This window comes from Citrobacter sp. BDA59-3, from assembly GCF_015167655.1.
Classification (GTDB): domain Bacteria; phylum Pseudomonadota; class Gammaproteobacteria; order Enterobacterales; family Enterobacteriaceae; genus Phytobacter; species Phytobacter diazotrophicus.
The window spans coordinates 1,786,513-1,900,502 of record NZ_CP063427.1 but is presented as its reverse complement, the minus strand read 5'-3'; the positions used below and the strand labels follow the sequence as shown (position 1 = coordinate 1,900,502).

Here is a 113,990-nt window from a genome sequence, read left to right as displayed (position 1 = left end):
AACGAGCGTTTACCCTGCGCTATGGAAAAGAGTGTCTACGAAGAATATTACAGAAAAATAACAGATACTTTCTCATACGAAAAATCGATAGTTTGATGGCAGAAAAAGTGTGAACGGATGCTACAGATAAGAGATTATCCTGCCTGGCTTCAGGCAGGATTCTTTTTTCAGGCTTCGAGCAGTGCTTGCCCGAGATACTGGTTTTGGTCTTTAACCCCTGGCAACACGAAGAAGTAGCCGCCGCCGATGGGCTTAATATACTCCTCCAGCGCTTCGCCATTGAGACGTTTTTGCACGGTCAGAAACCCCTTCTCCAGGTCGTGCTGATAGCAGACAAACAGGAGTCCCATATCAAGCTGCCCGGCATTGGTGACGCCCAGGGAATAGCTATAACCCCGGCGCATCATCAGGCTCGACTGCGTCTCTGGCGTACGCGGATTCGCCAGACGAATATGGCTGTCCAGGGCAATCACATCGCCGCCGGGGTCGCTGGCGTAATCGGGGACATCATGCTCGTTGTGCATCCCCAGCGGTGCGCCGGTTTGCTTATCGCGACCAAAGATAGTCTGCTGCTCTTTGAGTGGCGTACGATCCCAGAACTCCACGTGAAACTGAATGATACGCACGGCCTGATAGCTACCACCCACGGCCCATGCAGGCTCCGCCTGATCGTTTGTTACCCACACAACCTTGTCCATCAGCGCGTTATCACTGCTGTCCGGGTTTGCCGTGCCATCCTTAAAGCCCAGCAGGTTTACCGGCGTCTCCTTTCCTTTACTGCGCGCGGCGTGGTCGGAGATAAACCCCTCTCGCTTCCAGCGAACGCTCAGTAAATCAGGCGTGTGTTTAATCAAATCGCGCAGGGCATGAATCACCGTGTCCTGGGTATTGGCGCAGATTTGCACCAGCAGATCACCATGGCTTAATGAAGAGACCAGCGCATCGTTGGGAAAGCGCTCCATCTTTTGCAATTTTTTCGGTTTTTGCGCACGCAGGACAAAGCGGTCATCGAACAGAGAATCACCCAACGAAACCGTGATGGTCAGATTATCCGGTGCGATAAACGGCCCGAGAATACCGGAATCCATCGGCGGCAGGCGCGGATTGGGGGTTTCCGGCGCCGGCCCCCCTTCGGTCAAAAAAGCGATACGTTGCGTTAACAGACGAAACAGACGCTGCAAATCGGCTTTGTCGGACGCCAGAACATCAAACGCCACCAGCATCATCGACGCCTGTTGCGGCGTCAAAATCCCGGCCTGATGCTCACCATAAAAGGGCTGCTTTTCCATGCGCGCATTCGGGGAGAGTGTGCCTGGCGCACTTTGCGGTTTGGCCGCATGCGCCACCGGGCATCCTCCTGCCAGGGCAAGGGCGCCTCCCAGCGCGCCCATACCTTTTAATAAACGGCGACGCGAAGGCTCGCTAACGCCGTACTCTTCTTTGTCATTCATGATAGTTAGTCCAGACCGAGCACACCGCGCAGTTGAGCGAGATCTTCCGCCAGCGTCGTGATCGGCCCTTTAAGCGCGTTACGGTCGGCATCCGTCAGCTTGTCATAGGTCTCATAGCCGTCTTTGGTACGGTATTTCGCCAGAATAGCGTCGACTTTTTTAAAGTTCGCATCCACTTTACCGAGCAGTTCGGCGTTGTTTTTCTGCAACTGCGGACGCAGCAGGTTGACAATTTTCTGCGCGCCATCGACGTTAGCCTGGAAATCCCACAGATCGGTATGGCTGTAGCGGTCTTCTTCACCGCTGATTTTGGTCGCCGCGACCTCTTCAATCAGACCCGCAGCGCCACCCACCACTTTTGACGGCGGGAAAGCCAGCTCGCTGATGCGTTTTTGCAGTTCCTGCACGTCGGTGTAGAGCTGGTCAGCATAGGTGTCCATGCCTTTCACCGAGTTGTCGCCAAACAGGGCTTTTTCCAGACGGTGGAAACCGGTGAATTTCGGATCGTCCGCCTTCTTCTCATAGTCATCTTCGCGGGCATCAATACTGCCGTCCAGGTCGGAGAACAGCTCAGCGATCGGTTCAATACGCTCATAGTGCTGGCGCGTCGGGGCATACAGCGATTTCGCTTTTTCGATATCGCCCGCTTTCACCGCATCGGTAAAGGCTTTTGTCCCTTTTACCAGTTCGGCTGTCTCGGCCGTCACGTAGGCTTTATAGTCGGTGATAGCAGTGCCAAGGCTCAGCAGCGCTTCGCTTTTTGCCGCATCCGCCGTCGCCTGGCCTTTAACGATGAGTTTGCCTTTCGGGTTGGTAAGCAGGCCGCAGGTCATGTCATATTCACCCGGCTGCAGGTTAGCGGTCAGCTTCTGGCTAAAGCCCGGCGCAATGTTTTCGCGCTCTTCAACCACCAACACCCCTTTAAGGATTTCCCACTCCAGCGCTTTCTGACTCTGGTTGACGATGAGGAACTGCGTTTTACCCGCGTTGACCGTCAGATTCATCGGCTCACACTGCTTGTCCGTGACGGTCACTTTTACCTGAGGGACATCCGCTGCATGGGCAGCAAACGCGCAAGAAAGCAGCGTTGCGATCCCTGCCTGTAACGCACTACGACGAAAATGAATTGCCATGACCCCTTCCCTTCTTAAAGTATGTTGTAACTATAATTCACCCGGTACAGCGATTATTGTGCAGCTCTGGAAGGCTGCGAGCCTGAGCGCGATGGCATGACATACAGCACCAGCGCAGGAATTAAGTAGAGGAACCAGACGCCAACTTCGCTGACGCTCGGTGTCTCCTGATAGCCGAAAATGCCTTCCAGCAGCGTGCCCGTCAGAGAGTGCGTGGTCAGCACGTTGCTCAGATCGAACGCCACATCCTGGAAGTGGTTCCACAGTCCGGCCTCATGAAAGGCGCGAATCGCCCCTGCCGCCAGACCTGCCGCAACCAGCAAAATAAACAGGCTGGTCCATTTGAAGAACGCACCGAGGTTCAGACGAATGCCGCCCCAGTAGAGCAGGAAGCCGAGTACCACGGCCGCAACCAGCCCAAGCACCGCGCCCACAGGCGGCCAGATCCCCACATCTTGCTGGAATGCCGCCAGCAGAAAGAAGACCGATTCCAGCCCTTCGCGCGCCACGGCGAAGAAGACCATCATGATCAGCGCCCAGCCATGGTTGTTTCGGCTGGCGAGAGCGTTATCCACCGCCTGCTCCAGTTGCACTTTGACGTTACGGGAGACTTTGCGCATCCAGAAGACCATCCATGTCAGGATCACCACGGCAATCACCGCGACAATACCTTCAAACAGCTCCTGCTCTTTCTGCGGGAACTCACCGGTGGTTTCGTTAATGATGATGCCGAGCGCCAGACATAGCGCCGCGGCGAGGAATACGCCAATCCACATCACGCCAATCCAGCGTCCGCGCTGAGTGCGCTTGAGGTAACTGGCAATCAAACTTACGATCAGTGCCGCTTCGAGGCCTTCACGTAACATAATGAGAAATGGAACAAACATGCGGACGCCTCTGCTGTCATCAATGGTCAATTGCTGAAAAGAAAAGTAAATTTCTTTGATAGTGATTATCATTACGAAAAAAAGAAACTCAAGCGAAAATTAATCTGAATAATGAAAGGATGTAACCGGGTCGCAAACTTAGACTGATCGAAACGGCTGTTATGCAGAATCAGAAGGTATATGGCAAAAAGTTAGCTTACAAATCATTAACTTTTTGTTTACTGAGTATACGGGCTGTGGCTAAATGAGCGCCCCAATTACCTGCACAATTTTCGACATGATCAACTTCCTACATTTTCTGCTGGCGCTGGTCGTCATTCTGGCTCTGGCATGGCTCACCAGCTTTGACCGCCGCAAAGTTCGCGTGCGCTTTATTCTGCAATTAGTGGTTATTGAACTGGCGCTGGCATGGTTCTTTTTGCATGCGCAAAGCGGACTGACGCTGATTAAATATGTCTCTGGCTTTTTTGAAACACTGCTCAAATTTGCAGGTGAAGGCACCAGCTTTGTCTTTGGTGGGATGAGTGAAAAAGGGCTGGCGTTTATTTTCCTCGGCGTTCTGTGCCCTATCGTCTTTATTTCCGCGCTGATCGGTATTTTGCAGCACTGGCGTATTCTGCCGATTTTTATTCGTCTTATCGGCACGCTGCTGTCAAAACTCAACGGCATGGGCAAGCTGGAGTCGTTTAACGCGGTCAGCTCGCTGATCCTTGGCCAGTCGGAAAACTTCATTGCCTACAAAGGGATTCTGGCCGACCTGTCCTCACGTCGTCTGTTCACCATGGCCGCAACCGCGATGTCGACGGTATCGCTGTCGATTGTCGGCGCCTATATGACGATGCTGGATGCCAAATATGTGGTGGCGGCGTTAATCCTTAATATGTTCAGCACCTTTATTATCCTGTCAGTCATTAACCCGACGCGCCCGGAAGCCGAACCGGAAATTAAGCTGGAAAAACTCCACGAATCACAAAGTTTCTTTGAGATGCTGGGGGAATATATTCTGGCCGGTTTCAAAGTGGCGATGATTATCCTGGCCATGCTGATTGGCTTTATTGCCCTGATTAGCGCGGTCAATGCCCTCTTCTCTGCCCTGTTTGGCATCAGCTTCCAGCAAATTCTTGGCTATGTGTTCTACCCGCTGGCGTGGCTGGTCGGCATTCCGCTTTCCGATGCCCTGCATGCGGGCAGCATTATGGCGACCAAACTGGTGGCTAACGAGTTTGTGGCGATGATCGAACTGCAGAAAGTTGCCGCTGAAATGACGCCGCGTGGGCTTGGGATCCTCTCCGTATTCCTGGTGTCGTTCGCCAACTTCGCCTCAATCGGCATCGTGGCGGGCGCCATCAAAGGGCTTAACGAGCAGCAGGGGAATGTCGTCTCACGCTTCGGTTTGCGCCTGGTCTATGGTGCAACGCTGGTGAGTCTGCTTTCCGCCGCTTTTGCAGGCGTTGTACTTTAATCCTCACGGCGGGCTTCACGCCCGCCGTTTTTTTATCAGAACTGTACGCAAACCGGTTGATCAACCCGCATCACAGACTCCTGACCGAAACGGGTTTTGTAGAGCGTGCGCAGCGTTTCGATATTGCTTTCACTTCCGGCATCTTTCCCGTGGATCAGCATTAACGCTTTGCTCGCTTCCTTCGCCACTTTGCCGTCGTTACCCAGCCATTGTCCGCGCGCGTCAAACACCGTCAGGCCATCACGAAAGCGCGGCGTCACGTCCGTATCGACAAACTGCTGCCACTCCTGTGCGGTGACATCTTTCCCTGCCGGGCGGCTTAAGCCGAAATAGAGCGTGGTTTGTTGCATTTGATTATCGGCTTTGCAGCTCTGGGCGGGCTGCTGAGCCTGTTTTGCCGGCTGGGCGACGCAGCCTGCCAGTAAACCCGCGAACGCCAGTGCAGTAACCCCTGTCTTTATCTTCATCTTGCTATCCTCATTGTTATAAGCAATGTGATAAGAGCGTAAATGCACTGTTATATCAAGAAAAAACCCGCCGAAGCGGGTTTAGCAAGAGGGATCAGTCGGCCTGCAAGCGCGTCGGTGGCGCAGAGTGATAATGTGCGTCTGCTTCGGCGAAGCGATCTTGCATCGCGCGAGACGGTGCTTTACCCAGCAGGCTGAACACCACAATGCCAAGGCTACCGAACACAAAGCCCGGAATGATTTCATACAGCCCCAGCCAGGCGAACTGCTTCCAGACGATAACGGTGACCGCACCGATAACCATCCCGGCCAGCGCGCCGTTGCGGGTCATTTTTGACCACATGACCGAGAACAGCACCACCGGGCCAAACGCCGCGCCAAAGCCTGCCCATGCGTAGCTGACCAGGCCCAGCACGCGGTTTTCCGGGTTCGCCGCCAGCGCAATGGATACCAGCGCCACCAGCAGCACCATCACGCGGCCAACCCAGACCAACTCGGTCTGCCCGGCGTTTTTACGCAGGAACGCCTTGTAGAAATCTTCGGTCAGTGCGCTGGAGCACACCAGCAACTGGCAGCTCAGGGTGGACATTACCGCCGCCAGAATCGCTGACAGCAACACCCCGGCAATCCACGGATTGAACAGAATCTGTGCCAGTTCAATGAACACGCGTTCTGCGTTCTGATTGACCGCGCCAGCCTGTTCAGGGTGGTTATTAAAATAGGCAATTCCGAAGAAGCCCACGGCAACGGCCCCGGCAAGGCACAGGGCCATCCAGGTCATGCTGATACGGCGGGCATGGACGATGCTGTGGTGAGAATCCGCCGCCATAAAGCGCGCCAGGATATGCGGCTGACCGAAATATCCCAGCCCCCAGCCCATCAACGAAATAATGGCAACGAAGTTCAGCCCTTTCAGCATGTCGATATTTTCGATGCTTTTCTGCTTGATAACTTCCAGCGAGTCCGCAAGGCCACCTACGGAGAGGATCACAATCACCGGGGTCAGGATCAGGGCGAAAATCATCAGGCTCGCCTGTACGGTATCGGTCCAGCTTACCGCCAGGAAACCGCCGATAAAGGTATAGATAATGGTTGCCGCCGCACCCGCCCATAGCGCGTGCTCGTATGTCATGCCGAAGGTACTTTCAAACAGACGCGCGCCCGCCACGATGCCGGAGGCACAATAAATAGTGAAGAACACCAGAATGACGACCGCCGAGATAATACGCAGCAGGCGGCTTTTATCTTCAAAACGGCCGGTAAAATAGTCCGGCAGCGTCAGGGCATTATTGTTGACCTCGGTATGCACGCGCAGACGGCCTGCGACCAGCTTCCAGTTGACCCACGCGCCAAGCGTCAGGCCAATGGCGATCCAGCTTTCAGAAATACCCGAGATAAAAATGGCGCCGGGCAGCCCCATCAGCAACCAGCCGCTCATGTCCGATGCCCCTGCGGATAACGCAGTCACTAACGGGCCCAGACTACGACCACCTAAAATATAGTCATCAAAGTTTTTCGTTGAACGCCAGGCAAAGAACCCGATGAGAATCATGCCAAAGATATAAATGAAAAAGGTCACCAGCAGCGGTGTGCTAATTGCCATCAATAAAAGTCTCCAGGATTTACCCGTTATCTTCACCACCGGAACGGGGTAGCGATGTGATTGTTGTTATGAAGCGACCGTATCCTGCCGGAAGCCCCGGTTATTCACAAATGATTTAACACAGCATTTACATTAATTTCATCCCGAAACCGTCATTATTTTCCACCAGGTTGCACCATGTCACACTTTCAAAGGTTGCACCTTAAAAAAGTGTTATCTACCGCAAATTCACTCGCCTTTAACCGTAATTCAGTATGCCAATTCCAGTTACATACAATTAACTTATCGTTCAATATTGACCTTGTTAACCCAGTCACATTTAACAAGGTTGCACAAAGTTGCAACATGACGGATAGTCTGCACACAACAAAAATTGCAGGAGAAAAACATGGGTACCACCACCATGGGCGTTAAACTTGATGATGCGACGCGTGAGCGACTGAAAGCCGCTGCTGCATCGATTGACCGCACACCACACTGGCTGATTAAGCAGGCCATCTTTAGCTACCTGGAAAAACTCGAAAATAACGAAATAATTCCAGAATTGCCTGCGACCCATGCGGGTCAGTACGCCGAAAGCGATGAAGCCGATAGCAGCGCTGATGAAAGTGCCCAGCCTTTCCTCGAATTCGCCGAAAACATTTTGCCGCAGTCGGTTTCACGTGCCGCTATCACCGCCGCCTGGCGTCGCCCGGAAACGGATGCGGTTCCCATGCTGCTTGAGCAGGCGCGTCTTGCGCCGCCGATTGCCGAAAATACCCAGCAGTTAGCCAGCCAACTGGCGGCGAAGCTGCGTAACCAAAAGACCGCGTCCGGCCGGGCGGGTATGGTACAGAGTTTGTTGCAAGAATTTTCACTTTCTTCGCAAGAAGGGGTGGCGCTGATGTGCCTGGCAGAGGCGCTGTTGCGCATTCCTGATAAGGCCACCCGTGATGCGCTGATCCGCGACAAAATCAGCAATGGTAACTGGCAATCGCATATTGGCCGCAGCGCCTCGCTGTTCGTCAATGCCGCCACCTGGGGCCTGCTCTTTACCGGCAAACTGGTCTCTACCCACAACGAAGCCAGCCTGTCGCACTCACTTAACCGCATTATCGGCAAGAGCGGCGAACCGCTGATCCGCAAAGGGGTGGACATGGCGATGCGCCTGATGGGCGAGCAGTTCGTCACCGGGGAAACCATTGCCGAAGCGCTGGCTAACGCCCGCAAACTGGAAGAAAAAGGGTTCCGCTACTCCTACGATATGCTGGGTGAGGCCGCGCTGACCGCTGCCGATGCTGAGGCCTACATGGTCTCTTACCAGCAGGCGATCCACGCGATTGGGAAAGCCTCTAATGGCCGCGGCATTTATGAAGGGCCGGGGATCTCCATTAAGCTCTCTGCGTTGCACCCGCGCTACAACCGCGCCCAGTACGACAGAATGATGGACGAGCTCTACCCGCGCCTGAAATCGCTGGCGCTGCTGGCCTGCCAGTATGACATCGGCATCAATATCGACGCCGAAGAGGCCGACCGGCTGGAGATCTCCCTCGATCTTCTGGAAAAGCTCTGTTTCGAACCAGAACTGGCGGGCTGGAACGGCATCGGTTTTGTGATTCAGGCCTACCAGAAACGCTGTCCGTTCGTCATTGATTACCTGACGGATCTGGCCTCACGTAGTCGCCGTCGCCTGATGATCCGTCTGGTGAAAGGCGCGTACTGGGATAGCGAGATCAAACGCGCGCAGATGGAAGGACTGGAGGGCTATCCGGTCTATACGCGCAAAGTTTATACCGACGTCTCCTACCTGGCCTGCGCGAAAAAATTGCTCGCCGTGCCGAATTTGATTTACCCGCAGTTCGCCACCCACAACGCCCATACTCTGGCCGCTATCTATCAACTGGCGGGGCAAAACTACTATCCGGGTCAATACGAGTTCCAGTGTCTGCACGGCATGGGCGAGCCGCTCTACGAGCAAGTGGTCGGAAAAATCTCGGACGGCAAGCTGAACCGCCCTTGCCGCATCTACGCTCCGGTGGGCACCCACGAAACCTTGCTGGCTTATCTGGTGCGTCGCCTGCTGGAAAACGGCGCCAATACCTCCTTTGTGAACCGTATTGCCGATACATCGCTGCCGCTCGATGAACTGGTGGCCGACCCGGTGCTGGCGGTAGAGAAACTGGCGACACAAGAAGGTCATGTTGGCCTGCCGCATCCGAAAATCCCGCTGCCACGCTGGCTGTACGGACAGGGGCGTATCAACTCAGCAGGGCTGGACCTGGCCAATGAACATCGACTGGCCTCCCTCTCCTCTGCCCTGCTCAACAGCACGACGCAGAAATGGCAGGCCAAACCGTTGCTGGAAACCCCGGTAGCGGAAGGTGAAATGGAGCCCGTGCTCAACCCGGCAGAGCCGAAAGATGTTGTTGGCTATGTTCGGGAAGCCTCCGGCAGTGAAGTGGCGCGCGCGCTGGAAAGTGCGGTGAATAACGCGCCTATCTGGTTTGCCACCCCGCCCCAGGAGCGCGCGGCGATCCTCGAACGTGCGGCGGTACTGATGGAAGACCAGATGCAGACACTGCTCGGCATCCTGGTACGCGAAGCAGGCAAAACATTCAGCAATGCGATAGCCGAAGTCCGTGAAGCGGTCGATTTCCTGCGCTATTACGCAGGCCAGGTACGGGAAGATTTTGCTAACGAAACCCACCGCCCGCTGGGTCCGGTGGTCTGTATCAGCCCGTGGAACTTCCCACTGGCGATTTTCACCGGGCAAATCGCGGCGGCGCTGGCGGCCGGTAACACCGTGCTGGCAAAACCGGCAGAGCAGACACCGCTGATTGCCGCACAGGGCGTCGCTATTCTGCGGGAAGCGGGCGTTCCAGCGGGCGTGCTGCAACTGCTACCAGGCCGGGGCGAAACCGTAGGCGCGCAGTTGACGTCAGATAACCGCGTACGCGGCGTGATGTTCACCGGTTCTACGGAAGTGGCAAGCCTGTTGCAACGCAATATTGCCACAAGACTGGATGCACAAGGGCGTCCGACGCCGCTTATCGCCGAAACAGGCGGGCTGAATGCAATGATTGTCGACTCTTCTGCGTTGACCGAGCAGGTGGTGGTCGATGTGCTCGCCTCGGCCTTTGATAGCGCCGGACAGCGCTGTTCGGCACTGCGCGTACTCTGCCTGCAGGAAGAGATTGCCGAACATACCCTCACCATGCTGCGCGGCGCGATGGCGGAATGTCGCATGGGGAATCCAGGACGCCTGACAACGGATATCGGTCCGGTGATTGACCGCGAAGCCAAAGAGAATATTGAGAAACATATTCAGGCAATGCGCGAGAAAGGTCGCCCGGTGTTCCAGACGGCCCATGAAAACACCCTTGATGCCCGTGAATGGCGAACCGGCACCTTTGTAATGCCAACGCTGATTGAGCTGGAGAGTGTGGACGAGCTGAAAAAAGAGGTCTTTGGTCCGGTGCTGCACGTGGTGCGCTACCGCCGCAACGATCTCGACAAACTGGTAAGTCAGATTAATGCCGCAGGTTATGGCCTGACGCTGGGTGTTCACACCCGCATTGATGAGACTATCGCTCAGGTGACCGGCAGCGCGCATGTCGGCAACCTGTACGTGAACCGCAACATGGTCGGCGCGGTCGTGGGTGTACAGCCCTTCGGCGGCGAGGGGCTATCTGGCACCGGGCCTAAAGCTGGCGGACCGCTGTACCTTTATCGCCTGCTCGCCAGCCGCCCGGAAACGGCCATCAAGCAGACGCTGTCGCGTCACGATGCCCGCTTCCCGCTTGATGCACAGCTTAAACCGAGCCTGATCCAGCCGCTGGATGCGCTGACACAATGGGCAGAGGATAAACCGGCATTGCAGACTATTTGCCAGCGGTTTGGCGAACTGGCCCAGACCGGGATCCAGCGCGTACTCCCCGGCCCTACCGGTGAACGCAATACCTGGACGCTGCTGCCCCGCGAGTCGGTTCTCTGCATGGCCGATAACGCAGAAGATAGCCTGACACAGCTTGCGGCAGCCCTCGCCAGCGGCTGTCGGGTATTGTGGCCAGATGATGAGCTTCACCGCACCCTGCATAACGCGTTACCGGAGAGTGTCAGCGCCAGGATCACGCTGGCCGCGCTCGATAACCTGCTTTCACAGCCATTTGATGCGGTTATCTATCACGGTGACTCCGATCAGCTACGCGAACTGTGCGGACATATCGCGACGCGCGATGGCGCCATCATCTCGGTACAGGGTTTTGCCCGTGGTGAGAGCAACATTTTGCTGGAGCGTTTATGGCTGGAGCGTTCGCTGAGTGTCAACACCGCGGCCGCAGGCGGCAATGCCAGCCTGATGACCATCGGCTAAGGGCGCAAAACTCGCTGATAATGTACTGAATGTCGGGGCTACAATTCAGCGCGAAGCCGTAGTACCGTATGCCGGATATGCACAATGCTATCCGGCATTTTTTTATACGGAGAAAATATGAAACGTTTATTGATTGCAGGGGTGGTTTTGCTGGTCAGCGCCAGCGCACTGGCGGAGGACTGCGACAACGCTATCTCGCAGACAGAAATGAACATGTGTAGCGCCGATCAATACGACAAGGCGGACAAAAAGCTCAACCAGACCTGGCAGACGGCACTCAAACGCGCCACGCCACAACAGCGTGACTTACTGAAAAAAGCGCAGAAAAACTGGATTGCCCTGCGCGATGCCGACTGTGCGTTTATCGGCTCCGGCTCCGAACAAGGCAGCGCGCAGCCTATGGTCATCAACCAGTGCATGACCGATAAAACGAACGAGCGCGAAGCCTGGCTTTCGTCTCTCCTGCAGTGCGGTGAGGGTGATCTGAGCTGCCCTTTCCCGACCGCCAACTAACGCACGCGGATGCCTTCGGTCACCATCCGCTGCACGTTTTCTACCGTGCGCTGAAAAAAGGCCTCATCCTGTAACGTTGTGCCGGTCACCGCCTCTACCTGAGTGGCGAAATCGGCATAATGCTGGGTTGAGGCCCAAATCATAAAAATAAGATGATGCGGGTCGACCGGTGCCAGTTTGCCGCTGGCTACCCAACCGGCAATAATGGCCGATTTCTCTTCCACCAGCGCTTTCAGCGATCCTTCCAGCTCTTCTTTCAGCACCGGCGCGCCTTGCAGCATCTCCATGCAGAACAACCGTGACGCCTGCGGATTATCACGCGAAACTTCAAGCTTTAAGCGGATGTACTCCCCAATCGCCACCAGCGGGGTCAGGTCCTCACGAAACGCTTTTAACGGCGCCAGCCAGATAGCAAGGATGTGGCGCAACACGGCAAGGTAGAGCGCCTCTTTGGAAGGGTAATAGTAGAGAAGATTGGTTTTTGATACCCCCGCTCGCTCCGCCACCTTTTCAATGCGCGTACCGTGAATGCCATACAGGGAAAAGGTCTCAAGCGCCGCAGCCAGAATGGCCTCTTTTTTCTCGTTCACCGCCTGCGTCCGCTTGCCCGCTTTTTTCGCCGTATCCTGCGCCATCTTTTTCTCCTTATTGATTTTTCTCAGCATATCAAATGGCGCGAGCCGACTCGACCCCTGCACAGCCATGGCGCAAGAGCGCCTGTTTTTTGTGCACTGTTTTTGACCATTTAGTCCACTTTTTTAATCTGCATTTCGTCAACTTTTGCTTAACACACTAATAACAATGCACTTTTCAAAACTGGCATCTCCTTTGCTAAATCGTTGATGCGAGGCTCACAGGAGAGTGCAGGATGCAACGCCACGCCCGACGTTCAACCGACAACGCGAGGTACGAGATGAAAATTGGTGTTTTCGTTCCGATTGGCAACAACGGCTGGCTGATTTCCACCCATGCGCCGCAATACAAACCGACCTTTGAACTCAATAAGGCGATTGTGCAAAAGGCCGAGCATTATCACTTCGACTTTGCTCTGTCGATGATCAAGCTGCGGGGTTTTGGCGGCAAAACAGAATTCTGGGATCACAATCTGGAATCCTTCACCCTGATGGCCGGACTGGCTGCGGTGACATCGCGGATTCAGATCTACGCCACCGCCGCTACCTTAACGCTGCCGCCCGCCATCGTGGCGCGCATGGCCTCCACCATCGACTCCATTTCCGGCGGTCGTTTCGGCGTCAACCTGGTCACCGGCTGGCAAAAGCCGGAATACGACCAGATGGGCATCTGGCCCGGCGATGAGTACTTTTCACGCCGTTATGACTACCTGACCGAATATGTCCAGGTACTGCGCGATTTATGGGGCACCGGGAAAAGCGATTTCAAAGGTGAGTTTTTCACCATGAATGACTGTCGCGTCAGCCCGCAGCCGTCGCAACCCATGAAAGTGATTTGCGCCGGGCAAAGCGATGCCGGGATGGCGTTTTCAGCGCAATACGCTGATTACAACTTCTGCTTTGGCAAAGGGGTCAACACCCCAACGGCATTTGCGCCTACCGCTGAAAGGATGCGCGAGGCGGCACAAAAAACCGGACGCGACGTGGGCTCGTACGTGCTGTTTATGGTTATCGCCGATGAAACCGATGAAGCCGCACGCGCTAAATGGGAACACTACAAGGCAGGGGCTGATGACGAAGCGCTGGCGTGGCTGACCGAGCAAAGCCAGAAAGATACCCGCTCCGGCAGCGATACCAACGTGCGCCAGATGGCCGATCCCACCTCCGCCGTCAATATCAATATGGGGACGCTGGTTGGCTCGTATGCCACCGTCGCGCGTCTGCTTGATGAGGTGGCAACTGTTCCCGGTACCGATGGCGTGCTGCTGACATTTGATGATTTTCTGACTGGCATTGAGGCCTTCGGTGAGCGTATCCAGCCACTGATGAACTGCCGCAGCCAGATCCCTGCCCCTACCCGTGAGGTCGCCTGATGATAACGCTTGACGCCCGTCCCGATTCGCTGCGCTTCGACCCGGCGCAGAGCGCGCTGATTGTGGTAGATATGCAAAACGCCTATGCCACAAAAGGGGGATACCTCGACCTGGCGGGGTTTGATGTCTCCGCCACCGCGCCGGTGATAGAGAAGATTCAGACCGCCGTTGCCGCCGCGCGCGAAGCGGGCATGCTCATTATCTGGTTTCAGAATGGCTGGGATGAGCAGTATGTGGAAGCCGGCGGTCCGGGCTCGCCGAACTGGCACAAGTCCAACGCGCTTAAGACCATGCGCAAACGTCCTGAGTTACAGGGCAAACTGCTGGCGAAAGGCGGTTGGGATTACCAGTTAGTGGATGAGCTGGTGCCGCAGGACGGCGATATTGTGCTGCCGAAGCCCCGCTACAGCGGCTTTTTCAACACCCCGCTGGACAGCATTTTGCGCAGCCGTGGCATCCGCCATCTGGTGTTTACCGGTATAGCCACCAATGTTTGCGTGGAGTCGACACTGCGCGACGGCTTTTTCCTCGAATATTTCGGCGTGGTTCTGGAAGACGCCACCCACCAGGCTGGCCCCGCTTTCGCACAACAGGCCGCGCTTTTTAACATCGAAACGTTCTTTGGCTGGGTCAGCGATGTCGGGACATTCTGCAACGCCCTTTCCCCTCAGCCTCGGGTCAAAATTGCTTAAGGAGAACACCATGCCAAAACAGGTCATTATTCCTCCCGGAACCACCACCCCGATTGCGCCGTTTGTGCCAGGTACGCTGGCAGATGGCGTGGTCTATGTCTCCGGGACGCTACCCTTTGATAAGCAAAATAATGTGGTCTACCCCGGCGACCCAAAGGCGCAAACCCGTCACGTGCTGGAGACGATCCGCACCGTTATCGAAACGGCGGGCGGCTCGATGGAGGACGTGACGTTCAACAGTATTTTTATCACCGACTGGAAAAATTACGCCGCGATTAATGAAGTTTATGCGGAGTTCTTCCCCGGCGATAAACCCGCCCGTTTTTGTATCCAGTGCGGGTTGGTCAAGCCGGAGGCACTGGTCGAAATCGCCACCGTCGCGCATATCGCAAAGTGAGGTTTGCATGAAACTGATCCTCAGTGAACCGCCCTTTGCGGGCGCACCCGTGGTGGTGTTGATTGCCGGACTTGGCGGCAATGCCAGCTACTGGCTGGCGCAAACGGCGGCCCTGCAAACCCGGTATCAGGTGGTCAGCTACGATCAATGCGGCACCGGCAATAACCCGGCGACACTGCCGGATGGCTACCGTATCGCCGATATGGCCGCAGAACTGCTGAGCGCCCTGCAACTGGCGGGCATTGACCGTTTTTGCGTGGTTGGCCACGCGCTGGGAGCACTGGTCGGGTTACAAATGGCACAGGATTACCCGCATAGCATTAGCGCGCTGGTCCTGGTCAATGGCTGGCTACAACTGAGCGATCACACCCGCCGCTGTTTCCACGTCCGCGAGCGCTTATTGCAGGCCGGCGGCGCACAGGCATGGATTGAGGCGCAGCCGCTGTTTCTCTACCCCGCTGACTGGCTGGAGGAGCACGCGCCGCGCATGGAGGCGGAGGAAGCCCTCGCCCTCGCCCATTTTCAGGGCGAGCATAACCTGCTACGGCGCCTGAACGCCCTGAAACGCGCCGATTTTAGCGCCACGGCAGCGCAGATCCGCTGCCCTGTATTGATTATCTGTTCACGGGACGATCTGCTGGTGCCCTGGACCTGTTCGCAAACGCTGCACAACGCGTTACCCCATAGTGAAATCCGGCTGATGGAGCGCGGTGGGCACGCCTGTAATGTCACCGACAGTGACGCCTTTAATACCCTGTTACTCAGCGGGCTGGAAACCTTACTGCCCATTGCCGAAAAGGAGTTGTTATGAGTGAAGCCGTGAGCCAAAGCGCGCTGAATACCCTGTTTTATGACGCCCGCACCCACAACGGCTGGCAGGACAGACCGGTAAGCGATGCGACACTCGCCGGGATTTATGAACTGGTCAAAATGGGACCGACGTCAGCCAACTGTAGCCCGGCACGTTTTGTGTTTATCCGCAGCGAGGAAGGCAAAGAGCGGCTGCGTCCGGCATTATCGAGTGGAAATCTGGCCAAAACGCTCAGCGCGCCCGTGACCGCAATTGTCGCCTGGGACGCCGAATTCTATGAGCGACTGCCGGAACTCTTTCCTCATGGCGACGCGCGAAGCTGGTTTACGTCAAGCCCGCAACTGGCAGAAGAGACCGCGTTTCGTAACAGCAGCATGCAGGCCGCTTATCTTATCGCTGCCTGTCGGGCCTTAGGGCTGGATACCGGGCCGATGTCCGGCTTCGACCGCGCGCTGGTGGATAAGACATTTTTCAGCGATACCTCCTGGCGCAGTAATCTGCTGGTCAATATTGGCTATGGCGATGCCAGCAAGCTGTATGGCCGCCTGCCGCGACTGGCGTTCAACGACGCTTGCCAGCTTATTTGAGAGGTGATGATGGCGATTAATCAACAGACATTCCGCGACGCCATGGCCTGTGTAGGGGCAGCGGTCAATATTATCACCACCGATGGCGAAGCCGGCCAGGCGGGGTTTACCGCCAGTGCCGTGTGCAGCGTCACCGATTCACCGCCTACGCTTCTGGTCTGCCTGAATCGCGCGGCATCGGTCTGGCCGGTGTTTAATCATAACCGGGCGCTGTGCGTAAATACGCTGGCAGCAGGTCAGGAGGGACTGTCGAACTTATTTGGCGGGAAGACGGCGATGGCGGAGCGCTTTGCCGCAGCGCAATGGCAAACCGGTGAAACGGGCTGCCCACGGCTGGAGGGGGCGCTGGCCTCATTTGACTGCCATATCAATCAGGTGGTGAGTGTGGGGACGCACGATATTCTTTTTTGCGAGATTAAAGCTATCATCCACCACCCTGCCCCGGAGGGCCTGGTGTGGTTTAATCGTCATTACCACACGCTGATGCGCCCGGCCTGCTGATCAGGACTCCGGTTCAGCCGTCGTTTCCGGCGCTTTCATCGGCGCCGTTTTCTTTTTTAATTTCAGTTCGCTGACTAACACGCCGACAACAATAAACACGCCCCCCAGAATAGCCAGCAGCGGCAAGCGTTCTCCCGCCATACGGCCAAATATACCCGCCCACACCGGTTCCCCGGTATAGATAACCGTAGCGCGGGTCGGCGAGACGCTGCGCTGTGCCCAGTTCATGGTGACCTGGATAATCGCGCTGAAAATGCCCAGCCCCGCTGCCAGCCCCAGTAGCGTTGGCGAGATATCCGGAAGGGATTCTCCGGCCGGCGCCATGGCTGCGAACGCCACCAGCGAAGCTGTCAGCAGTTGCACAACGGTGACGCGACGCACATCCACCTTCCCGGCCCAGGCGCTAATCAAAATGATCTCAGCGGCAATCGCCACCGCGCCCACCAGCGTAATGATTTCGCCTTTTCCCAACGCCAGCATGTTGCCATCCGGCCCGGCCAACAAAATCAGACCAATAAAAGCGAGCAGAATGCCAATGCAGGACATCAGCCCCGGTATACGTCCCAGACATAACCACTGCAACAACGGCACCAGCGGGACGTACATGGCGGTAATAAACGCCGATTTACTGCTGGGAATAGACTGTAGCCCCCAGGTTTGCAGGCTGTAGCCCAGCGCAATCGCCACACCGATGGCGACACCGGCCTTAACTTCAAGCCAGGTGATACCTTTGAGGACATTAAAGGAGAGTAACGCCACCGCCAGCGCGGCCGTCGCGAAACGCAGGCCGACAAAAAAGAACGGGCCGCTCATTGTGACCGCATATTGCACAGCAAGGAATGTCCCACCCCAGAACATGGTGATGAGGATCAGGAGCGCTTCCTGAGGTTTAACGGAGAACTGGAATCGCGAGGTACGCATGTTACAACCCGGTTAACGGAAACCGCCTAGTTTGCGACCTGCGGCCTGTTTCTTCAACTCAAAAAAAACCGCCGGGCAAAACCCGGCGGCGAGCAGACGGCGACGGTCATAAGGATTAACCGTTACCACAACACCTGAGTACTAGCTGCTGCGGCTACCGTGACTGCTTTTGCCCCCTTTCTTACCAGCTTCCGAGGCACGTTGTGGGTCATTTTTAAAATTACCCCCACTATGCTGGCCACCTTTACGACCTGCTTCTGATGCTCTTTCACGGTCTTCAGCGAAATTACCTGAACCACCACGATGGTTTGCCATTTCTGACCTCCGGTTGTGTGAAACATTAGACATCATACTGCATTCAGTAAAAGAGGATTCTTTCACCGCGCGGCGACACCAATGTACCGATGTCTTCGCCACGTGAAATTAAGCTTAGTAGAGCGAGGTTAATCAGCCAGTGAATCGTAATATCCTGCAACAGGAAACCGGGCAAATCGTTGATTTTTTGAGCAGCACAATGATAAGCCGCTCTTATGCTTTAAAAAAACGGCTGCGTTTAAAATGTGTCAAATTGCAACAGACAAAGCACATTTAATTAATGTGATAATAATCAACGATATACATCCCCACCGCTGTCTCCCGCAGATATAAACGCAATGCCACGCCAACCGATACTGTTCAGCCATCCAGAGAATGGTACCGACAGCAAACGGTCAGGTGATATTGCAGATTCGCCACACCTTTAAAATCACTGTCTTGACCAAGACTTAATATAGTAACATAAACAATCAACAAAAAGACTTGACCAAAGAAAGACAAAGACTAGAATACACCCCATCAGAAGACATATTGATGACTTTAAAAACGTAAAACTGCTTTCTCATGAGCAAACATTTAACTGCCGATAAGCGCCATTTCGCTGACTGTTTTCGCGGCACCAGAACTGGACGTTGCGCATGCCAAACCATTACAGGCGCAGGCACTCCGTAATAGTGCTGCGACAAAGCCCTGGCGGATATCGCAACACAAAAATGAACACCGCCACCCTTTAATATGATTAGCAAGATTATTGATTATAATGAATAAAAAGTTATTTTTACTTGTTCCGGTGGCCTTTCTGGCTGGATGCACAAGCGCTGCGCAACGTATGAATGATTGCGAGGCCCAGGGCATTTCACGCGATGCATGCTATGTCGCTGAACAGAACCGTCAAAACGGTATCAACGCCCAGGCGCAAGCGCAGGCGATGCGTAATGCTCAGGCGCTCTACCCTGTCGAACCGGCTGCGGGATATAAACATCATCATGATCCAACGCAATTCGCCCAGGCGGCACATAAAAACCGGGACACTATTTCCTGCGACGATCTGCGGCGTTTTATCGACGCAGACATAGCCCTCACCCCCGGTCAGCAAAAACAGATCCCCAACTGCCATATCAATACCGCACCTGCGACTCGGACCGTTAAAGGATATGGGGTCACCGTCAGGATCGATGGTCAGCAAGTTTATATTGATGATAAACCCGCGGCATGGGATGAACATGCCGAAACAAGTGATGTTTATTCTCAGGGGTTTTATCAGGTGGTGTTGTACAAATCGGGTAAGGTTGCCCTTCTGAAAAATCGTGTGGTTCAGGGATATTTGCATTAAATCGTTCCCCGCTCCTGGAGGCTGCTTTTTTGCAGCCTTTTTACTTGTCGGAATGCGCAAAAAAATTAACCGACATTTATCCATTCAGAGTATTGAAGAATGCGCGGCGAAACCAGAACTACAGTGACGAACCCCGCTTACGCCGAGTCACGTAAGACGTTTAAAGCCTTTTGCGTCATCATCGCCATATTGGTTGTTCTGAGCTGGTTATCCTGACTTTAAGATGTCTGCTAACAGGGATGAATGTGTGAAACAGAAAATCGCGAATGAGATTGCAGCCTTCATTAAACTCAAACCGCTAATCCGATACGATGCTGAACAAGGCCGCGTATTTTGGGCCGTCAGCCCGGGTAAGCGTGTAAAAATCGGCAATGAAATAGGCGTATTGGTACATAACGGCTATCGACGCTTTCGATTCCAGAAGAACCTTTATCGCACGCATCGCCTGATATGGTGGCTGGAGAAAGGCGTATTACCTGATTTGATTGACCACTGTTGTGCAATATTAAATGAGCGTGGCGAAAGAGATAACCGGATAGCCAATCTGCGCGAGTCTACTGGCGCAGCCAGTCAGGCTTACCGCCAGCATCGCAAAAGAAACAAATTAGGTGTGAAAGGGGTAACTCAGCGAGGTTCTCGCTTTCGGGCGCATATTCAGGTTAATGGCAAATTAAAAGCGCTGGGCACCTTTGACACCATTGAGGAAGCAGCCAACGCTTACAACGAAGCCGCCAGCCAAACGTGTCAGTAAAAGGTGTAATGAAAAGACGTTTGTTTGAGTTCCATTGTGATGACTTTCGTTAATCTTGGTCCATCACTTTTTTGTGGAAAACGAGGCGTAATCTTTTTTCACAATTTCCAGGCTTACCCTTCACTGGTCGAAAAGTAACATCTTTGTTATAGTGGCCTGGTAAACCTACAAGGAACTTATAAAATGGCACACATCTTTCTTGAAATTTCGGGTATTGACCCAGGCTTAAAAACTCCAGCCGATCTTAGTCATGTTTTGCGTGATTCAAAAGAGACAACCTACTCAATCACCCCTGAGTTGGTTCACTGGATTAAAGGCGCCATTGCTTTTCGCGATGGTCAGTTAATGCCCGATTTCAAAAACTGCTGTTTTGCGTTTGGTGATGGTAAAGAGTTCATCGAATTTGATGGCAAAGGCAAGATTAAGCCCCCTCTCACTAAAACACCTGACTGGTACCCGGAGCCAGGTGAATTTATGCGTGAAACATGGCTTAAAAACAAAGAAATGCACGACCAGACGATTGTGCAGTTTATTAAAGAGTTCCTCGAAAGATTTACCGATGTCAACGAGCGAAGAGTTCACTGTGATTTGCTGTTTAATCTCCAACTGGATACCATTAACACCAGAACGCCGGCCGTTAACACTCAACCCCCCGCAAGTAGAATCGGCAATAAAAACAGGTTATCGACTCAGCCAAAAGTGCATGACCTTAATTCTTTTGAAATGTTCAGCCAGTTCTTTTCACATCTCTCGGATGCCGTCCTCGCTAATCAATTCCCGACCATGCAGGTGTTAATCGGCCAGGATGACATCAGTAAAGCGCCGACGCCGCTTAAAGGCGCAACAAGAACCTGGTTTAAAGCGATTACGGGTGAGTTACCGCCGAACAATAAAAAAGTTGCGGCTGGTCATGCTGACGTTTTTTGCGCCCCCATTCAAACCACCTTATTGCAAATCAAAGAGTACGGTCTCGAAAAATTCTATGCCGAGCTTTCACAAGCGATTCAGAAAGCAGGCGATCTCACCTTAGACAAGTTCGAATTTCAGATGCCTAAGCAGTAAAAAAGGCATCAAAAAGACTCTATGAATGACTTTACAATTACAAATAAGTGATAGTTAATTGACTTAATAAACACTTTAAATAGAATTGACACATCGAAACCGCAAAGGTGGGAAACCTGCGCGGTGGCGGTAAGTAAACCAACTTGACATTATGTTCGCCCCTTCATCCCCCGGTGTTGGGGCTTTTTTATTTCCGGGGGCAGCATCGGCAACAAAAGAGTGCGGCGCTTGAAATGCCGTTAACCGCAACCTCTACCCGCCCATGGGCAACTTGTTATCAATCAAGGAAACGACGTTCAAATTTGCACTCTGCCCACCAGGGCATACGCTTAAGTGAACGCGGCAAAATGCCGTCTGGTAACATCGAAACGAGGAGTGATGAAAATGGCTAAAGTGCTGGTGCTTTATTATTCCATGTATGGACACATCGAAACCATGGCCCATGCAATAGCAGAAGGTGCGGAGAAAGTGTCAGGCGCAGAGGTGGTTATCAAGCGTGTACCCGAAACCATGCCCGCAGAACTGTTTTTGAAAGCTGGCGGGAAAACACAGAATGCGCCAGTCGCCACACCGCAGGAGCTGGCCGAGTACGACGCCATTATCTTTGGTACCCCGACCCGCTTTGGCAATATGTCCGGCCAGATGCGCACTTTCCTTGACCAGACGGGCGGGCTGTGGGCCTCCGGCGCGCTTTACGGCAAACTGGCCAGCGTCTTTAGCTCTACAGGAACCGGCGGCGGCCAGGAGCACACCATTTCCTCCACATGGACTACGCTTGCACATCATGGCATGGTCATTGTGCCCATCGGTTACGCTGCGCAAGAGCTGTTTGATGTTTCTCAGGTACACGGTGGCACTCCCTACGGCGCAACGACCATCGCCGGGGGCGACGGTTCGCGTCAGCCAAGTCCCGAAGAACTGGCGATTGCCCGTTACCAGGGTGAATATGTTGCCGGTCTGGCAGTCAAACTGAACGGCTAAGCTTCCACAGGAGGAGATGAATGCCTAATCAAGATACAAAAGCCCATCACGTTGGGGAATGGGCCAGCTTACGCAACACCTCACCGGAAATTGCCGAAGCGATCTTCGAGGTTGCAGGTTACGACGAGGCGCTGGCCGAAAAAATTTGGGAAGAAGGCAGCGATGAGGTTCTGATTCGCGCCTTCGAAAAAACCGACAAAGATTCGCTCTTCTGGGGTGAACAAACGATTGAGCGTCAAAACGTTTGATAAGACTCTCCCCCGCCTGGGCGGGGGATTCTTTTATTTCGCCGCTGCGTTCACAACCGCATTGAATTTCTCCAGCGGACAAAATCCCTCACGGTCAATCGGACAGCCTTTCAGCGATAGCGTCACGCGTTGCGCCGGGTCTTTCAGGGTCAGCACCTCCGCATTACGCAACTGGATGCTGCTCTGGTAGACATACTCGATTTTCATCAACTCGCGTTTGCGCTCGCTGTCATACCAGCGCTGGAAGACGATCTTGCCGCCAATCGGTGTGCGTTCATACTGGTCATGAAGCTGATATGGCGCAAAATCAAGCGCGGTCAGCAGCGATGCGATGTTGGAATCATGGCCGACCAGCACGGTCACTTTCGGCGTATTTGCCGCATCGGTCACTAGCGCTTTATCGATGTATTTCACCAGTGGTTTCGCCACATTGCGCGCCACATCAGGTGACGTAAACAGGGCATCCTGATAGCTATTTTTGATCTTCGAGAGCAAACGCCATTGCTGCTCGGTTTTGATCTCGCCCCACGCGACCTGATCCAACGGAAAGCCTTCGTAATACTGCAACGTGAAAGCATCTACCAGTGAATTGCCGATTTTCAGCGGCCCGGACACCCCAGGCTCCTGTTGTACCGACGCGCTAAAGGTATCGGTGGCCGTCGCCAGTGAACAGTTCTGCTTCTCTTTACAAGAAGGTGACTGGTCATAGCGGACAATTTTTTCCAGCAATTTATAGCTTTCCCCCAGCGCATCGTGCTGATGTTGCGCCTCCATCGCTTTAATCGCCTGCTCGCCAAACTCAGCGGATCCATCCGTTATAACCGGGTTAAATGTCGGGTCCATCGCCCCCATTTTTTCCTGATGGTGGACAGGAATATCGCACCCTGGAAACGCGCCGGTGATAAAGAATTGCGCGGTCGCGACCGTACGTTGCAGGCTGTTGGCATAGGCGTAAACGGTTCCCGGTGCCGGGCATTCGCCAGAGGTCACCAGTTTTTGCCCGGCCAGCCACTCACGCATGTAGTGGCCCATATAGACCTCAAGCACGCCACCTTTGGTAGTCAATTGCCCGCCCGGAACTTCCCATTCCGGCCACTTATTGGGGGTGGATTGTTCCAACACGCTACCGTTGTTCGCCAACGGCGCACGTAAGTTATGGCGGCTCATAATCAGCACTTGTTCAAGCTGATAACCCTGCGGAACAGTGTCTGCCTGCGCGGTTGTGGTGAACGGTAACAGCGCGGCAAGCGCGAGTGTCCATAGAGACTGTTTCATCCTGACTTCCTCATCCTGATAGTGGTGAACAGAAAGTGTGACACATTTGTAACGCTTTGCAGTGAATCAGGGCACAGAAGTGGCCTGCCACAACATCGCTTTCCCGCGGGGCTCAGTAGTTTTATAATAAAACCATTAACCGGAGAGTGAATATGAAACGTACCCGTCTTGAAGCCAGCACCTGCCCCGTCGCCCGTTCACTGGATGTGGTTGGGGACTGGTGGTCGTTATTGATCGTGCGTGATGCGCTGCGTGGCATGACACGCTTCGGCGAATTTCAAAAAAGTCTGGGTATCGCCAAAAATATGCTCACCACGCGCCTTAAGTTGCTGGTCGATGAAGATATCCTGCAATTGCAGCCTGCCTCCGATGGCAGCGCGTGGCAGGAATATGTGTTGACCGCAAAAGGCCGCGCTCTGCAAACCGTGCTGGTTGCCCTGTCGCAATGGGGCAATGAGCATCTTTTTGCCGGGGATGAGCAGGGTACGGTGCTCGTTGATGCCCGGCACCGCCAGCCGTTGCAAAAATTACAACTGCTGGCAGAAGATGGCCGCGTCCTGCAACCCGACGAGATCGCGCCCCGCTATCCTGATATCGATAAATCAATGCGTTAATAACCCGCGTCGCCGGATCGCACATTTTGCCATGCTAAATGGTTGCATTATAAAACCAAATATCTCATGCTGGATTTGGTTTCATTATAAAACCTTTTATCCCACTTTCGTTTTAACGAGGTATGAGAATGGCTACGCAACGCATTAGCGCGCTTATCACTGGCGCATCATCAGGCATTGGTGCGGTTTATGCCGACAGACTGGCGGCCCGCAATTACGATTTGGTGCTGGTGGCACGACGCGCTGACCGCCTGAAGGCGCTGTCCAGTACGCTGGAAAAACGCTACGGCGTCAGCGTGACGACACTGGTTGCCGACCTCAGCAAAACAGAGGGCATTAAGCGTGTTGAAGAGACGTTACGGCAAAACAGCGCCATCGAGCTGCTGGTGAACAATGCCGGGGCCGCCAATCTCGCGCCGTTTCTCTCCTCAGATGCCGATTCACATGAAGCGCTCAATACACTCAACACCACGGCGCTGATGCGCCTGACGCTGGCGGCCCTGCCACGCTTTGTTGAACAAAACCGCGGAACCATCATCAACATCGCGTCTGTACTGGCCTTTCACGCCCGCGCAGGTAGCGCCGTATACAGCGCCACCAAAGCCTGGGTGCTGAATTTCACCCGTGGCTTGCAGGAGGAGTTTGCCGAAAGCGCAGTGCGTATTCAGGCAGTTTTGCCTGCCGCGACGGCGACAGAAATTTGGGGACACTCCGGCGTGACGCTGGACTCATTGCCCGCCGGGTCGGTAATGACCACCGAAAATCTGGTGGACGCGGCGCTGGCAGGCCTGGATCAGGGGGAACTGGTGACCATTCCCCCCGTAGAAGACCTTGAGCTGTGGCAGCGTTGGGAAGAAGCGCGTCTGGCGCTGTTTAGCGCATCACGTAACGGTACGCCCGCCTCTCGCTACCCGATAGTCTGAGCGTGAAATCCGGTTCGCCAGTTGCAACCGCCACTGGCGAACGCTTCACGCAGGACGCGGTTACTTCACGCCGTTGTATCCATCAAGGTAAGCGCCTGCCAGTTCGTTATACCAAAGCACAGCTTCTTTGCTCTCGGCATCTTCAGTCCATTTATCCTGCTTATTCGGAGTGTAATGGTTTTCCACTTTATTTTGCTGCTGACCAGGCTTACGCGTTGCCTCGGCAACCGCATTAGCCTGCGCCGGAGTTATCCCTTTTTGCCTGTCTGCCATACCCCGGGCATAAATATCCTGAAACTTCGGTAAGTTGAGAGCAACCATGCCCCCCTATCGGTTACCATGTTGCCATTCATCGTTTCCGATGCATTGTAAGCAAAATGTCGCGCATGACGTTCGGGAGAGGTTTGTGTACTGCATGCTGCAAGAGCGACTGCCATGATCATCAACGTTATTTTTTTCATCATCGTATCCTTATGAATCCTGACAGCAGTCTAATCGAAGCAAAGCGTAACGTATTGATCGAACTATGCATAAAGATAAAAATGATTGATGGCGTTTATGGACGGTCCTGCATTCACGAATCAGCGTTTTAGCTAATGTCCGCATTTAAGAAACTGGGACTCAGCCATGAAGCACAACGAGCGCTGAAAAGTGACGTTGCCAGTCTGGTCATGCGGGGGCTGCGGAATCCCCACAAAAATGCGATCACGATCGGTCCCCTCTCCTCTTTGGGGAGAGGGTCAGGGTGAGGGGGAAAATGCGGCTCTGATGGTCATTCCGTTCACCTTATGTTCGTTGCTTTTCTGTCGCGACAGAACCCGTTAACGTGCCAGGGGGGCTCACCGCCACCCCCCTGGCGACCCGGGCTCCCGGCCAGGAAAATCGCCGCTGACGCGGTCCATGACGCTTATGTCGGCTGACTTTCGGGTCGGGGACCAGCCTGCGTCCTTGCAGGCTATCCCCTCCGCCCGCTTCCCTGCGGGCGGCCCCGGTCAGCCGCCAACGCCTCATCGATTTTCAGCCGGACCCTGTCGTCGCTGTCACGGTTTTATTCTTATTACGCGGCGTTATCGCTGTAAAACGTAAGATTACCGGGGATTCCTCAGCACAGAACAATGGGTATGGCGGCACTGGCAGTTTGTAAATCTGAGCGGAGCGGGACCTCTTTCGCGTCGCATCAAAACAGTAGCGGCAGGAACAGACTAACGCCTGCACTTACCCCAACAAACAGCGCGGCCCATATAGCAGACGAAAACAGGCAGATGCCATAAACTTTGCCCGGATTCAGGCGCAGCATTCCAGCCGCAAGCGGAACGAGATAGCGCAGCAAGGCGATAAAACGGGACGTAAACAGCACCACGGCGCCATTGCGCTGTAACTTGCTGCGAACGCGCAGCAATGTCTCCTCATGCCGGGACATCACGCGATGAAAACGGTCGCTATGGGTCATCAGTAAGCCCAGATGGTAACTCACCAGCGAACCGAGCGTTGCCCCTGCGGTGACCGCCAGCCACGCCATGATCGACGGCAGACTTAAGTGGCTTGCGGAGAGCGCCGCGACCAGCATCACCGACGCCGGGGGAAGCACGGTGGAGATGAGCACCGTGGATTTGCTAAACGCCACCATAAACAGCAGCGCGAACATCTGCATTGGGTGCGATGCAAAATGGGCAAGCAGGCTGTTCAACCACTCCATATTCATTACGGCGTCCGTGAGCATTTCGGGCATTCCCTTTTAGCGTATTGAACAGGGTATGTCTTAAATATTACCTCAACAAACCGGGTGATGCGGGATAGGGTTCTGGCGATTTAAAGAGACCGCTAAGCGTAAAACAGGCAATCTCGAATCAAGACTTTGTCAGTGATAATTCCCATTTTAGCGATGCCCTCGCCAATACAGGGGGCTCGATTTTATTACGCTTAACGCAATGTGCTGTGTAGTAAAAGCGCGGGAATGAGTTCTCGCAAAATGAGACGATGACGGTATTTCCACACATGTATGTATTGAAGATAACGGCCGCCGGCAGGAAGGGTATTGCGACAGCCTAAGGCTGAGGGTTCAGACGCGACAGACTCGCCTGAACCAACTGCATTCACCTTAAAGGCTCAGACGCGCTGGCTGCGCAACATGGTGCAGAACGGGCAATTACAGCCGCTCACCGGTGTGGCAGCGCAACTCCCCAGGCTTAAGCCAGGCATTCCCTGCGTAGTGATGGCCTGATCATAGATAGCAAATTCTGCCCCACGGATCTGCTGGCGGGAAAATTCAGCGGGATCTTTATCTTTCGCCTGAAACGCCATCGCACTACCAGAAACAACCGACAACGAAATCGCTAAAATCTGACTGATTTTCATAGGGTATTGCCCTCAAAAGGAAGACGTCATTTTGATAAGTCGCTACATGCCGGCAGCCCGCAACCGCCATTAACTGTTATAAAATAACATTCCATAGCGCAATGCAACGTCAACAATGTGTCGAAATTTGCGCAGCAATCGGTTATGCGTCAAAGCCTGTGTTTATCGCCATACCGATAAACACGGGCGCTTTCTCCCACAAGTTGCAGTGATCAGATGCACGACTCTCATCCTTTTGTGTAATCTGCCTGCGGTTAAAAACCGTAGCGGAACCAGGCGAAGAGGACATTTCCATTATTATAAGTGCCTGGAATATAGGTAAATTGCACGCTGGCCTGTTTATAACTTGCAGAAAGCAGCGGCAGTACGACAGGCAGAGGAACATAATTGGCGAAATCTTGTCGCGCGGTCACCGCTGCCGTCAAACCAAGCCCCAGACGAAAATCACGGTTTTGATCCAGATACCAGCCCTTTTCCCAGCCGTAGCCGATAATGGGTTCCCATTTGTTGTGGGAGTCCTTAAACGCCATGGCATACAATGAGCTCCAGTTTCCATCGGCGTTATAGCGGGACACACCAAAACCGCCGCCCCACGGCCTCTCGTTATAGCGGTCCGTTTTTTCTTTGTCGTAGGTGAAGCGGTTATGCCAGGTGAGAAAAGGTAAATAGAGATCATAATTCTGTGGATGGTCCCAGGTTTCGGTCACATCTTGTTTAAACCCGTCCCACCATTGCGCTATCCGCTGTTCGCCATAAATGGCCGCCTCTGCATCAGTCGGGACGAAAGCTGCCCACCCAATAGCCCAGCACACAATGAATAGCCTTAACATCTATCACCTCATAATACATTTGCCATCCTGAAATAAACGTCACTGTCTACTGTCAGGTCTTTATTTAATGGTGGTAAACACTACTGTCCCCACATTAAACAAAACATAAATTTTTGAATCTTTCCTGAGAAGCAGATCACTCTTAATAAGCGTAGTAATCTTTAAACAAACGTGACGGCAATCATCTGCAGAAACGGCATTTCCCGGATAAGGGGTCAACGGATGGCGAGGTAGCCTGAAACAATAGTATGTTGTAACTATTTTTAAACGGCGTGTAAGCGGCAATGCAATATTGAGAGCGGGAATTATAGTCGACTCCCGCAGACGGCAAGCGTCTACCCATCGCACCGGTTACGGGTGATAGCGCAAGGTTTCAATTAACCGGGCAAAGGCCGGGGTATGCTGCCTGCGGCTGGGATAGTAAAGATAATATCCCGGAAAGGGTTCGCACCATTCGTCCAGGGCAGTGAGTAACTTCCCATCAGCGATATCTTGTTTGACGCAATCTTCCGGGACAAAGGCTAACCCCATACCAGACAAAGCGGCATCAAGACGGGAGGACAGGTTAGTAAACGTAAGCTGCCCTTCGACTTTGACGCGGAGTTGCTGACCGTTTTTTGAAAACTCCCAGGCATATAAGCTTCCCAGAGTCGGCAGACGCAGATTGATGCAGTTGTGGTTCTGCAAATCATGGGGCGTTTGCGGCTTACCGTAGCGAGAAAAATAGTCGGGCGACCCCACCACCACCATCCGCCAGTCCGGCCCGATACGCACCGCGACCATATCTCTGGCCACTTGCTCGCCCAGACGTACCCCCGCATCGAAACGCCCGCTGACAATGTCGGTCAGCGTGTTATCGATTACCAGTTCCACATGCACATCCGGATAGGTCTGCAGAAAGGGTTTCAGCGCGGGCCAGACGGTAGATTGCAGCGCGTGCTCACCGAGCGTAATGCGGATATTCCCGGCAATGTTCTCACTCATGTTACTCAACATGATCAATTCGTTTTCTATATCCGCAAAGCGTGGCGCAATACTATTAATTAAAAACTCACCGGCTTGCGTTGGCGCGACGCTGCGGGTAGTGCGGGTTAACAGCCGTATTTTCAGGCGCTCTTCAAGCCCACGAATTGAATGGCTCAATGCCGATTGAGATAATCCCAATTTTGCTGCTGCTCGAGTAAAACTGCGTTCACGGGCAACGACGATAAAGTAGAACAGATCGTTAAAATTATCTCTTAGCATCACAGCCCCGTTGCCAAATACTTTTAGTTAATCGTATTCAATACTACTACGCGTCACAGAGGAAACATATGTATAAATCTCATACATAAAGATAAAAAATAACGCAAAAGGCGAAGCCCCTGTCTAACAATTGTGTTAATCCACAGGAAGCGCCCTCTAAAATGAGGCTATACCATGAGTGTTTGAGATAAAAAATATTATTCTCTATTAATAATTACGCGAATTTAAATAATCGTATTATTGATACATCAAAAGGATAATACTACCCGTCCTTTAATTCCCCCATTATTGAACATATCGTTTCGTGAAGGGAATATTAATTGCCATATCATGACATAAAAAGCCACGCTCAGACGCAAACAATGTCGGGAAACCGGTTAAAGAGGGTAGCATGCCCCCGAAAAACCGGGGGACAAGATTCGTACTAGATTGACGGCGAGAAAGGCAAAACAGTTGGGGAAAAGTTGCGGATGGAAAAAGTCTCTCCATGATAATTCAATATATTCCCTGGCGCTTCACGGCTCACTGTTTTGCAGATTATCGCGCCCCACCCCGCCAATAAACGGCAGCCGCAACCGCAACGGCGTGAAATCCAGCCCCATGCTCAGGCCAAGGACGTTAAGCTCAAATCCCTCTTCGGCACCCAGAGTGATGCCCGCGACACCCAACAGCGACACCTGTATACCGCGCCCGGACGGGGGTAAACCGATGAGGTTACGCAGCGAGCGAAAATCTTTGCCCACCGCATTAGCAGGCATATCCAGTTTCAGAGCAGGCACGGCACGTCCGATATGAGCAACAAACGTATTGCTGTTTGGTCCGGGCCAGGCGTGATAGGTATCCGGCCACGGGTATGAGGCGATGGCCGCCTCAATCTGCGGGATCATCGCCTCGGCTTGCGCGCCACGGTGTTCAACAAGCAGACGGGGTTTCGCCCCGTACCAGTAGCCATCCGGCGCGTTGCGGTTACGCCGCACTTTTTCGCCGCCACCCCAACTGACAACCTCGTAGCGATTGTATTCCGTGTCACCCGCACGCTTAAACACAATCCATGGATGCACGGCCACCACGCCTTTCCAGCCCCATGTCGGCGCGGCATAAACCTGAACAATCGCCAGTTGGGCATTTTGCCGGGCATCGGGTGCCATGCCAGAAGAATCACGCCTGGCGGCCCACCACCCTTCCTGCACCCGCGATTCACGTTGGTGCATCGCCTGAATGAGACTGGCAATAAGAGAGAGCAGAATGATGCAAAGAATACACAAACAAAGCGTTTTTATCGGGGTCATGGCGCCCTGCTATCAGAAGGGAGTATCGACGCGTCCGGTGAGTATACTGTCGTTTTTTGTACCGCAGAACGCCCTTAGCACATAACGCAAAATCCCGTCTCTTCCCCGGACAGGCCTGAAAGTGTTCGCGCTTTCAAGCCCCGATGACAACATCGCAAAACTAGCGCAACGTTCCTCTTGAACCTGAGCACACCAGTTGTCGACGTTTGATGTGGTACATCTCAACATCCGATTGCAGGAAGAAGCCCATTTCCCAGGGATTTTTGCGAATAAATGCTTCCCGAATGGTCTCATAAAGTGGGCTATCTGGTGGCACCAGAGAGGCCTCGCCTTCCACAATGGTGTAGTTCCATTCAATCGCCCGCTCAAACGTATAGTGAGCACGTTCATCCATGGCAAAAAAACAGTGTGGATTACGTTTTAGCAGCCTGGATTTGAACATCTGCGGGAAGGTAATGAGGAAAATATCATCATCGACGGACGATAAAAACGCCAGCACCGTGGTGTGCGGCTGCTCGTTGGCCATGGTAATCAATACGCCAACTTTATTCACCGCATCTTTTGATTCAGGTTCAGGCATATTGCGCAGCGTGGTGAATGGCACGGGCAGTTCGGGCCTGTTGTCCACCGGGAATTGATATCCCTCTTCCCGGATCTCAAGCACGACGCTCATTCCGTGAATCAACTGACATTCCCGTGGCGCGACAACCACCCAGTCTTCTTCCTGACTGATAACGCGGCCTTTATACGAGGCGCGATATACACTGATTTCCGCATCGAACTCATCAACGCCCGAACGGTTATCCAGATGCAGGGTAACGAAATCCCCTGCCGAAAAGGTATGCCCTTTTGGGAAGTAAATCCGCAGGCTGTTATCCGACTGAATAAAAACACCACAGACATGAATAACCACATTGTCCTGCTGGTAACCCGCCAATATGCCGAGCACCTGTTTACCAAGAAAGGTTGCCAGATTCATTTATACCTTTTCCCTGTTCATAGAGTTTCAGTGAAACTGTTATCGGCAACGTTTTGTTAAACCATAGTTTTTTGTTCAGCGGGCTCAACAGGCCGCAGTGGAAGGTCAGTACTCAGAAGGGAAAAAATAAGGCCGGTTACCCGGCCTGAATATTACTTGTAATCGATAAAGTTCAGGATGGCCTCGTTGAACTCCTTCGGTGCCTGAATAAAGGCGAAGTGGCTGGTGTTCGGCAATATCAGCAATCCGGCTTTCGGGATCGTATTGGCGATATATTCCAGGTGCTCACGCACAATGGCCTCGTCATGATCGCCATCGACAATCAATACCCGGTTGGAGATTTTCTTAAGATCCTCATCGCTCCAGTTGGGCTGCGTTGCCCACATATGGCTTATCTGATCGACAAAGGCATCATACTGGTCTGGGGTTTTGGAAAGCTTGCGATATTCATTGCCCGCCCGCTCGATATAGCTGGCAAAGACCGGGTTCTTCTCGGTATCCGGTTTCACACCGCTGGTTTTGGTGTTAGGGGCAAAGGAAAAAATACGGTTCACTCGTGTGGGGTGGCGAATCGCCAGATCGATACCAATAATCCCCCCGTCGCTCCAGCCGACAATATCCGCTTTCTGAATATTCAGGTGATCGAGCAACGCCACTACATCATCACTCATTAAGTCGTAGCTGTAAGGCCGTTCGTCGCGCGTACTGCGCCCATGCCCCCGACTGTCGACCACGATAACCTTATGATCTTTTGCCAGCGCGGCGACTTGCAGGCCCCAGTAATCGGAGTTAGCCAGACCGCCGTGGAGTAACACCACCGGCTTCCCCTCTCCGGTCGTTGCGTAATAGAGTTGTATACCGTTGACGCTGGCATACGCCGGTTTCAGCGCGGCAACAGGAGCAGGCGTTCGCGGTAATTTTTTCCAGCGCTCCCCCCAGGCAAGCGGGGACTTAGGCGTAACAGCCCAGGTCGCAGATGCGCTTAATGCCCCCATCACGCAGAGCAGCCCGGCGAGGATTAATGTGTTTTTTTTCTTCATAGCGATCGCTCCTGATTACGTTTAATGTGCCTCACCCAGCTCTCGGGTACGTTTCACCGCCGCCAGCACGCTGCGTTGCAGGCCTGCGGCAAAATCGCTGTTGTTAAGCTCATACAACCCATGGATCCCGACGCCTGCCGGCGAATTGTTAATATCCAGAAGCTGTCTTGGATGTTTCTCGCTTCGGCGCAGCATCTCTACCGCGCCCTGCAGATTTTCGAGCACCACTTCGCTTGCCTGCGCACGCGACAGACCGGCCAGAACGCCCGCGTCGGTAAACGACTCGATAAAGTAATAAATGTAGTTCGGCCCGGCAACACCGAAGCCGGTAAAGATATCGATAAGCCGTTCCGGCAGATAGAGCACCTTGCCAAAGCCGTTGAGAAAAGGCTCCACCCGTTCGGCGCTCGCCTGCGCATTCAGAACCACTCCGCTGTAGCCAAACCCGGTGTCGGTAAGCGTATTGGGGATAACGCGGGCAATAGGTTTTCCCGTCCCCAACGCCGCTTCCAGTTGGCGCAATGTCACCCCGGCAATCAGAGAGACCACCGTTGTTGTGGCAGAAAGATGAGGCTGAATACGCGCAGCGACACTTGCTAAATCATCCTGCGGGCGGATCCCCAGTACCACCAGCGCAGCCTCGTGTAGCCGTTGCCCGTTCTGCCGCTCCGGCGCCAGACCATAACGTTCAGTGAGCAGTGCAATACGCTTTGGGTCGATATCCTCAAGCGAAATATCCTGCGAACGAAGTGTTCCCGCCGCCAGAGAGGCACGAATAATCGCCTCCGCCATTTGCCCGGCACCAATAAAATGGACTTTTGCCATGAGCCGCCCCTCCTTATTGAAAGCGATATTCGCCGTTACCTACATGAAAACGGTGGCCTTTCAGCGCCGGGTCAGAGACGTTAAAGACCAGTTCAACTAACCGATTAGCCGCACTCTGGCGAAAGATAAAGCGCTGCTCGCCCACCGCCAGCCCCTCCGGCGATTCGTTGAAACCAAACAACTTATGCCAGTGTGCTCGCACGGCCTGCGGATCCTGCACGTCAAAAATGGCACTCTGTAATGTCACTTCGCCTGCGGGATGTGGCCTGTCGAGCCCCTGAGCACGTAGCCGCGCCAGCCGGGCGTTATCGTCCTCACCCCATTGCAAAATAAAGGGATAAGGCAGGCCGTTAAAATCCCCATCGATGGTGAAGATGCGCCAGCTAATCACATTGCCCTGCGGGTCGTTACGCTGGCCATCGACTACCGGCGAGACCTGCAATCCTTTGCTGCGCAATTGCGCATGCGTCTGGTCAATATCATCTGTGCGCAGCGCCACCCGATGCAGCGCCTGGTTTTCCGGCAACAGGTGCGCCGCATCGCGGGAGAGCAAAAAATCGGTCTGTGCCGACGCCAGTTCAGCCTGATCAGCGATGGCGAGAAATTCAATATAGGTCAGCCCAAAATAGCTGAGCGCATTCCAGGTTCCCCAGCCAGGGTGACGCCCACCGGCAAGCGCGTTGAGTCTCTGCCCTGTAAAGATGGCGATGGCCTCTTGCGGCTGGTTAACAAACTGCACGGCATGGTCCCATTTTAATGTGGTCATTACGCCTCCTTGAAGGATTATTCCCAGTCGGTGTTCACTTTGACGTTCTCTGCTCCCGGCAGGCCGTAAACGTCTTCGTCATACCACTTGCGAGACAACGCGGCGAGCGTGCCATCTTTTTTGAGGGCTTCCAGCTCAGTGTCGATGGCTTTGATCAGTTTCGGGTCAGCACTCTTTTTGTAGAGATAGACGTTAGGGAACAGGCCGACAGACTCGGAGGCTTTCAGGTTCAGATTCAGCGCTTTGTTTAACGCCAGTAAGGCGCCAATCGGATAGATAGCCGCATCATATTCACCAGAAGCAACGGCTTTGAAAATGTCCGCCGCAGACTGCTCACCGTTCGGCTGTAGATTGATTTGCTGGCCTGGGTGCTTTTTGTTGTAGTTATCAATCACAGTATAACGCGCATCGGATGTATGAATCGGCACCAGCTTCTTCTTGCCGCTCGCCAGATCGGCCAGCGTATGAATGTCGTTTTCATTGTTACGCACAATTAAACGCAGGTCGCTGATGCCCGAAGGCTGGCCGGAGTAAGCGTATTGCGCCGCACGCTCTTTTGTCAGATAAAAATGGTCAGCAGCAAGGGTGTATGCGCCGGTGGACAGACCGACGATCATCGCATCGCGGGAGACCGCATTAAAATGGAATTTATAGTCGGTGAGCTTCTGGTCGATGATCTTTAATAACTCACCGTCGTAACCGGTAATATTATTGTTATCGTCTACAAAGCTAAACGGGAACCCGTTTGCATTCACTACCACTTCAACAGTTTGCGCATCAGGGCTTTTTTCGACCGCTTGCGCCACCGTTATATTCATTGCCAGGAGCAGTGAACTTACCAACAACAGTTTATTTTTGAACATATTTCTTTCCCCAAAATGAGTGAGATGGAACCACTTTACGTGCATGGCTTTTCCACCGGTTACTGAGATACACCTCGATATGTCGCAATATCCAGGTAAGGACCAGACAGAGCGCAATATAAATAAGCAGAACGATGCAATAGGCCTCCACATAATGAAAACCGCGCGCCGCGGCAATATTCGCCTTTGCCATCACATCCACCACCGTAATGGTGTAAACCAGTGACGTATCCTTGATCAGATCAATCAGGACGCTGGTGTAGTTGGGTAGCGCGGATACCGCCGCCTGCGGAAAAATGATGCGTCGAAACTGGGTAAAGCCGCTCAGCCCTATCGACCATGCGGCCTCGCGTTGCCCTTTTTCCACGGCATTCCACGCGGAGCGAAAAGTCTCGGCAAAGTAGGCGCTAAACACCACGGAAAAAGCAGCTACGGCGGCCACCAGCGGTGAGAGTTTGTAACTAAACGACGTATCCTGCGGCCCGCCCCAAAGCCCGCTGGCAATCCACGGCCAGACATAAAAGACAAAATAGAGCATTACCAGCATGGGGATAGAGCGCCCGAAAGAGATAAACACCTGCACCAGATATTTCACGTACGGCACATTGCCAATCATCACCCAGGCAAAAACACCGCCTAATAGCGTTGAAAATATTAACGATAAAAAAGTGATCAGTAACGTGACCGGTAGCGCGCTTAATATAAATGTGAAATTATCCCGCATAAAATCGAGGCTAAACATAGTCGTCTTTTACTCCAGTAAATATTGATACTTTTTCTCAATACGATTTGTGAGATAAAAGATAATCATGTTAAGCAACCAGTAGATGAGAATGACGCTAATAAACGCCGCGACCTGCTTTGCACCATAACTGTTTTGCGAGATTTTTTGTGCGCGACCAAAAATATCGACAATACCGATGATATTAACCAGTGAGGTCATCTTTACCAGATTGATTAAAAGATTGCCGAAATTGGGAATAGCGATAATGAGCCCCTGCGGAAAAATAACGCGCGCAATACCAATGTGCCAGGGAATATTCAAACTGCGTATCGCCTCTTTTTGTCCGATATCCACGGCATTCCAGGCCGAGCGCATCATTTCGGCAAAATAAGGGCTGATGCCGACGGAAATAGACAAGATGGCAAAAGTCATATCGCTAATCAGTAACGCAGGAAGTTCCAACGCTGAGAGAATCAGTTTCCCGCCGAAGAAAAAGAGCAGGATTAACAGCGCCAGCGGCGCACCGCGCAGCACATCGGTGTATGCTTTTGCCAGCCATCTCAATAACGATGAGCGACTAAACTGCAAAACAGTAGCGACCAGACCAAGTGCCAGACCGAGCAACAAAGAGGCCAGCGTGATCCCCAGGGTAATCGGCAGGTTTTCCAGTAATTTCGGCACAATCAATAGCAGATCGTCGGAACGCAATAACGGTTGTGGATTCATTACATTAGCCTCAGGCGTGGAAACGGAGTCGGGCAAGAAACGCCTGTGTGCGCGTGTGTAACGCCGCGCCAAAAATCTGCTCCGGCGGCCCCTGCTCCACGATTTCGCCGTTTTCCATAAACACCACTCTGGAAGCGACCTGGCGGGCGAATTCCATTTCATGAGTCACGATAATCATCGTTTGCCCGTTGGCGGCAATCTCCTGAATGAGTGTCAGAACCTCGCCAACTTTCTCCGGATCCAGCGCCGATGTGGGCTCATCCAGCAACAGCACCGCCGGGTTAATCGCCAGCGCACGGGCAATGCCAATACGCTGTTTTTGGCCACCAGAAAGGCTGTTCGGATAGTGATCTTTTTTATGTAACAATCCGACCTGTTTTAGCAGGCGTTCAGCCGCCGCGACCGCTTCCTGACGCGGGCGCTTTTGCGCATAGATCAAGCCTTCGGTAATATTTTGCAAGGCGGTGAGATTATGAAACAGATTCCAGGATTGAAAGACCATCGCAGTTTTCGCGCGTATTTTTTCAATCTCTTTTTTTCCTGCTTTGGCGCAATCAACAATGGCGTCGTCAATTTTTATTTTTCCGCTGTCGGCGGGTTCCAGAAAATTCAGCGTGCGCAACAGTGTCGTTTTACCCGAGCCACTTGGGCCAATAATGCAGATAATTTCCCCTGCGTTAATGGAAAGCGAAACCTCTTTTAGTATTTTTTCGCCAGTAAAATTTTTACTGATTTTCTCAATGGCAATCATCATTATATTTTCGCAGCGGGCTATCCCTGATAAATGCACAACGGCGGCATCTATTTCTTTACAAAAACTATATTGCTGGTGGGTCTATAAAGACAAACAAGAAAAAGACATATGCAAAGTTGAAAAACACATTTCCGAAAGGGGGGATTTGCGGAAATGGACATATTTAAACTATTAAGAGGGAATAAAGGTGGGGGAAAGGATGATCCGCTCTTTATCGTCGCGGATCATCCTTTATATTCTCTTTAACGGCTCACGCCTGCGGCCAGTAAGGTTCGCCGAGCGTCAGCATCAGGCGATTGGCCCATGCGAAAAACGCGGCTGATTGCACAAGATCCACAATCTCCAGGGTACTCAGCCCCTGTTCACGCAGTTGCGCCACATCCTGCGCGCTGGCCTGTGCGGGCGTGCTTGAGAGACGTGCAACGAAATTGATCTGCGCCTGCCAGCGTGGCGACTGCCCTTGTGCCAAATCGCCACCGGGGACGGTATCCAACAGACGTTGCACCGCCTCCTGCTGTTTAGAAAGCTGGCTTGCTTTACGGGCATGTACCGAGGCGCAATAAATGCAGCCGTTGACCTTACTGGCGACGGTTGCCGCCAGTTCACGCTCGGCGCGCGGCAGTCCCGACGCGGTATAGAAAATCCCTTTATCCGTCAGCGTGCGCTGCTCAAGCACGGCAAGATTACGCCCCAGCAGACGGAAATAGTCCGACTCGCTATGGCCGAAACGGGCCAGGGTCGCCTGCTCGTCGGCGTTAAAATCAGGCAGCGCTTTTGCCGCAATCCACGGCTCCCAGCCGAGCTCCGCCTGGGTAAAGGCAACCGGCGCCCGTTTGCCCGTAAGCGTCTGTGCCTGCGTATGCCACTCCCCTGCCGTTACGGCTTGTGGCTGTGGAATGTCCACCTCATGGCCTGCCAGTAGACGATAGCCGCGCAATAAGCGGCTCTGGAAACTGATAAAGGCGGTTAATTGCGACAGGGTCACAATATCATCCTCTGACCATCCGGCGTTCAGCAAGGTCTGCAAGTCAGCCGCCTGCGCGCTTACGGGATGTAGCGTGAGTGTCCTGGCATGGGCCAGCGCCGCGTTCAGCGCCGGGGTCACGTTCGGGACAGTAACGTCTTTGCCGCGTTGCTCGTAATAGCGGCGCAGTACGCTGTCCCGCAGCCAGTTGCTAATCTGCGCCGCCAGCCAGAATCGCACGGCGAGCGTCAGCTTTCCCTGTACAGCCCGGGCGGAAAAAAGCGCCTCATAGCTGCCCTGGGTATGGCGCGTTGCCGCTTCCCGCGTCTGGCGAGCGACGGCCAGCTCACTGTCCGGCGCAATCCCGGCCAGACTGTCGAGCAGGTCGTGAGCGTGTAACGCCGTCTCTTTTTCCGGAATCAAAGGGTCATGCAACGTCATAAAATCTCCTGTTGTTGAGTACGGTGCGTCATGCCGGGAATGGCGTCGATCAGCTCCCGCGTGTAAGGATCACGGGAGTGGCTAAAAATGTGTTCTACCGGGCCGGACTCCACCTGCTTTCCGTGGTGGAGCACGCTCACGGTGTCGGCAATTTGCCGCACCACGGAGAGGTCGTGGGAGATAAACAGATAGGTCAGGCCGAGCTCGCGCTGGAGCGTGTCGAGCAGGCGCAGGATTTGCGCCTGTACCGTCACATCAAGGGCGGAAACCGCTTCGTCGAGTACCAGTACCTGGGGTTCCAGAATGAGCGCTCGCGCAATGGCAACGCGCTGGCGCTGGCCACCGGAGAGTTCATGCGGTTTACGGGTCAGTAGCTCGTGCGGTAGCGTCACGCGTTCAAACATCTCATGGACTTTCTGCGCGCGCGTTGCCCGATCGAAGCGGCCAAAGTTGCGCAGAGGCTCCTCCACAATGTCGAACAGACGCTGCGCTGGATCGAGTGAACTGAACGGGTTCTGATAGACCAGTTGAATTTTTTGCCGGAACTGACGCAGCGGCTCTCCTTTCAGGCGGGTGATGTCTGTCCCCTCGATCAGAATCTGTCCGCTGGTGGGGCGATGAAAGCCAAGCAAGCTGCGCGCCGTTGTGGTTTTCCCCGACCCCGACTCCCCCACGATGGCATGTGTGGTGCCGCGTTCAACGCTAAACGACAAATTATCCACCGCACGGAACAGCGTTTTGTTGTCGGTGGAGAGCGGATAGGTCTGGACCAGATTATCCACCCGAATCACTGTGTCACCGCCGCTTGTCCGTGGCGCGCGCGGCGTGGGATTGAGCGACGGCACATCCGCCAGCAGCGCTCTCGCGTACTGGCTGCGGGGTGCCTGCAACACCGCCTGAATGGGGCCTTGCTCCTGCACATGTCCGCGCTGGAAGACCACCAGCCGGTCGGCGCGTTCTGCCGCCACGCCTAAATCATGGGTCACAAACAGCACAGCCGTGCCACTTTCACGCCGTAGTTCATCCAGTAAATCGAGCACGCGCTTTTGTACCGTCACGTCCAGCGCGCTGGTCGGCTCATCGGCGACAATGAGCGCTGGTTTCAATGCAATGGCAATGGCAATCAAGACCCGCTGCTTCATACCGCCCGAAAGCTGATACGGATATTGCTGCGCACGTAGCTCGGGTTGCGTCAGCCCAACGCGGGCCAGTAGCGCCAGAGTTTGCTGGCGAATCACCTGACGGGATGCGCGCTGGTGCAAACGCAGGATCTCGTCAACCTGCGCGCCGATGGTTTTGACCGGATTGAGCGAGCTGGTAGGATCCTGAGGAATCAGACTGATACGCGCACCGCGAATGCCGTCCAGTTGCTTTTGCGACCAGCGGCTGATATCGGTGCCGTTCAGGCGAATCGCCCCCCGGGTCAGGCGACCGTTTTCACTGAGCAAGCCAATGACCGCCTGTGCCGTGGTGGTCTTGCCGGAACCGGACTCCCCGACCAGCGCCACCACTTCACCGGGGTTGATCTGAAATGACACCCCTTCAACCACCGTGCGATCGCCTTCGGCGGTGCGGTAACGGATGGTGACATCCTCCAGCTCCAGTACCGGTACGGTGGCGCTGCTCTGTTGCAGACTCAGGTTCAGGCTCATGATTGCCCCCGGCGTAATGACTGGCTGACACGGTTGGCCGCCAGCACCACCAGCACGACGACAATCCCAGGGAAGGCAGTCAGCCACCAGGCCGTTGAAAGGTAATTCCGGCCTTCGGCGATCAGCAATCCCCACTCTGGCGTGGGCGGCGGTGCGCCATACCCCAGGAAACTGAGAGTGGAAATAGCCAGAATCGCACTGCCGAATTGCAGGGCGGCAAAGGCAAAGACGGTACTCAGGGCGTTAGGCACGATATGGCGTAATAGAACACTGAAAAAAGTGCCGCCGCTGCCCCATGCCGCTTCGACGAAATCGCTGTGCCGTACGCGCAGAGTTTCACCCCGCACCAGCCGCGTAAAACTGGCAATCGAGGTGATCCCCACCGCGATGGCGGCGTTCACCGTGCCGAAGCCCAGCAGAATGATGACGCTCAGCGCCAGCAGCAGCCCGGGAATAGCAAGCAGAATATCGATAACGCGCATGATCAGGCTATCGAACCAGCCCCCAATCGCCCCGGCCAATAACCCCAGCAGGCTGCCGAGCGCCAGCCCAAGACCAACCGCGATGAGCGCGCCGGAAAGTGAATGTACGGCACCGTAGACAATGCGGGTATACAGGTCGCGGCCCAACTGGTCGGTGCCAAGCAGATAGCCGTTGCCGGGGGCAAGACGCTGTGCGCCCGCCACGCCGTCTGTCGGGCTGAAATGGGTGAACCAGGCGGGAAACAGCGCCCAGAGCACAACCGTCAGCAAAACCAGCCAGGCGGCAAGCAAGCCCGGACGCAGCGTAATACGGGGCACGCGAGCGCGTTTGTATAATGACGGGAAGCTGAGCTTCCCCTGAGGAACGACCGTCATGAGGCGACTCCTGTACTGTTTTTCAGGCGGGGATCGAGCAAGGGATACAGCAGATCGATGGCGAGGTTAATCACCACAAAAGCGCTGGCGGAAATCACCACGATGGCCTGTAACACGCTACTGTCCTGGGTGTTGACCGCTTCCTGGGTGAGTTGCCCCAGGCCACTGCGACCAAATACGGTTTCGGTTATCAACGCGCCGGCGATAAGTTCGCCCAATAACAACCCCGCCACGGTCAGCGTGGGCAACAGCGCATTGCCCAACACATGGCGCCACAATACCCCCGCCCTGCTGGCCCCTTTCGCGCGTGCCACGGCGACAAACGGCTGGGTTTGCACCTGGTCGATACTGCGCATCAAAATTTGCGCCAGCGGCGCGGAAATCGGTAACGCCAGCGTCAATGTGGGCAGGATCAGGCCCTGCCATGGGCCTGGGTTAATAACCGGGATCCACCCCAACTGGAAAGAAAAAATCTGGATTAACACGATACCGAGCCAGAAAGTCGGCACCGAAATAAACAGTGATGGCAGCGATTGCAACACCGCACGCAGCCCGCTAAACGGCGACAGAAATGAGAGTGCCGCCAGCACAAAGGCCAGGATCGTAGCGACGATCAGCCCTAACAGCGCCAGCAGGAGCGTGGAAGGAAGATTCTCACTTAGCAAATCACTGACCGGTACGCCGGTCTGGACGGAAAGGCCGAAATCCCCATGTAACAGGCTAACCACGGCGTGGAGATATTGCGTCAGCACCGGTGTGTCAGCACCATAGCTCAGGCGCAACTGGGCAATTTGATCGGCGCTCAGCCCGAGATCCGGATTTTGGAATTTGATCAATATTGCGTCGCCCGGGAGCGCCTGTAACAGCACAAATGAGAGCGTAAAGGCGGCCCATAACACTATCAGCGCCTGACCAAAACGTACCGTCAGATATCTGCCCATGGCTTGTCCTCTTTCACGGTGCCCCTCGCCCGATGACGAGGGGAAACCCGTGCGTTATTTATCTAACCAGGTGTTGTAAAAACTCGGACGCCCTACGGCTTCGAAGCTCAGCCCTTTGGTGGACGGCGCACCGGCATAGACCTGCGGCTCTTCAAAGATAGGGATCACGTAGGCTTTATCGATAAGGTATTGCTGTACCTCATTGACCAGCGCAATACGCTTATCCTGTGAGGTGGCGGAAGCGATACCCTCCAGTAACCCGTTCAGATGGCTGTCCTCAAACTGCTTAACCTTGTCGCTGGCGCCCCCTTTTTGCAGCAGCACATTGCGCAGCGTCGGGAAGTACTGGCTTTTCAGAACATCTGGATCCGCACGGCCCACCATGCTCGGATATACCCCCGTTTTAGCCGGGTCAAGGTTATCGAGGGTTTTACTGCCCGCATCCCCCGCCAGGACGTTGAGTTTGACGCCCACTTTGGCCCACTGCTGCGCCACCAGTTGCAGCGTCTCTTTGTTCTGCGGCTGTGGCGGCGATTCGTACGCCGTTAGCGTCAGCGGTTGCCCGTCCTTTTGTCGCACTCCATCGGGGCCATTTTTCCAGCCCGCTTCATCGAGCAGACGCGCCGCCTGTGCCGGGTCAAATTTCAGCTTGTCGGAAAGATCCACATAGCCCACCGCCGTTTTGGCTAACACTGATGTGGCCTGTGGGTAATTTGCGGAGAAGAGCGTCTGGACAATCTCTTTGGTATTCGTGGCATGCAGCAGCGCCTCACGCACCTTTTGATCCGCCACCAGCGGGTTATCAGGGCGGAAGTTAACGCTGTTGTTCACCCCACGCGTCGGGGAGGCATAAACGGCAAAGCCTTTGTCGGAGACGCGCTTCTCGTCGTAGGCCTGAATCTGGCGAATCGCATCAGCCTGGCCGGAGAGTAACGCGCCAATACGAACGCTATCTTCCGGCGTCACCAGCACGTTAATACCGTCCAGATAAGGACGCCCCTGATGGGCAAAACTCGGCGGCGCCCAATTATAGTCCTTACGCGCCACCAGTTTCACTTCGCGGCCCGGACGGTCGCTCTCCACCACAAACGGGCCGGATCCAATAATGCTGCGCGCGCTGCCGAGCTGGTTAAAGTTTTTCTCCAGGGTCGAGAGCGAGACCAGTCCGGAGCCAATGGCGGAGGTGCCCTGCAGGAAACCCGGCGACGGAGATTTGAAAAAGAACTTCACCGTTAGCGGATCGATCACTTCGCTTTTCAGGTAGTTGTTGATGACCTCGGACACCGGCTGGTTGAGGGCTTTATTGCCCAGACCATAGGTATCGAAATTTTTCGCTACGGCGTTGGCATCAAGCGGAGTGCCGTCCGAAAAGGTGACGCCAGGACGAAGTTTAAAGGTGTATTCGGTGTAATCCGCGTTGGTGGTCCAGGATTGCGCAATCCACGGCTCAATTTGCAGGGTTTTCGGGTTTTGCCAGGTCAGCTTGTCGGTTATCTGGTTGAGGATTCCGCCGTTAGGGTAAAACCCGCCCGCAGGCGGATAGAGGTTAGTGTGCGCCTGTTGTTCCAGATAGATTAGCGTGCCGCCGTTTTTGGGCGCGTTTTCTGCGGCCACTGAAGCGGCGCTGATCCCTGCCAGTGCCATCGTGGCGAAAAGGCGAAATCGGTATGTGGAGAGCAAAATCGACATTGTTATTTTTCCTGTAGTTATCGTTTAAGCGTCGTGCTGAGCGCGACCGGACGCCCCCATACAGGCGGCTAGCCGTCCGAAACCTGATTTGATATTTTCACAGCGATGGGTAAACCGCAAAGAACAATACTGATAATGAATATGCGTAAATTTGTTAGCGAGATGTGACACCAAATCGGCAGCAGCGCAGGGTCCAGGCCAGACTGGGTTCTGCAAATTAAGTTCAGCAAATAAAGGGCAATCGCGATCAGGCGGCAAGGCGCAGGCTGGGGCAATCTGATGGCGGGGAAATGCCAATAGTGCCCCAGCCTGCGCCTCCAGGAAATTAGCGTTCTCGCCAGGCATAGGGCACGGCAGGCTGCCACTCATCACCCAGCAGTTCGGGATCATCGTAATGGATAATGGCCTGATAATGGTGTTCACGATCTTCAAAATAAAGCTGCCCGGAAATATGTTGTGCCAGGGTACGTGCGCCCTGGCTGATTCCAGGAATAAGACCGACAACATGACCGTTGCTTAACAGCGCGGGGTGGCTAAAACAGTGCACCCTCGCCAGCGAAGAGGGGCTGTCACTGTGTTTTGCCTGAAACGCGAAATCAGCCCCCAGATAGGGATAACTCGCCAGTTGCGCGTTCTGCTTATCAGCAGGAGGCTGCCAGGCATCGCCCCAGGTTTTCACCTGATCCACCAGCGCATGAAATTCCGGACGGGCATGCCAGTCCAGAGCATATCCCGTGGCAAGGATCAGGAAATCTACCGGCACTTCGCCCTGCGGAGTATGAACAACGATGCCATCCTGACGGGTTTCGACCCGCTCAACCGGGGCGTTAAAATTGAACCAGGCGTTGGGATGACGCGACACGCGCAGCGTGCTGCCGTGCGGCGGCGGCGTCTGGACGGTCGCGATATGCTGGGCCAGCCGCCATTTCCACTCATCCGGCAGATTAAAATAGCCTGATTCAAAACCCGGGTTGCCTGCCCCTTTTGACAGGTTCACGCGGGGAAAATCAGGACGACGGATCAGCAGTTCAACCCCCGCAGCACCCGCTTCCAGCGCCGTGGCCGAAACATCCATCGCTGTGGCGCTACCGCCAACAACCGCAACCCGACGGCCTGCAAGAGCGGCAAAATCAATCGCCTCTTCTGAGTGTGCCCAATACTGCTTTGGTACATCACTGACAAAATCAGGAATAGCGGGTCCGCCAAACGCATCCATTCCGATGGCCAGGATCACTTTGCGCGCGCTCACCCGCCGGATCTCACCCTGGTGCGAGAAGGTCAATTCTACACGCTGTGGGTCGTGCAGATTCAGACCTGTCAGGGCGTGATCGTTACGCACATCAAGCGCCAGCACCTGGCGGTACCAGCGCAGATACGCGGCCCATTGCAGACGGGGGATCTTGTCCAGCGTATTCCAGGCCTCAAGGCCAAATTGTGCTTCATACCAGGCGCGAAAGGTCAGAGAGGGAATATCAAGCGCCGGCCCGGTAAGGTGTTTAGGCGAGCGCAGCGTTTCCATGCGCGCGGTTGTTGCCCAGGGACCTTCGAAATCTTTGGGCGCTTTGTCATACAGCACGGCGTCAATACCCTGCAGGCGCAGTGCGAACGCCGCCGCCAGGCCTGCCATGCCTGCGCCAATGATCACCACGTTCTGCGCCTGTGCGTCAGATTGTTGTGGCAACCAGCGTTTTGCAGGCAACGCCAGCCATTCCAAATCCTGTCTGATTCGGGCTTCCAGCGCGGCGAGCCCCTGCTCTGCCCTTTCGGATGGTGTAATGGGGGAAATCGAAGAAAGTGACATCGTCGTTATCCTTTTGTGTCAATGCATTCAGTCATTTGCTGAGTGATAGCACTTCGATACCAGGGGAACTACGATTTAATATTGCTAGCCTAATGCAGACTTTTTCTATAGGAGACCGGGATTGGGTTTGACTGGCGAAAGCACATGAGGCAGGTAATTTGGATTACGCGAGGTGCTGTAAACAGAAGCGGAGGTTCAGGGGAAAGGAGACGAAGAGGAAGTGAGGTATATGAGCAGGCGTTTTCCGGCGAAAGCACAGAGATTAAAACGCTGATCCCTTGCGGATCGACGGCAGGTGATACGCCCGTAACGAGCAACATGTCTAATTTTCGAAAAGTGTAAAACCACTCAGTAAGACCTGACATGAGGGCAATATCATCATAGTGAAAATGAAATTTCTGCAATCCAGGGTATTCCCGCCCCCGCAATTCGGCAATTAACTCTCTTCTGCTTGCGCACAGTTTCGTCCTGCTAACTTCGCTTCATACAGTGCTTTGTCGGCACTTTTTTTCAGCATTTCGGCTTCCCACTTCTGTCCCTCGGAGACGATGGTTGCACAACCTGCGCTGATGGTGACGACCTTTTCCGGGAGGTCTGTCGAGATGTGCGCAATTGCCGCCGCTCTGATACTCACAACCACATGATCAGCAAATTGTTTTACTTGCGAGGTATCAGCCTCAGACAAAATGATGGCAAATTCCTCACCACCGTAGCGGGCAACCAGATCACCCTGCCGATGAACGAGAGAACCCAGTATGCTGCCGACTTTTTTCAGGCAAGCATCACCTGCCACATGACCATAGGTGTCGTTATAACGTTTAAAAAAATCGATATCTATCATGATAAGAGAAACAGGCAGCCTGCTTTTTTGCGAGTGAATCAGGCTTCTTTCCAGAAACTCATCAAATTGTCGGCGATTGGCAAGGCCAGTCAGCCCATCAAGCAGTGCCAGCAACTGGAGGGTATGATTAATGGTCGTCAGTTCGTCCCGCACTAAGGCCAGCTCAGCCTGATTTCGCGCATTTGTGTTAATCTGACGCAGCACAAACAAGCCAAGAATAAGCATCATGAAGAGCATGGCGATATTAAGCAGTGCATCGGCTATGTTTTCTTGCAGCCAGTTCGTACGAATTCGGTCCTTGTCATAACCGGCGGTCACAATTAATGGATACCGTTCCAGGCGAGCATATCCAAAAATCCGCTCCACGCCGTCGAGTAATGAAACCCAGGTGGCACTTCCACTCTCAGACGCTTTCAGTGCGAAAGTAAAAAGAGGACTGTTAGACAAATTCTTATTGATAGCCGAGTCCGGTAAAGGGCGAACATAGAGAGTAGAACTATCAGCCAGAATAAGCCCGAGGGCATCTTTTGGACCGATAATAAAATAACTATAGAAGTGTCTGAAATAATCTACTTTGATTGTAGCCAGCGCTACTCCCGCAAAATCACCATTCGTATCATTCAGTCGCATTGACACCGGAATCACCAGATCGCCAGTGGAACGACTTCGTATCACGTGACCAATATGAATGCCTTGCTCAGTATGCTGCTGATGCCATATAAAATATTCACGATCGGCATTGTTAGCTTTTGCGGGTATATAATTCCCTGTGGTGACGACCCAATTCCCCCTGGCGTCGTATATAAACAGGCCATGCAGTTGTGTAAGTTTATCGTGTAGTTCTTTCAGGTGCCGGGCAAAGGGGGGCGTATTTGCGTAGTCTATACCATAAAAATTTAATTGCCGCACCACCTCAGAAAGCGTGATATCCACCTGTAAAAAGGTATCTTCTGCCTGGCGAGCCAGCGACACAGAAAGGTTTCGTGCATCGTTTTCACTTTCCGCGAGTTCATTTTGCCAGGACTGCCACATAGTCCAACTGTTTATCGCTGCGACGGCTACGCTGATGATAAAAAGAAACAAAGCCATACTTCTTCCCAATGAAGTATGTAAGACTGTAGAAAAAAAAGAGCGCTGTTTTCCTGACATTCCCCTTGCCTCCGTGCCAATTTTTAGAAAATTAAGCCGTACTACATAGACGTTAAAAAATACAGAACTATCAAAGCGGCATAGTGTTTAATAAGTGGAAATTCTGTATGGGTATTGATTATATCACTTAGCTGGAATGACGGTGGCGAAATAGCTTTTGGAAAATTAAAATATATAATATATAGTTTATATATTCATCATGACACCCGTTATCGTCAAGTCGCGTCAGTGCTTTTTCCTGATCATATCCAGCAAACTTATTTATAAGTTGCTGACAGCAGGACGACATCATAACGGGGCCGAAAGAAGGCAAGCGCAATTCCAAAATGCGAACCCATTGCTGGAACAGAACAAAGCGGGAAGCCGGAAAGGAACTATCCAGCGGATTTAAAACAGAGAGGCATGTGGGGTGTATGACCGAAAAATTAAGGTCGCGCCGACGAGCGAACTGCCAGCATTGAAGTGTTCAAATTTGATGAGAGTACTAAGGGCAAAAAACAAAGGACTTACCAAATAGTAAGCCCTTTGTTTAATCTGGTGGAAGCGCAGAGATTAGGACTCTGAAACCCTTTCGGGTCGCCGGTTTTTTTATTCTATGGGTTCTCGTTTACATGGTGGAGCAATTATCTCCATTGGCACGGTTAACAAAAACGTTACGCGGCAGGCTGCTCCGGCCAGGTGATGTCAGGTGCCTTACTGATATCTACAGCCTGAACTTGCTGGTAATACTCCATCCAGGTACGAAGTAGCGTTTTATCAGAATCCGTGATGATCCCCAGCATCAACTGAGTCTGCCATGCCTGTGTTTTTGTGGTGACGCCTTGAAGAAGTGATTGTTTTTTTAGCTCGTAATCAATTACAGGCTCAGTCAGGATCGGCAAGCCATCAGTGCCCGGGCTGATAACTTTACCAGCGGTCTGGCCGGCGAACATTTCATTGTAGAGATCATCAGAAACCTCTATCGCATCAGTTGGCCAGCCCGTTTCTGATTTTTCATAATCGCTTTTTAAATCATCGGGATAAAAACCGTTTGTTTTTGCACTGTAAAAATAGGCCATTTTAATATCCTGTAACTGTTACATAAGATCCATTTCCGTCGCATCCAACTATTGCTCCGGTCAGTGTCACACTTCCAGTCTGTACCATTGAAAGGTTATCGGCCCCCGTGCCGCTTTGAATCACTGTATCGTTTATGGCGATAACTGCATTGGGGAATGGTATAGGCCAGGTGACCGCTACATGACCCGGACCACTGTATGTCACACGGAACCATTGAGTGATGCGTCCGGTACGTATATCTTTTTCCCAGCCAGCATTAGGATTCATAGCCGCTATCACAGACGGATTCAGCGGGCTGTAAACTCGTTGACCGTTTTCATAAAGTCCGAAACCTGCTGCCGTTCCAACATTTCCTGTAAACGTCCCGCCCGACATCAGCATTCTTGCATTAAGCTGGTTATAAATATCTCCCCATTTCGCAAAGAGATGAGCAGACAACAGCCCCCCCCACGCAGGGCCATTAATATCACCCGTGGAATTATTGACGGGGATTGCATTAAATCGATTATTCAGATAATTCGACAACCAGTCATTACCCCAGGCACTACCGCGAATATTCCCGGACGGGTTATCAACCGGAATAGCGTTGATTTTGCTTTGCAGATCATTAAAGCGTGCGGTCAGATTAACGGCCAGCGAACCGCCCCATGCGGTGCCGTTCACATCACCCGTGGTATTGTTCACGGGAATGGCACCGAAACGGGCATTCAGATTATTTGACAACCATTCGCTATTGCCGCCAGTACCCCAAATGGTGCCGTAGCTATTGCCATCAATGGCGTATTTGGCAGGCCCGGCATAGATGTTACGCCCGGCAAAAATCTCGCCCACTTCATTAAAGGTGACCCGGCCATATTCATTTTTATTTTCTGCATCCACTGTGCGGAAAATAAAACCACCTGTCCCGAGCCCCCGATTATTGGTCAGCCCTGCTGTACCAAACCCGATACCGTTCCAGTCAATTGTTAATCCCTGGACAGATGGTGATGCAGGCGTATTGACGCGCATTGATGCCGACTGGATCAGACCTGTGACATTCAGCCAGGACATGGTGTCACCGATACGCTGGACGGAGTTAGCCGCCTGTGTGATGGTATTCTGCAATCCCAGGTACTGGATTATTGAGGCAACGTCCGCTTTATTAATCAGATTACGTCCGGCGGCGGTCAGGTTGGTTAATGCCAGGGTATCAGGCCCGGTAAAATAAGCCAGAGTATCAGCAGTGGCCGGCAGCGCGGCCAGAGACGTCAGCGCGGCGTCCAGTGCCTGAAAGTCTTTACCGAGCGCTGCCGCCATTTTGGTAATGAACGCAGCGATATCGCCGTTATCCGGAACATCCTGCCCGGTTTTATTAGTGATGTATTGCGCCAGCGCCGCCGCAACAAATGTTGCCTGCCGGATAGCCTTGTTGATCTCGGCACTGCTGGCCTTACCAGCCTGAAAGCCCGTCAACAAAGCGGTCAGTGCCTCATACTCAGCCTGAGTGATGACGTTTGCACTGGCCCCTGTCGCAAACGGTTTAAAGTCATTTTTAGCCATTACAGTAAAGTCCCCCATGCGCCGGTATCGAAACCGGTTATGTATTCGTTATCCATGTCAAAACCAAAAAAGCGGTTTCCCTCCGACGGCGTTTCCACCGCCGGAATTTGAATGCTGCCACCCCACACTCCCGCCGCTTTAACGGTCAGGTAGCCCTGCCTGATAGCGGCTATCAGTTCGAGTGAGACGTGAGAAATGTCGGTCTCAGGAAAAACCCAGAGACCAATAGTCATGTCCTGGTTATCCACGATTTGCATACGCAGTCCGGAACCGGCCAGCGCGTTATCGAGAATGGGCGGTAGCGTGTCGTTCGTGCCATCCCAGTTATTGATGGCAATTTTCGCTTTGAGGATTACCCGATAAGTTTCGTCACTGAGCGCGGTATACCCACTGTCAGGATCATATGGCCCCTGCCACACGCCCTGGTCATAGCCCAGCCCCTCGGTATCCCAGGCGAAGAAAATGCCGGATATGGGAACGGCGACGTAGCGGCTACGTCCGATCCACTCCCCCAGAATGTCAAGCTGCACGCCCACAGCATTATCAATATCAAATGCCGTCACCAGGCGGTTTAACGTAGTGCTGGTATCCAGGAACGGACGCGTTGACAAATCGACATGCTGGAAGAACAGAGGCTTCGTGCCGTGATAATTAGTAATCAGATCGGTGTATTGGCTCATGGCACCACCGTGATAGCGATATTCGCTGGTGAGCAACTGGCGGCTTCCGCATAACCGATATCAATATTTGCCGTCGCCACACTGCCAGCGGTTTTACCAATAGACAGGCTGTTAATGTCGTAATAACGGGCATTTCCGCCGCTCACGACACCGAGGTTAGCGGGGGAGTAAACACGGCTGATCAGCACGTCGTCACCAATAGCCAGCGAATTAATGTAACTGGCTATGGTCGATTTTATCTGGTCGGCAATTAAAGAGGTGTAGCCTGGAAATACCCGCAGAGTGATAGAGACAAACACCGGCACGTTTACCGGGCGGGAAAATGATATCGGATGAGGATTGCCCCAGATGTCAGCAACCACAATGGTTGTGGTGCCATATGTTCCCACCCCCTGCCCTTTTTTCCCCCGCAGCGTCTGCGCAATCGTTGTTGTATCACCGCCGTCAACAATGGCACTGATGGAGTGGGCCGGTAAGCCGTTTGCATCCACAGAGCCGGTGTCGTTTTCATAGAGTTTGTGGCGTGTCACGCCCGATATATTCGCCAGCGCGCCATCAACAGCGGCGAACGGCGTCAGTGAGGGTAACGCCACGCTCTGGCTCTGCCTGGCGCGCAACTCTGCATCGGTTTCTGCGGCAACTCCGACCGTAGCCGCCAGTGGATTACTGACTGACAGCCAGCCTCGCGTGGGGGTATTTATATGCGTCACTGACCCTGCCAGAGCGGCAACAGCTCCGTTGGCATCACATGTGGCCGTGAGCGTGACGCTACCGCTCACTCCAATGGAAACTGACGCCGGAAAATGCCAGATGATTCCGTTTGTATCCTTCGCTGAACCATTGGTGATGATCGTCCCGGCGGTCCCCGTCAGCAGCAGGTCAACAGTCGAACGCGTTTCTCCGCGCCGCACTATCCCGTTGATTTTAACGTTGCGCGTAAGAGCGTCACTCAGTGCCGTTGAGGGAGAAAAGCTGTTATAGACCCCGATAGCTGTCGTGTTGGCGTCGTGAATTGCCAGCGCCACCAGCGCGACCATTTGGCCGTCTTTGCTGTCGGGTTCCAGATACACATCAGTGCCGTAAATCTGCTGAAAATACCCGGTTACGGTATCAAGTATTGTCTGGTAATCAGGCGCACTGATCCCCTGGGCGGTTATCGTTGCCGATAATCCCAGCGTGTCGAGGTTCAAAGCCATTTATGCCTCGCTTGTAAGGGTCGTCATTCCGTAGAAGGTTTCGACCGTCGCGGTGAACGTTACGCGCCGGGATGAGGTGTTTACTGCTGTGTTAAATTCGGTAATGGACTTAACGCCCTTCGTTTCAAGAATGCGCTGCCGTATGGCGAGGTTATAAAGTTCCGGACGCTGCTTACCGAGCACAGACTGGATCCATGGCGTACCCTCGGTGGTGTCGAGAAACCACTGACCGTACCACAACTCAAACCGTGTTTTGATGGCCTGTGCCACCGCCTCCGGTGAATTAATCAGCCAGGTGTCATCACCACGGCCAAATGTATAATCGCCGTCGGTGTCCTCACGTCGGTATTGCATTAATTTGGCCCCCCGGTGTTTCCGCTGCCCGTCTGTACGCCACCATGCGTATGCATGATCAGGCTTTTATTCCCGGCTTTAACATCGTTGGTGACGTTAACCGGGCCGAGCATTGTTGCACTGCCTCCGCTGGCACCCATGCCCTGCGACAGGTTACCGTTAATGGTTACGTTGCCGTTTAGCACGATAGTCGGGGACGTTATTTCAGTGCCACCGTCGGCGCTAGCCGTCAACTTACCCGGCGTTTTAACGGTAATCGCGTGACCGACAGCCACTTCAACAAACGCGGCCCCATCATTGGTTCGCAACTGTGCAGCGCTGGCGCTGATGCCGCTGATTTTCTTTGCCTGAGACTGAGGACCGACGATACAAAATGCATCGGACAAATCATGCATTCTCGGGTCTACCGGTTCCTGAACTCCACCGTTCTGCCACCAAAAATCAATACAGCGATCGGAGAAGATCACCAGGCACTCATCGCCAGGACTGACGGGGAATGTCAGCGTAACGCCGCCACCACGTGGGAAAATAACAGGTACGTCTACCAGTAGCGGATACTCTTTGGTCGTTGTGTGGCCGTCGTTATCTCGCACCATACAGCGGACCGACGGCTGAACTGTCGCCGTCACCGAGCCAGGATCGAACGACTGGACAATACCAGGCAGTGCTACGCGAAGTTGCTCATTTATCGCCTGACGTTCTGAGGCCAGAACATCATCAAATGAGCCGTTACGAGACTGGATTGAAGCTGACATGGGTTACTCCGGACAATAAAAAAGGCCGCCGAAGCGACCCTTGAATTTATTAACGACATCATACGCCCATTGCGCGACCATAATTAAACCCAAGCTTATAGAAAATTGATATCCGTTGATCAATTGCAAGTAATTTTGGGTTGCACACGAACCGGATGGGTTGTGAATATGTAAAAATGTCACCAGTTAGATATTTGGCACAATACCGCCCTATATGGCGAATTATCCAACATGGATACACGCCAATTAACGTCGGCGCATCCATATTATTTTGTAAAGGCTGAACGTTCAAAAACCGGGACTTACCAGCAGGTTAATGGATAGACTGAAACCCATATTCTTATCGGCTCTGGCCTGCATACGTCCAGAGTCGACATTGATTCCGTCAGAACCTGGGAGTGTGATTTTGCTACGTGACACGCTCGACATCAATTATACCCATCTCGCCACCTTTGGTTATATAAGGATATAAGTGCCACCGTGAGCAATATAATGCGGACAAAAGCCCGAAACAGATAAAAGCAGCAATACAAAATATTGACGCTTTTAATTCCTCCTTTTAGAGAATCAGGTATTCTCCGCGCCTACGCCCCTCGCGCTACACACGTCAAAACCATATACCATTCCTTGCCTCTTGTATCACCAGAATAGGTAATACCCTGAACGACATAAACACCATCTGTTGCAATACTTGCAGGTTTTTCAGTTGTACCAGAAACAGTGATATTACCGTTCCTGGTTTCTGTAGTAATGTGACTTCCATCCTTTCCGAGATCCTCATTGCTGAGTTGTTTGCGTTTGATGAAAGCATTTTTCTGGTTCAGCTCGATCAATCCATTGACGTGGATATTCGGGTTTATGAGACACGCGACGTTAACGCCATTGCCAAACGTCTGTTGAGGCATGCCGATTAACCCCGTCTCGCTGTTCAGCACTATGGCGTCGTGTACCACCTCGTTTTTGGCAACCATCTCACGCTTGCCATTCACAAACATCCATGTCGCTTCACATTGCGCCGCAACATTATCCATCAGATGTCTCGTCATCCCGAACAGGACTCTCCCGCGCGGGAAAACGGTATCCGGCATGGTTGGTGTACGACCGACTTCTGCGCCCTTCAACTGGAAGTCTTTCATCAGCAACGTATCAAAATCAGTGGTACGGTAACCGGCAGATAAGGTCTTTGAGGTCACGGTGGTGGAAAAAGCCTGGTCGGTATCAGCGGCCTGGATGAGGACATAACTGTCCACCGATTTATCTTCATCTTTCCCCTCAATGGTATAACGAATTTCACCACTGAATATCTGCCCGTAGTTGCGACCGTCAGACTGTCCGTTAACCGTTCTCGCAATCCCTACCTGACTGGCATCAACCACCTGCGCGGCCATGCCGTCATAACCTGCGATGACTTGAATGCGGGTAAACTCCTTCTCGCAGAACGTTTTCACAGTTTCTGGCGCCAGATTATAGATTTTGAATGTGCCGACAGCGGTATTCGTACTGCTTTTAACCCAGCTGATATCGAAATGGACTTTGAATTTCCCAAAGTCTGTCAATTGACCTTTTCTGTCCGTCAACAGTAACTCGAAATGACGCATCCAGTTCTTTGACATGGTTACTCCGTGACAACATAGAGATGACTGGTGATACCCAGATCGGTTTTTGTCGGGTTTTCTTGCCCGACAATGTCGGTACCGACCACCAGCGCAAATCCCAGGTTAAGATAAATATGCTGCGCCAACAAATCCGCGCCCGACACCAAAGGCAGCGCCAGCGCCAGCGGCGTGGAATCGTCGCGAAATAGATCAAGGCACCAGACAGGATCACGCCAGGACACAGCCATTTTGTAGCTGGCCCCGGCAATAGCGATGGAAAACTGCTGATTATCTGCTGATAGCGGAATTTCGTTGATTGATAACATCACTTTCTCCCCAGAATATTGCTGCTGGAGGCTCCCTTATGACCACCTAAAATACCCTTCGATTTCAGAATGGTTTTATTTGCCGGCGTGGCTGTCTTTACCCCGGCGTTCTGAACCGCTGACGTGTTAGCTCCCTGAGCCATATTGGACTTATCAGCCACCTGTGTTACCAACGTGCTGGTGATAATCACCTCACGTAATGTCAATAAGGCAGAAAGCACATTTTCAGTTTTTTGATCGGTATTTACCTCAATACTGCGCAGGAGCATATTTTTATAAATACGCTTCCCGGTCACTACATCCAGCGGCGTTCTACTGGATTGCAAATCGAGTAATTGCTGGTAGGTTTCTCTCGGACTCATACCAAGCAGAGGGGGGCCTGCCAGTTTATTATTGAAATTCAGTAGCTCCCCCCCTCCCGCGAAGCCGACATCCATGATAACTTCCGACGGGCTTTTATAGGCATGATCGGAAATCGCCGCGCCCGTTTCGACAGGGTGCTCCGTTATCTCCAGTTTGTCGGTGTGCTTTTCACTCACCACGACCGACGGAACGAGTATCCCTATATTCCGTGACTGCAAGTGAAACAGCGTTGATAGAATATCCATTAGCCCGCCCCTGTCTGGTTTCTTCGTAACACACGTGAATTCACACTTATCTGCCTTTGCTCGACTTCCCGGCCAATATCATGGGCGTTTCCACCATAGATATTGTATGTGTTTTGCTGCTGAATTTGCGGGCCGGAGACAAACTTGCCCTGCAACATATTGCTCTGCAACTGGGGGATATACTCGCGCGTCTCCTTCGGTAAAAGGCCCATACCGTATTTCTCAACGTTACCCATGCCCCGGTTATAGGACGCCAGAGTCTTGCTCAATCCGCCACCGTTATCTCGCAATAGCTGACTAAGGTAACGCACGGCAGTTTCGGCAGATTTCATTGGTTCGAAAGCATCGCTGCCTTTCGGATCCAGACCTTTCGCCGTACCCGGCATCAACTGAAACAACCCGTGCGCGCCCGCTTTTCCCCCTGGTAACGGGTCTCCCCTGGATTCCGTTACAGCCGTACTGTGTAATAATCCCGCGGAGAGGTTATACAGTCGCTCCAGATTCGCCAGCGCCAGGCGCAACCGGCCTTGCAATGCATCCCCTTCTGTAGACGGCAGCGGCATCAACGCTTTACTGGATTCCTGAACACCTGACGAAATACGCCCAAACCAGGTATTGGCGACGGAGACAAACGCGTTGCTTTCCTGACGGCCTTTCGCTGCCTCCTGGCGTAAATCCGTTTGCGCCTTGTTCAGCGTGTTCAACTGCGGTTTTCTGACGGACTGAGCTTGCAGCCCTGGCCCTGTTTCAGATACAGACTGTAACGGCTTACTCTCCATCCACTCTGGCAGCGACTCGTGCGCGACATCAGCGACGCTGCCAGCCAGTCCAACGGCCACCTTTGTCACCCCTTTTACAACGGGGCTGTCAGAAAGGACTTTCGCCGCATCTTTCACCAGCCCCCACGAACCGGAGAAATCATCCTTAACCCGTTTTTTAAGCACATCCACCAACGCACTAACGTATTTGATAGTGCTCTGAATGGATTCACTTATCGGGTCAAAAAGCCATTTACCGGAAAACTGCGAGATGTCGATGTTCAGGAATTCAAAGAAGGCCTTCCCGGCACCGGCAATTGCGCCGCTCAGCTTCGTGATCTTTTCAAACAGGTCGCCGGAATCGCCCAGCCAGAGAGTTCCTTTGATAACACCAGCCTGTGCCTCCTCGATTTTCGAGAGGTCATTCAGGATCTGCTTACTTAGGTGATCAATGCTTCCTACCTGCACGTCTGACAGGCTGTTACCCATTTTATCGCCTGCCATAGCCGCTATCTGACCGAACGCAGGAAGCGAGGTCATAAAGCGGTTACTTCTGACGGTCGCGGTATCGGCATTGTTGCCGATAGCCTGCGTCATTTGGGAATACAGCACATTGAAATCATCCAGACTGCGACGCATCGCCACTAGTGTGTTTTCATCAATGCCAGGCATTAGCGCGTACTGGTTCGCGAGATAAGACGGCATAGTGCTGAGTTTCTGATCCAGCCCGGAGAATATAGCCCCCATACTGCGAGCCTGCCCGTTAGCGTCGTGAGTATCCACGTTCAGGCGGCTCAGGCTTCCCTCACCGCCAGGATTACTACGCAGGAACTGGACAAGCCCTTCCAGAGAACTTCGCACATCAGCAACACTCTTCCCTGTTTGGGATGCTGCGTACCCGAGCGCCTGGATATCCGCCACGGCCTCATCGCTGCGCTGTGGTGCCAAAGACAGATCGTCCAGCCCCGACGCGACTTTAGTCGTAAATCCCACGATAGACAGTGCCGCCGCCTCGACGGCCATGCCCAGTGCGATGACTCCTTCGGTTGCTCCCAAAATCGCGGCTTCAAATTTAGCGGCACCCGCGTCATCAACATCGAATCCCAGGGAGTGCAAAAATGATTTTATGGTTTCAGCATTCATTCCTGTTCTCTCTCCCAGCGCGCGATACGCGCATCGTTATCCGCTTTGATATCTATCCAGTCGTTCATGCGTGCGATATCCGCCAGATCAATGGAGCCATCTTTCAATGCGGTATAAGGGATAAAACCCGCCTGTACCGGACGGCGTAAATAGTCCTCGTCATCCGGCAGGGTATTGAGTGTCAGGCTGGCTGTTGGACCGCTGTCTCGCTCATAGGGTGGGCGGGCAAAAAATTTCCCAGGTTATCGGCTGCCACCCGGCCAGCGATATTCAGCATGGTAAGCAGGTCAATATCCTTGAACATCAGTTCACCGTTACTAAAAACAGGCGTCCAGTTTCCGGTGATCGCTTTACGAGTCACTACCGACAGACACGGGAACAGAATCGCGTTAACGTCCTCTTCGGGCATCCCTGCCACCACATCAGCGATTTTCGGCAGAATGGTACTTATGCTCTGTCCCGTTTTTTCACTTTCACCAGCAACTGCGGCGGCTTTATGCAGTGCTGACAGGTCAGGAACGATGCTCGACAGCACCGGCAATAATTTACGGCAGACTTTCAACTGGTCAAAAACACTCAGTTTAGTGGTGCGATAATCCACGCTATTGATCGTAAATTCCATCTGTTAAAACTCCCCCAACACTTGATCGATCTTGCCGCAGTCAAACGTCCAGGCGACGGACGAAGCATCTTTTGCATTAGCGTATTCAGGCTGTTTGCTAAATGCCACACTACGGGCGACAGTGGTATCTCCGGATACATTGTTACGCACCAGAATCACGTTATTCCCCCAGAGAGAAGATGACATTGATTGTGCGTTATAGGCCAGGCTCAACTTCTTGTTTACCGGGGACGTTTTCAGCAAGCTGACGGTGATCGTGCCGTTTTTTCCGGCGTGCAATGAATGCATCACCTCACCATCAGCACCGATAGTCATGGTGTTTTTGGCATCTGCGAATGTGATGGTAATGCCCGATTCGCCATTTGCTGAGCCGTAGCCAAGGTCAATTTCACCCGTCGGACCTGCCAGGGTCGCCGTGACGTCCATAAAAGAATAAGTAGCCATTTTTTTTCCTTATCGAACAACGTTAATCTGTACATCGGCGTAATGAACTGCGCCAGCCAACTTGCAGGCCACCTGAATCAGTGGCGATTTACGGGCTTCACGGTCTGCCTGCGCCTGTTCAGCAACAGATTGCGCGTAGAGGTAGTATCCCTTAGTCAGCGTGTCGCCGGATGCCAGTTGCCCAATAGGGCCACCGTTCCACACACCAGCCGCCACCAGCCCGTTAGTTACCGACTGATCCATAGACTGCTCTACGTTTGCCAGCAGCCGGGTAACGCCTGCGTCGGTCTGCGGAATTTTGGTCGTGCTGGTATAAAGCAGGTTAAAGAGGTTGGTCTGTACGTAGTTCTGCAGCCAGTCGAGGCCATGGCGTTCGTCGAAGAAGTCGCCATTAGCCATCACGCCCTGTTGCAGGATGGCGGTGTCGTTCTGGTAATAGACGAAGACGTTACCGTTGATCGCGTCAATGGCGTTTGCCTGCGCCAGCGTCAGCGTTTCGTAGGTGATGCCCGGCTCCTGTTTGAATTTCAGGGTGATGGTGGTGTTGCTGCCCGTGAAATTTACCGTGAACGCGCGGCCAAACGCAGAAATCGCCGCATACCTGCTGGACGAGCTGTATTGCCAGAAGGTGCGCGCATAGCCTGCCGCTTTCAATTTGTAGCCAAGATTGGTTGTGTCACCCGCTGTCAGTGTTTTAACGTCACTGGTGGTTACAGCCAGAATGCGACTCAGACTGGACGCCTCAATCGCAGCAGCAACGGAAATCACATCCGCATCCACCAGCTCGGTACTGTCAGCAATGGCCAGCCCGTACCAGGTGGTGTACTGCAGACAGGCATTCACCGCCGTAAGCAACGTTTCAATATTCCCCGTTTCGCCCGTGCCAATTGTTTTAGCCCAGCGGCCAATCAGTACTTGCGCCGGTTTCGGTGATTGCCCAAAAAATACAGTCGCGGCGGCATACTCCGGCGCGTCAGTACCGAAATCTTTCCCAATCTCCTCTATGCTGGAATACTGACGAATGCGCTCCGATACCGGAATAACAGTCGATGTGCCGAGGATCAGCAGCGTACCAAAATTTCGACCCGTGGCCGCCTTAGGCGACATAATCACGTCGACGTTAACGACGTTTGAGACAGGTAAACCCTGTGCCATAACTTACTCTCCGTAAAATAATGTAGGTGTGGACTGGATAGTTTTGATGTTAAAACTGCGGGTGTTTTTGCGTTGTAACGTCACATTGATGTCGTACCGGCGCACCCACTGGTTGTTAATTAATTCGGGAAGGTTAGAAATTATTCCTGCCTCCACCAGCGAAAGCCCGGCGGCACTCCGCAACGTGATGTTGTTCTGTTCGATGTAGAGGCCATCGTGAAAACGCGACGCCATAGCAGAACCTTGTGGCCCATAGAAGCTGGCCTGCACCGTTACCACTTCCCAGGTCCATTGCTCGCTCTGTTCGTCAGTGACCTGCACAAGTGCTGGCATGGCGTCACCGGGCAGAGTAGTTATCCCGAACAATGCGCATGTTGCACCGTCATTCGGGATAGATGATTGTGGGCCGGTCCAACGCGGGAACACCAGGGAGGCATCCAGCCCGGTGACGCCGCAGATCCAGCGGCTGATTTGCCGCTCCAGTTCCTGGTCATACTCCGGGTCCGTGCCGACGGGCGTCAGGTACCCCGGTTCTGTACTGTCATTACTCAATCAAGACACCTCCGGTAAAAGGGATATAAAGGGATATCTTGCGGCGAATGGGCTGCAAAGTTGTCTTCATTCCGCATCTGAATCTGTCGGTGGCAAACCCGCCTGGAGTTAACAACTCGACAGGACTCACAACGGATAAATCTTTCTTCGGAATGCATATGCGACGCACAATAAAAAGCCCCGCTATTACGAGACGCTATATCAAGAGATGATTTTAAGGTTGCAGACAGTTAGCATTGTATATTCCCGTAATTGGCTTACCCTGCATGTCGCCCGCACACCCATATATTTTCACATCATTTTAAGAAATTAATAGAATTAACTTCCGGCCTTTCAAGCTTCTATTTTTAGAATCATTAAGCCGTGCCCGAAGCCTGAAACCATTCTCGATTAAAAATCCCGATAATCGTTTATGTGATTTATCGCCGATAATATCTACGTCTTCAAAAAATTAACGAATGGACTATATCAGCAATATGCAATGTTTTATTTAGTCACTGAATTATCAACAACGCCAATAAGCGAGCCATCACGCGCTCGGGTAATATTCAGTTGAGCGTTATCCGCTTTACGTTTAACCAGTACGTTAATGTCTTTAATAGCGTCGCCATTCAGATCTGACTGTACGGACAACGCGATCGGCTCGAGAGTGTCATCGCTGGAGAACGGGATATAAGAAACCGTATTGTTCGCCGCGATAACCTTTACGCCCACTGCGCCGGTATCTGCATCCTGATAAAGGTTGTATACCGTTCCGTCTGCTGCATCCGTATCGTACATGACGTAATTCCCTACCGGAGAAACGGCACTGGTAATCATAACGCCATCAATATCAGCCCCGTCAGTTCCGGTAACAGTGGAAGAGCTATTACTGGTATCCACAATTTTCACATACGGGTAAGAAAGGAGAGGATCAACCTGGCTATCAATATTGAAACCCAGCCATGAGCCTGTACCGCCAGCGGCTTTCGCTGATGTTGTGGCGGTCAGTTTTTTGTACGTGACATTATCCGTTGAAATATAGATATCAAATGAATCCCACCAGCCACCTTCATAAACATACAGATCGGTAGCTGAGGTGCCGTCAGCTTTAAGCGCATTCGGCCCAAACTGCAAAACGATATTGCCTGATTTACCTAAAGAGACCAGAGTACCGTCGGGTGCACCAAACGCACTTTTCGGCAGCGCCGAGTTACCCGACGCACCGGCCCCCGGATTATACGAAACAACCTGAGTGGCAAATCCCACTGCAGTACCGGGTGAGTCAGGATAAGTCAGGTATTTTTCAGCGTGAGCAGATAAAGAAAAAAGGCAGATGAATGCAAAAATACATTTTTTCATTACGTTTCCTTAGATCAGGATGATACTGGCCGAGATCTCTTTTAGTGAGGTGGGAATTCTGTTTCAGCAGCGCAGTGACTACGCCAGGAATTGTTATGAATCAGGATGTCTTTCTTTGTGTTCGGGTCCATTACCCGGATGTCTTCTAAAGTCAGGTAGACTGGCTTTACCCAGTCGCAAGCAGTGTCGATAACGTCAACCTTTGCGGGTCCAGTTGTCGCGCAGCTCCCGATCAACATCGTCATCAGGCATATGGTTAACAGTCTGCTGTACATCGCTGGCCTCTTTGATGACTTCAACCCGGCGTTTAGTGGCGACGATAGCAGCGGCAGCGGTCTGCTCTTGCACGTTGGCCTGCGCTTCTGCCTTACCCTGACTCTTTCCGACACGGTGTGCACCAAACAGAAGAAGAGCCAGGGTGATAATGCCGCCGATAATGGCTTCCAGGGCGCCCATCACTTCGGGTCCGAAGCTGCAGGCTGTTTTACCAGGCGACCAACGATGCCGCACACCGCCACAACCGCAGTGATTGCACCCATCCAGCTCGCAGGGATCATTGCTTTGACGTCATCGGGTAATTGTGACCAGATAACGGGGATTGCCCCGGCGACAGCAAGAGCCTGAACGCTGAATAACTTCCAGCTTTGTTTCCAGTTTTCGATAACCATCATTCCCCCAATGCGCATATTGCGCGGTTGTAACGGTCAAGGCGGTCACCGATGCCGTTCTGACCGCCGTTAATAATTTGCGTGACCCGGCCTACGTCGCCGGGATATTTCAGGCAGCCGTGAGTGACGTAAAACCACGCGGCGGATCGCGCGGCGTTTACCTCCTGTTCCAGTTGTTCAGGAGAGGTAACAAGGTCGATTTTCAACGCGATACCACAGCGCCAGTAATTGTTCAGGAAGGTAATGCCAATCAGTCCACGTCCCCGATATTTCCAGCCATCACCGGGAGCGGTGTTACCAAAACGCTTGCTGTAAACCAGGTTGGCAATCGCGCGCTGGCGCTCAACGGGTAAAACTTTCTCATCAGGCTTGCGTCCGAGCGCCTGAGCCTGCTGCGGGGTGATACGTCCCGCACGGACAAAACCCGCAAGACCTGAAACGCTGTAGTTAAAATTTTCCACCAGCGCGCTAAAACTGGTGCTTTCATGTCCGGCCTGGGCAATAAACATCGCCTGGTCGATTGTGCTGGTAATGCCAAACTCGGCCATCGCGTCGTTAAGTGGCTGGAGCCAGCGCGAAGCTGAACCGGCGTCAATGAGGACCGCCTTTTGGAACTGATTGAGATTCATTGAACTTTTACTCCGGTAAACCGCTCCCAGAAATACGTCAGGGCGACCGATCCCATCGAGCCGCTAATTCCGGCAGTAGCCAAAATCATGTAAATACTCAGGCCACTTTCAATGCTAATTAACCCACCAATGACACCGGTGAAACCTGAGACGACCATTTGAGCTAACGCGTTTACCCAACTCCATGCTGCTTTGTTTTGTCTGATATCGATCAGATAGCGAACCAGGCCGCCCCAGCCAGCAATGACCAGCAGAATAATCCAGGTAACCCCGGCAATACCCTCTTTATCGTGCATACACCTAGCCATAGATTCACCTCCGATTGAGTCGGGGTGCTATATGAGAGAGATCTGGCCTTCGGGCTCTTTCGTAAAAAATGAAGGTTGTGTGCGATTCCCGAGGCCAGAAATGAGAAAGGCCCGCCGAAGCGAGCCTTTGTTTACGTTAATATTTTTACGCCGCGCTCAGCTCAAGGGTTTGCCCGAGAGCCACCAGCGCGTTTTGGAGGGTGGCGATTGTTGTTGAATGGTGTAAGTGCAGAATACGCATTACATCCTGCGGTCGCGCATCAATCATTCAGGCCAGTTCAGGGTTTGTAACCCGACGTTGAACAGCGGTATTTAATGCGCAAAAACAACAGTTCACAAAAACAACAATGCACAAAAACAACAAACCCCGCCAGAAGGCAGGGTTTTATAATTTATTCTTTACGGGCGTAAACACCCATGATTAGAATCATACAGGACACGTTTATGCAAAGTCAACAGTGTCATGCAAAAAGTTATCGTCATTTATCCGGGCGCATCAATATGAAGTCACCTTCTCGAATTCTGACGCAGCATGTTTTTCTTCTTTATGAAGCGTCTCCACCAGCCTTTCAAAGAACGGCTTCCAGTTACGTGACCATGACGACTGATGGAGGTCTGGTAAATACGTCAGGATTGCACGATGGACCGTTGCAGAAGAAACTGTCGAAAATCCATGGCCATTGCAACGTTTGCATGTCTTGAATACGGGAGCCCCTTTTTCTTTCGTCGCCTTACGGTCGAGTATCTCGCCTTTACCGCCACAGCGACATCGGGCGCTTAGTAGGCCTTTGCCCTCGCAGGCTTCGCATTTGACCGGGAAAATCTCCGTTACCTCTGTCCATTTTTCCCAGTCGGACGGATGAACCGCGCGGGATCGGCTGGCCCAGTAAGGCGCCTTTCCCCACGGATAAGAGACTTTGCGTGTGACCTGCGTCCTGGTCGTCTTTCCGGTACCGTTGCAACCAGAGCAGGTTGCGTCAGTTGCCGCCGAACGTGAGTAATCCGCGAAAGCGAATTGAGCCAGCAACAACATACAATGACTGAATTGCCGGCCAGCCGCCTTTCGGACATTCTTCGGTGCAATCTCCATTGCGTGCCGTACCAGCATCTGCACCGCCAGTTGCTCATCAGATTTGCTAACGCCAGCTTTACCCAAAAAAGCGGCAAGTCCAAAGCGTGCCCGTGTGCTGGTGGTACCCATGGCAGCTTTAACATCAGTACCAGTAAGACGATCCGGAGAAGTCCCTTTTATGCTGTCGCTAATCTGCATACCCTGAGGGCTAAAATGTTTGAGTGATGATTCCAGTTTCATTTTAAAAACCCCTTCTCTCCAGATTTACTGAGTGCGAAAAATCCCCTCGGCGTGCCGAAGGTTTCTGCGATGCGATAATGCGCCGGAGCACCGGTACTGGGATTGAAATTACAGAGACCAGGAGTGCGGACGATGAGTGCGCGCCCGCACATGTGTTTAGTGAGATCGACTTTTTTCATGCGACGTAATCCAGCAACTGAGCGGCGGCGTTTTCAGCGGCCTGCGGTGTGGGAAATGCCCGGAAAAGAATGAAGTTCCACAGAACATCAAGGACAGCTTTATAGAGTCGGGAAAATTCGACCTCATTCATTTTTGCAAATGATATCGATTCAGGCTCTTTGCGGGCAGAGCCATCTGGCATCTGATGGGTTGTATAAAACCCGGCTTCAATTGTCACCCATGCCCGAAACGCGTCGAAGGATTTCACCAGACTGCTATTTCTGGCGCGTATCCCGGCTTGTTCGCAAAGATATCGCTCTGCTAATTGCAGAAGGGTTTTCTCATACCCGGCATGGTGTGCGACGAGCTGTACATAACCTCGAATCAGCGTTTTATCGGCCGAAAAAATTGCACCGCCGCCAGGCTGCCAGTAATCAAAGCCCAGCTTAAGGAGCGCAAAGAATTTCCGGTGAAACGCCGGATTACGCGCTTGCCTGAAATCAGCATATAAAACAGCACCCGCTTTGACCTTTGAGTTGATAAAGGCCTGTGTGTCTGGTGTAGCAGGAATTAATACCCCGCTAGTAGATTTGATAAAGCTATACTGCGCCATCGGTTCCCCCGTTAACGCAGCAATTGTTCAGTAAGTGGTGACTGGTTGTTCAGGCCAGCCCACATTTTATACCTTAACGCACCCGTTTTTAGTGATCGTATAACCAGCCATTTTTGCTATTTCAATCAGAGCATTAAGTGTTGCCACATGTTCATTTTCGTGCACCTGGCGCACGCTGCAGATAATACCGTTTTTACACGTTATAAGGACACGTCCATCCGCTGGGAGTTGCTCTGTTACCTCCTCAATTTCAATCACGTGTCACCTCAGAATACTGTATATAATAACAGTATTTATACTCTCCAATCATCCGTAGTGCAAATACTTAGGATCACTATTTCTGGAAAATTTACAAAATTTCCTTTTATTACCAAAAGGTTAACAAACCGCCTATGATGGCGGTTTTATCATGGTTTCCTGACAGGTTATGACATCAGGCTGCGATTTCTTTAGCAGAACATACCTCAGGCAGAGTGGTTGTAACCTGTGGCGCAGTAAACGGCGGCGGTGCCGGAACCAACACGGAGCGGCTGCGGGCGCGTGCACCGGCCTTCATATGCCACACAATGACATGGGTCCAGTCGCAACCGTCGTCGGCGTATTTGGTGCGGTCAATATAGATAATAGCGGTCATGGTCTTTCCTCGGTTTGGGCAATGGCGCTGGTCAGGCGCGGTTAAAAGGCTTCTTTGCTGTACTTCTGGTCATAGCGGCGTGGCTGTTTAGGATGACTTGCCTCCAGTTGAATGCGGGTTTTCTCTCTTGCGCAATACTGATCAATGGGCAGGAAATGCCCGTTACGAAATTCCTGATAAATCACTGTCCCGGCTGCGCTAAAGCGGGATTTTCCAAGGATGACCTCAGCAACGTTAGTTGGTGGCTTATCCAGGTTGTAAACGTCCTCGCGGTATAAAAACAGAATGCTGTCAGCGTCCTGCTCGATAGAGCCAGAATCGCGAAGATCAGACATGACCGGACGGCGCTGTGCCGCCGGGCGCGTGTCCACGGCGCGGGATAACTGGCTCAGGGCAAATACCGGGGTATGCAGGCGCATCGCCATGGTTTTCAGGCTTCGTGAAATGTGCGCGACGGCGAGATCGTGACGCTCGGCTTTGGGCTTTTTAATCAGGCCCATGTAATCGACCATGATCATGGACAGATGCGGATAACGCCGTTTATGGGTTTCGGCAATAGCCCGGATTTGCTCAACGGTGAGATCCGTTGCATCAACAATCCATATATCCCTGTTATTCAGTAGCTCCAGCGCGCTGGTCAGTTGCGCCCAGTCCCCATCCTCCATATCTTTCGGATTACGCAGGCGCGAAACTGACATATTCCCGGTGCCCGCGATTGAACGCTCAACAATTTGCCCGGCATGCATTTCCATACTGAAAACCAGCGCGCCTCCGCCACGTCCGGAGACCGCATGGACAATGTTCAGACTGAATTCGGTTTTTCCCATACCCGGGCGGCCAGCAACAACCACTAAATCGGTGGTGTTAATGCCGCCTGTCGCCCGATCCAGGTCTTCTATACCTGTCATTAAATTGCGGGTTTCAGCATCGCCATTTATCCGTTTTTGAACCGTATTCATGTAGCGCGGTAACAGATCCTGGATGTGCACCGGCTGAACATGGCCGGTATCGGCGGTCATATCCAACAACTGCGCGATAGTGTTCTCTGTGATCTGGTCACGCTGGTCCTGATTGACGGCATTGCGTATGCCGTCAGCACCATCCTGAAGCAAGCGCGCCATTTCTCGACTACGCCATGCTTTAACCATTTTTGCGGCGTATCCCTTGAGGTTCGGCACAGTAGCAGGTTGTTTGCAGATTTCCGCCAGGTTACCCAGGGTCCCCTGCCCGCCCAGCGCCTCACTCACAAACAGCAGGTCGATCATGCCGTCCGTCAGTGCCTGTTTTTTTATCTCAGCAAATGCCCGGCGGTAAAATCCAGTGCTGAATGCCGTATCTGGCGTCGTGGCTATAACGTCAAACGCGTCTGGCGTTGCGCCGCCGTTCAACAGCCCGGCCAGCACGATTGATTCCAGTTCCTGCGGCGTCACAGTGCCCCCTCACGTGTTTTGCGGAGTGTCTCAGGCTTCATCAGGTAGTCAAAGCTGGCACGCCAGCAATCGTCGTGTTCACCTCCGAAATAAAAATCAGAAGCGATTTCACGGAATCTCTCGAAGTAACCCAGGAATGCCCCGGTTGTCTGGTTTTTCATGTGCGCAGCCAGACGGATAATTGAGCGACGACGGTCAGCGTCCAGTTCTGCCATCGGCATAAGCCCGGCAAAAATTTGATTGAAACCCTCCATGACAGCCGCCGGATCAATGTTTGCCTCAGTAATGGCCCATTTTTCAGCGTCAGCGATGTATCCATCGAACCGGTTCACGCGGCAAATATTCACCGGTTTTGGTAAGCCGCTACCGCGTCGATTCCAGGTTGCCAGCACCCAGCGAATAACCAGTCTGATGTCGTCCAGGCTATATGCTGTCCGGGTGCTTGTCGGTGTCAGCAATACAACGAACGGTTTCATGTCACGGCAGCGGGTCTCTGTTTTGGCGTTGTAGTAGTCCAGGGCTTTTTGAGCGTCAGCGTGAATTCCCATATCCTCCCCCCGCTGGGGATAAAGGGGATCTTTTGGATCAATGGCTGATTCAGAATAGTGACCGATTCTGGTGCCACCAACTGGCATAGGGGGAGTGCTACCTGGCGGCATAGCTGTGTTTTCTTGTGGCACAGGGGGTATGCTTTTTCTCGGCACAGGTTTATCAAGATTTAACGTATAAATGTTTGATGCATTGCCCTTTCCATTTTTAACGCCTGGACGATTAAGTTTTTGTAGTAAGCCCATTTCAATCAGGGCTTCAACATGTTCGCGCACGGCACTACGACTGCATTCACAGTGATCGGCAATATGTTGGTACGACGGCCAGCATTCACCGTTGTCGTTGGCGTTATCAGCCAGCTTGATAAGGACCAGTTTACGAATTGGGTTGCCCGTTTTAATGCTCATGGCGCGGGCTGTCAGCGTCATGCTCATCGTTAGATCCCCAACAATTCAGCCAGGTATCGGCCCACGTGTTCATCATTAGCTGTCGACAGGCATTGTTTACGAGTTTCAGCTTTTCGCGATCCAGGCACGTCCTGGTTTTCCGCGTAAATCTGCACCACATAAATTTCCTTTTCGTTAGAAATAAATACCGGCTCAGCATTCAGGCGAAAGCCATTAAGCCATGTAATACATTGTGTTTGCATTGATCTTTCCTCGGCACAGTTAAACGCTGGTCAGGCGCTGTGTTTCCTGCTGGGTCTATAAGGCGCATGCAACGTGCTGCGGTCGGTCTCCCGCATCGAACAGCCGCGCAGCGGTCATTTACAGTCGGCCAGCTCCTGTTGTTAAGCTGCATCATGGGTTGAATGGCTGCGATTTTTGTAAGCCTCAGGGTCATATTTCAAAACCCCTTCGGTGATCAGCGCTAATCGAGCGGCTTTACCTTCGGGTACCAACTCACCCCATGCATATACGGTCGGTGCTTTCACACCGGCGGCCTCAGCAAGCTTTTTCTTACTACCGAAATGTTTAATCGCTTCGCTTGTAAACATGTCCCCTCCCGATTGTTAGATTTTTCTAACAAACTAGGTGTTAGAGATAACGAAGTCAAGGGGATTTAGAATTATCTAACTATGATGATGCCAGGTGAGCGCATTAGAGCGCGCAGAAAAGAATTGAATCTTACCCAGAGGGCGTTAGCCAAGCTGGTTAAAGTCGCGCATGTTACTATTTCACAATGGGAAACTGGAGATAGTGAACCGGGGGGCAAGAACCTCTTTTCCCTTAGCTCGGCCCTGCAATGCTCACCTACATGGATTCTTTACGGCGACGAAAAAAGCGCCCCCGGCGACCCTGTCCGCCCGCAAAATCAGCTAACCGAGAGTGAAAAAGAGCTGTTATCGCTATTTGCATCCCTTCCGGAGTCTGAAAAAGAGCGACATTTGTCCGACTTGCGTGAAAAAGTGGCAGATTTCAATCGGTTGTTCGAAGAATTACTCAAAGCAAGAAACAATAAATAATTTTTTATTTTTCAATTACATAACTTTATTTTTGTTTATTTTGTTCGCTTAGTCTAATTTTAAAGTTGCATAAAAAGTTAGACTTATCTAAATTAATAACACCAACAACGCACTAACCACGCGGCGGTTGTTCAGTAAAACGTTCTGACAATCTGGAAAGACAGACAAAAGATCAGGGGAAAGACCCGTAATGAATTGCAATTGCATTGACAGCAATCAGAAGATAAACGCCTGGCACCACAACCTTAAAGACGTAAAAAAGCCCACCAAAGTGGGCTCTTTTACCCCGAGCGGAGACCAATCCATCGGGTAGTGGCAACGGGAGACCAATCCCGCGCCGAGGAAAGACCAACGACTATGCCGTGGCTCGGCAGAAAGTATATCACAGGAGTCGCTATGCAAGAACACACCACCACGCTTTCAACTCCTCTGTATTTAATCCCGCACACCAGAAACAAACTCATGGTCTCCACGACGGATATGCGCAGTCCGATGCCGCAAGACATGCACCACATCCCGTTTTAGCCGCACCTGATCAGCGCAAATCCATCAATTGAGGAGAGACCATGATCAGTTTTAATGCATTATTTGCGTCCAAAAAGTTGACGCGGCAAGCTGATGTGATGGGTTGGGCTGGATGCAGGCGTCTGATAAGGAGAGTTTTATTCAACAGGCCAAAACAGAAAGTCAGGTGCTGAACTATAACCGAAGAGTACAAATCACTCTGAGACGTGATCGCGCGTTTATTGGGAAAAAGTCACTGTTAAGACAAATGGCGGGGTGAGATATTCTTCTCGAAAAGTCTTTTTATTCTTTGCCTCAAAAACAAAGGGCTCACCTAATGGTAAGCCCTTGTTTAATCTGGCGGAAGCGCAGAGATTCGAACTCTGGAACCCTTTCGGGTCGCCGGTTTTCAAGACCGGTGCCTTCAACCGCTCGGCCACACTTCCGGAATGAGGCGCACTATAAACATCCCCGATGCATCTGTAAAGCCCTGAAATGTTCATATGCCTGAAAAACAGCCAAATGTGTGTTAATCGCCTGAAATAACAACATACTGACCATTTTACAGCCGTTTTTTTATGGCGACAGCACCTCAATGTTTTTTGATGTACATATCCTTCGTTAAATAATACCCGAGCCTGTCCGGGTCAAACCCGCCGACCCACGGCTTCACAAGATGCACGCGGACATAATGGTAAACAGGGATCGCCGGGACATCTTGCCCCAGTAAATCTTCCGCCTGCTGGTAATATTTGCTTCGCTCGGCGAGATTGCTTGCTTTGGCAGCATTTCGTAATGCGTCATCGTAAGCCGGATTACTGTACTGCGAGGTATTCTCGCTATCGCCCGTACGGAAGTTATTCAAAAAGGTTGCGGCATCATCATAATCGGCATTCCAGGCATAGCGAACCAGATCGAAGTGACCGGTATGCATGGCATCAAGCATCGTTTTCCACTCCTGGTTTTGCAGCTTTGCCTCTACTCCCAGGTTTTTCTTCCACATAGAACTAACGGCAATCGCGATGCGCTGATGGGTCTCCATGGTGTTATAAAGCAGATTAAACGACAGTGGATGCGCCTCATTAAACCCGGCTTCATTAAGCAGTCGCTTCGCTTCTGCAATCCGTTTTTCCTGTGGCCAGGCGGCGTAATCCGGTGCGGATAAGGTTACTCCGCCGATTTCTGGCTGGCTGATTAACCAGGCCGGACGCTGCCCCTGCCCCATCACCTTATCGGCAATAATATCTTTATCCAGCGCCATATTGAGCGCCCGACGTACGCGCGGATCGTTGAACGGTGCTTTAGTGGTATTGAATTCGTAGTAATAGGTCGCCAGCAGCGGCGAAACGTTGACCTGATCGCCGAGCGTCTTTTTCAACTGGGCAAACTGATTTATCGGCACGGTATAGGTGATATCTATCTCACCGGCTTTATAGCGGTTTACATCGGCGGTTTCAGAGGAGATGGGCAGATACGTCACTTTATTGACGACCGTCGCGCTATTATCCCAGTAGCGCGTATTGCGTACCGCGACAATACGCTCATTGACTACCCAGTCGCTAAGTTTGTAGGCGCCGCTGGTAACAATATGTTCAGGCTTGGTCCATTTTTCGCCAAAGCGGTTGATCAGTATTTTATCGACCGGCACCATTGCCGGATGCCCCAGCATAGCGAGAAAAGCCGCCGTCGGCTTCGTCAGGCGAACCTCCAGGGTATTATCATCCAGCGCCTTGACACCCAGTGTCTCGGGTGCTTTTTTTCCAAGAGCAATGTCGGCGGCATTTTCTATATGCATGTTGCCGGGGTAGCTGGCATAAGGAGACACAGTTTTCGGATCGACGAGTCGCTGCCAGCTCCAGACGAAATCTTTTGCCGTAATGGCCGTGCCATCAGACCACGTCACGTTAGGGCGCAAATGAAACACCCATACCGTGTTGTCTTTGTTTTCCCATGATTGCGCGAGACGAGGCTCAACAGTGCCATCTTTTTTTACCGCAACAAGCCCATCGAATAAATCTCTGATAATCCCGAATTCGACATCGCTTTCTACTTTATGCGGATCGAGAGACGCAGGTTCGCTGCCATTGTTACGCACCAGCTCCTGCTGGGCCGCCAGCTCAGTTCCTGCGGGAACTGTCGCCGCGTTTAACGACGCGGAGGCGCTCATAATGCCTAACGCTAAGGCGCTTACGGTAATACGGTTAAAATATCGTGATTTCATCTTTTTCGCCCTGATTATATTCCTGATGACGACGCGACTTCTTTCTTAGCGCGCTCAAGTCATCAGGGCAATTTTTTTCAGTGACATATAAGACACTGGTATGGTTATTTTCTTCAAATGCGCACTTATGCTTAATTTTTGAGCATTTGAAGCATATTTAACCAAATGGATTTGCTTGCTTTTTGAGTAAAGATGGGTAAAACAACTTTGTAAGGAAACGGGGATTTCCTATCCTCGACATTTAATGACATCTGTTATTTTAAAAGAGAGTGCCTCATGGATCGTATTATTACCTCCTCGCGCGACCGTTCATCGTTGCTTAGCACCCATAAGGTGCTGCGCAATACTTATTTCTTACTGAGCCTGACGCTGGCCTTTTCCGCCATCACGGCAACCGCAAGCACCGTGCTGATGCTGCCCTCTCCGGGGTTGATTCTGACGCTGGTTGGGATGTACGGCCTGATGTTCCTGACCTATAAAACGGCGAACTCACCGGCGGGTATTTTTTCGGCCTTCGCTTTTACCGGCTTCCTGGGTTACATCCTGGGCCCAATCCTGAATGCTTACCTGTCTGCGGGCATGGGCGATATCATCGGCCTGGCGCTCGGGGGTACCGCACTGGTGTTCTTCTGCTGCTCAGCATATGTGCTGACCACACGCAAAGACATGTCCTTCCTCGGCGGTATGCTGATGGCAGGTATCGTGATTGTGCTGGTCGGGATGGTTGCCAATATCTTCCTGCAACTTCCGGCGCTGCATTTAGCTATTAGCGCAGTGTTCATACTGATTTCCTCAGGCGCAATCCTGTTTGAAACCAGCAACATCATTCACGGCGGCGAGACCAACTATATTCGCGCAACCGTGAGCCTGTATGTGTCGCTGTACAACATCTTTGTAAGCCTGCTGAGCATTCTGGGCTTCGCCAGCCGCGACTAATCGCGTCATCGTGCATTACCAGGGCCCCGCTTATGCGGGGCTTTGTTTTTTGCTACACTCCCCGCGTTATTGACTCACCTTGCGAACAACCATGATCTTTGACGGTAAAGAAATTGAAACCGATAGCGAAGGCTATCTGAAAGACACGACTCTGTGGAATGAAGCACTGGCGTCGGCGATTGCCGAAAATGAAGGAATCACCCTCGCAGAAGAACACTGGGAAGTGGTGCGCTTTGTGCGCGAGTTTTATCTGGAATTCAATACGTCACCCGCCATTCGCATGCTGGTAAAAGCGATGGCTAACAAATTTGGTGAAGAAAAAGGCAACAGTCGTTATCTGTATCGCCTCTTCCCGAAAGGACCGGCAAAGCAGGCAACAAAAATTGCCGGCCTGCCAAAACCGGTAAAGTGCATTTAATAGCGAATCCCAAAATTCGTCCATTCTCTGCCGGGTTGATGAGGCTCTGTTAAGACCTTTTCAACTCGTGCGCTGCGCGGTCCACCTGCTTTCAGCCAGGTAATGAGTTGCTCAACTCTCTCGTTATCGCCACAAGCGACAACCTCTACACTGCCGTCGTCCATATTGCGCGCGTAACCGGTTAATCCCAGACGCTGCGCCTCACGTTGCGTGCTATAACGAAATCCGACGCCCTGGACCATGCCATGAACCCAGCATATTACGCAATTCGATGTTGTCTCGTTCGCCATAACCACCTCCTCTCACGCAGAATCACTCTCTCTTTTAATAGTAGGAACGTTAACCATTAGCGTACAGTTTTAGGTAAACATCCATAATGCTCGCGGAATCTGGCAGTAAAACGCGAACCCGAAAGATACCCACAGCGTGAAGCTATTTCGCCAATAGGCAAGGTAGTGGATTGTAGCTGTGACAAGGCAAGCGACATGCGAACCTCCTCGACAATTTGCCGGTAACTTTGAGACTCACCTTTAAGCCGTCTGCGTAAAGTGGATTCGCCAATAGCAAGTTGCCCTGCTATCTCTTGCACACTCCAGTTTTTTGCGGGTGATAACATGACAATTTGTCGCACCTGCTCGGTCAGACTATAACGACGCTCAATCAGAAGTGGCCCCGCCCCCCCCTCTTCAAGCAGTGCTAACAAAAGCCCCATCGCCTGATGTTTTTGTAATTTTTCCGGTAAATCATGGCGAACCGCATGCAATAAATTGTCCCACATAAATGCCAGTTCATGAGTTAGAGGGGTGCATACGGACGCAGGCCTGGCGGCTGGAAAATCGCGTACATATTGTGTTTTAAACTCTGTGAGCAGATCGGGCGATAATACTAATAAATCGGAGTGAAACTGGCCTTGTACTGGCTGATTAATGATTTCAAGAGAGGTATTCGCCGGAACGATAATAAGCTCATCAGGTGTCGCGACAACCCGATCCTCTTCCTGAATAATAACCTTGCTTCCCCGCGTAATATGGCAAATGGCGGCACTGAAAAGCTTTACACGATGCAGACGATGCAGATGGTTCGAACGAACTTCTGCCGCCGTTAACGTTTTATGCTGAAACTGGACTTTCTGCACCGTGTCACCTTTATCTTCCGTAGGTTGCTGTGAAACTCGCTTTTGCAATGACATTACTGTTGAGCATATAGCCAACCAGTGCACCACTTGCATTGCTATCAATGGGCAGTTTATCAGTACTCAGCGCCCATACGGTGAATTGATACGGATGCGGTTTATCGCCGACGGGAGGACATGCGCCCCCAAAGCCCGCATAGCCATAATCGTTTCGCCCCTGAACTGCCCCGTCAGGCAACGTAGGGCTCTTTTCATCTCCCGCGCCTGTTGGGAGTGTTTGTGTTTTCACCGGTATGTTCGCCACCGTCCAGTGCCACCAGCCGCTTCCCGTCGGGGCTGAAGGATCATAAACGGTTATCGCAAAACTTTTGGTTCCTGCGGGTGGATTATGCCAGCCCAGTTGCGGTGATGTATTGCCGCCATGACAACCAAATCCCGCAAAAACCTGTCGTTCTGTTAAACGATGGTTCTGAATATCCGCACTGCTGAGGCTAAACGTCTCAGCCGCGAAGGCATTAACGCTCCCGGCGGCCAAAAAAATGAAGACGGTGAAGGTGTTTTTTTCATTGTATTTCCTCGTTGATGTTGAGAAATACAATTTAAGATTTAGCGTGCGCAGACGTTGTGCCTGAACGTTTTGTTTTTGTGCCGAAACGCTCACCCCATCAGGCGGGTGCCTGGCCCGGGCATGTGTGCTACCCTACGCGCCGTTTAATTATCAAGAGCCGGGCCGATATCCCCGGTTAATATTGACGTTCGTCAGAGGTTCCCCGGTATGACCGAATCTACAATCGCAAGGTTTCCCCGTTTAGTGTTAGCCAAAGGGCGCGAGAAGTCCTTGCTGCGCCGCCATCCCTGGGTGTTCTCCGGCGCCGTAAGCCGTATGGAAGGAAAAGCCCGTCTCGGTGAGACTATCGACATTGTCGATGCGCAGGGTAAATGGCTGGCGCGCGGCGCCTTTTCGCCAGAATCGCAAATTCGCGCTCGCGTCTGGACCTTCGACAAAGACGAGCTCATCGACATCGCATTCTTTACCCGCCGCCTGCAGCAGGCACAGCAATGGCGTGACTGGCTGGCAGAGCGCGACGGGCTGGACAGCTACCGTCTGATTGCAGGTGAATCCGATGGTTTACCGGGCGTTACCATTGACCGCTTCGGTAGTTTCCTGGTACTGCAATTGCTGAGCGCTGGCGCTGAATATCAGCGCGCTGCCATTATCTCTGCGCTGCAGACACTCTACCCGCAATGCTCCATCTACGATCGCAGCGATGTTGCGGTACGTAAAAAAGAGGGACTGGCGCTCGCGCAGGGTCCGGTTGTGGGTGAGTTGCCGCCTGATCTGCTGCCAATCCAGGAAAATGGCATGAAGCTGTATGTCGATATTAAGGCCGGTCACAAAACCGGCTATTACCTCGATCAGCGCGACAGCCGCCTGGCAACCCGCCGTTACGTTGCCGACAAACGCGTCCTTAACTGTTTCTCTTATACGGGTGGTTTCGCCGTGTCCGCTCTGATGGGCAATTGCCGTCAGGTGGTGAGTGTGGATACCTCCCAGGAAGCGCTGGACGTTGCCAAAAAGAACGTTGAGTTAAACAAGCTTGACCTTAGCAAGGCTGAGTTCATTCGTGATGACGTCTTCAAACTGTTACGCAAATATCGCGATCAGGGCGAGACGTTTGATGTCATCGTCATGGATCCGCCAAAATTCGTAGAAAATAAGAGTCAGCTTCAGGGAGCATGTCGTGGCTATAAGGATATCAACATGCTCGCTATCCAGCTGTTGAACCCCGGCGGCGTGTTACTGACTTTCTCCTGCTCTGGCCTGATGACCACAGATTTATTTCAGAAAATCATCGCCGACGCCGCAATAGATGCTGGCCGTGATGTACAATTTATAGAGCAGTTCCGTCAGGCCGCCGATCACCCGGTGATCGCTCCCTACCCGGAAGGACTGTACCTTAAAGGGTTTGCCTGTCGCGTCATGTAACTTGATTTTTGGAGCCTTGCCCGCATATCTGGGTCATGTACAGGTTCCCGGGAGGTGACAATGATTGCCAGCAAATACGGTATTGGTCAGCAGGTTCGCCACTCGCTGCTGGGCTATCTTGGCGTAGTGGTGGATATTGACCCTGAGTATTCACTCGACGAACCGTCAGTCGACGAGCTGGCGGTTAACGATGAACTCCGGGCTGCGCCCTGGTACCATGTGGTAATGGAAGATGATGACGGCCAGCCGGTACACACCTATCTGGCCGAAGCACAACTGACCAGTGAAATTCAGCAAGAACATCCTGAACAACCGTCGATGGATGAGCTGGCGCGGACGATCCGCAGGCAACTGCAGGCACCCCGCCTGCGTAACTGACACCACCCCGCAATGCGGGGTGTTTTTATTTTGCGAGTCCTAACCGCGGGATTTCAATAGCCGGACATCTGTCCATCACGACCTTCAATCCCGCCTCACTGGCCAGCACGGCGGCCTGTTCGTTGATTACGCCAAGCTGCATCCATAATGTTTTCGCGCCGATGGCAATAGCTTCCTGGGCAACACCCCATGCCGCTTCGGAATTACGAAATACGTCAACCATATCCACTTTTTCCGGCACATCAGCCAGCGTGGCATACCCTTGCTGCCCCAGAAGCGTTTCACCGGCAACTTTCGGTGATACCGGAATAACATGGTAGCCCTGGTCAAGCAAATACTTCATGACCCGGTAACTCGGCCGGTCAGGTTTGTCACTCGCCCCCACCAACGCGATGGTACGTGTCGATTTCAGGATCTCGGCGATATCGGTCTCTTTCATGATTTCCTCCAGCGGTTTTCCAAAGTGTATGTCAAACATTGCGCTACAACCATGTATCCCATACAGAAGTATGAGTGCGAGAACAGGTTATGTGTCTATAAGTTAATAAATAAATTGAAATGTGAATTTGCAATGAGAACAGGGGAGCGTGCAATGAAGTGCGGGTGGGCAGTATTCATTATCACGTGTTTGATACCGGTTAATGTACTGGCCACGTCGCTTCGCCTGTCTGGCGATATCGACCTGTTGGTTCTTGATGGCAAAAAGGTGTCCAGCTCACTGCTTCGCGGCGCGGAAAGTATAGAACTGGAAAACGGCGTTCATCAGGTGGTTTTCCGGGTTGAAAAAAATATGGAGCCCGGCAACCACGAATCCCGCCTATATATTTCCGTACCGCTGATTGCCACCTTCGATACGCAGCGCATCAGCCAGGTCAACTTCAACCTCCCCCCTATCGACACGCCAAAGGCAGCCGAGGCATTTAACACCACGCCTCATCTGGCTTTACTGGATGGCAACGCCACACCGATTCCGGTAAAACTCGATATCCTTGAGATCAGTGCAAACGGGAAAGTCATTGACTATGAACGTGAGACAGAGCATTACAACAAAGCCGGGAAATATGCTTCGCTACCCAAATTTGCGACGATGATGGCCGATGACAGCACCTTACTCTCTGGCGTTTCAGAACTGGATACTCCACAGACGCAATCGCAAACCCTCACAGAACAGCGCCTGAGGTTCTGGTACCAACAGGCCGACCCGCAAACCCGTGACCGTTTTATGCAATGGATTAAGCAACAACCCCCGTCATGATCCGCGCGAGTTAACATTACGCGCATTCGCGCATAATTTTTTACGCCATTCTCTTGCAGCATCAGGCGCTTCCAGTAATCTGTAGCGAAAATACTTTGACGGAATCGGATTATGGAACTCACAACACGCTCCTTACCCGTGCGTAAGCACATCGCACTGGTTGCGCATGACCATTGCAAGCAGATGCTGATGACATGGGTTGAACGCCATCAGCCAAAACTGGCTAATCACGTTCTCTATGCCACCGGGACAACTGGGAACCTGATTCAGCGGGCTACCGGTCTTGAAGTGAATGCCATGCTGAGCGGCCCGATGGGGGGTGATCAGCAGGTTGGGGCGCTCATTTCGGAAGGCAAAATTGATGTGCTGATTTTCTTCTGGGATCCGCTGAACGCAGTGCCGCACGACCCGGATGTTAAGGCGTTGCTGCGTCTGGCGACCGTGTGGAATATTCCGGTCGCCACGAACCTTTCCACCGCTGATTTCATCATCCAGTCTCCCGGTTTCTCAGAAAGCGTCGAAATCCTGATCCCGGATTACCAGCGCTACCTCGCTGAACGTCTGAAATAGTCTTTGCGGGCGGCTGATGCCGCCTGCTCTCAGGGTTTCCTCGCCACCGGCACATGAAGCTGCCTGAGCGCCTCAACGAATCGCGACGGGTTGTCTTTATCAAACAGCAGCCAGACGCGTTTACGTGCTCGAGTGATAGCGACATACAACAAGCGGCGCTCTTCGGCATCAGGAAAATCTTCCGGTACCGGCAACAGCGCCTCTTCCATAATGGACTCACGGGCGGGGGCCGGGAAACCGTCCTGCCCTTCGTGTAACCCCAGCACAATGACATATTCCGCCTGCTGACCTTTACTGGCATGAATGGTCATAAAATCGAGCTGCAGTTTTGGCCAGCGCGTGGCGGCTTTCTCAAGGCTAGCGGGCTTAGCATGGTGATAACGCGCCAGCACCAGAATACGATCCTCCTGGGTAGCGTAGCCGCTGAGCTTATCGAGAAGCGCATCCAGTTGGTCCGTCGCCAATAATGTCACCGCGTTTTTATCGCCGGCGCTCAGGCTGTTAAGAGGTTTATTGAGCTGGTGCGGATTCTGCTGGATAAATCCATTGGCGACTTCACCAATGCGCGTGTTGAAACGATAGGTCGTATCCAGCGCGCACAGATCGCCTTCGCCAAAATAGTCATGAAACGCTGTGGTCAGCGAGAGTTGCGCACCGCTGAAACGGTAAATAGCCTGCCAGTCATCACCCACTGCAAACAAAGTGGTTTGTGAATTCTGCCGCCGTAATGCGGCCAGCAGCGCGGCGCGTTGCGGCGAGATGTCCTGAAACTCATCCACCAGGATATGCTTCCAGGGGCTGACAAAACGTCTTTTATCCAGCACGTTAATCGCCTGATGAATCAATCCGGAAAAATCGACGGCGTTTTCCGCTTTGAGCGCGGTTTTCCAGGCTTTCAGCAGGGGTGCCATCAGTTTGACCCGCTTGCTGAACAGCGTGCGTACCTCTTCCGGTGCCGCATCAATCATTTCAGTCTGAGTGCCACCATGCATACGCATCAGGCTGATCCAGCGATCCAACCGGGGCCCCATCCGACGCCGCAGTTTCTCATCGTCCCAGAAGTTACCTTCCGGAACCTGCCACTGCAGCTCCTCTTCCAGCCATTGTCGCCAGCCTTTGGCCTGCGCCTTTTTCTCTGCACACTGAGCTTGCCAGGCTTTAAGCAATAGTGTTTGTCGTGCGCTGGTATCACTCTCAAGTTTGCTAATTTCCGGCGCTTTTTTTCCACCCTGCTGGATGATGTATAACGCCAGCGCATGAAACGTACGTGCAGTGATGTCATCCGTATGCAACCGCTCACGAATGCGCTCATCCATCTCTTGCGCGGCTTTTCGACCAAAGGCCAACAGCAGGATCTGATCCGCTGATGCTTCGCCGCGCAGCAGCAGCCAGCCTGCGCGAGCCACCAAAACCGAGGTTTTTCCACTGCCTGCCCCGGCGAGCACCAGCAGCGCATTTTCACCATTGACCACCGCCCTTGCTTGCGCCGGGTTGAGCGGAGAACTTTCGATATTTTTAAAAAAGGCCTCGTACTGGATCAGCATTTTATCGGTCCAGTCCTGATTATGTTTTGCGCGTCCAGCCTCTGTATCTTTTAACCAGGCCTGGCATTGCCGCCACAGGTCCCGGCAGTTAGCAAAAGATTCAAGGCGGCTGGTGGGAACAGGCAACGCATCGAACGCCTTGTGAAGCTGTTGCTGAACACCTTTAAGCTGAGCGCGAGTGAGCCATTTTTCCTGATCCATACGTCCGGAAATGTCCGCGAGTTGTTCGGAGAGTACCCCCGCTGCCACCTCGCTCATCTCGGTGCTCCACGCCACCCAGCGTTCATTCAGATGCTGATAAAAGCGCTGTGTTTCATTCCATTCAGTCCCGTGCAAACGAACGACTTTATTATCTGCCAGAACAAATTCCAGCTCGCCCCATACCAGGCCACGTTTGCACTCGATTGCCAGCAACTGATTAAAAGGAATAAGGTATTCATGTCGATCACCTGAAACCTTCACGCCCGCATTGAGGATGACTACTCGATCATATGGATGCTGCGCCAGCCGCTTTCCCAATGAAGTCGCTTTTAGTTCCATCACACATCCTTTTTCAGCTTATGACTGTGATTGCCAGTTTAACCGCCAGAGAATACGTGCTCCAGCCAAAAAAATCGTTACAATTGTCAGGTCAATTCCCTGACAGAATAGCATTGAGGTTATATGCGTACCGTTCTGAATATATTGAACTTTGTCCTTGGCGGTTTTGCCACCACACTCGGCTGGCTATTAACAACGGTTTTGAGTGTTGCATTGGTTATTACCCTGCCGCTTACGCGCTCCTGTTGGGAAATCACTAAATTGTCGCTGATCCCCTGGGGCAACGAAGCTGTGCATGTCGATGAGCTGAACCCTGACAGTAAAAATACCCTCATGAATGCTGGTGGGACCGTGCTCAACGTTCTCTGGTTCGTGTTGTTTGGCTGGTGGCTCTGCGTGATGCACATTATGGCCGGTATTGCCCAGTGCATGACCATCATCGGCATCCCGGTCGGTATCGCCAATTTTAAAATTGCGGCAATCGCCTTATGGCCGGTTGGCCGCCGTGTTGTGTCGGTTGAAGTGGCCCGTGCCGCGCGCGAAGCCAATGCTCGCCGTCGTTTCCCGTAAACGAGTCACGAATACTATGCTAAGCCCCCTCCTTCGCCGGTACACCTGGAATAGTGCCTGGCTTTATAACATCCGTATCTTTCTTGCGCTAAGCGGAACGGCGGCATTGCCGTGGCTGCTTGGCGACGTGAAACTAACGATCCCTTTGACACTGGGCGTTGTTGCCGCGGCGCTGGCGGATCTCGATGATCGCCTGACCGGCCGTCTACGTAATTTAATCATTACCCTGATTTCTTTTTTTATCGCCTCGGCATCGGTCGAGCTTCTGTTTCCCTGGCCCTGGTTATTTGCCATTGGGCTTATCACGTCGACCATTGGGTTTATTTTGTTGGGAGGGCTGGGGCAACGCTACGCCACCATTGCGTTCGGCGCATTGCTTATCGCCATCTACACCATGCTTGGTACCACGTTATATACCGCATGGTATCAGCAGCCACTTTTACTGCTGGCAGGCGCCATCTGGTTTAACATGCTGACGCTGGTCGGGCACCTCGTTTTCCCCATCCGTCCTCTGCAGGATAATCTGGCGCGCTGCTACGAGCAGTTATCCCAATATCTGGAACTCAAAGCGCGACTGTTCGATCCGGATATAGAGGAGGAAAGCCAGGCTCCGCTTTATGAGCTGGCGCTGGCTAACGGGCAGTTGGTGTCAACACTAAACCAGACCAAGGCGTCATTATTGACCCGCCTGCGGGGCGATCGCGGACAGCGAGGAACCCGGCGTACGCTGCATTACTATTTTGCCGCACAGGATATTCATGAACGTGCCAGCTCTTCGCATATACAGTACCAGACACTGCGAGAACATTTTCGCTACAGCGACGTGATGTTCCGTTTTCAGCGGTTAATTACTCTGCAATCCCAGGCCTGCTCAAGGCTCGCTAACGCCATCCTGCTTCGCACACCTTACCAGCATGATCACCGCTTCGAACGCGCATTTATACATCTTGATGCTGCGCTAGATCGCATTCGAGCCAGCGGTACAACGTCCTCTGATCAACTGAAAGCGTTGGGTTTCTTACTCGATAATCTCCGTGCCATCGACGCACAACTGGCGAGTATCGAGTCCGGACAACCGCAAACTGGGCAGAAAAACGAAACGGAAAACTTACTGGCAGATGACAGCCTGCATGGATTGAGCGATATCTGGCTGCGTTTACGCAACAACCTTACACCGGAATCGGCACTGTTTCGCCATGCCGTGCGGATGTCTGTTGTGCTGTGTGCGGGCTACGCCATCATCCAAATTACCGGTCTGCACCACGGATACTGGATTCTGCTCACCAGCCTGTTTGTCTGCCAGCCTAACTACAACGCTACGCGCCACCGTCTCACGCTGCGTATCGTTGGAACTATTGCAGGTATCGCCCTCGGCCTCCCCGTCCTTTATTTTGTTCCCTCCCTGGAGGGGCAACTGATACTGATTGTTGTTACCGGTGTGCTTTTTTTCGCCTTTCGTCTTGTACAATACGCGCAGGCCACCATGTTCATCACCTTACTGGTACTGCTTTGCTTTAATTTGCTCGGCGAAGGTTTTGAAGTCGCCATGCCGCGAGTTATTGACACAATCATCGGATGCGCCATCGCCTGGGCCGCGGTAAGTTTTATCTGGCCAGACTGGCGTTTTCGCAATTTGGCACGCGTGACCGAGCAGGCATTTAATGCCAACTGCCGTTATCTGGACGCAATTCTCGAACAATATCATCAGGGGCGTGATAACCGTCTGGCCTACCGTATTGCCCGCAGAAACGCCTATAACAGAGATGCCGAACTGGCGTCGGTGGTCTCGAATATGGCATCGGAACCAGGCGCGACACCTGAACTGCGTGAAGTGGCATTTCGATTACTTTGCCTGAATCATACCTGTACCAGCTATATCTCTGCTCTTGGCGCACATCGCGAACAGCTTACTCATCCGGCCATTCTTCGCTTACTGGATGATGCAGTCTGTTATGTTGATGACGCCCTTCATCACCAGCCTGCTGATGAAGAGCGCGTACAGTTGACACTGGCAGATTTGTCGCGACGAATTAAGCATCTTGAGCCGCGACCTGACAGCAAAGAACCCCTTGTATTGCAACAAATAGGTCTGCTTATCGCCCTTTTGCCAGAAATGTGCCGTTTACAGCGGCAGATCATGACTTAATGATCCTGGTTTTTTTTCTGACCCACCTCGTGGTACCAGTCGATTAACTCCTGGCGTCTCAACGCCGGGAGCGCGGCTTCATGCAGCCCAATGATCGCGCCTTCCAGACCCAGCAGCACCTTGATGCCCATGTGTTTGTTCAACGCCTTCAAACGCAACCAACACGCTTTGGCGCCCAGATGCCGCAGCATACGTTCGTCTGGTATACCTGCGTCAAAAAGCATCATCTCAAGTTGAAAGCTTATGTTTGGAAGGTCCTTAAGGCGATGAGGCGTATCTCGCGCCGCTTTTTCCTCCCGGGCCGCCGCGAGCGATTGTGATGAAAGCCGCAACAATGTTGGCAAGTCACGCCAGAGATGCTCATCCACAAAGTAGTAGTTAAGTGAAACAGCGCGGCCACGCTTCTGGATTGTCAGAAGAGGTGAACTTCGCGTTACCCGATATTGCGCGCTCTCCTCACAGGCACGCAGGTATAACTCTCCTTCTGAAATCATCGCAAACACGGTGTTGTCTATCGATAAGCTGTAGCCACCAAAATGCGCGCGAAAGCGAATTTTCCCCAAAGGTGCGAGGTATTCCCGGGACTGATAGATCCTTTGATAGGATATGTTTTTCATGATTATTCCCTTGTAAATCATGGAGTAAAAACATTAATTCTGTTAACCGATCCGCTACTGAGGAACATAGGCAAGTGCGCGCAACTCAGCAAGAAAATTTTGCGCCTTCATCGCAATACAAGACAAAATTGCGAGATGCTTTCAGAAAATGAGGTTGATCTTTGAACGTCCAGGGGTTACTGTATGTTTATACAGTAACTAACAGGGCTGGGTTGATCATGTACCATTCATTAAGCCGTGCAAATCGTTCAACACAATATCTTTCCGCACACAACGCGGAGGCCATTGAGGCTTCTACGGGTCTGATCAGTGAGGTTGTTTATCGCGAAGATCAGCCCGGAATGACACAATTGCTGCTGTTGCCGTTATTGCAGCAACTGGGTCAACAATCGCGCTGGCAGCTCTGGTTAACGCCGCAACAAAAATTAAGCCGTGAATGGGTGTTGTCGGCAGGCCTGCCGCTGACTAAAGTTATGCAAATCAGCCAACTCTCTCCCTGCCTTACGCTGGAATCAATGATTCGCGCGTTACGTACCGGCAACTATAGCGTTGTGATTGGCTGGCATGCCGAAGAACTGACCGAAGAAGAACACCAGCGTCTGGCGATTGCAGCCGAAGAAGGGAACGCTATAGGCTTCGTTATGCGTCCAGTACAATATAATCCTCTCGCTGCGAGACAGCATTCCGGGATAAAAATTCACTCAAATTTGTATCATTGAGTAAAATTAGGATAAATCCTGGCATTATTTTTCTGTCCGGCAAGCATTGCCGTGTAATCAGCGAAATACGCCGCCAGCGCCCGATTCAGGCGACTTGCAAGGCAACTGAACTGGCGAATAGTTCCGCAAAAGTGTTAAATATTGTGTATACAAAGCCTTTTTTTTCATATGCCTGACGGACTTCACACTTGTAAGTTTCCAACTACGTTGTAGACTTTACATCGCCAGGGGTGCTCGGCATAAGCCAAAGATATCGTGAAGATATCTCTATAGGGACTGATGAGCAATGCCCCCGGTGAAGGATTTAACCGTGACTTCTCATCGAGATTTTCATGGCGATTTTTGGATGATAACGAGGCGCAAAAAATGAAAAAGACAGCTATCGCGATTGCAGTGGCACTGGCTGGTTTCGCTACCGTAGCGCAGGCCGCTCCGAAAGATAATACCTGGTATGCAGGTGGCAAACTGGGCTGGTCTCAGTTCCACGACACCGGCTTCATTCAGAACGACGGCCCGACCCACTCAAGTCAGCTTGGTGCAGGTGCGTTCGGTGGCTATCAGGTTAACCCGTACGTTGGTTTTGAGATGGGTTACGACTGGTTAGGTCGTATGCCATACAAAGGCGACAACGTAAACGGTGCGTTCAAAGCTCAAGGCGTACAGCTGACCGCTAAACTGGGTTACCCGATCACTGACGACCTGGACATCTACACTCGTCTGGGCGGCATGGTATGGCGTGCAGACGCTAAAGACAACAGCGGCTTCAAAGACCACGATACTGGTGTTTCCCCGGTCTTCGCGGGTGGCCTTGAGTGGGCTGTTACCCGTGATATCGCTACCCGTCTGGAATACCAGTGGGTTAACAACATCGGTGATGCGAACACCGTTGGTACCCGTCCGGACAACGGCATGCTGAGCGTAGGTGTTTCCTACCGTTTCGGCCAGCAGGAAGAAGCAGCGCCGGTTGTAGCGCCGGCTCCGGCTCCGGCTCCGGAAGTACAGACCAAGCACTTCACTCTGAAGTCTGACGTTCTGTTCAACTTCAACAAAGCAACCCTGAAACCGGAAGGTCAGCAGGCGCTGGATCAGCTGTATGGTCAGCTGAGCAACCTGGATCCGAAAGACGGTTCCGTAGTGGTTCTGGGCTTCACCGACCGTATCGGTTCTGACGCTTACAACCAGGGTCTGTCTGAGAAACGTGCTCAGTCCGTTGTTGATTACCTGATTTCTAAAGGTATCCCGGCGAACAAAATCTCCGCACGTGGCATGGGCAAATCCCAGCCGGTTACTGGCAGCACCTGTGACAACGTGAAAGCGCGCCCTGCGCTGATCGATTGCCTGGCGCCGGACCGTCGTGTAGAAATCGAAGTTCGTGGCAGCAAAGACGTTGTAACTCAGCCTCAGGCTTAAGTTCACGCGCTGTAAAAAAAACCCCGCGATGCGGGGTTTTTTATTGCCTGAACAAAAACAATTGTACAAAAAATCACTCTTTGCCTAATAGCGCCTGCAAATCCTGTTTAAGTGACGACATGGTGGTGGCGTATTTTTCTTTATGCTCGGCATCTTCAATTAACTGCACAATTGTCTCCGAAAGGGTTTTGCCCCGACGCTGTGCCAGAGCGGCCAAACGTTGCCAGACAACAAACTCCAGGTCGATTGATTTCTTGCGCGTATGCTGATGCTCGGCATTAAAATGGCGTTTGCGCCGCGCCCGAATAGTCTGTTTCATGCGGTTCATGAGAGACGGATTAATATGCTGCTCAATCCAGGCATTCACCTGCACGGGTTCATTTTCGAGGGTTAGCAATAAATCGACGGCGTCTTTGGCCGCGCTGGCTTCAATATATCTTGTAATAAGCTCACCTTCCCGGTGCTTTTTCACCAGATACTTCCATTTCCAGCCGCTTTCAAGATTTTCCAGTTGTTGATATTTCATTGCGATCTCAACGTTACCGTGTAACTCTGTTCAGAATATCAGTTTTTTTCTGCTCTGCTGAAAAGAAATCACATTCTGTCTATCCCAACAACATATCTGCAACGGGCAAACGTGTATTCCCTGTGTGCTGCCCATGCGTTTACGGTATAATCCCGCCTTTTACATCAGACTAAAAAAACGACTTTGACCATTACAAAACTTGAATGGAATGAACTGACTCCGGATACCGAGAGCTATCAGGATGTGTTTAAGCAGTCCGCACTCACTGACGAGACGGTCTTCTTCCTGGGCGATACTCAACCCCGATTACACTATGCGCTGGAACAGTTGCTTCATCCTGCGGCGACGTCACGCTTTATGCTGGCCAAAGCGCCAGAAGAAGAAGAGTACCTGACGATCCTCGCCAGGGCTGTGTCAGCGCTGCAGTCCGAGGAGATCGACGTTGTTGGTGGCGACTATCAGGTTAATGGTGCGACAGTTACGCTTACCCCCGCACAAAACGCAGAAGCCAATTTTGCCGGTAAAAACCAGGTAGTTATTGCCGATTGGGTCGAAGCTGAGCAGTTGTTTGGTTGCCTGCGCCAGTTCAATAACGAGATTACCCTGCAGCCCGGACTGGTACATCAGGCCAACGGTGGCACGTTGGTTATCTCTCTGCGCCCCCTTCTGGCGCAACCGTTACTGTGGATGCGTTTAAAAACCATGGTGACGCGCCGTCGTTTTGACTGGGTTGCATTTGATGAGTCTCGTCCCCTGCCCGTGTCAGTTCCGTCATTGCCGCTCGATCTTCGGGTTATCCTCGTGGGTGAACGCGATTCTCTGGCTGATTTCCAGGAGATGGAACCAGAGCTTGCCGAACAAGCTATCTATAGCGAATACGAAGACAATCTGCAGATTAGCGATGCGGAAACACTGGCGCAATGGTGTCAGTGGGTTCAACTGATCGCCCGGGAGGCAGAATTGCCTTCACCGTCTGCAGATGCATGGCCGGTACTGATTCGGGAAGCCGTTCGCTATACCGGCGATCAAGAGACGCTCCCGCTTTGCCCGCTATGGTTAACCCGCCAGTTAGGCGAAGTATCCGCTATGACCGACGCCCGGACATTTGATGCTGAGCAACTTACCACCATGCTTACTCAGCGTGAATGGCGAGAAGGCTATCTGGCGGAGCGCATGCAAGATGAAATTCTGTTAGAGCAGATCCTCATTGAGACTGAAGGTGAACAGGTCGGTCAAATCAACGCCCTGTCAGTGGTTGAGTTTCCGGGACATCCACGTGCATTTGGAGAACCTTCACGTATAAGCTGCGTCGTGCACATCGGCGATGGCGAATTTAACGACATTGAACGTAAAGCTGAACTCGGCGGCAACATTCATGCAAAAGGCATGATGATTATGCAGTCTTTCCTGATGGCTGAGCTGGAGCTTGAGCAACAGATCCCGTTCTCCGCATCGCTGACTTTTGAGCAATCTTACAGTGAAGTGGACGGTGACAGCGCCTCGATGGCTGAACTGTGTGCCCTGATCAGCGCCCTGGCGGATGTCCCTGTCAGCCAGAGTATCGCTATCACCGGTTCGGTGGATCAGTTTGGTCGCGCCCAGCCTGTGGGTGGGCTCAATGAAAAGATCGAAGGATTCTTTGCTATCTGTCAGACTCGTGGTCTGGACGGCAACCAGGGGGTGATCATACCCGTTGCCAATGTGCGCCATCTTTGTCTGCGCCAGGAGTTGCTGGATGCCGTCAAGGCAGGTCAATTCTCTATCTGGGCCATAGAAGATGTCATGGATGCACTCCCCTTATTGACCAGACTGGTCTGGGATGCAGAAGGACAAACTACACTGAAGCAGACCATCCTGGAGCGTATCGCCCAGGCGACGCAACAAGACGCTCGTCACCGTTATCCGTGGCCGCTTCGTTGGCTTAGCTGGTTCAGTCCCAACTGATCGGACTTGTTCAGCGTACACGTGTTAGCTATCCTGCGTCCGAAACTCACAATAAGGCTTACATAGAACATGGTAGATAAACGCGAATCCTATACAAAAGAAGATCTTCTTGCCTCTGGTCGCGGAGAGCTGTTTGGCGAAAAAGGCCCACAATTACCAGCTCCAAGCATGCTGATGATGGACCGTGTGGTGTCAATGACCGAAAACGGTGGGAATTTCGACAAAGGATATGTTGAAGCTGAATTAGATATTAATCCGGATCTGTGGTTCTTTGGTTGCCACTTTATCGGCGACCCGGTAATGCCAGGGTGCCTCGGTCTGGACGCTATGTGGCAGCTCGTTGGTTTCTACCTGGGCTGGCTCGGTGGCGAAGGTAAAGGGCGTGCGCTGGGCGTAGGCGAAGTGAAATTCACCGGTCAGATTCTGCCGACCGCGAAAAAAGTAACCTACCGTATCCACTTCAAACGCGTCATCAACCGTCGTCTGGTGATGGGCCTGGCCGATGGTGAAGTGCTGGTTGATGGCCGTGTTATCTACACTGCGACCGATCTGAAAGTAGGCCTGTTCCAGGACACTTCTGCATTCTGATGCTGATTGCCGTGTAACGCGCCACAAGATGGCGTAGGACAAAAAAGGCGAAACCTCCGCAATGCGGAGGTTTCTTGTTAAAGAGACAGAATCAGGCAATGACGGCCCTGTCCTCCATGGCTTCTCGCCAGCCTCCCATCCATTCGGATCTCTGATTCAGCGTCTGATAAGGACACATTTCTTTTGGCCGTCCCGTGATTCCGGCCTGATACCCACGTTGATGTGCCCGTTCCAGGCGATCTCGCTTTTGTCTCTTCATGCCTCGTTTCCCTCATTTTTTGGTCTGGTGGAAAAGAAAACAGTGGTTACTAAGTATGCAACCACAGGCTACGAATACCCTGGATACGGTTTGTCGTCAATGCGCAAAATTCACGCCAGTGTCATAAATGTGACCTAAACAGAAGTTCATTTGTACAAAAACTGTGAACCAGCACAGGTAATGAATTGAGCACAAAATAAAAAAAGCCGTCAGACAAAAATGACCTGACGGCGTAGACAATGCAGTCAATTTTACTATGGCAGACGTTTAAGCTCGCTGGCGATACTTGCCGATTCCTGTTGCCAGGCCTGGGCCAACATTTTCACCATCTCGTCATAGCCATCTTGCTGCTGCTTAAGCTCAATGTGGAAAGGACGCTTAATCAGTTGCCCACGATGATTAACCAGCCATTCACCGCTCACGATAACCCGCCCGTCATAACGACCATGAAAGCCGGTTACGGTGACGTTGAGCGTGTTCTGCTCACTGCCAAGCGGTTGCGAAGCCACAACCCAGCCGGGAAGAGCGTTACTTAAATTCGCCACCAGCGTCGTGCGAAGCTGTTGGTCCAGCGGGCTCGCCCACAGATTATTGGTGGCAATAACGTATTGCACATCGGTTGTCTGATAGACCACGCCATTTCCTGCGAGATAATCCGGCACCGTCACCTGCTCGACCCACAGCAGGTGTTGCCCACGCGCATCGCTTTGCGTCACCGTTGATTGCGGCGGTGACGGTAGCTGATAGTAGTTTTTCTTATCACCGCTCGCGCTGCAGGCCGTCAGAAGCATGGCCAGAAGCGCTATCATTCCTTTTTTCATTCTTTCGCCCTCTTCGGCTGCGGATCGTCTTTACCCTTCGCTTCAAATACGAGCGCATTGCTCTTATCGTTCAGCGTTTTGAGCACCGGCTGTAGCTCACGCAACACCTGATCAAGACGCTGCATATCCGCCACCATCTTGTTGTACGCGGCCGACCCCGGCTGGAAGCCCTGCATACTGCGATTGAGCTCACGCAGCGTATTTTGCATATCTGCTGGTAACTGCTGCATAGACTGACTGGCTGTCAGCTTATTCAGATTATCGAGTGTCGTCTGCAGACGGCGCATCGTCTGCTGGCTCGCCGTTAATGTATTGGTTGCCTGCTCGATCATTGGGTTAAGTGGCAGATTGTTAATTTTATCCAGCGTATCCATCAGTTTTTGCTGAATCTGCGCCAGACCGCCGCTGACCGTCGGGATGATGCGATAACCACCAAATTCCGGCATATCGGTTACAGGGGGTGCCTTCGGATAAAAATCGAGGTCGACATACAGGGCACCCGTCACAATATTGCCAGTTTTCAGCGCCGCACGCAGGCCACGTTTCATTAGCTCAGTAATATGCTCATCCACGTTAGGATCGCCGCCAAACTGGCTAATCAGACGCTGAGGCTCAATACGAATCAGAATAGGTATCCGGTAATCATCATTCAATTTCTGACGCATTTCTGGCGTGAAGAACGGGACTTTCGCCACGGTCCCCAGGCGAATACCGCGAAACTCGACCGGCGCGCCGGGTTGCAGACCGCGAATCGAATCTTTGAAGAACATCAGATAATCAATATGTTCGGTATACAGCGACTCCTGAATACTGCGCTGGTCGTCATACAGCATAAACGCCGTTTTTTCTGCAACAGGCTCGCCCAGTTCATTCCCTTCCGGCACGTCAAAGCTCACGCCACCACCAAACAGGGTACTGAGCGATCCCATTTCAACTCGCATTCCGGCAGAGGTTAAATCAACGGCGATACCGCTGTCTTTCCAGAAACGCACGTTGCTGGTGACCAGACGATCGTTTGGCGCATTAATAAAAAGCTGATAGGTAATCGTACGTTTCTGCGTGTCGAAAGTGCTTGTCTCGACAGAGCCGACGCGGTAGCCACGGAAAAGTACCGGATCGCCCGGAGAGAGTTGCCCCGCTTTTTTGCTGTCCAGGATAATTCGAATCCCTTTTGCATCCGGCGGTGCCAGCGGCGGCGAATCAAGCAGGTTATATCTCTCCGGCTGATTGCCCTTCTTCCCTGGCTGGAGCTCGATATAGGCGCCCGAAAGTAATGTCCCGAGGCCACTGATCCCTTCACGGCCAACCTGCGGTTTAACCACCCAAAAAACGGAGTCGTTGTAGAGCAACTTTTCCATCCCGGTATTCAGGCGCGCTTTAATCTCAACATGGGTGAGATCGTCCGTCAGCGTCGTACTTTCCACCACGCCGACATCCACGCTGCGGCTTTTGATGGTCGTTTTACCCCCGATGATGCCTTCGGCATTGGTGGTAATGAGGGTGACTTCCGGCCCCTGGTGGCTGTAATGGTAAAAGAGGATCCACGCACCGATGAGGGCCGTGACGATCGGGAATATCCATACCGGCGACCAGTTTTTAACTTTCTGCACTTTCGCCTCCCCACTGGTTTTCTCCATGTTCTTACGACTCCTCATGGCTCGATTCAGGCTCGCGATCCCAACTCAGGCGGGGATCGAACGTCATTGCCGCAAACATTGTGATGATGACGACCAGCGCAAACATTAGCGCCCCCATGGCCGGATAAATATTCATTAATCCTCCCATGCGCACCAACGCGGAGAGCACGGCGATGACAAACACATCGATCATCGACCAGCGCCCAACAAACTCAACGATTTCATAAATAAAGTGCATACGTTCACTGTCTCGTCGGCCGTGGCCTTTCGCATCCCAGCATAACCAGGCGATGGCAATCATTTTCAAGGTCGGCACCATGATACTGGCGATGAAAATCACCAGCGCAACCGGATACGACCCCTCGCTCCAGAGTAAAATCACCCCGGCAAGGATCGTCGATGGCATCTGATCGCCCAATAGATCGGTAATCATGATTGGCAAAATATTGGCGGGCAGATACAGCAGGATCGACGTCACCAGTAGCGCCATCGTCCACTGCAGACTGTTTCTGCGCCTGACATAGCCTTTGGTATGACAACGCGGACAGACGGGTTCGTCCGCCGCCACAATGGCGGTGCAACATGGGCAACTGCGTAATCCCTGATGAATACCCGGCACACCAACGCGCAACGGCGCGACCGGCACCGGCGCAGGGGCGATATCATCCCACAGCCAGTGACGATCCACACACTGCATGGTACGCAGTTGTAGCAGGCAAAACAGACACCATGGAATAAAGCTGCTGCCAATGCCCACATCCCCATAGGCCATCAGTTTGACAAAGCTCACCAGCACGCCGGCCAGAAAAATCTCTGCCATACCCCAGGTTTTAAGCTGGAAAAGGATACGCGCCAGAAACGTTTTGGTCTGCTGCGACATCGACACGCGATTGACCAGCAGCAGTATGGTCACCAGGCAAAATGCCGGGACCATCTGAACGAAGAGTAAAAAGAGCGTCCCAAGACTGGCGTAATCTTCCGAGAACATCACGCCTGGGATCTCCAGTAGCGTCACCTCACTGGTGACGCCCGCTACTTTCATATTCACAAAGGGGAACAGATTGGAAAGCAGTAGCATGAACAGCGCCACCAGCGCATACGCGGTGGGCCGTTGTCTGGGCTCATCCCATTGCGTGGTTAATGTTGCGCCACAGCGAGGGCAAGCCGCTTTATGACCATGCTGTAATGGGGGCAAAGCCACCAATAAATCGCACTGGGTACATAAAATATGCCGTGTGGCGTGGTGATGTTCACACATACTGACTTCCTGAGTTATGCGCCGTTTTTTAGAGCCTCCAGATACTCCCAGCGTTCAAACGCTTCTTCCAGCGCCTGTTCCGCCGAAGCCAGTTCGGCTAATACTTTCTGCGTGTGGTCGTGAGGCTGGCTGAAAAAGCTGGCATCTGCCACCTGCGCCTGCAATGTTTCCAGTTCCGCCTCCAGCTTTTCCAGCTTTTGCGGCAATTGTTCCAGCTCACGTTGCAGGTTATAGCTTAGTTTGTTACTGGTTCGTTTAACACTTTCTGTTTTGTTAACCGAAACTTCGGCAACTTTCTTCTCAGATGCGGCTTTGTATGCCTGCGATGCCGCTTGCTGACCACGCGCATCGTGATAACCGCCAACGTATTGACCAATCCGTCCGGCGCCTTCGAAGATCCAGCACTCCGTAACAGTGTTATCGACAAACTGACGGTCGTGGCTGACCAGCATAACAGTGCCCTGGTAGCTGTCGATAAGCTCTTCAAGCAGCTCCAGCGTTTCGACATCCAAATCGTTGGTAGGTTCGTCGAGAATCAATAAGTTACTGGGCTTCAGGAACAAACGTGCCAGCAAGAGTCGGTTACGTTCACCGCCAGAGAGCGCGCGAACCGGTGTCATCGCCCGTTTCGGATGGAAGAGAAAGTCCTGCAGGTAGCCCAGCACATGGCGTGGCTTACCGTTCACCAACACTTCCTGTTTACCTTCCGCCAGGTTATCCATCACCGTTCTGTCCGGATCGAGCTCCGCGCGGTGCTGGTCAAAGTAAGCCACTTCCAGCTTGGTACCGCAATGGATGCGCCCACTGTCGGCCTGCAACTGACCGAGCATTAGTTTGAGCAGAGTGGTTTTACCACAGCCATTCGGTCCGATCAGGGCAATCTTGTCGCCGCGCTGAACCTGAGCAGAGAAGTCTTTGACCAGCACTTTGCCGTCCACCTGATAGTCGACATTTTCCATCTCAAAGACGATTTTGCCCGAGCGGCTTGCCTCTTCCACCTGCATCTTCGCGCTGCCCATCACCTCGCGGCGTTCGCTGCGTTCGCGACGCATGGCTTTCAATGCGCGCACACGACCTTCATTACGGGTACGGCGAGCCTTGATGCCCTGGCGGATCCAGACTTCTTCCTGCGCCAGCTTGCGGTCAAACTCCGCATTTTGCAGTTCTTCAACGCGCAGGTTTTCTTCTTTTTCCTGCAAATAAGTGTCGTAATCGCCGGGATAGGTCACCAGTTTGCCACGATCCAGATCGACAATGCGGGTCGCCATATTGCGGATAAAGGAACGGTCATGCGAGATAAAAATAATGGTACCACTGAAGGTTTTCAGGAACCCTTCCAGCCAGTCGATGGTTTCGATATCAAGGTGGTTTGTTGGTTCATCGAGCAGCAGTACTTTTGGTCCGCTGACCAGCGCTCGGCCCAGCGCCGCCTTACGCAACCAGCCGCCCGAGAGCGACGCCAGCGGCATGTCGGCTTCCAGCCCCAGTTGTGCCAGCACTTCATTGATACGGTTTTCGAGCTGCCAGAGACCGTGGTGGTCCAGCAGTTCCTGTAAGCGCGCCATCTCGTTCAGGTTTTTATCGCTCGGATCGGTCATCACCAGATGCGAAATTTCGTGATAACGCTTGAGGTACTCCGCCTGCTCTTCAATCCCTTCGGCCACAAAGTCGTAGACGCTGCCCGCGACATTACGCGGCGGATCCTGTTGCAAACGTGCCACGATCAAATCCTGTTCGTACACGATGCGGCCATCATCCAGCCCCTGTTCGCGGTTGAGGATTTTCATCAGCGTCGATTTGCCCGCGCCGTTACGTCCTACCAGACAGACACGTTCGTTATCCTCGATATGCAGTTCGGCATTATCGAGGAGGGGCGCATCGCTAAACGACAGCCAGGCGCCATGCATACTAATTAATGACATCTATTTATCCTTTCAGGCTGCGGTAATCAGCCAGCAGTTGTGGATCTGACGGTTACGGGCGAAATCTTGCGACTGCGTTTTTTGGGTAATTTCTTGTGCTTTGAGCCCAAGCGTAGCCAGCCCTTCAGTATCCATACGGAAACCGCGTTTGTTGTTTGAGAACATGATCGTGCCGCCTTTACGCAGCAAACGTTTAAGGTCTTTCATCAGTGCCAGGTGATCACGCTGGACGTCGAAAGAGTCATCCATACGTTTTGAGTTCGAGAATGTAGGAGGATCGATAAAAATCAGATCGAATTGCTCGTCACTTTCGCGTAACCATGCCAGTACATCGGCCTGTAGCAGGCGGTGCGGGCGACCAGTCAGACCGTTGAGACGCAAATTGCGCTCCGCCCACTCCAGATAGGTACGCGACATATCCACGGTCGTGGTGCTGCGTGCGCCGCCAAGCCCGGCGTGTACACTCGCGCTGCCGGTGTAAGCGAAGAGATTCAGGAAATCTTTGCCCTTACTCATCTGGCCCAGCATACGGCGTGCGATACGGTGGTCGAGAAACAGGCCCGTATCAAGGTAGTCCGTCAGGTTCACCCACAGTTTGGCGTTGTATTCGCTAACCTGAATAAATTCACCCTTTTCATTCATCTTCTGATACTGGTTATTGCCTTTCTGCCGCTCACGGGTTTTCAGCACCAGCTTGTTCGGCGCAATGCCCAGCACGGCGATAGTAGCGGCAATAATGTCAAACAGACGCTGACGCGCTTTTTGCGCATCGATGGTTTTGGGCGGCGCGTACTCCTGCACTACCACCCAGTCACCGTAGCGATCGACAGCCACGTTATAATCCGGCAGATCGGCATCGTACAGGCGGTAGCATTCGATGCCTTCCTGACGCGCCCATTTTTCCAGTTTCTTGAGATTCTTACGCAGACGGTTGGCGTAATCCTCAGCCATTACCGGCGCTTTTGCTTCGCCGGTGTTTTCCGCCAGGTGGTAGTTTTTCTGCACGCAATCCAGCGGGCCATTTTTAGCCTTGAACTGACGGTCAGCACGCAATTGCAGGCAGTTAAGCAAATCGACAGAAGCGCTGAACAACGACAGATTCCAGCCGCCAAACTGCGATTTTAACGTCCGTCCAAGCAGGCTATGCAGGGCAATCAGCGCCGGTTCGCTCTCCAGACGCTCACCGTAAGGGGGGTTGCTGATAATCGTGCCATACGGCCCTTTTGGCAGCGGGTTGCTTAACTGCGCCACGTCTTTTACGGCGAAAGTGACCAGCTCGCCAACGCCGGCACGACGGGCGTTACGCTGCGCGCGCTCAATGACGCGAGGATCGTTATCAGAGCCATAAAAATGCGATGTGTAATTAGCCAGCCCAGCCCGCGCGCGGGTCTGCGCCTCGGCTTTCACTTCCTGCCAGATGGCCTCATCATGTTGAGCCCAGCCGCCAAAGCCCCAGCGGCCGCGGTGTAAACCTGGTGCACGATCGGTAGCCCACATAGCCGCTTCGATCAATAAAGTGCCGGAACCGCACATCGGATCAAGCAGCGGCGTACCCGGCTGCCAGCCAGAGCGCATCACAATCGCCGAAGCGAGGTTTTCTTTGATTGGCGCCATACCAGTGCCGTCACGGTAGCCACGCAAATGCAGCCCTTCACCACTCAGGTCAAGCGCAATGCTGGCTGTCTCTTTGTTCAGCCAGACGTTGATGCGTAAATCCGGCAATTCACGATCAACATTCGGACGCGGCAGATTTTTGCGCGTAAAGCTATCGACAATGGCGTCTTTTACTTTCAGCGCGCCATACTGACTGTTACGAATTTCTTCATTCAGGCCGCTAAAATGCACCGCAAAGGTGGCGTTCGGGCTGAAAATCTCCGTCCACGGAATCGCCTGCACGCCGAGATAAAGGTCCAGATCGCTGTAAACCTTACACTCACTGAGCGGCATCATGATGCGCGAGGCCAGACGACTCCACATCAGGCTTTGGTAAATCAGCCGTGTGTCACCATGGAAATGGACGCCCCCCTGAACCACCCGGCACTCTTGCCCGCCCAGGTTTTCCAGTTCAGTTTTTAATAGCTCTTCCAGCCCACGGGCCGTACTGGCAAACAGAGAAATCATAAAATCACTTATCGATGAAGAAAATTGTTGCGCATTATAGCCAATCTGGCGTTCATGTCATAAAGTTGAGGGCTTATTTTCGTTCACAGAGGAAATGACGTGGCTACCCTTTCGCGTCTTTTTATCCATCCAGTGAAATCCATGCGCGGTATTGGCCTGACGCATGCCCTGGCTGACGCCAGCGGGTTATCCTTTGATCGCATTTTTATGGTGACCGAAGCGGATGGCACCTTTATTACTGCACGACAGTTCCCTCAAATGGTCCGTTTTATTCCTTCTCCCCTGACGGATGGTCTGCATTTAACCGCCCCCGATGGCAGCAGCGCCGTGGTGCGCTTTAATGATTTTGCGCCTCAGAGTGAGCCAACGGAAGTGTGGGGTAATCATTTTACTGCCCGGGTTGCACCGGAACACATTAACCAGTGGCTCAGCCGTTTTTTCGCACGAGACGTTCAGCTTCGCTGGGTGGGGCAGCAAACCACGCGCCGGGTAAAACGTTACGAGGATGTTCCGCTCTCATTTGCCGATGGCTTTCCATTTTTATTGACCAACGAAGCCTCATTACGTGATTTACAAAACCGCTGCCCGGCAAGTGTGCAAATGGAGCAGTTCCGCCCCAACCTGGTGGTCACAGGTGCCAGTGCATGGGAAGAGGACACGTGGAAAGTAATACGCATCGGCGATGTCGTCTTTGACGTGGTGAAGCCGTGCAGCCGTTGTGTTTTTACCACCGTCAGTCCCGAACGCGGGCAAAAACATCCCGCTGGCGAACCCCTGGCAACCCTCATCCGTTTTCGCACTGCGCAAGATAATGGCGATGTTGATTTCGGTCAGAACTTAATTGCCCGCAATAGTGGTGTCGTCCGGGTAGGTGATGAGGTCGTAGTCCTTTCCCGTACCCCCGCTAAACCCTATGGCGCAGGACAGGCGGTTGAGTCTGTAGAACAAGAACAGAAAACAGAGGACGTGATAGATATTGTCTGGCAGGGGAAAAGCTTTCGCGGTAACAATCAGCAAATCTTGCTTGAGCAACTGGAAAATCAGGGGATACGCGTGCCCTATTCCTGTCGGGCGGGCATTTGCGGCTGCTGTCGCATTCGCCTAATTGAGGGTGAGGTCAGCCCGTTGAAAAAATCAGCTATTGCGCAAGATGGTTCTATCCTGAGTTGTAGCTGTGTACCAAAAACCTCCGTTCGTCTGGAAAGTTAAACGGCCTGTTCAAAGCTGAAACTGGCAGCACTGAGCTGCGGTTTCAGCCTGTCATTCATGATCTTAATGGGATCGCCTAATTGCATCGTGCGCCCGGCGATAACCACACCCGGCTGGGCCAGCAGACAAAGTGCGGCATTTTCACCCGGTTCAACGACCAGTAAACTCACCTCTTCGCCGCTGTCGCTCATCACGACGCTCGCAGCTTCTCCCGCACAGGGAGACCACGGCTGATTGTAGCTGGTAAAGTGCCAGCTTTTTGGCATTTGCGGCTTCAAAAAACGAATGGCCACCAGTGCATTAAGCACCAGCTCGGCACGTTGTTCGTTAGAGAGCATCAGATCGCGGCATTTTTCATCAAAGGAGAAGTATAAGGCGGCATCGTCTACGCAAAATCCGCAGGGGGAAAACGCATCCGGGGTAAGCATTTTACGGGCAAAACGTGAGCGAAATAACATGCCATTGGCCAGATCGAGCATCATACGATCGTGCTCGTCATCAAAATACCAGCGCCAATTATCGTCAGGTTTAATTCGCATTTCGTTCCCCTCTCTCCGTAAACATCCCTTTGCCTTTTTCATCCTTTGCCGTTTCGCTTATTACGCTAAATAAGCAAAGACTAAAATGTACAAATTTGCAACAATCACGGAATATAAAACAACCAGGGCCGGAAATAAAGCCCTGGTTGTCCGATAGTGAGCAAAAGATTAGATATGGGTAACGATTTCTTTAATCAGTTGCGGTCCTTTAAATATAAAGCCGGAATAAATTTGTACCAGTGATGCTCCCGCGTCCATCTTTTCGCGCGCGGCAATCACGGAGTCGATGCCACCCACGCCGATAATCGGTAAGCGGCCATTTAATTCCTGGGACAGGCGACGAATAATTTCGGTGCTTTTTAATTGCAGCGGACGGCCACTTAACCCACCCGCTTCATCACAATTTTTCATTCCGCGAACCAGTTTTCTGTCCAGCGTTGTATTGGTGGCAATGACGCCATCAATATTATGGCGAACTAAACTGTCGGCCACCTGGATCAATTCTTCCCCGGAAAGATCCGGGGCGATCTTCACAGCAACAGGAACATATTTATGGTGGGTCTGATGAAGCTCATTCTGCTTATTTTTAATGGCACCCAGAAGGTCATCCAGCGCTTCGCCATATTGTAATGTTCGCAGGCCCGGCGTGTTTGGCGAGGAGATATTAATCGCAATATAACCGGCATAGGCATAGATTTTTTCCATACAAATCAGATAGTCATCTTTGCCGTTTTCAACAGGCGTATCTTTATTTTTGCCAATATTAATACCCAGCACGCCGTCAAAATGCGCTTTTTTCACATTCTCAACCAGGTTATCAACGCCCAGATTGTTGAAGCCCATACGGTTGATCAACCCTTCCGCGTCGACCAGGCGGAAGAGGCGCGGCTTGTCATTGCCCGGCTGCGGGCGCGGCGTCACGGTACCGATCTCGATCGCGCCAAACCCCATAGCACCCAACGCATCGATACATTCACCATTCTTATCGAGGCCAGCGGCAAGTCCCAGTGGGTTTTTAAACGTCAGCCCCATGCACTGTACCGGTTTTTCCGGCACACGCTGACGCACCAGTGCCTCTAGCGGCGTACCCGTAATGCGGCGTAATTGTTGAAAAGTAAATTCATGAGCGCGCTCGGGGTCGAGCTGGAAAAGGGCTTTACGAACGAAGGGGTAGTACATGAACTCTCCTGGATTCCCGGTGTGCAAACCGGGGGCGTATTATCTTTGATTAGCCGAAGAAATGGAATTGACCTTGGGCAAAAAAAGGTGAACTGAACGCAATCGTTTCCTTATCCTTTTCTGCATATTCGTTTTTTAACGTGTTTTCACTAAAAAAATCATTTAGCGGAATATAAAACCTCTGCGACACTGAGAAAATAGTTATCGAAGTTTAATAAAACGAAGCAAATGGTTATAAGGAGTGAATATGCGAGTTGTTACCCTGGCGGGAAGCCCGCGTTACCCTTCCCGCTCAAGCGCCCTGCTGGAATATGCGCGCGAACGCCTGACGGCCCTTGATGTTGAAGTGTGTCACTGGCATTTGCATAACTTTGTCCCGGAAGATTTGCTCTACGCCCGCTTCGACAGCCCGGCGCTACAGACACTGCTCGAACAATTACATGAGGCCGATGGGCTGATCATCGCTACCCCGGTGTACAAGGCCTCTTTTTCCGGCGCGCTAAAAACCCTGCTTGATCTGTTCCCCGAACGAGCGCTGGAAGGCAAAGTGGTCCTTCCGGTCGCCACTGGCGGTACCATTGCACATATGCTGGCCGTGGATTATGCGCTCAAGCCAGTTCTGAGCGCATTAAAAGCCCAGGAAGTGTTGCATGGCGTCTTCGCCGATGACAGCCAGGTGGAGGATTATCAGCATAAACCCCGCTTCACCGCGAATTTGCAGACGCGTCTGGACAGTGCCCTGGAAACATTCTGGCAGGCCTTACACCGCCGCGACACGCAAGTCCCCACCTTCGGTGCTCATATACCGGGTGTTGCCAGAGCTTCGTAATAAAAAAACCGGGTCGCGCTCTAGACGCTAACCCGGCTTGTTATCACGCAGGGCCTGCCCGCTGAATGTTATGCCAGCGCTTTGCTGATTTTCTCAAACAGATCGCCTGACAGATTCGGCAATGCTTTGAGTTGCTCCAGCGCCGCACGCATTTTTTCCTGACGTTTCGCATCGTAACGTTTTAAACGAATCAGCGGTTCAATCAGGCGGGAAGCCACCTGCGGGTTACGGCTGTTCAGTTCTGTCAGCATTTCGACCATGAACTGATAGCCGCTACCGTCTTGCGCATGGAATGCTGCCGGGTTGCTACTGGCAAACGCGCCAATCAGTGAACGCACACGGTTCGGGTTGCTCATCGTAAACGAACGATGTTTAAGCAGACCGCGCACGGTATCCAGCACATTTTCTGCCGGGCTGGTGGCCTGAAGGATCAGCCACTTGTCCATCACCAGACCATCCTGATGCCATTTGTCATCGTATTCCTGCATCAGCGCATCACGGCACGGCAGTTGGGCGGCAACCGCGGCAGACAGCGCCGCAAGCGCATCCGTCATGTTATCAGCATTGTGATACTGCTCGCTTACCAGCTTATCGGCCAGTTGCGCGTCGCCGAAAGCCAGATAACGCAGACAGGTATTACGTAAGGCACGTTTACCGATATCCGCATGTTCCACGCGGTAGGTATCCAGCTTATTGGCGTTATAAACGGCCAGCACTTCATCTGCCAGTTCGGTGGCCAGGGTGCGGGTCAGCGCTTCACGTACCGCCACGATAGCTACCGGGTCGATAACGTCAAACAATTCGGCAATCTCATTAGCTGACGGCAGCGTCAGAATTTCCGCAGCCAGCGCCGGATCGATGTGTTCGTCCAGCAGGATCGCGCGGAACGCATCGGCAACGTGCAGTGGCAAAGACAGCGCCTGCCCCTGCTGATGGCGGGCAACGTTGAGCTTAATGTGCGTCGCCAGCAGACTCTGTGCGGCATCCCAGCGAGAGAAATCATTGCTGGCGTGGCGCATCAGGAACGTCAGTTGCTGATCGCTCCATTTATATTCCAGTTTCACCGGCGCGGAAAACTCACGCAGCAGCGACGGCACGGGCTGGAAGTAGACGTTATCAAAGACAAAAGTCTGTTCTGGCTGGGTGACATTCAGCACATGGTGCACCGGGTGACCGTCTTTCTGCAGCGGGATGACCTTGCCTTCATTATCATAAAGTTCAATATCAAACGGGATGTGTAGCGGGTGTTTCTCCTGCTGTTCCGCTGTAGGCGGCGTACGCTGGCTGATGGTGAGCGTGTACTGCTCGGTCGCCGGGTTGTAATCGTCGTGTACCGTGACAATCGGCGTCCCCGCCTGGCTATACCAGCGACGGAAATGCGACAAATCGATATTTGAGGCATCTTCCATTGCCTGGACGAAATCATCACAGGTTGCGGCGCTGCCATCGTGACGCTCAAAATAGAGTTGCATCCCTTTCTGGAAATTCTCTTCACCCAGCAGAGTGTGGATCATGCGGATGATTTCAGAACCTTTCTCATACACCGTCAGGGTGTAGAAGTTGTTCATTTCAATCACTTTATCAGGGCGAATAGGATGCGCCATCGGGCTGGCGTCTTCGGCGAATTGCAGCCCGCGCATGGTACGGACATTATTGATACGGTTTACCGCACGGGAACCCAGGTCTGAGCTAAACTCCTGGTCGCGAAACACAGTCAGCCCTTCTTTCAGGCTGAGCTGGAACCAGTCGCGACAGGTCACGCGGTTACCGGTCCAGTTGTGGAAATATTCATGACCAATCACCCGTTCGATATCAAGATAGTCTTTGTCGGTCGCGGTATCGGTACGGGCGAGCACATATTTAGAGTTAAAGACATTGAGGCCTTTATTCTCCATCGCGCCCATATTAAAGAAGTCCACGGCGACAATCATATAGATGTCGAGGTCATATTCGAGGCCAAAACGGGTTTCGTCCCATTTCATGGAGTTCTTGAGCGAGGTCATTGCCCACGGCGCGCGGTCAAGGTTGCCACGGTCAACGAAGAGTTCCAGTGCAACTTCACGCCCGGAGCGGGTTGTAAAGGTATCGCGCAGCACATCAAAATCACCCGCCACCAGCGCAAACAGGTAACACGGTTTCGGGAACGGATCCTGCCACTGCACCCAGTGACGGCCATTATCCAGCTCGCCCTGGTCCACGCGGTTACCGTTAGAGAGCAGGTAAGGATAGGCAGCTTTATTGGCGATGATTTTAGTGGTAAACCGCGCCAGAACATCAGGGCGGTCGAGGTACCAGGTGATATGGCGGAAACCTTCTGCCTCACATTGGGTACAGAGTGCTTCGCCAGACTGATAGAGGCCTTCAAGCGCAGTGTTCGCAGCCGGGCTGATTTCATTCACGATACGCAATGTGAATCGTTCAGGCAGGCCGTCAATGACCAGGTGATTGTCTTCTTCTTTATATTGTGTCCATGGCTGGTCGTTAACATGGATTGACACTAACGTCAGGTCTTCGCCATTCAGACGCAATGGCACTGGAGAGGCGCTATGACGCGAAATAGTGCTCAGCGCAGTGACAACGGTTTTTGCGGCATCCAGGTCAAAGGTCAAGTCAATATCGCTAATCAGGTAATCCGGCGCACGGTAGTCGTGGCGGTATTTGGCTTGTGGCTGTTGTGTCATAAAAAACCTTTAGCATCTTCTGTTTGGTTACGTCTCCAGTCTATTCCTGTTGCGTAAATCCCGCCACGCAGAATGTTCATCTTTTCAGGGAGAAAAGCTCACTATGCTACATTTTAGTAACACGCGGCACGAAATGCCCTCGACCCGTTTTGCGCCTTATGGTGTGATCGGGGTTCAATAAATCAATAAACAAGGTATACTCCAGCGGTTTCCACCTGCTTTGTTTATTGTACTAAACGCTCCTGTGAGAGGATGCTACGGCGCACCATGACACGACTCGCTCCCCCTGCTCTGCAGACGCTGCTGGATACTGATGCCTACAAATTGCATATGCAACAGGCGGTGTTCCATCACTATTACGATGTGCATGTCACAGCGGAGTTTCGCTGCCGCGGCGACGACCTTCTGGGCATTTATGCCAGCGCAATTCGCGAAGAAATTGACGCGATGCAACATCTGCGCCTGCAGGAAGACGAATACCAGTGGCTGTCCGGCCTCCCCTTCTTCAAAGCGGATTACCTGCAGTGGTTACGTAATTTCCGTTATGACCCGTCGCAAGTGACTGTCATTAATGATAATGGCAAGTTGAACATTCGTATGTCCGGGCCATGGCGTGAAGTCATCATGTGGGAAGTGCCGCTACTGGCGGTAATTAGCGAACTGGTGCATCGCTGCCGCTCTCCACAAGAGGGTGTTCAGCAGGCCCTGCTACATCTTGAAACGAAACTGGCAGATTTTGCTACCCGCACCGCAGAGCTGGATATGTCAGGCTTCCGTCTGATGGATTTCGGCACGCGCCGCCGTTTCTCGCGCGATGTACAGTACGCTATCGTGGAACGTCTCAAACAAGAACCGTGGTTTATTGGCACCAGTAATTACGATCTGGCGCGCCGTCTGTCGCTTACGCCAATGGGAACTCAGGCGCACGAATGGTTCCAGGCGCATCAGCAAATCAGCCCGGATCTGGCTACCAGTCAGCGTGCTGCGCTGGCCGCGTGGCTGGAAGAGTACCCGGAGCAACTTGGTATTGCCCTGACAGACTGCATTACCATGGATGCCTTCCTGCGTGATTTCGGGCCGGTGTTTGCACAACGTTACCAGGGGCTGCGCCATGACTCGGGCGACCCGGTGGAATGGGGTGAAAAAGCCATCGCCCATTATGAGAAGCTCGGCATCGATCCGTTATCGAAGACGCTGATTTTCTCAGACAATCTTGATCTGAATAAAGCACTGGATCTCTACCGGCACTTCGCCTCCCGCATCAAACTGGGCTTCGGTATTGGCACGCGGCTGACCTGCGACATTCCACATGTGAAACCGTTGAATATCGTCATCAAGCTGGTTGAGTGTAACGGCAAACCGGTGGCGAAGTTGTCTGATAGCCCCGGAAAAACAATCTGTCACGACAAAGCGTTTGTGCGTGCGTTACGCAAAGCGTTTGACCTGCCGCAGGTGAAGAAAGCCAGCTAACCCCTGTTAATAAGCGTCCTTATCGGGACGCTTTTTTTCGTGGCGAACATTCGCGATATGGCCAATATAAAAAGCAGTACCTCGCGCTATTTTCACTTCTCCGCTCAGTATCTCAGCGTTAGCAAAAGATTAATTTCCGAAATCCCCCTTTTCGCTGCGAATTCTACTTGTCTGATGGCGCTCGCCAGGTAACATAGGTATCCCCCCTTTTTGGGCGGACAAACGATGATCTTTTCCAGACAATTAACAGAGAGAATATTATGAGCGTTGTGCCTGTAGCCGACGTACTCCAGGGCCGCGTTACCGTTGACCAAGAAGTCACCGTGCGCGGATGGGTACGTACCCGCCGAGATTCAAAAGCTGGCATCTCCTTCCTCGCCGTTTATGACGGCTCCTGCTTTGATCCTGTACAGGCTGTCATTAATAATTCTCTGCCCAATTACAATGAAGAAGTTCTTCATCTGACCACCGGCTGCTCCGTTGTTGTCACTGGCAAAGTGGTGGAGTCCCCTGGTGAAGGCCAGAGCTTCGAGCTGCAGGCGACTGAGGTAGAAGTCACCGGTTGGGTTGAAGACCCGGACACTTACCCGATGGCGGCGAAACGCCACAGCATCGAGTATTTGCGTGAAGTGGCGCACCTGCGTCCGCGTACCAACCTGATTGGCGCTGTCGCCCGTGTTCGTCATACGCTGGCGCAGGCGCTGCACCGCTTCTTTGATGAGCAGGGTTTTTTCTGGGTTTCCACGCCGCTGATTACCGCATCTGACACCGAAGGTGCGGGTGAAATGTTCCGCGTCTCCACGCTGGATCTGGAAAACCTGCCGCGTAACGATCAGGGTAAAGTCGATTTCGACAAAGATTTCTTTGGTAAAGAGTCTTTCCTGACCGTATCGGGCCAGTTGAACGGCGAAACTTATGCCTGCGCGCTGTCCAAAATCTACACTTTTGGGCCAACGTTCCGCGCGGAAAACTCCAACACCAGCCGTCACCTGGCGGAATTCTGGATGCTGGAGCCGGAAGTGGCATTTGCCGATCTGGAAGATAACGCCCGTCTGGCGGAAGCGATGCTGAAATATGCCTTCAACGCAGTTCTGACTGAGCGTATGGATGACATGAAGTTCTTCGCTGAACGCGTTGATAAAGATGCAATTGCCCGTCTGGAGCGTTTTGTTGCGGCTGATTTCGCACAAGTGGACTACACCGACGCCGTGACCATTCTTGAAAACTGCGGTGAGAAGTTTGAAAACCCGGTTTACTGGGGCGTTGACCTCTCTTCCGAGCATGAACGCTACCTGGCCGAGAAACACTTTAAAGCACCGGTCGTTGTGAAAAACTACCCGAAAGACATTAAGGCTTTCTATATGCGCCTTAACGATGACGGTAAAACCGTAGCAGCGATGGATGTTCTGGCGCCGGGCATTGGTGAAATCATCGGCGGCTCACAGCGTGAAGAGCGTCTGGATGTGCTGGATGCGCGTATGGCTGAAATGGGTCTTAATAAAGAAGACTACTGGTGGTATCGCGATCTGCGCCGTTATGGCACCGTACCTCACTCAGGTTTCGGCCTGGGCTTTGAGCGTCTGATCGCTTATGTCACCGGCGTGCAAAACGTACGTGATGTTATCCCGTTCCCACGCACACCGCGTAGCGCCACATTTTAATGATAAAAGCCAGCGTAAGCTGGCTTTTTTTGCTCTTCATTATTCCTTCACCCTAACCGGGACATCCAGGCCCGGTTAACGCTTCCCTATCTTTATCGGCGTTATATCTGTGAAATACTTGTGAACAAAAAATAAAGCACACTTATATTGTGGGTTAGTTTTATCTCATCTGATAGCACGTCTGGATAAAAATCGCACAGCTTTCCAGACGGCTAAAAAGGTCGGTGAGAAAAAGTAAGATGAGAATGATTCCTGTACAAGATTCACCCTTATCTCAATTAAACATAAGCAATTCATATATATAGTTATGAGGCCGTTGTTTTTGACAACGATCGCTCCCGAACTTTGAGGTGGTTCACAAAGTTCCTTAAAATACATATATTCTTACACATAATTGCTTTTTGTAACCTCTTTAAGACATTTGTAGCACTTTCAGGCTAGCGAAACGATTATATGAATGGAAAGATGCCTCTCAGACACAGAAAGACACCAAACTCTCATCAATAGTTCCGTAAATTTTTATTGACGGAATTTATTGGCGGCAGTGGCAGGTGTACAAAAAAACCAATGAGGGTAATAAATAATGATGAAGCGCAATATCCTGGCAGTGGTTATCCCTGCCCTGCTGGTAGCTGGTGCAGCTAACGCTGCAGAAGTTTACAACAAAAACGGCAACAAACTGGACCTGTACGGTAAAGTTGTTGGTGAGCACGGCTTCACCACTTCTGGCGATAAGACCTCTAACAAAGATTCTTCCTACGGCCAGATCGGCTTCAAAGGCGAAACTCAGGTAAACAGCGATGTTACCGGTTACGGCCAGTGGGAATACCGTGCTAAAGCGGGCGAAGCAGAAGGCAACCAGACTAACGTAACTCGTCTGGCTTTCGCTGGTATCAAAGTTGCTAACGCTGGTTCTCTGGACTATGGCCGTAACTACGGCGTGGTTTACGATGTAGAATCCTACACCGATATGGCTCCGTCCTTCTCTGGCGAAACCTGGGGTGGTGGTTACACCGACAACTACATGACCAGCCGTTCTACTGGCCTGCTGACCTATCGTAACAGCAACTTCTTCGGTCTGGTTGATGGCCTGAGCTTCGCTGTTCAATACCAGGGTAAAAACGATCGTACTAACCTGAACCAGGCTAATGGCGACGGTGTTGGTTACTCCCTGGGTTACGACTTCGGTTCTGGTTTCGGCGCAACTGCTGCATACAGCAACGCAAACCGTACTGTTGGTCAAAAAGTTGACGGCAAAGGCGACAAAGCCGAAGCATGGGCAGTTGGCGCTAAATACGATGCAAACAACATCTACCTGGCAACTGTTTACGCTGAAACCCGTAACATGAGCATTCTGGACGGCGACGCAACGACTATCGCTACCGGTTACAACGTTGCTAACAAAACTCAGAACTTCGAAGTTATCGCTCAGTACCAGTTCGACTTCGGTCTGCGTCCGTCCGTTTCTTACGTTCAGTCCAAAGGCAAAGAGCTGGGCGATGGCGTGAAAAACGACCTGGCTAAATACGTTACTGTTGGTGCGTACTACTACTTCAACAAAAACTTCAACGTATACGGCGACTACCGTATCAACCTGCTGGATAAAGAAGACACCACTTACTCCTGGGTTGGCACTGCAGACCAGGCTACTGTTGGTGTAACTTACCAGTTCTAATCAGCAGACCTCGTTATTATATGCGTGAAAAACAGGGCTTCGGCCCTGTTTTTTTATTGTCTCGCCGCCAAAAAGACTAACTTCTAAAAAGACGCACGCTTTTTATCGCAAACGGTTGGCAATTGTCACATCAACCGTTAACCTGATAGCGGATCTCCCTTCTGTCATCATAATGGAACCTCGTCATGTTTGAGAATATTACCGCTGCCCCTGCTGACCCTATTCTGGGTTTGGCCGATCTGTTTCGCGCCGATGAACGTCCTGGCAAAATCAACCTTGGTATTGGTGTCTATAAAGACGAAACCGGGAAAACGCCGGTACTGACCAGCGTTAAAAAAGCGGAGCAGTATCTGCTGGAAAACGAAAACACAAAAAATTACCTCGGCATCGACGGTATTCCTGAGTTTGGTCGTTGCACGCAGGAACTGCTATTCGGCAAAGGCAGCGCGATTATTAATGACAAACGTGCGCGCACCGCGCAGACCCCGGGCGGTACGGGTGGCCTGCGTGTTGCCGCTGATTTCCTGGCGAAAAACACCTCAGCAAAACGTATTTGGGTAAGTAATCCAAGCTGGCCGAACCATAAAGGCGTGTTTAACTCCGCCGGCCTTGAAGTGTGTGATTACGCCTATTATGACGCGCAAAACCACGCGCTGGATTTCGACGGCATGGTTGCAAGTCTCGAAGCCGCGCAAGCGGGTGATATCGTACTGTTCCACGGTTGCTGTCATAACCCAACCGGTATCGATCCGACGCTTGAGCAGTGGGAGACACTGGCCAAATTGTCCATTGAAAAAGGCTGGCTGCCGCTGTTCGATTTTGCCTATCAGGGTTTCGCCCGCGGTCTGGAAGAAGACGCAGAAGGTCTGCGCGCCTTTGCCGCGCTGCATAAAGAATTGATCATCGCCAGCTCCTTCTCGAAAAACTTCGGTCTGTACAATGAACGTGTCGGTGCCTGTACGCTGGTGGCCGCGGACCAGGAGACAGCAGACCGTGCATTCAGCCAGATGAAGTCAACCATCCGCGCTAACTACTCTAACCCGCCGGCTCATGGTGCCTCCGTTGTGGCAACGATCCTGAGCAACGATGCGCTGCGTGCCATCTGGGAACAAGAATTGACAGACATGCGCCAGCGCATTCAGCGTATGCGTCTGCTGTTTGTAAATACCCTGCAGGAAAAAGGGGCGGATCGCGATTTCAGCTTTATCACCCGTCAGAACGGCATGTTCTCTTTTAGCGGTCTGACCAAAGAGCAGGTGCTCCGCCTGCGTGAAGAGTTCGCTATCTACGCGGTTGCATCAGGACGTATTAACGTTGCGGGCATGACACCGGATAACATGTCGCCGCTGTGTGAAGCTATCGTCGCGGTGTTATAAACGACAATAGATAATAAAAAAGGTCGCGAATGCGACCTTTTTTGTTTTACCAGACCGGCAGCTCATCCTGCAGGAAAGGGTTATGTAGCCACTCGTTGCCAAGCGTGGACATCGGGCCGTGACCAGGAATAAAGGTCACATCATCCCCCAGAGGCAACAGTTTGGTTTTGATAGCATCAATCAACTGCCCATGATTCCCTTTCGGGAAATCACTGCGCCCTACGCCGCCTTTAAAGATAACGTCGCCGGACACCAACAGCCGGGATTGCGCATCAAAGAAAACCACGTGTCCTGGCGTATGCCCAGGGCAATGCAAAACATCCAGTCTCACATTGCCTACGCTCACCGTGTCGCCTTCGTTTAACCAACGATCCGGCGTCAGCGGCTGGCAGTCATCCAGACCAAACATGCGACTTTGGGCAGGTAGCCCTTGCAGCCAGAACTCATCTTCTTTTTCCGGACCAATCACTGGCACGCCATAGTGCTGCGCCAGCTCGGCAGCCGCACCAACATGATCAAGATGACCATGGGTAAGCAGTATTTGCGTTAACGTCACGCCGGAGGCTGCAACTTCCTGTTTGATGCGTTCAGCATCGCCACCGGGATCCACTATTGCTGCCAGCCGGGTTTGCTCACACCAGACTAACGAGCAGTTCTGGGAGAAGGCGGTAACCGGAATAATACGATAGTTCATACTGCTCCTGTCTCTTTTAACTGAGTTTTACCAGTGCCGTAGCGGCCCGGTATCAATATGCACAAAGTTGCTGCTGGGGTAATATCCTACACCACCTGCACGCATAGATAACGCAGCTTTGCGAATATTGCTCAGAGAAATCCCTTCGATATGGAAATCCATCGCCTGTCCTTTGGTGTGGTAGCTTTTTTTGGCAACACCAGAACTGTGGGCGCGGAGTTCGTTATTCGTGTCGACAGAACGGTATCCCGAGACCAATTGCACCGGTTTGCTTGTTCCTAACAAACCTTGCAGGCGATAAAGTTGATCAAACAGTCGTGGATCGATGGTTTTAATTTTATTCGCGCGATAATCACGGAAAAAATGGTTGAGTTTTGCTAATTCATCCTGAATATAGCCCCGGCCATCGAAAAACTGCGCTTTAATTGTTTCTCCAGTATGGAGATTATTCAGCGTTAAAATACGCGGACGTGGGGTGGAAAGGGTTGCAAATGCTTGTTGAGGTAAGATGGCTGCACCAAGGGCAATACCACCTAACGCCAACAATTTGCGGCGATTAGCGTCAAATTTGTCCATGATAATCAGGTCTGCAAGATAACAAAGTGATCGTAATTTATGCACTTTTATTGCGCACGAAAGGCACCTTACCGGGCAAAAACGTCTGCGTCAAGGTAGCCAAACCCCAGCAAAGACGGGCCTTACAGCAGATCCGGCCCGTTTTCGCTAATTATTACGACAATGTTATTTCCCGAACTGCTTCATTTACCTGATTAATTGTTCGGCTTTCGCCAGGATTTGTGCGCCAGATCGCGCCGTCAGATCATAATTGTAAATATCTGTACGATATTGGGTACGACCATCTTCGCCAACAAATGCGGTCAAATAATAAAGATTCACCGGTATATTTTGACGGATATTAACGTAACGGGTATCTCCTTGTTTTAATGCATCGGAAATCCGCGTGTCGTTCCATCCCGCATCCTGTAATAGCATATTTGCAAGCTCAGAGGCTTTATTCACCCTCACACAGCCTGAGCTCAACGCTCGCGCATCTTTCTGGAAAAGATTATGGTTGGGTGTGTCATGAAGATAGATAGCGTCAGAACTCGGCATATTGAACTTATAGCGGCCGAGCGAGTTTTGCGCGCCCGGCGCCTGCTGGAAGCGGAAAGGCAGATTAGATGGCGTGATGGTTGCCCAATCCACCATCGTCGGGTCAATAGCCTCTTTACTGTTCCAGCCACGCAGCACAGTATAACCATGCCGTTCCAGATAGCCCGGGTCATTCCATACTTTCGGTAGAATATCTTTGCGTGCCAGCGTCGGTGGAACGTTCCACGGCGGGTTAACCACCACGTTATTCAGCGCACTGCTCATCATTGGCGTTTTGCGATCCGGCCGCCCGACAATCACGCGGGAGGCCAGCACCTGGTTGCCGTTCAGATAATAGACCAGCGAATATTCCGGGATGTTAACCATAATCCCCGTGGAGAGTTTACCCGGCAGCAAACGCAGACGCTGAATATTCAGCGCCAGAACCCCGGCGCGCTGAGCTGGGGTTACATTCAACCAGTCGCGGGTCGACTGCCCTATCACGCCGTCGGCATGTAGCCCCTGAGCGGCCTGGAAGCGTTTGACTGCGGCAACTAACTGACGGTCATAGTCGCTGCTGAGCGTACCTGCCGGTTTCGCTTTTTTGCTCAACTGCGCCTTTGTTGTTCCCGCCGTATCAACCGAGATGGCAGACGGACTGACGACGCTGCTCGTTGCATCATCGCCAGGCAGCGCGATTTTTGGTGCATCATCCATCATGCCACTACGTTGCAGGATCTCACGCAGCGCGGGTACATCCCTGCTCTTCTGTCCGGGACGCAGTGAAACGGTACTGGTCAACTGCGGCCAGGGTGAATTGTCTGCCACCAGCGTCAGTAAAGACTGATGCATCGCAGCATACTGCGGATGATGAGGTGCAAGGGTTTCGATAAATTGCGGCAGGTTGCCTTTATCCAACGCTAATTGCCATTGATTGATTACCGACAGCGGCGGTGTTTCCAGCGTGTACGGTTTACTGCTGTAGAGCCAGCGGTTGCCTTTCACCGGAATGCCGGCGACGAAATGCAGATACCCCATCATGGCGTCCGATAACACCAAATCCCGCGCCATTCCTGAGATATTCGGATCGGTCAACAGCCCAACCCAGGTCGTGAATTGCGGCTGGAAACCGGCAATCGCGACTTCGGCGAGTTGTTGCTGGAAAGCCTGAACGGCATCACGATTATCCCACATCGGCTTCATTTCACGCGCGGCATACAACGCGGAAAGCGAATCCATGTAAACCGGTGTCCAGTTAGCAGGCAAGAGTGCCTGCAATGCGCTACGCGCTTTAGCAGGCGCATCTGCTGCCGGATAAGGCTGAAAGCCTGCCATCATTGCCGTCGCAGGCGACTGTTCCAGCGGCTGCGATAATGCCGTGGGTTGATCGCCAAGCGTCGCGGAACTGTCAACCGGTACCACCTCAGGCTCATCGGCCAGGGCCTGAGCGCTAAACAGCGGAGCAAATGCGAATGCCAGACATAAACTCAATGTCGACATCCGACGACCATACGATTTCTTAAGCAACATCCCTTGCCCCCTGTTTCTTCATTACACTCACAATGCTCTTTCTATCAGTATATAAAGACAAAAAAGCATTTGCCTTACCAAATGTAAAGAAGTTTAAAGAAGAGCGCGTGGTCGGGTGCGGTGT

At 52.4% G+C, this 113,990-nt stretch carries 114 protein-coding genes, 1 tRNA gene and 1 pseudogene; 35 read left to right on the top strand and 81 right to left on the bottom strand.

Going from position 1 to position 113,990, the window contains the following annotated elements; genetic code table 11:
- Nucleotides 1-167: 167 nt before the first annotated feature.
- From efeB to efeU, 3 genes are read right to left on the bottom strand one after another with little or no spacing between them, the layout of a single operon-like run.
- Nucleotides 168-1,451, bottom strand: a complete 1,284-nt coding sequence (gene efeB, locus IP582_RS08875; RefSeq protein ID WP_193795690.1) for an iron uptake transporter deferrochelatase/peroxidase subunit — start codon at nt 1,449-1,451, stop codon at nt 168-170.
- Between the two features lie 5 nt (nt 1,452-1,456).
- Nucleotides 1,457-2,584 carry an iron uptake system protein EfeO gene (efeO, locus tag IP582_RS08870; protein WP_039078661.1) on the bottom strand — a complete coding sequence of 376 codons (1,128 nt, stop codon included), beginning with the start codon at nt 2,582-2,584 and terminating at the stop codon, nt 1,457-1,459.
- Nucleotides 2,585-2,637: 53 nt separating this feature from the next.
- Complete coding sequence (gene efeU / locus IP582_RS08865) at nt 2,638-3,471, bottom strand: iron uptake transporter permease EfeU (RefSeq protein ID WP_039078776.1); 834 nt, start codon at nt 3,469-3,471, stop codon at nt 2,638-2,640.
- Between the two features lie 277 nt (nt 3,472-3,748).
- Between efeU and IP582_RS08860 the strand changes: the two genes are divergently transcribed.
- On the top strand, nt 3,749-4,933 hold the full coding sequence (locus IP582_RS08860; protein WP_193796217.1) for a NupC/NupG family nucleoside CNT transporter: 1,185 nt from the start codon (nt 3,749-3,751) through the stop codon (nt 4,931-4,933).
- 35 nt (nt 4,934-4,968) lie between these two features.
- Here IP582_RS08860 and IP582_RS08855 read toward each other — a convergent pair whose 3' ends face one another.
- On the bottom strand, nt 4,969-5,400 hold the full coding sequence (locus tag IP582_RS08855) for a DUF3574 domain-containing protein (RefSeq protein ID WP_108701624.1): 432 nt from the start codon (nt 5,398-5,400) through the stop codon (nt 4,969-4,971).
- A gap of 94 nt (nt 5,401-5,494) precedes the next feature.
- The gene (gene putP / locus IP582_RS08850; protein ID WP_193795689.1) at nt 5,495-7,003 is read right to left on the bottom strand and encodes a sodium/proline symporter PutP; all 1,509 of its coding nucleotides are present in this window, start codon (nt 7,001-7,003) and stop codon (nt 5,495-5,497) included.
- 388 nt (nt 7,004-7,391) lie between these two features.
- Here putP and putA point away from each other — a divergent pair, with 388 nt between their 5' ends.
- Complete coding sequence (gene putA, locus IP582_RS08845; protein ID WP_193795688.1) at nt 7,392-11,354, top strand: trifunctional transcriptional regulator/proline dehydrogenase/L-glutamate gamma-semialdehyde dehydrogenase; 3,963 nt, start codon at nt 7,392-7,394, stop codon at nt 11,352-11,354.
- Between the two features lie 117 nt (nt 11,355-11,471).
- A complete protein-coding gene (locus IP582_RS08840) occupies nt 11,472-11,867 on the top strand; it encodes a lysozyme inhibitor LprI family protein (protein ID WP_039078656.1) in 396 nt (131 codons plus the stop codon).
- Here IP582_RS08840 and rutR read toward each other — a convergent pair.
- Nucleotides 11,864-12,502, bottom strand: a complete 639-nt coding sequence (gene rutR / locus IP582_RS08835) for an HTH-type transcriptional regulator RutR (protein ID WP_071194644.1) — start codon at nt 12,500-12,502, stop codon at nt 11,864-11,866. The genes IP582_RS08840 and rutR overlap by 4 nt on opposite strands.
- A 278-nt stretch (nt 12,503-12,780) precedes the next feature.
- On the opposite strand from rutR, the gene rutA reads away from it, so the two are divergent.
- Genes rutA through rutF form a run of 6 tightly spaced genes read left to right on the top strand, consistent with a single transcriptional unit; the run spans nt 12,781 to nt 16,860 of the window.
- Nucleotides 12,781-13,872 (top strand): pyrimidine utilization protein A, encoded by a 1,092-nt coding sequence (gene rutA / locus IP582_RS08830; RefSeq protein WP_039078775.1) that lies wholly within the window; start codon nt 12,781-12,783, stop codon nt 13,870-13,872.
- Nucleotides 13,872-14,564 carry a pyrimidine utilization protein B gene (gene rutB, locus IP582_RS08825; RefSeq protein ID WP_071194645.1) on the top strand — a complete coding sequence of 231 codons (693 nt, stop codon included), beginning with the start codon at nt 13,872-13,874 and terminating at the stop codon, nt 14,562-14,564. Before rutA ends, rutB begins: the two co-directional genes overlap by 1 nt.
- Nucleotides 14,565-14,574: 10 nt before the next feature.
- Nucleotides 14,575-14,961, top strand: coding sequence for a pyrimidine utilization protein C (gene rutC / locus IP582_RS08820; protein ID WP_039078653.1), 387 nt, complete (start codon nt 14,575-14,577; stop codon nt 14,959-14,961).
- A 7-nt stretch (nt 14,962-14,968) separates the two neighbouring features.
- Nucleotides 14,969-15,772 (top strand): pyrimidine utilization protein D, encoded by an 804-nt coding sequence (gene rutD / locus IP582_RS08815; protein WP_193795687.1) that lies wholly within the window; start codon nt 14,969-14,971, stop codon nt 15,770-15,772.
- Nucleotides 15,769-16,359 (top strand): malonic semialdehyde reductase, encoded by a 591-nt coding sequence (locus IP582_RS08810; RefSeq protein ID WP_193795686.1) that lies wholly within the window; start codon nt 15,769-15,771, stop codon nt 16,357-16,359. The genes rutD and IP582_RS08810 overlap by 4 nt, the downstream gene beginning before the upstream one ends.
- 9 nt (nt 16,360-16,368) lie before the next feature.
- Entirely contained in the window at nt 16,369-16,860 is a 492-nt protein-coding gene (gene rutF, locus IP582_RS08805; RefSeq protein WP_369944952.1) for a pyrimidine utilization flavin reductase protein F, read from the top strand.
- On the opposite strand, the gene IP582_RS08800 is transcribed toward rutF, so the two are convergent.
- Both IP582_RS08800 and IP582_RS08795 read right to left on the bottom strand, forming a co-directional pair.
- A complete protein-coding gene (locus IP582_RS08800; protein ID WP_193795685.1) occupies nt 16,861-17,781 on the bottom strand; it encodes a DMT family transporter in 921 nt (306 codons plus the stop codon). It abuts the gene before it with no gap.
- A gap of 141 nt (nt 17,782-17,922) precedes the next feature.
- Nucleotides 17,923-18,096, bottom strand: coding sequence for a general stress protein (locus IP582_RS08795; protein WP_071845896.1), 174 nt, complete (start codon nt 18,094-18,096; stop codon nt 17,923-17,925).
- Between the two features lie 760 nt (nt 18,097-18,856).
- Between IP582_RS08795 and IP582_RS25535 the strand changes: the two genes are divergently transcribed.
- The 5 genes from IP582_RS25535 to IP582_RS08770 all read left to right on the top strand — a co-directional run bounded on the left by IP582_RS25535 (nt 18,857) and on the right by IP582_RS08770 (nt 22,471).
- Nucleotides 18,857-19,429 carry a hypothetical protein gene (locus IP582_RS25535; RefSeq protein ID WP_193795684.1) on the top strand — a complete coding sequence of 191 codons (573 nt, stop codon included), beginning with the start codon at nt 18,857-18,859 and terminating at the stop codon, nt 19,427-19,429.
- Between the two features lie 247 nt (nt 19,430-19,676).
- On the top strand, nt 19,677-20,180 hold the full coding sequence (locus IP582_RS08785; RefSeq protein WP_193795683.1) for an AP2 domain-containing protein: 504 nt from the start codon (nt 19,677-19,679) through the stop codon (nt 20,178-20,180).
- 183 nt (nt 20,181-20,363) lie between these two features.
- Nucleotides 20,364-21,242, top strand: a complete 879-nt coding sequence (locus IP582_RS08780; protein ID WP_193795682.1) for a hypothetical protein — start codon at nt 20,364-20,366, stop codon at nt 21,240-21,242.
- A gap of 384 nt (nt 21,243-21,626) precedes the next feature.
- Nucleotides 21,627-22,223 carry an NAD(P)H:quinone oxidoreductase gene (gene wrbA, locus IP582_RS08775; protein ID WP_039078646.1) on the top strand — a complete coding sequence of 199 codons (597 nt, stop codon included), beginning with the start codon at nt 21,627-21,629 and terminating at the stop codon, nt 22,221-22,223.
- Nucleotides 22,224-22,243: 20 nt separating this feature from the next.
- Complete coding sequence (locus IP582_RS08770) at nt 22,244-22,471, top strand: YccJ family protein (protein ID WP_039078645.1); 228 nt, start codon at nt 22,244-22,246, stop codon at nt 22,469-22,471.
- Nucleotides 22,472-22,504: 33 nt separating this feature from the next.
- Here IP582_RS08770 and agp read toward each other — a convergent pair whose 3' ends face one another.
- Entirely contained in the window at nt 22,505-23,746 is a 1,242-nt protein-coding gene (agp, locus tag IP582_RS08765; protein ID WP_193795681.1) for a bifunctional glucose-1-phosphatase/inositol phosphatase, read from the bottom strand.
- Between the two features lie 152 nt (nt 23,747-23,898).
- Here agp and IP582_RS08760 point away from each other — a divergent pair, with 152 nt between their 5' ends.
- Together IP582_RS08760 and IP582_RS08755 are read left to right on the top strand one after the other, a co-directional pair.
- A complete protein-coding gene (locus IP582_RS08760; protein ID WP_193795680.1) occupies nt 23,899-24,360 on the top strand; it encodes a helix-turn-helix domain-containing protein in 462 nt (153 codons plus the stop codon).
- 128 nt (nt 24,361-24,488) lie between these two features.
- Nucleotides 24,489-25,283: an SDR family oxidoreductase gene (locus IP582_RS08755; RefSeq protein ID WP_193795679.1), complete on the top strand. Its 795-nt coding sequence runs from the start codon at nt 24,489-24,491 to the stop codon at nt 25,281-25,283.
- A 60-nt stretch (nt 25,284-25,343) separates the two neighbouring features.
- On the opposite strand, the pseudogene IP582_RS08750 reads toward IP582_RS08755, so the two are convergent.
- The 51 genes and pseudogenes from IP582_RS08750 to IP582_RS08495 form a co-directional block, all read right to left on the bottom strand.
- Nucleotides 25,344-25,720, bottom strand: a pseudogene (locus IP582_RS08750) (Exc2 family lipoprotein).
- A gap of 349 nt (nt 25,721-26,069) precedes the next feature.
- The gene (locus IP582_RS08740; RefSeq protein ID WP_193795676.1) at nt 26,070-26,294 is read right to left on the bottom strand and encodes a hypothetical protein; all 225 of its coding nucleotides are present in this window, start codon (nt 26,292-26,294) and stop codon (nt 26,070-26,072) included.
- A gap of 166 nt (nt 26,295-26,460) precedes the next feature.
- The gene (locus tag IP582_RS08735) at nt 26,461-26,979 is read right to left on the bottom strand and encodes a DedA family protein (protein WP_193796216.1); all 519 of its coding nucleotides are present in this window, start codon (nt 26,977-26,979) and stop codon (nt 26,461-26,463) included.
- Nucleotides 26,980-27,389: 410 nt separating this feature from the next.
- Nucleotides 27,390-27,638: a hypothetical protein gene (locus tag IP582_RS08730; RefSeq protein WP_039078641.1), complete on the bottom strand. Its 249-nt coding sequence runs from the start codon at nt 27,636-27,638 to the stop codon at nt 27,390-27,392.
- A gap of 254 nt (nt 27,639-27,892) precedes the next feature.
- Nucleotides 27,893-28,468: a lipid IV(A) palmitoyltransferase PagP gene (pagP, locus tag IP582_RS08725; protein ID WP_071194651.1), complete on the bottom strand. Its 576-nt coding sequence runs from the start codon at nt 28,466-28,468 to the stop codon at nt 27,893-27,895.
- Between the two features lie 351 nt (nt 28,469-28,819).
- Complete coding sequence (locus tag IP582_RS08720) at nt 28,820-29,713, bottom strand: LysR family transcriptional regulator (protein WP_193795675.1); 894 nt, start codon at nt 29,711-29,713, stop codon at nt 28,820-28,822.
- Nucleotides 29,714-30,228: 515 nt separating this feature from the next.
- Nucleotides 30,229-31,002, bottom strand: coding sequence for a DUF3750 domain-containing protein (locus tag IP582_RS08715; protein WP_193795674.1), 774 nt, complete (start codon nt 31,000-31,002; stop codon nt 30,229-30,231).
- A 160-nt stretch (nt 31,003-31,162) separates the two neighbouring features.
- Nucleotides 31,163-31,981 (bottom strand): hypothetical protein, encoded by an 819-nt coding sequence (locus IP582_RS08710; RefSeq protein ID WP_193795673.1) that lies wholly within the window; start codon nt 31,979-31,981, stop codon nt 31,163-31,165.
- A gap of 152 nt (nt 31,982-32,133) precedes the next feature.
- Nucleotides 32,134-33,021 carry an alpha/beta fold hydrolase gene (locus IP582_RS08705; RefSeq protein ID WP_228007952.1) on the bottom strand — a complete coding sequence of 296 codons (888 nt, stop codon included), beginning with the start codon at nt 33,019-33,021 and terminating at the stop codon, nt 32,134-32,136.
- Nucleotides 33,022-33,042: 21 nt separating this feature from the next.
- Entirely contained in the window at nt 33,043-33,846 is an 804-nt protein-coding gene (locus tag IP582_RS08700) for a pyrroline-5-carboxylate reductase (RefSeq protein ID WP_193795672.1), read from the bottom strand.
- A gap of 13 nt (nt 33,847-33,859) precedes the next feature.
- Nucleotides 33,860-34,612, bottom strand: a complete 753-nt coding sequence (locus tag IP582_RS08695; RefSeq protein WP_193795671.1) for a VOC family protein — start codon at nt 34,610-34,612, stop codon at nt 33,860-33,862.
- Between the two features lie 17 nt (nt 34,613-34,629).
- Nucleotides 34,630-35,475 (bottom strand): transporter substrate-binding domain-containing protein, encoded by an 846-nt coding sequence (locus tag IP582_RS08690; RefSeq protein ID WP_039078635.1) that lies wholly within the window; start codon nt 35,473-35,475, stop codon nt 34,630-34,632.
- Nucleotides 35,462-36,217, bottom strand: coding sequence for an amino acid ABC transporter permease (locus IP582_RS08685; RefSeq protein ID WP_193795670.1), 756 nt, complete (start codon nt 36,215-36,217; stop codon nt 35,462-35,464). The genes IP582_RS08690 and IP582_RS08685 overlap by 14 nt, the downstream gene beginning before the upstream one ends.
- Nucleotides 36,218-36,226: 9 nt before the next feature.
- Nucleotides 36,227-36,925: an ABC transporter permease subunit gene (locus IP582_RS08680; RefSeq protein WP_079496769.1), complete on the bottom strand. Its 699-nt coding sequence runs from the start codon at nt 36,923-36,925 to the stop codon at nt 36,227-36,229.
- A gap of 10 nt (nt 36,926-36,935) precedes the next feature.
- The gene (locus IP582_RS08675) at nt 36,936-37,676 is read right to left on the bottom strand and encodes an amino acid ABC transporter ATP-binding protein (protein ID WP_193796214.1); all 741 of its coding nucleotides are present in this window, start codon (nt 37,674-37,676) and stop codon (nt 36,936-36,938) included.
- Between the two features lie 253 nt (nt 37,677-37,929).
- The gene (locus tag IP582_RS08670; protein ID WP_193795669.1) at nt 37,930-39,084 is read right to left on the bottom strand and encodes an alkylhydroperoxidase domain protein; all 1,155 of its coding nucleotides are present in this window, start codon (nt 39,082-39,084) and stop codon (nt 37,930-37,932) included.
- Nucleotides 39,081-40,736 (bottom strand): ABC transporter ATP-binding protein, encoded by a 1,656-nt coding sequence (locus IP582_RS08665; RefSeq protein ID WP_193795668.1) that lies wholly within the window; start codon nt 40,734-40,736, stop codon nt 39,081-39,083. Before IP582_RS08665 ends, IP582_RS08670 begins: the two co-directional genes overlap by 4 nt.
- A complete protein-coding gene (locus tag IP582_RS08660) occupies nt 40,733-41,593 on the bottom strand; it encodes an ABC transporter permease (RefSeq protein WP_071194660.1) in 861 nt (286 codons plus the stop codon). Before IP582_RS08660 ends, IP582_RS08665 begins: the two co-directional genes overlap by 4 nt.
- A complete protein-coding gene (locus IP582_RS08655) occupies nt 41,590-42,534 on the bottom strand; it encodes an ABC transporter permease (RefSeq protein ID WP_193795667.1) in 945 nt (314 codons plus the stop codon). Before IP582_RS08655 ends, IP582_RS08660 begins: the two co-directional genes overlap by 4 nt.
- 54 nt (nt 42,535-42,588) lie before the next feature.
- Nucleotides 42,589-44,223 carry a TIGR04028 family ABC transporter substrate-binding protein gene (locus IP582_RS08650; RefSeq protein WP_193795666.1) on the bottom strand — a complete coding sequence of 545 codons (1,635 nt, stop codon included), beginning with the start codon at nt 44,221-44,223 and terminating at the stop codon, nt 42,589-42,591.
- A 325-nt stretch (nt 44,224-44,548) separates the two neighbouring features.
- The gene (locus IP582_RS08645) at nt 44,549-46,024 is read right to left on the bottom strand and encodes an NAD(P)-binding domain-containing protein (protein ID WP_193795665.1); all 1,476 of its coding nucleotides are present in this window, start codon (nt 46,022-46,024) and stop codon (nt 44,549-44,551) included.
- Nucleotides 46,025-46,460: 436 nt separating this feature from the next.
- Nucleotides 46,461-48,014, bottom strand: a complete 1,554-nt coding sequence (locus tag IP582_RS08640; protein WP_193795664.1) for a sensor domain-containing diguanylate cyclase — start codon at nt 48,012-48,014, stop codon at nt 46,461-46,463.
- 653 nt (nt 48,015-48,667) lie between these two features.
- On the bottom strand, nt 48,668-49,072 hold the full coding sequence (locus IP582_RS08635; RefSeq protein WP_193795663.1) for a tail fiber assembly protein: 405 nt from the start codon (nt 49,070-49,072) through the stop codon (nt 48,668-48,670).
- 1 nt (nt 49,073) lies between these two features.
- Nucleotides 49,074-50,612, bottom strand: coding sequence for a hypothetical protein (locus IP582_RS08630; protein WP_193795662.1), 1,539 nt, complete (start codon nt 50,610-50,612; stop codon nt 49,074-49,076).
- A complete protein-coding gene (locus tag IP582_RS08625) occupies nt 50,612-51,292 on the bottom strand; it encodes a DUF2612 domain-containing protein (RefSeq protein WP_193795661.1) in 681 nt (226 codons plus the stop codon). The genes IP582_RS08630 and IP582_RS08625 overlap by 1 nt, the downstream gene beginning before the upstream one ends.
- On the bottom strand, nt 51,289-52,488 hold the full coding sequence (locus IP582_RS08620) for a baseplate J/gp47 family protein (RefSeq protein WP_193795660.1): 1,200 nt from the start codon (nt 52,486-52,488) through the stop codon (nt 51,289-51,291). The genes IP582_RS08625 and IP582_RS08620 overlap by 4 nt, the downstream gene beginning before the upstream one ends.
- On the bottom strand, nt 52,489-52,842 hold the full coding sequence (locus tag IP582_RS08615; protein WP_039078623.1) for a bacteriophage protein: 354 nt from the start codon (nt 52,840-52,842) through the stop codon (nt 52,489-52,491).
- Entirely contained in the window at nt 52,842-53,597 is a 756-nt protein-coding gene (locus IP582_RS08610; protein WP_079496781.1) for a Gp138 family membrane-puncturing spike protein, read from the bottom strand. Before IP582_RS08610 ends, IP582_RS08615 begins: the two co-directional genes overlap by 1 nt.
- Nucleotides 53,598-54,181: 584 nt before the next feature.
- Complete coding sequence (locus tag IP582_RS08605; RefSeq protein WP_193795659.1) at nt 54,182-55,210, bottom strand: hypothetical protein; 1,029 nt, start codon at nt 55,208-55,210, stop codon at nt 54,182-54,184.
- A 2-nt stretch (nt 55,211-55,212) separates the two neighbouring features.
- On the bottom strand, nt 55,213-55,518 hold the full coding sequence (locus tag IP582_RS08600) for a hypothetical protein (protein WP_193795658.1): 306 nt from the start codon (nt 55,516-55,518) through the stop codon (nt 55,213-55,215).
- Nucleotides 55,518-56,126: a phage baseplate protein gene (locus tag IP582_RS08595; RefSeq protein ID WP_193795657.1), complete on the bottom strand. Its 609-nt coding sequence runs from the start codon at nt 56,124-56,126 to the stop codon at nt 55,518-55,520. Before IP582_RS08595 ends, IP582_RS08600 begins: the two co-directional genes overlap by 1 nt.
- Nucleotides 56,126-58,027, bottom strand: a complete 1,902-nt coding sequence (locus tag IP582_RS08590) for a lytic transglycosylase domain-containing protein (RefSeq protein WP_193795656.1) — start codon at nt 58,025-58,027, stop codon at nt 56,126-56,128. The genes IP582_RS08595 and IP582_RS08590 overlap by 1 nt, the downstream gene beginning before the upstream one ends.
- On the bottom strand, nt 58,024-58,197 hold the full coding sequence (locus tag IP582_RS08585) for a hypothetical protein (protein ID WP_039078618.1): 174 nt from the start codon (nt 58,195-58,197) through the stop codon (nt 58,024-58,026). Before IP582_RS08585 ends, IP582_RS08590 begins: the two co-directional genes overlap by 4 nt.
- Before the next feature lie 11 nt (nt 58,198-58,208).
- A complete protein-coding gene (locus IP582_RS08580) occupies nt 58,209-58,649 on the bottom strand; it encodes a phage tail assembly chaperone (RefSeq protein ID WP_079496784.1) in 441 nt (146 codons plus the stop codon).
- 3 nt (nt 58,650-58,652) lie between these two features.
- Nucleotides 58,653-59,093, bottom strand: coding sequence for a phage protein (locus tag IP582_RS08575; RefSeq protein ID WP_193795655.1), 441 nt, complete (start codon nt 59,091-59,093; stop codon nt 58,653-58,655).
- A 9-nt stretch (nt 59,094-59,102) separates the two neighbouring features.
- Nucleotides 59,103-60,248, bottom strand: a complete 1,146-nt coding sequence (locus tag IP582_RS08570; RefSeq protein ID WP_193795654.1) for a DUF3383 family protein — start codon at nt 60,246-60,248, stop codon at nt 59,103-59,105.
- A gap of 3 nt (nt 60,249-60,251) precedes the next feature.
- Nucleotides 60,252-60,800, bottom strand: coding sequence for a hypothetical protein (locus IP582_RS08565; protein ID WP_193795653.1), 549 nt, complete (start codon nt 60,798-60,800; stop codon nt 60,252-60,254).
- Between the two features lie 486 nt (nt 60,801-61,286).
- On the bottom strand, nt 61,287-62,141 hold the full coding sequence (locus IP582_RS08560) for a cell envelope biogenesis protein OmpA (RefSeq protein ID WP_193795652.1): 855 nt from the start codon (nt 62,139-62,141) through the stop codon (nt 61,287-61,289).
- A 195-nt stretch (nt 62,142-62,336) separates the two neighbouring features.
- Nucleotides 62,337-62,597, bottom strand: a complete 261-nt coding sequence (locus tag IP582_RS08555) for a hypothetical protein (RefSeq protein WP_193796213.1) — start codon at nt 62,595-62,597, stop codon at nt 62,337-62,339.
- Nucleotides 62,597-62,812, bottom strand: a complete 216-nt coding sequence (locus IP582_RS08550) for a hypothetical protein (RefSeq protein ID WP_193795651.1) — start codon at nt 62,810-62,812, stop codon at nt 62,597-62,599. Before IP582_RS08550 ends, IP582_RS08555 begins: the two co-directional genes overlap by 1 nt.
- A complete protein-coding gene (locus IP582_RS08545) occupies nt 62,809-63,438 on the bottom strand; it encodes a glycoside hydrolase family 19 protein (RefSeq protein WP_193795650.1) in 630 nt (209 codons plus the stop codon). The genes IP582_RS08550 and IP582_RS08545 overlap by 4 nt, the downstream gene beginning before the upstream one ends.
- The gene (locus IP582_RS08540; RefSeq protein WP_193796212.1) at nt 63,435-63,734 is read right to left on the bottom strand and encodes a phage holin family protein; all 300 of its coding nucleotides are present in this window, start codon (nt 63,732-63,734) and stop codon (nt 63,435-63,437) included. Before IP582_RS08540 ends, IP582_RS08545 begins: the two co-directional genes overlap by 4 nt.
- A gap of 508 nt (nt 63,735-64,242) precedes the next feature.
- Complete coding sequence (locus tag IP582_RS08535; protein WP_193795649.1) at nt 64,243-65,058, bottom strand: antitermination protein; 816 nt, start codon at nt 65,056-65,058, stop codon at nt 64,243-64,245.
- Nucleotides 65,055-65,237, bottom strand: coding sequence for a nuclease domain-containing protein (locus IP582_RS08530; RefSeq protein ID WP_193796350.1), 183 nt, complete (start codon nt 65,235-65,237; stop codon nt 65,055-65,057). Before IP582_RS08530 ends, IP582_RS08535 begins: the two co-directional genes overlap by 4 nt.
- Entirely contained in the window at nt 65,234-65,830 is a 597-nt protein-coding gene (locus tag IP582_RS08525; protein WP_193795648.1) for a DUF1367 family protein, read from the bottom strand. Before IP582_RS08525 ends, IP582_RS08530 begins: the two co-directional genes overlap by 4 nt.
- Nucleotides 65,831-65,896: 66 nt before the next feature.
- Nucleotides 65,897-66,088, bottom strand: coding sequence for a hypothetical protein (locus IP582_RS08520; RefSeq protein ID WP_193795647.1), 192 nt, complete (start codon nt 66,086-66,088; stop codon nt 65,897-65,899).
- A 175-nt stretch (nt 66,089-66,263) separates the two neighbouring features.
- On the bottom strand, nt 66,264-66,464 hold the full coding sequence (locus IP582_RS08515; RefSeq protein WP_193796349.1) for a hypothetical protein: 201 nt from the start codon (nt 66,462-66,464) through the stop codon (nt 66,264-66,266).
- A gap of 41 nt (nt 66,465-66,505) precedes the next feature.
- A complete protein-coding gene (locus IP582_RS08510; RefSeq protein WP_193795646.1) occupies nt 66,506-67,894 on the bottom strand; it encodes a replicative DNA helicase in 1,389 nt (462 codons plus the stop codon).
- Nucleotides 67,891-68,877, bottom strand: a complete 987-nt coding sequence (locus tag IP582_RS08505) for a helix-turn-helix domain-containing protein (RefSeq protein WP_193795645.1) — start codon at nt 68,875-68,877, stop codon at nt 67,891-67,893. The genes IP582_RS08510 and IP582_RS08505 overlap by 4 nt, the downstream gene beginning before the upstream one ends.
- Before the next feature lie 2 nt (nt 68,878-68,879).
- A complete protein-coding gene (locus IP582_RS08500) occupies nt 68,880-69,092 on the bottom strand; it encodes a hypothetical protein (RefSeq protein ID WP_193795644.1) in 213 nt (70 codons plus the stop codon).
- Nucleotides 69,093-69,233: 141 nt separating this feature from the next.
- On the bottom strand, nt 69,234-69,440 hold the full coding sequence (locus tag IP582_RS08495; RefSeq protein ID WP_193795643.1) for a Cro/CI family transcriptional regulator: 207 nt from the start codon (nt 69,438-69,440) through the stop codon (nt 69,234-69,236).
- 81 nt (nt 69,441-69,521) lie between these two features.
- Here IP582_RS08495 and IP582_RS08490 point away from each other — a divergent pair, with 81 nt between their 5' ends.
- Complete coding sequence (locus tag IP582_RS08490; RefSeq protein ID WP_228007951.1) at nt 69,522-69,908, top strand: helix-turn-helix domain-containing protein; 387 nt, start codon at nt 69,522-69,524, stop codon at nt 69,906-69,908.
- Nucleotides 69,909-70,770: 862 nt separating this feature from the next.
- On the opposite strand, the gene IP582_RS08485 is transcribed toward IP582_RS08490, so the two are convergent.
- A tRNA-Ser gene (locus IP582_RS08485) sits at nt 70,771-70,858 on the bottom strand.
- Between the two features lie 146 nt (nt 70,859-71,004).
- Nucleotides 71,005-72,633: an ABC transporter substrate-binding protein gene (locus IP582_RS08480; RefSeq protein WP_193795642.1), complete on the bottom strand. Its 1,629-nt coding sequence runs from the start codon at nt 72,631-72,633 to the stop codon at nt 71,005-71,007.
- Between the two features lie 276 nt (nt 72,634-72,909).
- Here IP582_RS08480 and yccA point away from each other — a divergent pair, with 276 nt between their 5' ends.
- Together yccA and tusE are read left to right on the top strand one after the other, a co-directional pair.
- Nucleotides 72,910-73,569: an FtsH protease modulator YccA gene (yccA, locus tag IP582_RS08475; protein WP_039078599.1), complete on the top strand. Its 660-nt coding sequence runs from the start codon at nt 72,910-72,912 to the stop codon at nt 73,567-73,569.
- A gap of 91 nt (nt 73,570-73,660) precedes the next feature.
- Nucleotides 73,661-73,987, top strand: coding sequence for a sulfurtransferase TusE (tusE, locus tag IP582_RS08470; RefSeq protein ID WP_039078598.1), 327 nt, complete (start codon nt 73,661-73,663; stop codon nt 73,985-73,987).
- On the opposite strand, the gene yccX is transcribed toward tusE, so the two are convergent.
- The 3 genes from yccX to IP582_RS08455 are packed head-to-tail and all read right to left on the bottom strand — an operon-like array spanning nt 73,984 to nt 75,660.
- Nucleotides 73,984-74,277 carry an acylphosphatase gene (gene yccX, locus IP582_RS08465; protein ID WP_193795641.1) on the bottom strand — a complete coding sequence of 98 codons (294 nt, stop codon included), beginning with the start codon at nt 74,275-74,277 and terminating at the stop codon, nt 73,984-73,986. The two genes, tusE and yccX, sit on opposite strands and share 4 nt — an antisense overlap.
- Nucleotides 74,278-74,333: 56 nt before the next feature.
- Nucleotides 74,334-75,122, bottom strand: a complete 789-nt coding sequence (locus tag IP582_RS08460; protein ID WP_228007950.1) for a helix-turn-helix transcriptional regulator — start codon at nt 75,120-75,122, stop codon at nt 74,334-74,336.
- Nucleotides 75,123-75,132: 10 nt separating this feature from the next.
- On the bottom strand, nt 75,133-75,660 hold the full coding sequence (locus IP582_RS08455) for a YbhB/YbcL family Raf kinase inhibitor-like protein (RefSeq protein ID WP_193796210.1): 528 nt from the start codon (nt 75,658-75,660) through the stop codon (nt 75,133-75,135).
- 234 nt (nt 75,661-75,894) lie between these two features.
- Here IP582_RS08455 and rlmI point away from each other — a divergent pair, with 234 nt between their 5' ends.
- Both rlmI and hspQ read left to right on the top strand, forming a co-directional pair.
- Complete coding sequence (gene rlmI, locus IP582_RS08450; protein WP_193795639.1) at nt 75,895-77,106, top strand: 23S rRNA (cytosine(1962)-C(5))-methyltransferase RlmI; 1,212 nt, start codon at nt 75,895-75,897, stop codon at nt 77,104-77,106.
- Nucleotides 77,107-77,166: 60 nt separating this feature from the next.
- Nucleotides 77,167-77,484, top strand: coding sequence for a heat shock protein HspQ (gene hspQ, locus IP582_RS08445; protein WP_039078594.1), 318 nt, complete (start codon nt 77,167-77,169; stop codon nt 77,482-77,484).
- Between the two features lie 25 nt (nt 77,485-77,509).
- Here the strand turns inward: hspQ and IP582_RS08440 are convergent, their stop codons facing one another.
- Nucleotides 77,510-77,923, bottom strand: coding sequence for a CoA-binding protein (locus tag IP582_RS08440; RefSeq protein ID WP_193795638.1), 414 nt, complete (start codon nt 77,921-77,923; stop codon nt 77,510-77,512).
- 153 nt (nt 77,924-78,076) lie between these two features.
- On the opposite strand from IP582_RS08440, the gene IP582_RS08435 reads away from it, so the two are divergent.
- A complete protein-coding gene (locus tag IP582_RS08435; protein ID WP_193795637.1) occupies nt 78,077-78,739 on the top strand; it encodes a DUF2057 family protein in 663 nt (220 codons plus the stop codon).
- 111 nt (nt 78,740-78,850) lie between these two features.
- Nucleotides 78,851-79,309, top strand: a complete 459-nt coding sequence (gene mgsA, locus IP582_RS08430) for a methylglyoxal synthase (RefSeq protein WP_193795636.1) — start codon at nt 78,851-78,853, stop codon at nt 79,307-79,309.
- Between the two features lie 29 nt (nt 79,310-79,338).
- Here the strand turns inward: mgsA and helD are convergent, their stop codons facing one another.
- A complete protein-coding gene (helD, locus tag IP582_RS08425) occupies nt 79,339-81,393 on the bottom strand; it encodes a DNA helicase IV (RefSeq protein ID WP_193795635.1) in 2,055 nt (684 codons plus the stop codon).
- A gap of 123 nt (nt 81,394-81,516) precedes the next feature.
- Here helD and IP582_RS08420 point away from each other — a divergent pair, with 123 nt between their 5' ends.
- Both IP582_RS08420 and yccS read left to right on the top strand, forming a co-directional pair.
- A complete protein-coding gene (locus IP582_RS08420; protein WP_039078590.1) occupies nt 81,517-81,963 on the top strand; it encodes a YccF domain-containing protein in 447 nt (148 codons plus the stop codon).
- Nucleotides 81,964-81,979: 16 nt separating this feature from the next.
- A complete protein-coding gene (gene yccS, locus IP582_RS08415) occupies nt 81,980-84,109 on the top strand; it encodes a YccS family putative transporter (protein WP_193795634.1) in 2,130 nt (709 codons plus the stop codon).
- On the opposite strand, the gene IP582_RS08410 is transcribed toward yccS, so the two are convergent.
- Nucleotides 84,106-84,726, bottom strand: a complete 621-nt coding sequence (locus IP582_RS08410) for a TfoX/Sxy family DNA transformation protein (RefSeq protein ID WP_039078588.1) — start codon at nt 84,724-84,726, stop codon at nt 84,106-84,108. The two genes, yccS and IP582_RS08410, sit on opposite strands and share 4 nt — an antisense overlap.
- A gap of 218 nt (nt 84,727-84,944) precedes the next feature.
- On the opposite strand from IP582_RS08410, the gene sulA reads away from it, so the two are divergent.
- On the top strand, nt 84,945-85,445 hold the full coding sequence (gene sulA / locus IP582_RS08405) for an SOS-induced cell division inhibitor SulA (protein ID WP_193795633.1): 501 nt from the start codon (nt 84,945-84,947) through the stop codon (nt 85,443-85,445).
- A 366-nt stretch (nt 85,446-85,811) separates the two neighbouring features.
- Nucleotides 85,812-86,855 carry a porin OmpA gene (ompA, locus tag IP582_RS08400; protein ID WP_193795632.1) on the top strand — a complete coding sequence of 348 codons (1,044 nt, stop codon included), beginning with the start codon at nt 85,812-85,814 and terminating at the stop codon, nt 86,853-86,855.
- Nucleotides 86,856-86,928: 73 nt separating this feature from the next.
- Here ompA and matP read toward each other — a convergent pair whose 3' ends face one another.
- A complete protein-coding gene (gene matP, locus IP582_RS08395; RefSeq protein WP_047371001.1) occupies nt 86,929-87,381 on the bottom strand; it encodes a macrodomain Ter protein MatP in 453 nt (150 codons plus the stop codon).
- Between the two features lie 183 nt (nt 87,382-87,564).
- Between matP and IP582_RS08390 the strand changes: the two genes are divergently transcribed.
- Entirely contained in the window at nt 87,565-89,325 is a 1,761-nt protein-coding gene (locus tag IP582_RS08390; RefSeq protein WP_193795631.1) for a Lon protease family protein, read from the top strand.
- A 69-nt stretch (nt 89,326-89,394) separates the two neighbouring features.
- Nucleotides 89,395-89,913 carry a bifunctional 3-hydroxydecanoyl-ACP dehydratase/trans-2-decenoyl-ACP isomerase gene (gene fabA, locus IP582_RS08385; protein ID WP_071194677.1) on the top strand — a complete coding sequence of 173 codons (519 nt, stop codon included), beginning with the start codon at nt 89,395-89,397 and terminating at the stop codon, nt 89,911-89,913.
- Between the two features lie 91 nt (nt 89,914-90,004).
- On the opposite strand, the gene rmf is transcribed toward fabA, so the two are convergent.
- The 6 genes from rmf to rlmKL form a co-directional block, all read right to left on the bottom strand.
- Nucleotides 90,005-90,172 carry a ribosome modulation factor gene (gene rmf / locus IP582_RS08380; RefSeq protein WP_039078582.1) on the bottom strand — a complete coding sequence of 56 codons (168 nt, stop codon included), beginning with the start codon at nt 90,170-90,172 and terminating at the stop codon, nt 90,005-90,007.
- Nucleotides 90,173-90,426: 254 nt separating this feature from the next.
- A complete protein-coding gene (gene pqiC / locus IP582_RS08375) occupies nt 90,427-90,993 on the bottom strand; it encodes a membrane integrity-associated transporter subunit PqiC (RefSeq protein ID WP_193795630.1) in 567 nt (188 codons plus the stop codon).
- Nucleotides 90,990-92,630 carry an intermembrane transport protein PqiB gene (gene pqiB / locus IP582_RS08370; protein ID WP_039078580.1) on the bottom strand — a complete coding sequence of 547 codons (1,641 nt, stop codon included), beginning with the start codon at nt 92,628-92,630 and terminating at the stop codon, nt 90,990-90,992. The genes pqiC and pqiB overlap by 4 nt, the downstream gene beginning before the upstream one ends.
- A gap of 4 nt (nt 92,631-92,634) precedes the next feature.
- Nucleotides 92,635-93,888, bottom strand: a complete 1,254-nt coding sequence (gene pqiA, locus IP582_RS08365) for a membrane integrity-associated transporter subunit PqiA (RefSeq protein ID WP_193795629.1) — start codon at nt 93,886-93,888, stop codon at nt 92,635-92,637.
- Between the two features lie 14 nt (nt 93,889-93,902).
- On the bottom strand, nt 93,903-95,810 hold the full coding sequence (locus tag IP582_RS08360; protein WP_193795628.1) for an ABC transporter ATP-binding protein: 1,908 nt from the start codon (nt 95,808-95,810) through the stop codon (nt 93,903-93,905).
- 12 nt (nt 95,811-95,822) lie between these two features.
- Nucleotides 95,823-97,931, bottom strand: a complete 2,109-nt coding sequence (gene rlmKL, locus IP582_RS08355) for a bifunctional 23S rRNA (guanine(2069)-N(7))-methyltransferase RlmK/23S rRNA (guanine(2445)-N(2))-methyltransferase RlmL (RefSeq protein WP_193795627.1) — start codon at nt 97,929-97,931, stop codon at nt 95,823-95,825.
- Between the two features lie 99 nt (nt 97,932-98,030).
- Here rlmKL and IP582_RS08350 point away from each other — a divergent pair, with 99 nt between their 5' ends.
- Entirely contained in the window at nt 98,031-99,140 is a 1,110-nt protein-coding gene (locus IP582_RS08350; RefSeq protein ID WP_193795626.1) for a YcbX family protein, read from the top strand.
- On the opposite strand, the gene zapC is transcribed toward IP582_RS08350, so the two are convergent.
- On the bottom strand, nt 99,137-99,679 hold the full coding sequence (gene zapC / locus IP582_RS08345; protein ID WP_039078575.1) for a cell division protein ZapC: 543 nt from the start codon (nt 99,677-99,679) through the stop codon (nt 99,137-99,139). The genes IP582_RS08350 and zapC overlap by 4 nt on opposite strands.
- Nucleotides 99,680-99,847: 168 nt before the next feature.
- On the bottom strand, nt 99,848-100,858 hold the full coding sequence (pyrD, locus tag IP582_RS08340; protein WP_193795625.1) for a quinone-dependent dihydroorotate dehydrogenase: 1,011 nt from the start codon (nt 100,856-100,858) through the stop codon (nt 99,848-99,850).
- A gap of 247 nt (nt 100,859-101,105) precedes the next feature.
- Here pyrD and ssuE point away from each other — a divergent pair, with 247 nt between their 5' ends.
- Entirely contained in the window at nt 101,106-101,687 is a 582-nt protein-coding gene (gene ssuE / locus IP582_RS08335; protein ID WP_039078573.1) for an NADPH-dependent FMN reductase, read from the top strand.
- A 68-nt stretch (nt 101,688-101,755) separates the two neighbouring features.
- On the opposite strand, the gene pepN is transcribed toward ssuE, so the two are convergent.
- Nucleotides 101,756-104,368: an aminopeptidase N gene (pepN, locus tag IP582_RS08330; protein ID WP_193795624.1), complete on the bottom strand. Its 2,613-nt coding sequence runs from the start codon at nt 104,366-104,368 to the stop codon at nt 101,756-101,758.
- 267 nt (nt 104,369-104,635) lie between these two features.
- Here pepN and pncB point away from each other — a divergent pair, with 267 nt between their 5' ends.
- The 4 genes from pncB to IP582_RS08310 all read left to right on the top strand — a co-directional run bounded on the left by pncB (nt 104,636) and on the right by IP582_RS08310 (nt 110,550).
- Nucleotides 104,636-105,838 (top strand): nicotinate phosphoribosyltransferase, encoded by a 1,203-nt coding sequence (gene pncB, locus IP582_RS08325; protein ID WP_193795623.1) that lies wholly within the window; start codon nt 104,636-104,638, stop codon nt 105,836-105,838.
- Between the two features lie 260 nt (nt 105,839-106,098).
- On the top strand, nt 106,099-107,499 hold the full coding sequence (gene asnS / locus IP582_RS08320) for an asparagine--tRNA ligase (RefSeq protein WP_193795622.1): 1,401 nt from the start codon (nt 106,099-106,101) through the stop codon (nt 107,497-107,499).
- A gap of 583 nt (nt 107,500-108,082) precedes the next feature.
- Complete coding sequence (locus tag IP582_RS08315; RefSeq protein ID WP_304489650.1) at nt 108,083-109,174, top strand: porin; 1,092 nt, start codon at nt 108,083-108,085, stop codon at nt 109,172-109,174.
- 185 nt (nt 109,175-109,359) lie between these two features.
- Entirely contained in the window at nt 109,360-110,550 is a 1,191-nt protein-coding gene (locus IP582_RS08310) for an amino acid aminotransferase (protein WP_071194681.1), read from the top strand.
- Between the two features lie 46 nt (nt 110,551-110,596).
- Here IP582_RS08310 and IP582_RS08305 read toward each other — a convergent pair whose 3' ends face one another.
- From IP582_RS08305 to ldtD, 3 genes are all read right to left on the bottom strand, one after another.
- A complete protein-coding gene (locus IP582_RS08305; RefSeq protein WP_193795621.1) occupies nt 110,597-111,244 on the bottom strand; it encodes an MBL fold metallo-hydrolase in 648 nt (215 codons plus the stop codon).
- A gap of 27 nt (nt 111,245-111,271) precedes the next feature.
- Entirely contained in the window at nt 111,272-111,820 is a 549-nt protein-coding gene (locus IP582_RS08300) for a YcbK family protein (RefSeq protein WP_039078563.1), read from the bottom strand.
- A 186-nt stretch (nt 111,821-112,006) separates the two neighbouring features.
- On the bottom strand, nt 112,007-113,866 hold the full coding sequence (ldtD, locus tag IP582_RS08295) for a L,D-transpeptidase (RefSeq protein WP_193795620.1): 1,860 nt from the start codon (nt 113,864-113,866) through the stop codon (nt 112,007-112,009).
- Nucleotides 113,867-113,990: the final 124 nt, after the last annotated feature.

What these genes read in the sequence shown, in the direction of transcription:
- efeB (WP_193795690.1), bottom strand. Translation starts at nt 1,451, where the DNA reads ATGAATGACAAAGAAGAGTACGGCGTTAGCGAGCCTTCGCGTCGCCGT.
- efeO (WP_039078661.1), bottom strand. Translation starts at nt 2,584, where the DNA reads ATGGCAATTCATTTTCGTCGTAGTGCGTTACAGGCAGGGATCGCAACG.
- efeU (WP_039078776.1), bottom strand. Translation starts at nt 3,471, where the DNA reads ATGTTTGTTCCATTTCTCATTATGTTACGTGAAGGCCTCGAAGCGGCA.
- IP582_RS08860 (WP_193796217.1), top strand. Translation starts at nt 3,749, where the DNA reads ATGATCAACTTCCTACATTTTCTGCTGGCGCTGGTCGTCATTCTGGCT.
- IP582_RS08855 (WP_108701624.1), bottom strand. Translation starts at nt 5,400, where the DNA reads ATGAAGATAAAGACAGGGGTTACTGCACTGGCGTTCGCGGGTTTACTG.
- putP (WP_193795689.1), bottom strand. Translation starts at nt 7,003, where the DNA reads ATGGCAATTAGCACACCGCTGCTGGTGACCTTTTTCATTTATATCTTT.
- putA (WP_193795688.1), top strand. Translation starts at nt 7,392, where the DNA reads ATGGGTACCACCACCATGGGCGTTAAACTTGATGATGCGACGCGTGAG.
- IP582_RS08840 (WP_039078656.1), top strand. Translation starts at nt 11,472, where the DNA reads ATGAAACGTTTATTGATTGCAGGGGTGGTTTTGCTGGTCAGCGCCAGC.
- rutR (WP_071194644.1), bottom strand. Translation starts at nt 12,502, where the DNA reads ATGGCGCAGGATACGGCGAAAAAAGCGGGCAAGCGGACGCAGGCGGTG.
- rutA (WP_039078775.1), top strand. Translation starts at nt 12,781, where the DNA reads ATGAAAATTGGTGTTTTCGTTCCGATTGGCAACAACGGCTGGCTGATT.
- rutB (WP_071194645.1), top strand. Translation starts at nt 13,872, where the DNA reads ATGATAACGCTTGACGCCCGTCCCGATTCGCTGCGCTTCGACCCGGCG.
- rutC (WP_039078653.1), top strand. Translation starts at nt 14,575, where the DNA reads ATGCCAAAACAGGTCATTATTCCTCCCGGAACCACCACCCCGATTGCG.
- rutD (WP_193795687.1), top strand. Translation starts at nt 14,969, where the DNA reads ATGAAACTGATCCTCAGTGAACCGCCCTTTGCGGGCGCACCCGTGGTG.
- IP582_RS08810 (WP_193795686.1), top strand. Translation starts at nt 15,769, where the DNA reads ATGAGTGAAGCCGTGAGCCAAAGCGCGCTGAATACCCTGTTTTATGAC.
- rutF (WP_369944952.1), top strand. Translation starts at nt 16,369, where the DNA reads ATGGCGATTAATCAACAGACATTCCGCGACGCCATGGCCTGTGTAGGG.
- IP582_RS08800 (WP_193795685.1), bottom strand. Translation starts at nt 17,781, where the DNA reads ATGCGTACCTCGCGATTCCAGTTCTCCGTTAAACCTCAGGAAGCGCTC.
- IP582_RS08795 (WP_071845896.1), bottom strand. Translation starts at nt 18,096, where the DNA reads ATGGCAAACCATCGTGGTGGTTCAGGTAATTTCGCTGAAGACCGTGAA.
- IP582_RS25535 (WP_193795684.1), top strand. Translation starts at nt 18,857, where the DNA reads ATGAATAAAAAGTTATTTTTACTTGTTCCGGTGGCCTTTCTGGCTGGA.
- IP582_RS08780 (WP_193795682.1), top strand. Translation starts at nt 20,364, where the DNA reads ATGGCACACATCTTTCTTGAAATTTCGGGTATTGACCCAGGCTTAAAA.
- wrbA (WP_039078646.1), top strand. Translation starts at nt 21,627, where the DNA reads ATGGCTAAAGTGCTGGTGCTTTATTATTCCATGTATGGACACATCGAA.
- IP582_RS08770 (WP_039078645.1), top strand. Translation starts at nt 22,244, where the DNA reads ATGCCTAATCAAGATACAAAAGCCCATCACGTTGGGGAATGGGCCAGC.
- agp (WP_193795681.1), bottom strand. Translation starts at nt 23,746, where the DNA reads ATGAAACAGTCTCTATGGACACTCGCGCTTGCCGCGCTGTTACCGTTC.
- IP582_RS08760 (WP_193795680.1), top strand. Translation starts at nt 23,899, where the DNA reads ATGAAACGTACCCGTCTTGAAGCCAGCACCTGCCCCGTCGCCCGTTCA.
- IP582_RS08755 (WP_193795679.1), top strand. Translation starts at nt 24,489, where the DNA reads ATGGCTACGCAACGCATTAGCGCGCTTATCACTGGCGCATCATCAGGC.
- IP582_RS08740 (WP_193795676.1), bottom strand. Translation starts at nt 26,294, where the DNA reads ATGAGGCGTTGGCGGCTGACCGGGGCCGCCCGCAGGGAAGCGGGCGGA.
- IP582_RS08735 (WP_193796216.1), bottom strand. Translation starts at nt 26,979, where the DNA reads ATGGAGTGGTTGAACAGCCTGCTTGCCCATTTTGCATCGCACCCAATG.
- IP582_RS08730 (WP_039078641.1), bottom strand. Translation starts at nt 27,638, where the DNA reads ATGAAAATCAGTCAGATTTTAGCGATTTCGTTGTCGGTTGTTTCTGGT.
- pagP (WP_071194651.1), bottom strand. Translation starts at nt 28,468, where the DNA reads ATGTTAAGGCTATTCATTGTGTGCTGGGCTATTGGGTGGGCAGCTTTC.
- IP582_RS08720 (WP_193795675.1), bottom strand. Translation starts at nt 29,713, where the DNA reads ATGCTAAGAGATAATTTTAACGATCTGTTCTACTTTATCGTCGTTGCC.
- IP582_RS08715 (WP_193795674.1), bottom strand. Translation starts at nt 31,002, where the DNA reads ATGACCCCGATAAAAACGCTTTGTTTGTGTATTCTTTGCATCATTCTG.
- IP582_RS08710 (WP_193795673.1), bottom strand. Translation starts at nt 31,981, where the DNA reads ATGAATCTGGCAACCTTTCTTGGTAAACAGGTGCTCGGCATATTGGCG.
- IP582_RS08705 (WP_228007952.1), bottom strand. Translation starts at nt 33,021, where the DNA reads ATGAAGAAAAAAAACACATTAATCCTCGCCGGGCTGCTCTGCGTGATG.
- IP582_RS08700 (WP_193795672.1), bottom strand. Translation starts at nt 33,846, where the DNA reads ATGGCAAAAGTCCATTTTATTGGTGCCGGGCAAATGGCGGAGGCGATT.
- IP582_RS08695 (WP_193795671.1), bottom strand. Translation starts at nt 34,612, where the DNA reads ATGACCACATTAAAATGGGACCATGCCGTGCAGTTTGTTAACCAGCCG.
- IP582_RS08690 (WP_039078635.1), bottom strand. Translation starts at nt 35,475, where the DNA reads ATGTTCAAAAATAAACTGTTGTTGGTAAGTTCACTGCTCCTGGCAATG.
- IP582_RS08685 (WP_193795670.1), bottom strand. Translation starts at nt 36,217, where the DNA reads ATGTTTAGCCTCGATTTTATGCGGGATAATTTCACATTTATATTAAGC.
- IP582_RS08680 (WP_079496769.1), bottom strand. Translation starts at nt 36,925, where the DNA reads ATGAATCCACAACCGTTATTGCGTTCCGACGATCTGCTATTGATTGTG.
- IP582_RS08675 (WP_193796214.1), bottom strand. Translation starts at nt 37,676, where the DNA reads ATGATTGCCATTGAGAAAATCAGTAAAAATTTTACTGGCGAAAAAATA.
- IP582_RS08670 (WP_193795669.1), bottom strand. Translation starts at nt 39,084, where the DNA reads ATGACGTTGCATGACCCTTTGATTCCGGAAAAAGAGACGGCGTTACAC.
- IP582_RS08665 (WP_193795668.1), bottom strand. Translation starts at nt 40,736, where the DNA reads ATGAGCCTGAACCTGAGTCTGCAACAGAGCAGCGCCACCGTACCGGTA.
- IP582_RS08660 (WP_071194660.1), bottom strand. Translation starts at nt 41,593, where the DNA reads ATGACGGTCGTTCCTCAGGGGAAGCTCAGCTTCCCGTCATTATACAAA.
- IP582_RS08655 (WP_193795667.1), bottom strand. Translation starts at nt 42,534, where the DNA reads ATGGGCAGATATCTGACGGTACGTTTTGGTCAGGCGCTGATAGTGTTA.
- IP582_RS08650 (WP_193795666.1), bottom strand. Translation starts at nt 44,223, where the DNA reads ATGTCGATTTTGCTCTCCACATACCGATTTCGCCTTTTCGCCACGATG.
- IP582_RS08645 (WP_193795665.1), bottom strand. Translation starts at nt 46,024, where the DNA reads ATGTCACTTTCTTCGATTTCCCCCATTACACCATCCGAAAGGGCAGAG.
- IP582_RS08640 (WP_193795664.1), bottom strand. Translation starts at nt 48,014, where the DNA reads ATGTCAGGAAAACAGCGCTCTTTTTTTTCTACAGTCTTACATACTTCA.
- IP582_RS08635 (WP_193795663.1), bottom strand. Translation starts at nt 49,072, where the DNA reads ATGGCCTATTTTTACAGTGCAAAAACAAACGGTTTTTATCCCGATGAT.
- IP582_RS08630 (WP_193795662.1), bottom strand. Translation starts at nt 50,612, where the DNA reads ATGGCTAAAAATGACTTTAAACCGTTTGCGACAGGGGCCAGTGCAAAC.
- IP582_RS08625 (WP_193795661.1), bottom strand. Translation starts at nt 51,292, where the DNA reads ATGAGCCAATACACCGATCTGATTACTAATTATCACGGCACGAAGCCT.
- IP582_RS08620 (WP_193795660.1), bottom strand. Translation starts at nt 52,488, where the DNA reads ATGGCTTTGAACCTCGACACGCTGGGATTATCGGCAACGATAACCGCC.
- IP582_RS08615 (WP_039078623.1), bottom strand. Translation starts at nt 52,842, where the DNA reads ATGCAATACCGACGTGAGGACACCGACGGCGATTATACATTTGGCCGT.
- IP582_RS08610 (WP_079496781.1), bottom strand. Translation starts at nt 53,597, where the DNA reads ATGTCAGCTTCAATCCAGTCTCGTAACGGCTCATTTGATGATGTTCTG.
- IP582_RS08605 (WP_193795659.1), bottom strand. Translation starts at nt 55,210, where the DNA reads ATGTCAAAGAACTGGATGCGTCATTTCGAGTTACTGTTGACGGACAGA.
- IP582_RS08600 (WP_193795658.1), bottom strand. Translation starts at nt 55,518, where the DNA reads ATGTTATCAATCAACGAAATTCCGCTATCAGCAGATAATCAGCAGTTT.
- IP582_RS08595 (WP_193795657.1), bottom strand. Translation starts at nt 56,126, where the DNA reads ATGGATATTCTATCAACGCTGTTTCACTTGCAGTCACGGAATATAGGG.
- IP582_RS08590 (WP_193795656.1), bottom strand. Translation starts at nt 58,027, where the DNA reads ATGAATGCTGAAACCATAAAATCATTTTTGCACTCCCTGGGATTCGAT.
- IP582_RS08580 (WP_079496784.1), bottom strand. Translation starts at nt 58,649, where the DNA reads ATGGAATTTACGATCAATAGCGTGGATTATCGCACCACTAAACTGAGT.
- IP582_RS08575 (WP_193795655.1), bottom strand. Translation starts at nt 59,093, where the DNA reads ATGGCTACTTATTCTTTTATGGACGTCACGGCGACCCTGGCAGGTCCG.
- IP582_RS08570 (WP_193795654.1), bottom strand. Translation starts at nt 60,248, where the DNA reads ATGGCACAGGGTTTACCTGTCTCAAACGTCGTTAACGTCGACGTGATT.
- IP582_RS08560 (WP_193795652.1), bottom strand. Translation starts at nt 62,141, where the DNA reads ATGAAAAAATGTATTTTTGCATTCATCTGCCTTTTTTCTTTATCTGCT.
- IP582_RS08555 (WP_193796213.1), bottom strand. Translation starts at nt 62,597, where the DNA reads ATGGGCGCCCTGGAAGCCATTATCGGCGGCATTATCACCCTGGCTCTT.
- IP582_RS08550 (WP_193795651.1), bottom strand. Translation starts at nt 62,812, where the DNA reads ATGATGGTTATCGAAAACTGGAAACAAAGCTGGAAGTTATTCAGCGTT.
- IP582_RS08545 (WP_193795650.1), bottom strand. Translation starts at nt 63,438, where the DNA reads ATGAATCTCAATCAGTTCCAAAAGGCGGTCCTCATTGACGCCGGTTCA.
- IP582_RS08540 (WP_193796212.1), bottom strand. Translation starts at nt 63,734, where the DNA reads ATGCACGATAAAGAGGGTATTGCCGGGGTTACCTGGATTATTCTGCTG.
- IP582_RS08535 (WP_193795649.1), bottom strand. Translation starts at nt 65,058, where the DNA reads ATGAAACTGGAATCATCACTCAAACATTTTAGCCCTCAGGGTATGCAG.
- IP582_RS08530 (WP_193796350.1), bottom strand. Translation starts at nt 65,237, where the DNA reads ATGAAAAAAGTCGATCTCACTAAACACATGTGCGGGCGCGCACTCATC.
- IP582_RS08525 (WP_193795648.1), bottom strand. Translation starts at nt 65,830, where the DNA reads ATGGCGCAGTATAGCTTTATCAAATCTACTAGCGGGGTATTAATTCCT.
- IP582_RS08515 (WP_193796349.1), bottom strand. Translation starts at nt 66,464, where the DNA reads ATGACCGCTATTATCTATATTGACCGCACCAAATACGCCGACGACGGT.
- IP582_RS08505 (WP_193795645.1), bottom strand. Translation starts at nt 68,877, where the DNA reads ATGAGCATGACGCTGACAGCCCGCGCCATGAGCATTAAAACGGGCAAC.
- IP582_RS08500 (WP_193795644.1), bottom strand. Translation starts at nt 69,092, where the DNA reads ATGCAAACACAATGTATTACATGGCTTAATGGCTTTCGCCTGAATGCT.
- IP582_RS08495 (WP_193795643.1), bottom strand. Translation starts at nt 69,440, where the DNA reads ATGTTTACAAGCGAAGCGATTAAACATTTCGGTAGTAAGAAAAAGCTT.
- IP582_RS08490 (WP_228007951.1), top strand. Translation starts at nt 69,522, where the DNA reads ATGATGATGCCAGGTGAGCGCATTAGAGCGCGCAGAAAAGAATTGAAT.
- IP582_RS08480 (WP_193795642.1), bottom strand. Translation starts at nt 72,633, where the DNA reads ATGAAATCACGATATTTTAACCGTATTACCGTAAGCGCCTTAGCGTTA.
- yccA (WP_039078599.1), top strand. Translation starts at nt 72,910, where the DNA reads ATGGATCGTATTATTACCTCCTCGCGCGACCGTTCATCGTTGCTTAGC.
- tusE (WP_039078598.1), top strand. Translation starts at nt 73,661, where the DNA reads ATGATCTTTGACGGTAAAGAAATTGAAACCGATAGCGAAGGCTATCTG.
- yccX (WP_193795641.1), bottom strand. Translation starts at nt 74,277, where the DNA reads ATGGCGAACGAGACAACATCGAATTGCGTAATATGCTGGGTTCATGGC.
- rlmI (WP_193795639.1), top strand. Translation starts at nt 75,895, where the DNA reads ATGACCGAATCTACAATCGCAAGGTTTCCCCGTTTAGTGTTAGCCAAA.
- hspQ (WP_039078594.1), top strand. Translation starts at nt 77,167, where the DNA reads ATGATTGCCAGCAAATACGGTATTGGTCAGCAGGTTCGCCACTCGCTG.
- IP582_RS08440 (WP_193795638.1), bottom strand. Translation starts at nt 77,923, where the DNA reads ATGAAAGAGACCGATATCGCCGAGATCCTGAAATCGACACGTACCATC.
- IP582_RS08435 (WP_193795637.1), top strand. Translation starts at nt 78,077, where the DNA reads ATGAAGTGCGGGTGGGCAGTATTCATTATCACGTGTTTGATACCGGTT.
- mgsA (WP_193795636.1), top strand. Translation starts at nt 78,851, where the DNA reads ATGGAACTCACAACACGCTCCTTACCCGTGCGTAAGCACATCGCACTG.
- helD (WP_193795635.1), bottom strand. Translation starts at nt 81,393, where the DNA reads ATGGAACTAAAAGCGACTTCATTGGGAAAGCGGCTGGCGCAGCATCCA.
- IP582_RS08420 (WP_039078590.1), top strand. Translation starts at nt 81,517, where the DNA reads ATGCGTACCGTTCTGAATATATTGAACTTTGTCCTTGGCGGTTTTGCC.
- yccS (WP_193795634.1), top strand. Translation starts at nt 81,980, where the DNA reads ATGCTAAGCCCCCTCCTTCGCCGGTACACCTGGAATAGTGCCTGGCTT.
- IP582_RS08410 (WP_039078588.1), bottom strand. Translation starts at nt 84,726, where the DNA reads ATGAAAAACATATCCTATCAAAGGATCTATCAGTCCCGGGAATACCTC.
- sulA (WP_193795633.1), top strand. Translation starts at nt 84,945, where the DNA reads ATGTACCATTCATTAAGCCGTGCAAATCGTTCAACACAATATCTTTCC.
- ompA (WP_193795632.1), top strand. Translation starts at nt 85,812, where the DNA reads ATGAAAAAGACAGCTATCGCGATTGCAGTGGCACTGGCTGGTTTCGCT.
- matP (WP_047371001.1), bottom strand. Translation starts at nt 87,381, where the DNA reads ATGAAATATCAACAACTGGAAAATCTTGAAAGCGGCTGGAAATGGAAG.
- fabA (WP_071194677.1), top strand. Translation starts at nt 89,395, where the DNA reads ATGGTAGATAAACGCGAATCCTATACAAAAGAAGATCTTCTTGCCTCT.
- rmf (WP_039078582.1), bottom strand. Translation starts at nt 90,172, where the DNA reads ATGAAGAGACAAAAGCGAGATCGCCTGGAACGGGCACATCAACGTGGG.
- pqiC (WP_193795630.1), bottom strand. Translation starts at nt 90,993, where the DNA reads ATGAAAAAAGGAATGATAGCGCTTCTGGCCATGCTTCTGACGGCCTGC.
- pqiB (WP_039078580.1), bottom strand. Translation starts at nt 92,630, where the DNA reads ATGGAGAAAACCAGTGGGGAGGCGAAAGTGCAGAAAGTTAAAAACTGG.
- pqiA (WP_193795629.1), bottom strand. Translation starts at nt 93,888, where the DNA reads ATGTGTGAACATCACCACGCCACACGGCATATTTTATGTACCCAGTGC.
- IP582_RS08360 (WP_193795628.1), bottom strand. Translation starts at nt 95,810, where the DNA reads ATGTCATTAATTAGTATGCATGGCGCCTGGCTGTCGTTTAGCGATGCG.
- rlmKL (WP_193795627.1), bottom strand. Translation starts at nt 97,931, where the DNA reads ATGATTTCTCTGTTTGCCAGTACGGCCCGTGGGCTGGAAGAGCTATTA.
- zapC (WP_039078575.1), bottom strand. Translation starts at nt 99,679, where the DNA reads ATGCGAATTAAACCTGACGATAATTGGCGCTGGTATTTTGATGACGAG.
- pyrD (WP_193795625.1), bottom strand. Translation starts at nt 100,858, where the DNA reads ATGTACTACCCCTTCGTTCGTAAAGCCCTTTTCCAGCTCGACCCCGAG.
- ssuE (WP_039078573.1), top strand. Translation starts at nt 101,106, where the DNA reads ATGCGAGTTGTTACCCTGGCGGGAAGCCCGCGTTACCCTTCCCGCTCA.
- pepN (WP_193795624.1), bottom strand. Translation starts at nt 104,368, where the DNA reads ATGACACAACAGCCACAAGCCAAATACCGCCACGACTACCGTGCGCCG.
- pncB (WP_193795623.1), top strand. Translation starts at nt 104,636, where the DNA reads ATGACACGACTCGCTCCCCCTGCTCTGCAGACGCTGCTGGATACTGAT.
- asnS (WP_193795622.1), top strand. Translation starts at nt 106,099, where the DNA reads ATGAGCGTTGTGCCTGTAGCCGACGTACTCCAGGGCCGCGTTACCGTT.
- IP582_RS08315 (WP_304489650.1), top strand. Translation starts at nt 108,083, where the DNA reads ATGATGAAGCGCAATATCCTGGCAGTGGTTATCCCTGCCCTGCTGGTA.
- IP582_RS08310 (WP_071194681.1), top strand. Translation starts at nt 109,360, where the DNA reads ATGTTTGAGAATATTACCGCTGCCCCTGCTGACCCTATTCTGGGTTTG.
- IP582_RS08305 (WP_193795621.1), bottom strand. Translation starts at nt 111,244, where the DNA reads ATGAACTATCGTATTATTCCGGTTACCGCCTTCTCCCAGAACTGCTCG.
- IP582_RS08300 (WP_039078563.1), bottom strand. Translation starts at nt 111,820, where the DNA reads ATGGACAAATTTGACGCTAATCGCCGCAAATTGTTGGCGTTAGGTGGT.
- ldtD (WP_193795620.1), bottom strand. Translation starts at nt 113,866, where the DNA reads ATGTTGCTTAAGAAATCGTATGGTCGTCGGATGTCGACATTGAGTTTA.